97 protein-coding genes and 1 pseudogene (1 of these 98 running past the window's edge) are annotated in these 115,343 nt (G+C 45.5%); 30 read left to right on the top strand and 68 right to left on the bottom strand.

From position 1 onward, the window contains the following. Nucleotides 1-1,056 carry the 3' portion of a GGDEF domain-containing protein gene (locus tag NSQ55_RS01810; RefSeq protein WP_076185610.1) on the top strand. It extends 39 nt beyond the left edge of the window, so 1,056 of the gene's 1,095 nt are visible here — the last part of the coding sequence; its start codon lies off the left edge, out of view; the stop codon is at nucleotides 1,054-1,056. Between the two features lie 117 nt (nucleotides 1,057-1,173). On the opposite strand, the gene NSQ55_RS01805 is transcribed toward NSQ55_RS01810, so the two are convergent. After that, entirely contained in the window at nucleotides 1,174-4,296 is a 3,123-nt protein-coding gene (locus NSQ55_RS01805) for an EAL domain-containing protein (protein ID WP_076185608.1), read from the bottom strand. 305 nt (nucleotides 4,297-4,601) lie between these two features. Here NSQ55_RS01805 and NSQ55_RS01800 point away from each other — a divergent pair, with 305 nt between their 5' ends. Both NSQ55_RS01800 and NSQ55_RS01795 read left to right on the top strand, forming a co-directional pair. Further along, a complete protein-coding gene (locus NSQ55_RS01800) occupies nucleotides 4,602-4,745 on the top strand; it encodes a hypothetical protein (protein ID WP_167348483.1) in 144 nt (47 codons plus the stop codon). 175 nt (nucleotides 4,746-4,920) lie between these two features. Further along, a complete protein-coding gene (locus NSQ55_RS01795) occupies nucleotides 4,921-7,203 on the top strand; it encodes a TPM domain-containing protein (RefSeq protein WP_339170869.1) in 2,283 nt (760 codons plus the stop codon). Nucleotides 7,204-7,296: 93 nt separating this feature from the next. On the opposite strand, the gene NSQ55_RS01790 is transcribed toward NSQ55_RS01795, so the two are convergent. From NSQ55_RS01790 to NSQ55_RS01695, 20 genes are all read right to left on the bottom strand, one after another. Continuing rightward, nucleotides 7,297-8,913: an ATP-binding protein gene (locus NSQ55_RS01790; protein WP_076185603.1), complete on the bottom strand. Its 1,617-nt coding sequence runs from the start codon at nucleotides 8,911-8,913 to the stop codon at nucleotides 7,297-7,299. Nucleotides 8,914-9,105: 192 nt separating this feature from the next. Beyond that, on the bottom strand, nucleotides 9,106-9,894 hold the full coding sequence (locus NSQ55_RS01785) for a formate/nitrite transporter family protein (RefSeq protein ID WP_076124688.1): 789 nt from the start codon (nucleotides 9,892-9,894) through the stop codon (nucleotides 9,106-9,108). Between the two features lie 462 nt (nucleotides 9,895-10,356). Further along, nucleotides 10,357-11,457: a toxic anion resistance protein gene (locus NSQ55_RS01780; RefSeq protein WP_036687432.1), complete on the bottom strand. Its 1,101-nt coding sequence runs from the start codon at nucleotides 11,455-11,457 to the stop codon at nucleotides 10,357-10,359. An 11-nt stretch (nucleotides 11,458-11,468) separates the two neighbouring features. Beyond that, entirely contained in the window at nucleotides 11,469-12,176 is a 708-nt protein-coding gene (locus NSQ55_RS01775) for a hypothetical protein (protein WP_339174369.1), read from the bottom strand. Between the two features lie 34 nt (nucleotides 12,177-12,210). Next, nucleotides 12,211-13,266, bottom strand: coding sequence for an ATP-grasp domain-containing protein (locus NSQ55_RS01770; protein WP_339170867.1), 1,056 nt, complete (start codon nucleotides 13,264-13,266; stop codon nucleotides 12,211-12,213). Continuing rightward, entirely contained in the window at nucleotides 13,263-14,096 is an 834-nt protein-coding gene (locus NSQ55_RS01765; protein ID WP_339170865.1) for an HAD family hydrolase, read from the bottom strand. Before NSQ55_RS01765 ends, NSQ55_RS01770 begins: the two co-directional genes overlap by 4 nt. Further along, a complete protein-coding gene (locus NSQ55_RS01760) occupies nucleotides 14,093-15,244 on the bottom strand; it encodes a cysteine protease StiP family protein (protein WP_076101184.1) in 1,152 nt (383 codons plus the stop codon). The genes NSQ55_RS01765 and NSQ55_RS01760 overlap by 4 nt, the downstream gene beginning before the upstream one ends. Next, nucleotides 15,225-16,535 (bottom strand): phosphoribosyltransferase family protein, encoded by a 1,311-nt coding sequence (locus tag NSQ55_RS01755; protein WP_076219211.1) that lies wholly within the window; start codon nucleotides 16,533-16,535, stop codon nucleotides 15,225-15,227. Before NSQ55_RS01755 ends, NSQ55_RS01760 begins: the two co-directional genes overlap by 20 nt. 76 nt (nucleotides 16,536-16,611) lie before the next feature. Then, nucleotides 16,612-17,820 (bottom strand): HpcH/HpaI aldolase/citrate lyase family protein, encoded by a 1,209-nt coding sequence (locus tag NSQ55_RS01750; RefSeq protein WP_232061116.1) that lies wholly within the window; start codon nucleotides 17,818-17,820, stop codon nucleotides 16,612-16,614. Between the two features lie 225 nt (nucleotides 17,821-18,045). Further along, complete coding sequence (locus NSQ55_RS01745) at nucleotides 18,046-18,786, bottom strand: TerC family protein (RefSeq protein WP_036687425.1); 741 nt, start codon at nucleotides 18,784-18,786, stop codon at nucleotides 18,046-18,048. A gap of 27 nt (nucleotides 18,787-18,813) precedes the next feature. Continuing rightward, nucleotides 18,814-20,094 carry a TerD family protein gene (locus NSQ55_RS01740; protein WP_076124694.1) on the bottom strand — a complete coding sequence of 427 codons (1,281 nt, stop codon included), beginning with the start codon at nucleotides 20,092-20,094 and terminating at the stop codon, nucleotides 18,814-18,816. Between the two features lie 133 nt (nucleotides 20,095-20,227). After that, on the bottom strand, nucleotides 20,228-20,809 hold the full coding sequence (locus tag NSQ55_RS01735; RefSeq protein ID WP_036687422.1) for a TerD family protein: 582 nt from the start codon (nucleotides 20,807-20,809) through the stop codon (nucleotides 20,228-20,230). A 57-nt stretch (nucleotides 20,810-20,866) separates the two neighbouring features. Further along, nucleotides 20,867-21,442, bottom strand: a complete 576-nt coding sequence (locus tag NSQ55_RS01730) for a TerD family protein (RefSeq protein ID WP_036687420.1) — start codon at nucleotides 21,440-21,442, stop codon at nucleotides 20,867-20,869. 29 nt (nucleotides 21,443-21,471) lie between these two features. After that, the gene (locus tag NSQ55_RS01725; RefSeq protein WP_076124695.1) at nucleotides 21,472-22,068 is read right to left on the bottom strand and encodes a TerD family protein; all 597 of its coding nucleotides are present in this window, start codon (nucleotides 22,066-22,068) and stop codon (nucleotides 21,472-21,474) included. Nucleotides 22,069-22,192: 124 nt separating this feature from the next. After that, nucleotides 22,193-22,639: a tellurite resistance TerB family protein gene (locus NSQ55_RS01720; RefSeq protein WP_076124697.1), complete on the bottom strand. Its 447-nt coding sequence runs from the start codon at nucleotides 22,637-22,639 to the stop codon at nucleotides 22,193-22,195. A 155-nt stretch (nucleotides 22,640-22,794) separates the two neighbouring features. After that, nucleotides 22,795-23,517 carry an amino acid ABC transporter ATP-binding protein gene (locus NSQ55_RS01715; RefSeq protein WP_339170860.1) on the bottom strand — a complete coding sequence of 241 codons (723 nt, stop codon included), beginning with the start codon at nucleotides 23,515-23,517 and terminating at the stop codon, nucleotides 22,795-22,797. Between the two features lie 10 nt (nucleotides 23,518-23,527). Continuing rightward, on the bottom strand, nucleotides 23,528-24,178 hold the full coding sequence (locus NSQ55_RS01710) for an amino acid ABC transporter permease (protein ID WP_339170859.1): 651 nt from the start codon (nucleotides 24,176-24,178) through the stop codon (nucleotides 23,528-23,530). 93 nt (nucleotides 24,179-24,271) lie between these two features. Beyond that, nucleotides 24,272-25,087, bottom strand: a complete 816-nt coding sequence (locus NSQ55_RS01705) for a transporter substrate-binding domain-containing protein (RefSeq protein ID WP_076275962.1) — start codon at nucleotides 25,085-25,087, stop codon at nucleotides 24,272-24,274. Between the two features lie 227 nt (nucleotides 25,088-25,314). Further along, nucleotides 25,315-26,190, bottom strand: coding sequence for an N-carbamoylputrescine amidase (gene aguB / locus NSQ55_RS01700; protein WP_076124702.1), 876 nt, complete (start codon nucleotides 26,188-26,190; stop codon nucleotides 25,315-25,317). 53 nt (nucleotides 26,191-26,243) lie between these two features. Continuing rightward, a complete protein-coding gene (locus NSQ55_RS01695; RefSeq protein WP_076302297.1) occupies nucleotides 26,244-27,272 on the bottom strand; it encodes an agmatine deiminase family protein in 1,029 nt (342 codons plus the stop codon). A gap of 300 nt (nucleotides 27,273-27,572) precedes the next feature. Here NSQ55_RS01695 and NSQ55_RS01690 point away from each other — a divergent pair, with 300 nt between their 5' ends. Together NSQ55_RS01690 and NSQ55_RS01685 are read left to right on the top strand one after the other, a co-directional pair. After that, on the top strand, nucleotides 27,573-28,004 hold the full coding sequence (locus tag NSQ55_RS01690) for an Lrp/AsnC family transcriptional regulator (RefSeq protein WP_076124705.1): 432 nt from the start codon (nucleotides 27,573-27,575) through the stop codon (nucleotides 28,002-28,004). A gap of 19 nt (nucleotides 28,005-28,023) precedes the next feature. Next, nucleotides 28,024-28,662 carry a LysE family translocator gene (locus NSQ55_RS01685; protein WP_076302296.1) on the top strand — a complete coding sequence of 213 codons (639 nt, stop codon included), beginning with the start codon at nucleotides 28,024-28,026 and terminating at the stop codon, nucleotides 28,660-28,662. 13 nt (nucleotides 28,663-28,675) lie between these two features. On the opposite strand, the gene yfcE is transcribed toward NSQ55_RS01685, so the two are convergent. The 5 genes from yfcE to NSQ55_RS01660 all read right to left on the bottom strand — a co-directional run bounded on the left by yfcE (nucleotide 28,676) and on the right by NSQ55_RS01660 (nucleotide 36,272). Beyond that, nucleotides 28,676-29,224 (bottom strand): phosphodiesterase, encoded by a 549-nt coding sequence (yfcE, locus tag NSQ55_RS01680; protein ID WP_076185584.1) that lies wholly within the window; start codon nucleotides 29,222-29,224, stop codon nucleotides 28,676-28,678. A gap of 125 nt (nucleotides 29,225-29,349) precedes the next feature. Continuing rightward, nucleotides 29,350-30,834, bottom strand: coding sequence for a glutamate synthase subunit beta (locus NSQ55_RS01675; RefSeq protein ID WP_339170856.1), 1,485 nt, complete (start codon nucleotides 30,832-30,834; stop codon nucleotides 29,350-29,352). A 250-nt stretch (nucleotides 30,835-31,084) separates the two neighbouring features. Beyond that, nucleotides 31,085-33,040 (bottom strand): type I pullulanase, encoded by a 1,956-nt coding sequence (pulA, locus tag NSQ55_RS01670; RefSeq protein ID WP_339170854.1) that lies wholly within the window; start codon nucleotides 33,038-33,040, stop codon nucleotides 31,085-31,087. A gap of 107 nt (nucleotides 33,041-33,147) precedes the next feature. After that, entirely contained in the window at nucleotides 33,148-33,771 is a 624-nt protein-coding gene (locus tag NSQ55_RS01665) for a C39 family peptidase (RefSeq protein WP_076185575.1), read from the bottom strand. After that, complete coding sequence (locus tag NSQ55_RS01660; RefSeq protein ID WP_339170852.1) at nucleotides 33,768-36,272, bottom strand: PAS domain S-box protein; 2,505 nt, start codon at nucleotides 36,270-36,272, stop codon at nucleotides 33,768-33,770. Before NSQ55_RS01660 ends, NSQ55_RS01665 begins: the two co-directional genes overlap by 4 nt. A gap of 280 nt (nucleotides 36,273-36,552) precedes the next feature. Here NSQ55_RS01660 and NSQ55_RS01655 point away from each other — a divergent pair, with 280 nt between their 5' ends. After that, nucleotides 36,553-37,368, top strand: a complete 816-nt coding sequence (locus NSQ55_RS01655) for a hypothetical protein (RefSeq protein ID WP_339170850.1) — start codon at nucleotides 36,553-36,555, stop codon at nucleotides 37,366-37,368. On the opposite strand, the gene NSQ55_RS01650 is transcribed toward NSQ55_RS01655, so the two are convergent. Next, nucleotides 37,361-38,137, bottom strand: a complete 777-nt coding sequence (locus NSQ55_RS01650; protein ID WP_232061115.1) for a YheC/YheD family protein — start codon at nucleotides 38,135-38,137, stop codon at nucleotides 37,361-37,363. The two genes, NSQ55_RS01655 and NSQ55_RS01650, sit on opposite strands and share 8 nt — an antisense overlap. Nucleotides 38,138-38,318: 181 nt before the next feature. Between NSQ55_RS01650 and NSQ55_RS01645 the strand changes: the two genes are divergently transcribed. Then, on the top strand, nucleotides 38,319-39,458 hold the full coding sequence (locus tag NSQ55_RS01645; RefSeq protein WP_339170848.1) for a glycosyltransferase family 4 protein: 1,140 nt from the start codon (nucleotides 38,319-38,321) through the stop codon (nucleotides 39,456-39,458). A gap of 439 nt (nucleotides 39,459-39,897) precedes the next feature. Here NSQ55_RS01645 and NSQ55_RS01640 read toward each other — a convergent pair whose 3' ends face one another. Next, a complete protein-coding gene (locus NSQ55_RS01640) occupies nucleotides 39,898-41,139 on the bottom strand; it encodes a DUF445 domain-containing protein (RefSeq protein WP_076220722.1) in 1,242 nt (413 codons plus the stop codon). A gap of 305 nt (nucleotides 41,140-41,444) precedes the next feature. On the opposite strand from NSQ55_RS01640, the gene NSQ55_RS01635 reads away from it, so the two are divergent. Further along, nucleotides 41,445-42,317 carry a Cof-type HAD-IIB family hydrolase gene (locus NSQ55_RS01635; RefSeq protein ID WP_076124725.1) on the top strand — a complete coding sequence of 291 codons (873 nt, stop codon included), beginning with the start codon at nucleotides 41,445-41,447 and terminating at the stop codon, nucleotides 42,315-42,317. 468 nt (nucleotides 42,318-42,785) lie between these two features. On the opposite strand, the gene NSQ55_RS01630 is transcribed toward NSQ55_RS01635, so the two are convergent. Continuing rightward, nucleotides 42,786-44,165, bottom strand: coding sequence for a sugar phosphate nucleotidyltransferase (locus NSQ55_RS01630; RefSeq protein ID WP_339170846.1), 1,380 nt, complete (start codon nucleotides 44,163-44,165; stop codon nucleotides 42,786-42,788). 2 nt (nucleotides 44,166-44,167) lie between these two features. Further along, complete coding sequence (locus NSQ55_RS01625; RefSeq protein ID WP_339170844.1) at nucleotides 44,168-45,004, bottom strand: DUF6492 family protein; 837 nt, start codon at nucleotides 45,002-45,004, stop codon at nucleotides 44,168-44,170. A 41-nt stretch (nucleotides 45,005-45,045) separates the two neighbouring features. Here NSQ55_RS01625 and NSQ55_RS01620 point away from each other — a divergent pair, with 41 nt between their 5' ends. Next, nucleotides 45,046-45,234, top strand: a complete 189-nt coding sequence (locus tag NSQ55_RS01620; RefSeq protein ID WP_339170843.1) for a hypothetical protein — start codon at nucleotides 45,046-45,048, stop codon at nucleotides 45,232-45,234. A gap of 856 nt (nucleotides 45,235-46,090) precedes the next feature. Here the strand turns inward: NSQ55_RS01620 and NSQ55_RS01615 are convergent. After that, entirely contained in the window at nucleotides 46,091-46,330 is a 240-nt protein-coding gene (locus tag NSQ55_RS01615; protein WP_339170841.1) for a hypothetical protein, read from the bottom strand. Between the two features lie 181 nt (nucleotides 46,331-46,511). On the opposite strand from NSQ55_RS01615, the gene NSQ55_RS01610 reads away from it, so the two are divergent. Then, nucleotides 46,512-48,809, top strand: coding sequence for a UvrD-helicase domain-containing protein (locus NSQ55_RS01610; RefSeq protein ID WP_339170839.1), 2,298 nt, complete (start codon nucleotides 46,512-46,514; stop codon nucleotides 48,807-48,809). A gap of 64 nt (nucleotides 48,810-48,873) precedes the next feature. Here the strand turns inward: NSQ55_RS01610 and NSQ55_RS01605 are convergent, their stop codons facing one another. From NSQ55_RS01605 to NSQ55_RS01595, 3 genes are all read right to left on the bottom strand, one after another. Continuing rightward, nucleotides 48,874-49,458: a 50S ribosomal protein L25 gene (locus NSQ55_RS01605; protein WP_076101172.1), complete on the bottom strand. Its 585-nt coding sequence runs from the start codon at nucleotides 49,456-49,458 to the stop codon at nucleotides 48,874-48,876. A gap of 87 nt (nucleotides 49,459-49,545) precedes the next feature. Next, a complete protein-coding gene (locus NSQ55_RS01600) occupies nucleotides 49,546-50,490 on the bottom strand; it encodes a DUF1861 family protein (protein WP_339170837.1) in 945 nt (314 codons plus the stop codon). Further along, nucleotides 50,456-50,752 carry a helix-turn-helix transcriptional regulator gene (locus NSQ55_RS01595; RefSeq protein ID WP_051491502.1) on the bottom strand — a complete coding sequence of 99 codons (297 nt, stop codon included), beginning with the start codon at nucleotides 50,750-50,752 and terminating at the stop codon, nucleotides 50,456-50,458. The genes NSQ55_RS01600 and NSQ55_RS01595 overlap by 35 nt, the downstream gene beginning before the upstream one ends. 216 nt (nucleotides 50,753-50,968) lie before the next feature. Here NSQ55_RS01595 and NSQ55_RS01590 point away from each other — a divergent pair, with 216 nt between their 5' ends. Genes NSQ55_RS01590 through NSQ55_RS01580 form a run of 3 tightly spaced genes read left to right on the top strand, consistent with a single transcriptional unit; the run spans nucleotide 50,969 to nucleotide 54,328 of the window. After that, complete coding sequence (locus NSQ55_RS01590; RefSeq protein ID WP_036687342.1) at nucleotides 50,969-52,150, top strand: glycosyltransferase family 4 protein; 1,182 nt, start codon at nucleotides 50,969-50,971, stop codon at nucleotides 52,148-52,150. Then, a complete protein-coding gene (locus tag NSQ55_RS01585; RefSeq protein WP_076219709.1) occupies nucleotides 52,150-53,256 on the top strand; it encodes a glycosyltransferase in 1,107 nt (368 codons plus the stop codon). The genes NSQ55_RS01590 and NSQ55_RS01585 overlap by 1 nt, the downstream gene beginning before the upstream one ends. Continuing rightward, a complete protein-coding gene (locus NSQ55_RS01580; protein WP_036687341.1) occupies nucleotides 53,249-54,328 on the top strand; it encodes a mannose-1-phosphate guanylyltransferase in 1,080 nt (359 codons plus the stop codon). Before NSQ55_RS01585 ends, NSQ55_RS01580 begins: the two co-directional genes overlap by 8 nt. Before the next feature lie 105 nt (nucleotides 54,329-54,433). Here NSQ55_RS01580 and NSQ55_RS01575 read toward each other — a convergent pair whose 3' ends face one another. The 7 genes from NSQ55_RS01575 to NSQ55_RS01545 all read right to left on the bottom strand — a co-directional run bounded on the left by NSQ55_RS01575 (nucleotide 54,434) and on the right by NSQ55_RS01545 (nucleotide 60,000). Then, nucleotides 54,434-54,670, bottom strand: coding sequence for a hypothetical protein (locus NSQ55_RS01575; RefSeq protein ID WP_036687339.1), 237 nt, complete (start codon nucleotides 54,668-54,670; stop codon nucleotides 54,434-54,436). Nucleotides 54,671-54,780: 110 nt separating this feature from the next. Next, on the bottom strand, nucleotides 54,781-55,098 hold the full coding sequence (locus NSQ55_RS01570) for a hypothetical protein (RefSeq protein WP_036687337.1): 318 nt from the start codon (nucleotides 55,096-55,098) through the stop codon (nucleotides 54,781-54,783). Nucleotides 55,099-55,155: 57 nt separating this feature from the next. After that, nucleotides 55,156-56,031: an alkaline phosphatase family protein gene (locus tag NSQ55_RS01565; RefSeq protein WP_339170833.1), complete on the bottom strand. Its 876-nt coding sequence runs from the start codon at nucleotides 56,029-56,031 to the stop codon at nucleotides 55,156-55,158. Between the two features lie 4 nt (nucleotides 56,032-56,035). After that, nucleotides 56,036-57,079: an ABC transporter ATP-binding protein gene (locus NSQ55_RS01560; protein ID WP_339170832.1), complete on the bottom strand. Its 1,044-nt coding sequence runs from the start codon at nucleotides 57,077-57,079 to the stop codon at nucleotides 56,036-56,038. Further along, a complete protein-coding gene (locus NSQ55_RS01555) occupies nucleotides 57,076-57,879 on the bottom strand; it encodes an ABC transporter permease subunit (protein WP_076282380.1) in 804 nt (267 codons plus the stop codon). Before NSQ55_RS01555 ends, NSQ55_RS01560 begins: the two co-directional genes overlap by 4 nt. Continuing rightward, entirely contained in the window at nucleotides 57,876-58,796 is a 921-nt protein-coding gene (locus tag NSQ55_RS01550) for an ABC transporter permease subunit (RefSeq protein WP_339170830.1), read from the bottom strand. The genes NSQ55_RS01555 and NSQ55_RS01550 overlap by 4 nt, the downstream gene beginning before the upstream one ends. Before the next feature lie 91 nt (nucleotides 58,797-58,887). Beyond that, nucleotides 58,888-60,000, bottom strand: a complete 1,113-nt coding sequence (locus NSQ55_RS01545; RefSeq protein WP_339170828.1) for an extracellular solute-binding protein — start codon at nucleotides 59,998-60,000, stop codon at nucleotides 58,888-58,890. A 279-nt stretch (nucleotides 60,001-60,279) separates the two neighbouring features. Between NSQ55_RS01545 and NSQ55_RS01540 the strand changes: the two genes are divergently transcribed. Further along, nucleotides 60,280-61,047 carry a hypothetical protein gene (locus tag NSQ55_RS01540; protein ID WP_076186158.1) on the top strand — a complete coding sequence of 256 codons (768 nt, stop codon included), beginning with the start codon at nucleotides 60,280-60,282 and terminating at the stop codon, nucleotides 61,045-61,047. A gap of 45 nt (nucleotides 61,048-61,092) precedes the next feature. On the opposite strand, the gene NSQ55_RS01535 is transcribed toward NSQ55_RS01540, so the two are convergent. The 6 genes from NSQ55_RS01535 to NSQ55_RS01510 form a co-directional block, all read right to left on the bottom strand. Next, nucleotides 61,093-61,872 (bottom strand): ABC transporter permease, encoded by a 780-nt coding sequence (locus NSQ55_RS01535; RefSeq protein ID WP_036687327.1) that lies wholly within the window; start codon nucleotides 61,870-61,872, stop codon nucleotides 61,093-61,095. A 15-nt stretch (nucleotides 61,873-61,887) separates the two neighbouring features. Beyond that, entirely contained in the window at nucleotides 61,888-62,664 is a 777-nt protein-coding gene (locus NSQ55_RS01530; protein ID WP_076186160.1) for an ABC transporter ATP-binding protein, read from the bottom strand. A gap of 12 nt (nucleotides 62,665-62,676) precedes the next feature. Continuing rightward, a complete protein-coding gene (locus NSQ55_RS01525) occupies nucleotides 62,677-63,717 on the bottom strand; it encodes an ABC transporter substrate-binding protein (RefSeq protein ID WP_076192516.1) in 1,041 nt (346 codons plus the stop codon). 22 nt (nucleotides 63,718-63,739) lie between these two features. Further along, nucleotides 63,740-65,194: an aryl-sulfate sulfotransferase gene (locus NSQ55_RS01520; RefSeq protein WP_076186164.1), complete on the bottom strand. Its 1,455-nt coding sequence runs from the start codon at nucleotides 65,192-65,194 to the stop codon at nucleotides 63,740-63,742. 25 nt (nucleotides 65,195-65,219) lie between these two features. Next, nucleotides 65,220-65,759, bottom strand: a complete 540-nt coding sequence (locus NSQ55_RS01515) for a MarR family transcriptional regulator (protein ID WP_036687318.1) — start codon at nucleotides 65,757-65,759, stop codon at nucleotides 65,220-65,222. Nucleotides 65,760-66,339: 580 nt separating this feature from the next. After that, the gene (locus NSQ55_RS01510; RefSeq protein ID WP_339170825.1) at nucleotides 66,340-72,255 is read right to left on the bottom strand and encodes an S-layer homology domain-containing protein; all 5,916 of its coding nucleotides are present in this window, start codon (nucleotides 72,253-72,255) and stop codon (nucleotides 66,340-66,342) included. A gap of 256 nt (nucleotides 72,256-72,511) precedes the next feature. Here NSQ55_RS01510 and NSQ55_RS01505 point away from each other — a divergent pair, with 256 nt between their 5' ends. Further along, nucleotides 72,512-72,898: a hypothetical protein gene (locus NSQ55_RS01505; protein ID WP_038568262.1), complete on the top strand. Its 387-nt coding sequence runs from the start codon at nucleotides 72,512-72,514 to the stop codon at nucleotides 72,896-72,898. 107 nt (nucleotides 72,899-73,005) lie between these two features. Here the strand turns inward: NSQ55_RS01505 and NSQ55_RS01500 are convergent, their stop codons facing one another. From NSQ55_RS01500 to NSQ55_RS01490, 3 genes are all read right to left on the bottom strand, one after another. Beyond that, nucleotides 73,006-74,022: an AI-2E family transporter gene (locus NSQ55_RS01500; protein ID WP_076101160.1), complete on the bottom strand. Its 1,017-nt coding sequence runs from the start codon at nucleotides 74,020-74,022 to the stop codon at nucleotides 73,006-73,008. Between the two features lie 140 nt (nucleotides 74,023-74,162). Next, on the bottom strand, nucleotides 74,163-75,347 hold the full coding sequence (locus tag NSQ55_RS01495; protein ID WP_248549159.1) for a polysaccharide deacetylase family protein: 1,185 nt from the start codon (nucleotides 75,345-75,347) through the stop codon (nucleotides 74,163-74,165). A 210-nt stretch (nucleotides 75,348-75,557) separates the two neighbouring features. Then, nucleotides 75,558-76,115, bottom strand: a complete 558-nt coding sequence (locus NSQ55_RS01490; protein ID WP_076101159.1) for a transcriptional regulator — start codon at nucleotides 76,113-76,115, stop codon at nucleotides 75,558-75,560. A gap of 219 nt (nucleotides 76,116-76,334) precedes the next feature. Here NSQ55_RS01490 and NSQ55_RS01485 point away from each other — a divergent pair, with 219 nt between their 5' ends. From NSQ55_RS01485 to NSQ55_RS01460, 6 genes are read left to right on the top strand one after another with little or no spacing between them, the layout of a single operon-like run. After that, on the top strand, nucleotides 76,335-77,216 hold the full coding sequence (locus NSQ55_RS01485; protein ID WP_339170823.1) for a sugar ABC transporter permease: 882 nt from the start codon (nucleotides 76,335-76,337) through the stop codon (nucleotides 77,214-77,216). Nucleotides 77,217-77,241: 25 nt separating this feature from the next. Beyond that, nucleotides 77,242-78,087 (top strand): carbohydrate ABC transporter permease, encoded by an 846-nt coding sequence (locus NSQ55_RS01480; protein ID WP_339170821.1) that lies wholly within the window; start codon nucleotides 77,242-77,244, stop codon nucleotides 78,085-78,087. A gap of 35 nt (nucleotides 78,088-78,122) precedes the next feature. Continuing rightward, nucleotides 78,123-79,469, top strand: coding sequence for an ABC transporter substrate-binding protein (locus tag NSQ55_RS01475; RefSeq protein WP_248549161.1), 1,347 nt, complete (start codon nucleotides 78,123-78,125; stop codon nucleotides 79,467-79,469). A 15-nt stretch (nucleotides 79,470-79,484) separates the two neighbouring features. Beyond that, nucleotides 79,485-80,273, top strand: a complete 789-nt coding sequence (locus NSQ55_RS01470; RefSeq protein WP_339170819.1) for an HAD family hydrolase — start codon at nucleotides 79,485-79,487, stop codon at nucleotides 80,271-80,273. Beyond that, nucleotides 80,270-80,611 (top strand): multidrug efflux SMR transporter, encoded by a 342-nt coding sequence (locus NSQ55_RS01465; protein WP_248549163.1) that lies wholly within the window; start codon nucleotides 80,270-80,272, stop codon nucleotides 80,609-80,611. Before NSQ55_RS01470 ends, NSQ55_RS01465 begins: the two co-directional genes overlap by 4 nt. A gap of 51 nt (nucleotides 80,612-80,662) precedes the next feature. Further along, the gene (locus NSQ55_RS01460) at nucleotides 80,663-81,532 is read left to right on the top strand and encodes a metallophosphoesterase (protein WP_339170816.1); all 870 of its coding nucleotides are present in this window, start codon (nucleotides 80,663-80,665) and stop codon (nucleotides 81,530-81,532) included. Nucleotides 81,533-81,625: 93 nt separating this feature from the next. Here NSQ55_RS01460 and NSQ55_RS01455 read toward each other — a convergent pair whose 3' ends face one another. From NSQ55_RS01455 to NSQ55_RS01425, 7 genes and pseudogenes are all read right to left on the bottom strand, one after another. After that, the gene (locus NSQ55_RS01455; protein WP_248549165.1) at nucleotides 81,626-82,075 is read right to left on the bottom strand and encodes a hypothetical protein; all 450 of its coding nucleotides are present in this window, start codon (nucleotides 82,073-82,075) and stop codon (nucleotides 81,626-81,628) included. A gap of 33 nt (nucleotides 82,076-82,108) precedes the next feature. After that, nucleotides 82,109-83,026 carry an ATP-binding cassette domain-containing protein gene (locus NSQ55_RS01450; protein ID WP_280753353.1) on the bottom strand — a complete coding sequence of 306 codons (918 nt, stop codon included), beginning with the start codon at nucleotides 83,024-83,026 and terminating at the stop codon, nucleotides 82,109-82,111. After that, nucleotides 83,019-84,038 (bottom strand): ABC transporter ATP-binding protein, encoded by a 1,020-nt coding sequence (locus NSQ55_RS01445; protein ID WP_076127008.1) that lies wholly within the window; start codon nucleotides 84,036-84,038, stop codon nucleotides 83,019-83,021. Before NSQ55_RS01445 ends, NSQ55_RS01450 begins: the two co-directional genes overlap by 8 nt. Before the next feature lie 15 nt (nucleotides 84,039-84,053). Then, nucleotides 84,054-84,899, bottom strand: coding sequence for an ABC transporter permease (locus tag NSQ55_RS01440; protein WP_036687295.1), 846 nt, complete (start codon nucleotides 84,897-84,899; stop codon nucleotides 84,054-84,056). Between the two features lie 4 nt (nucleotides 84,900-84,903). After that, complete coding sequence (locus NSQ55_RS01435; protein WP_076127007.1) at nucleotides 84,904-85,854, bottom strand: ABC transporter permease; 951 nt, start codon at nucleotides 85,852-85,854, stop codon at nucleotides 84,904-84,906. A gap of 69 nt (nucleotides 85,855-85,923) precedes the next feature. After that, complete coding sequence (locus tag NSQ55_RS01430; RefSeq protein WP_076203342.1) at nucleotides 85,924-87,540, bottom strand: ABC transporter substrate-binding protein; 1,617 nt, start codon at nucleotides 87,538-87,540, stop codon at nucleotides 85,924-85,926. A gap of 82 nt (nucleotides 87,541-87,622) precedes the next feature. Continuing rightward, a pseudogene (locus tag NSQ55_RS01425) lies at nucleotides 87,623-87,736 on the bottom strand (peptidylprolyl isomerase); the annotation flags it as partial. A gap of 435 nt (nucleotides 87,737-88,171) precedes the next feature. Here NSQ55_RS01425 and NSQ55_RS01420 point away from each other — a divergent pair. Beyond that, nucleotides 88,172-89,749 carry a glycosyltransferase gene (locus tag NSQ55_RS01420; protein ID WP_339170811.1) on the top strand — a complete coding sequence of 526 codons (1,578 nt, stop codon included), beginning with the start codon at nucleotides 88,172-88,174 and terminating at the stop codon, nucleotides 89,747-89,749. A 56-nt stretch (nucleotides 89,750-89,805) separates the two neighbouring features. Here the strand turns inward: NSQ55_RS01420 and clpB are convergent, their stop codons facing one another. From clpB to NSQ55_RS01400, 4 genes are all read right to left on the bottom strand, one after another. Next, a complete protein-coding gene (clpB, locus tag NSQ55_RS01415) occupies nucleotides 89,806-92,460 on the bottom strand; it encodes an ATP-dependent chaperone ClpB (RefSeq protein ID WP_076306808.1) in 2,655 nt (884 codons plus the stop codon). Between the two features lie 319 nt (nucleotides 92,461-92,779). Continuing rightward, a complete protein-coding gene (locus NSQ55_RS01410; RefSeq protein WP_339170808.1) occupies nucleotides 92,780-92,968 on the bottom strand; it encodes a hypothetical protein in 189 nt (62 codons plus the stop codon). A gap of 220 nt (nucleotides 92,969-93,188) precedes the next feature. Next, nucleotides 93,189-94,187, bottom strand: coding sequence for a DnaJ C-terminal domain-containing protein (locus NSQ55_RS01405; protein WP_175618984.1), 999 nt, complete (start codon nucleotides 94,185-94,187; stop codon nucleotides 93,189-93,191). 175 nt (nucleotides 94,188-94,362) lie between these two features. Next, a complete protein-coding gene (locus NSQ55_RS01400) occupies nucleotides 94,363-94,836 on the bottom strand; it encodes an Hsp20/alpha crystallin family protein (protein WP_076186194.1) in 474 nt (157 codons plus the stop codon). A gap of 409 nt (nucleotides 94,837-95,245) precedes the next feature. On the opposite strand from NSQ55_RS01400, the gene NSQ55_RS01395 reads away from it, so the two are divergent. Both NSQ55_RS01395 and NSQ55_RS01390 read left to right on the top strand, forming a co-directional pair. Continuing rightward, nucleotides 95,246-96,892 carry an SWIM zinc finger family protein gene (locus NSQ55_RS01395; RefSeq protein WP_339170806.1) on the top strand — a complete coding sequence of 549 codons (1,647 nt, stop codon included), beginning with the start codon at nucleotides 95,246-95,248 and terminating at the stop codon, nucleotides 96,890-96,892. Further along, nucleotides 96,889-99,909, top strand: coding sequence for a DEAD/DEAH box helicase (locus tag NSQ55_RS01390; protein ID WP_339170805.1), 3,021 nt, complete (start codon nucleotides 96,889-96,891; stop codon nucleotides 99,907-99,909). The genes NSQ55_RS01395 and NSQ55_RS01390 overlap by 4 nt, the downstream gene beginning before the upstream one ends. 50 nt (nucleotides 99,910-99,959) lie before the next feature. Here NSQ55_RS01390 and NSQ55_RS01385 read toward each other — a convergent pair whose 3' ends face one another. Further along, nucleotides 99,960-100,760: a hypothetical protein gene (locus NSQ55_RS01385; protein ID WP_076126993.1), complete on the bottom strand. Its 801-nt coding sequence runs from the start codon at nucleotides 100,758-100,760 to the stop codon at nucleotides 99,960-99,962. A gap of 527 nt (nucleotides 100,761-101,287) precedes the next feature. Here NSQ55_RS01385 and hflX point away from each other — a divergent pair. Then, nucleotides 101,288-102,553 (top strand): GTPase HflX, encoded by a 1,266-nt coding sequence (hflX, locus tag NSQ55_RS01380; RefSeq protein WP_076186202.1) that lies wholly within the window; start codon nucleotides 101,288-101,290, stop codon nucleotides 102,551-102,553. A 155-nt stretch (nucleotides 102,554-102,708) separates the two neighbouring features. Here hflX and NSQ55_RS01375 read toward each other — a convergent pair whose 3' ends face one another. From NSQ55_RS01375 to NSQ55_RS01355, 5 genes are all read right to left on the bottom strand, one after another. Next, nucleotides 102,709-103,437 carry a protein-glutamine gamma-glutamyltransferase gene (locus NSQ55_RS01375; RefSeq protein ID WP_076186204.1) on the bottom strand — a complete coding sequence of 243 codons (729 nt, stop codon included), beginning with the start codon at nucleotides 103,435-103,437 and terminating at the stop codon, nucleotides 102,709-102,711. A 75-nt stretch (nucleotides 103,438-103,512) separates the two neighbouring features. Beyond that, nucleotides 103,513-104,775 carry a helix-turn-helix domain-containing protein gene (locus NSQ55_RS01370; RefSeq protein ID WP_076186206.1) on the bottom strand — a complete coding sequence of 421 codons (1,263 nt, stop codon included), beginning with the start codon at nucleotides 104,773-104,775 and terminating at the stop codon, nucleotides 103,513-103,515. Nucleotides 104,776-105,000: 225 nt separating this feature from the next. Beyond that, nucleotides 105,001-105,270 (bottom strand): hypothetical protein, encoded by a 270-nt coding sequence (locus NSQ55_RS01365; protein WP_280753361.1) that lies wholly within the window; start codon nucleotides 105,268-105,270, stop codon nucleotides 105,001-105,003. A gap of 210 nt (nucleotides 105,271-105,480) precedes the next feature. Then, nucleotides 105,481-106,614, bottom strand: a complete 1,134-nt coding sequence (ald, locus tag NSQ55_RS01360) for an alanine dehydrogenase (RefSeq protein ID WP_339174367.1) — start codon at nucleotides 106,612-106,614, stop codon at nucleotides 105,481-105,483. A 281-nt stretch (nucleotides 106,615-106,895) separates the two neighbouring features. After that, nucleotides 106,896-108,122 (bottom strand): Zn-dependent hydrolase, encoded by a 1,227-nt coding sequence (locus NSQ55_RS01355; RefSeq protein ID WP_339170803.1) that lies wholly within the window; start codon nucleotides 108,120-108,122, stop codon nucleotides 106,896-106,898. Between the two features lie 220 nt (nucleotides 108,123-108,342). Here NSQ55_RS01355 and NSQ55_RS01350 point away from each other — a divergent pair, with 220 nt between their 5' ends. Genes NSQ55_RS01350 through NSQ55_RS01335 form a run of 4 tightly spaced genes read left to right on the top strand, consistent with a single transcriptional unit; the run spans nucleotide 108,343 to nucleotide 113,383 of the window. Beyond that, nucleotides 108,343-109,401 carry a glycosyltransferase family A protein gene (locus tag NSQ55_RS01350; RefSeq protein ID WP_339170802.1) on the top strand — a complete coding sequence of 353 codons (1,059 nt, stop codon included), beginning with the start codon at nucleotides 108,343-108,345 and terminating at the stop codon, nucleotides 109,399-109,401. After that, complete coding sequence (locus NSQ55_RS01345) at nucleotides 109,398-110,525, top strand: polysaccharide pyruvyl transferase family protein (protein WP_076186212.1); 1,128 nt, start codon at nucleotides 109,398-109,400, stop codon at nucleotides 110,523-110,525. The genes NSQ55_RS01350 and NSQ55_RS01345 overlap by 4 nt, the downstream gene beginning before the upstream one ends. Further along, nucleotides 110,500-112,047, top strand: a complete 1,548-nt coding sequence (locus NSQ55_RS01340) for a sugar isomerase (protein WP_076126979.1) — start codon at nucleotides 110,500-110,502, stop codon at nucleotides 112,045-112,047. The genes NSQ55_RS01345 and NSQ55_RS01340 overlap by 26 nt, the downstream gene beginning before the upstream one ends. 19 nt (nucleotides 112,048-112,066) lie before the next feature. Beyond that, nucleotides 112,067-113,383 carry a glycosyltransferase family A protein gene (locus NSQ55_RS01335; protein ID WP_339170800.1) on the top strand — a complete coding sequence of 439 codons (1,317 nt, stop codon included), beginning with the start codon at nucleotides 112,067-112,069 and terminating at the stop codon, nucleotides 113,381-113,383. On the opposite strand, the gene NSQ55_RS01330 is transcribed toward NSQ55_RS01335, so the two are convergent. After that, nucleotides 113,369-114,469, bottom strand: a complete 1,101-nt coding sequence (locus NSQ55_RS01330) for a beta-eliminating lyase-related protein (RefSeq protein ID WP_339170799.1) — start codon at nucleotides 114,467-114,469, stop codon at nucleotides 113,369-113,371. The genes NSQ55_RS01335 and NSQ55_RS01330 overlap by 15 nt on opposite strands. Before the next feature lie 157 nt (nucleotides 114,470-114,626). Between NSQ55_RS01330 and udk the strand changes: the two genes are divergently transcribed. Beyond that, nucleotides 114,627-115,253: a uridine kinase gene (udk, locus tag NSQ55_RS01325; protein WP_036687251.1), complete on the top strand. Its 627-nt coding sequence runs from the start codon at nucleotides 114,627-114,629 to the stop codon at nucleotides 115,251-115,253. Nucleotides 115,254-115,343: the final 90 nt, after the last annotated feature.

The raw sequence follows: 115,343 nt of genomic DNA, 5'->3' as shown, positions 1-115,343 counted from the left end.
AATCGTGTACTTCTCAATTCATTCTGGATCATCCTGATTGTGTATTTAAGTATTCAGTTCATTGTTTCTCTATCCTTATGGAGCCAGCGTCCGGAAACCCCAACCAGGAACGGTTATATTGAGCACTCGTTGATTTCTGATTCCATCATAGTGAGTTTGATCATTATTCTAGAAGTAATCTATAGATGGAGGCCTCTGTGGGCCCAACTCGCCATTACGGTTGCAAGCCATCTATTTGCGGTTTTGATTATCGTCAATCTCAGCGATGAGTTGCATGTTAAATCATTAATTATGCTGTTCCCGCTACTAGTCTCGATGATCTATCTGAAGAGCAGTTATATGATAGCCACTTCTGCTATTTCTCTACTGTACACGATCATTTTATTCACCAAGACATCCATTCACGAGTACTTCCCGATCACCCAAACAATCATTATCGCTCTTATTTTTGCAGGCACTGCTTTGGCAGGTTTTGCAGTAATCGTTCGTGGACGTGATTTGATGCAATCCCTGCAGAACTCCGTCAAGTCAGAACAGGAATTACGCATTCAGAATATAATCATGGATCGTCTATCTAAGATAGATCCCCTGACTGATCTGTATAATCACAAGACTTTTCACGAATATTTGGGTTGGCTAATCGAGCATCAGCAGAGTAATCCATTCTCCATGCAGCTTGCCGTTATGGATATCGATAATTTCAAAAAAGTAAATGATTGCTATGGCCACTCCGTTGGAGATATCGTATTACAAAAAGTCGCAGCGATCCTGCTCGAGTATATCGGTCCTGATGATTTCGCCGCGCGGTACGGGGGCGAGGAATTCATTGTCATTCTGACAACCAAAACCTTTGAGCAATCCTATGAAATCATGCAACAAATTCTAGCCAAAGTCGCCGATACCCCTTTTGCCGAAATGGAAGGGAAAAGCATAACCGTCAGTATCGGGATGCATGATTACACAGGTGCAGACTCCAAAAATTCTACTTTTCAGCAGGCTGATGATGCACTTTACGAAGCTAAAAACACCGGGAAGAACAAAATTGTCATCAGCTAATGGCAAGCTCCACAGATGCTGTTTATCTGTCGGAGCTTGTTTTTTTGCAAAGCCTTAATTTCAGAAGCATTTCATACCAAAAACCCCCACCTTGAGATGAGGGCTGTGTATCCACTGCTATATTCCGTAACGCTTCTGCGGTTCCAAAAGCTCCACCACTTCCTGCTTCGGAACAGGTCTGCTAACCAGATATCCCTGTACCTTATCGCAGCCCGATTTTCTGAGGAAATCCAGCTGGCTGATCTCTTCCACTCCCTCCGCAACGACCTCCAGCCCCATATTGTGGCCCAGCTGTATAATGGTCTGCACAAAAGACTGGCTGTAAGCTTTTTCCGAAAGCGAATCGATAAAGGTTTTATCCATTTTAAGCGTAGAAATCGGCAATTGCTGCAAATAACTAAGAGATGAGTATCCCGTTCCGAAATCATCCAGCGCAATACGAATGCCTTGGGATTTGAGGAATTGAAGCTTATTCACGATACTCTCAAACGATTCCATAAAAATAGACTCGGTGATTTCCAGTTCAAGACAACTAGGCTTTAGCCCACTTTCAGCCAGACTTTCCTGCACCATCTCGACGAAATCATCCTGCAATAGTTGAATAATGGAAATGTTAACTGATATCTTGTAAGGAATGCCCATACGATCTTGAATGCCCTTCATAAAGATGCACGATTCCCTAAGCACCCATTCTCCAATATAAATAATCAGCCTGGAATCCTCGGCGATTTTGATAAAGGAAAGTGGAGATACAAAGCCCAGCGTTGGACTATTCCAGCGAATTAAAGCCTCAAAACCAGAGATTAATCCAGACTGGATATCCACCTGCGGTTGATAATATAACTCAAACTCATTATTATTCATGGCACTGCGCAAATGTTTCTCTATATTCATCCGTTCATTAAACGCAGTATGCATGGATTTGTCATATACCACATAAGTCCCTTTGCCATCCTCTTTTGCCCGGTACATAGCGACATCCGCATTTTTCAAGATTTGCTCGGTGGTCTCCCCATCTTCCGGATAAAAGGAAATTCCGATGCTTACGGAAACGTACAAATAACTCTCTCCGATTAAAAAGGACTGCCTGAACGCTCTCATGATACGCTCCGCCAGGTCTAGCACATCCTCGTGGTTTTCTATATCCTTAATAAAAATCACGAATTCATCCCCGCCGAGCCGAGAGAGCATATCTCCTTCCCGCACCACCGACTGCAGCCTTTTGCTAGCCTTCTGAATAAGAACATCACCGGATTTATGCCCTAAGGTATCATTGATGTATTTAAAATTATCGGTATCTACGAACAACAGCGCCGCCTTGCCTCCTGAACATTGCAGATATTTCTCCATAGATTCCAGTAGACATACACGGTTGGGTAGATTACTAAGCTCATCCACATAAGCTAGACGATGCATGTGTTTTTGATTCTCCACCAGCATATCGTATTGCTCTACAAGCTCCTGCTGTGTGGCTGTAAGCTGTTCATAGGTTGCCTCAAGCTCCTGATAACTGTTGCTCAGCTTTAGCTCTACCTGCTTCCGCTTACTAATATCAATCAGCGAACCGATAAATAACACAACTTCATTCTTTGGATCAACGATAGCTTTACCACTTACCTCAAACCAGACGAACTGATTATCTTTTGTCCGCATGCGGTATTCCGTCTCGTAGATAGGTGTTAAACCTGCCAGATGATCATGTCTTGCCTTTTGGGATGATGGCTGGTCATCGGGATGAATAATACTAAGCACCCCATTTTCGAAAGAATTGATTTCATCCTCCGTATAGCCCATGAGCTTGTACCAGCGATCCGATAGATTATACAGTCCTGTCTCCCAATCAAGCTCCCACATGTATGCACCAGAACCCTCTGTCGCGAGACTGAACCGTCGTTCACCTACTTGCAGCTTAGCAAATTGCTCCTGTAGCTCGACCTCTGTCGCTGACAGCTCTTCGTAAGTAGCTTCCAGTTCCTCATAACTTTGCTGAAGCCTTAGCTCATTTTGTTTGCGCTCATCGATATCCACTCCTACAAGCACAAAAATATCAGCTGCCTGCTTATCCAATCCTTTCAACAAGGTGGTCCGAAATGAAAAATACCGCGCTGCTGGCGAATTGTAAGGAAGTTTATGCTCGATATTATCAACATAGTCAAGCTGTACGGCCCTTTCCAGCAGATTCCGAATAGCCGCCGTACTGCCTGTCAGCCCCTCTATATCCTCAATGTTTTTGCCCACTACTTCATTCTCGCATAGACCCGTCATTCGCTCAGCGTAATTGTTAAACCGAACTACCTTTTTATCCGCCTGCACAGCCCAAACTACCATACCGCTATGCTCTATTACATCCTCAAAAAATTGCTGTTCCGAATAAACCGCCCGCCGTAAGTGATTAATATACATTTTTAGCAAAACCGCACTAATGATCAGAAGGCCGAGCAGAATAATGGCTCCCACAATAAATCTATTGCGCATCATAACTTTATAATAATCCGAATGAACGAAGAAATAGTGCTGATACAGCTCTTCAAAAGCACCTGACCGATGCAGGCGATCCAATCTCTCGTTAACATAAGTCACTAGCTCCGGAGAGGATTTACTTATTGCAAAAGCGACATCCCTAGGGTAGAGATTGCTCATTTTTTTGATAATACTCCCCTTCAATTTCTGCTCTGCAATCAGATAATCAATCACTTCCTGATTCTCAAATAGAAGGTCGATTTCCCCATTTTCTAAAGCCTTCAAAGCTTCAGGAGTCGTTGCATATTCTATGTAATTTGTAATCCCCACCTTGCTGTTCAGCACGGTTGCAGAATACTGCCCATTCCCTAACCCAATCTTATAACTTCCCAACGTCTTTAAATCGATCTCATCCTCAAGCTCTCGCCTTGCATAGATGGAAATATAATTCTTAATAACTGGATCTGAAAATAACACCTCTTGGTTACGCGACTCCGTAATTGCCATAAGACCTGCTATCTCAATATCTCCTTGAATCAGCCGACTGTATACTTCATCCCATTGCCCAGTACTGTAGTGAATAAGGTAATCCTGCTTCTCAAAAATCATCGTGCTCAAATTAATATCAAACCCGGTCAAATACCCGTTTTCTACATATTTATAAGGTGGATATTCCAGTTCTACTTGGTACCTTATATCCTCTCTTTCGGCGTGAGCGGCTGTAGGAGGTACGAGCAAAAGCAGAAAAATAATCAGAAGCAACATTGTGCACCGCTTCATTGCCCAATTCCCCTTTTTGCTAAAATTTAGAATTTAAAGCATTATTCTAAAAAGTATTCGACAAAATATGGTAAGATTCCTGCTAATTCTTTCCTAAAACCACACATTATACGCAAATCCCCATCTTTCGATGGACTCTTTTATTTGTAAATGATAAAAGTTACGAAGTCTTGATTTTTATATTGCTTTTTACATAGAAAATGTGGATAATAGCAATAACGATAAACGTTGATAATGATTATCATTATTATAAGCGTTAATAATTTCAATTTACTATATTTAAGTTAAAAGGAGACTGATCACCCATGAACGTTACCTCTACCCGAACAACATTACAGGTTGACGATTATCTGGATCTGCTCAATCTTGCCGTTAAAGTTGGAGATTTGAAATGGCAAAAAGAAATTAAATCCAGATTGCAATACATTCTCTGTCTGCCGACAAGATAATGCTTCCGAGTATACGCCGTGTTCCCTTATTTGGGGGCATGGCTTTTTTTGTTGGTATGCAGACATAACTATATAATAATTGGAGTATCTCCAGGTCACCTGATGGTTAATGATATAGTATAATTATCAGCATAATATATTGAATAAAAAGTCCTTCAGATCGGAGCGTGTCAGCTTGAAAAAGTATATAGCTTTATTCTTAATGCTCAGCCTGTTATGGGTACCTGGTGCATACGCCGCTGGAATTCCTGCACAGCAGGGATTCGTTACCGATAACGCTGAAATGTTCACTTCCGCAGAAGCCGCGTCTATTTCTGCTACCGCCACTGGAGAACTCATGACCATCCATGTACTCACTGTAGATTCCACAGACGGTACTCCAGCTGATAAGTATGCAGACAAGGTTTACGACTCGTGGAAACTGTCCACGCGGGATCTTCTACTGCTGATCTCCGCTGGTGACCAGTCCATTGAGCTAAATTTCTTAAATCCAGGCTTTCAAAGCTCGTTAAATACTTGGTCTAAGAATCAGGGAGGGTCCTCGGGAAGTTCAGCCATCCAAAAACTGCTCGACACCTATTTCATTCCTTATGCCAAAAAAGGGGACTTCGCTGGCGGGACAAAGGCTTTGATTAATGCCATCCATTCCATCGGAGATCGTGCCGGCAATACTGGAGGAACCGCAGGAAGCGGGAGCGCAGCCGGGGTCGGGAATGATGTAAACCGCTCCAGCAGCTCCATGTTTATGATTGCAGCGATTCTTATCGGAGCCCTTCTAATCCTCCTTCTACTCTTTGTAATGGTTACAGGTCTGCGTCGACGCAAGCAGCTTAGCGAGCAACAGAAACAGTTATCTAATTTAATGGTCCAGGCAAATCGGGCACTGGAATCGCTAAACCCTTTTCAAGGGATCGTTCAAGGGAAGACGGGAGAGCTAGTCGAAGGTATTTCCAAGCGACTGTCCGCCAAGCTCGTTGAAATCTCCGCACTACAAAGTGAAGGTCAAGGCGTTCAGCCAGCATTTTATCGTTTGGCTGCCCTCAAGACAGCCGTGAAACAATTGCAGCAGACCGAAGCTGCCTTCCGCACAGCGCTTGAAGAGGAAGAGAAACACATTGCTGTCATTAGCGAAGCTGACCGCAATGTCAAACAGCGTATTACAGAGCTGAAAGAGGATACGCCAGAGCTTGAAGAACAGCTGCAAGGTGCAGTTAAAGAAACCGGGTATGAGCTTCAAGAAATTGTAGAGGAACTTAAAGAGCTTGCGGAGGAAACTGCTAAGGCAGACCAATTGGAGCTTTTTGATCCCATTGCTGCACAAGAGGTTACCGAGGATGCACAGGAACGTCAGGAAAAAATCGAACAGGATCTGAAGGATGTTGATCTCTATGATGATAAGCTAAACAAATTTCCTACGGTATTTGCTGCGGCACGTGCCAAAATCACCGGGATCATTGAACAGAATTCACTGCATAATATGAAGGTTAAGCCATATGACCACCTAGAGCAGGCCCGCGTAGAATCGTTGACACTTGAAGCGCCGCTGCGTATAGGAGATATGGATGAGGTGCGCAGAATCGGCGCCAGTCTAGATCTGCTTCTGGATGAAGCTGTTGCTATGACAGAGCAGCAAGCACTGCTGCGGCAGAATAACCGCAGAGATCTAGAGACATTCCGCACCACATGGAGCCACTTGAAGCAGCGGCGAGACGAGCTGCAGGCCCGAATTACAGAAGCACGTGTACATTTCGAAGAACAGCATATAGTTAGCGTAGAGAACATTCTGACGGAGTGGAGCACACGTCTTCGGGAAGGCGCAGGTGAAGTGGCGCAAATTGAGAACTGGACCAGTGATGAACGGGGCGAATATGACAAGGCCCACGATGCGCTGGAGCGCTTGCTGTCCTTGCAGGATGAAGCTGGCCGGCAATATGACGGCGTCTCTGAAAGTCTAAATGCATTAAATGAAAGACTGGATAAAGTACAACGTCTCTTCTCCGAAGGACAAAGTCGGGTAGAGACGACCCAGCGAATGCTGCACAGCAGAGGCTTGTCTTCCAGAATCCGCTTTGAGTTATCCTTACTGCCGGAATATAGCCAGTTGGAGCAACGGTTGTCATCCCGGCCTTACAACCTGGAGGAACTGGAATCGATTGGCCGCGCTTATGACGCTCAGATCACTTCCTTTGTGAATGAAGCGAACCGAATCATTCGCCAAAAAGAAGAGGAAGAACGGCTTGCCCAGCTAGCCATGATGAGAGAGCAACAGCGGCGTGCGCAAGCCCGTAAACGGATGTCCTCTGGTCCTCCTTCTTCAGGCGGATTCGGTGGGGGACGTTCCTCCGGCGGCTCTTCCTGGGGTGGTGGCGGCAGTGGCGGCAAATCCTCCGGCGGCTCTTCTTGGGGCGGTGGCGGCGGCAAATCCGGTGGAAATTCATCGGGTGGCTCTAAGTGGTAATTCCTCACCATTAGATGCAAATGGATATACAAAAAGACTCTTTCGCTTATATGGGCGGAAGAGTCTTTTTAATTATGAATTATTATTGCTGTTTCATTTGTGGTATGAATGTGCCATCGGAAGATAAATTGTAACGGCCGTGCCCACTCCCTCTTCACTAGCTATTGCCACATATCCTCTGTGGGCAGTCACGATTTTTTTGACAATCATGAAGCCAAGTCCATTCCCATCGCCTCTGGTCGTGTGAAAAGGCTCTCCTAATTTCTCCAGAACTTCCTTGTTCATACCCTCTCCATTATCGGTGAAGGTAATCACCTGAAATTCATCCTTCACATCAAGAGTCACTGTAATGCTCCCGCCAAAAGGCAAAGCTTCCATTGAATTTCTTAGGATATTGAGGAAAATCTGCTTAATCTGATTGCGGTCACATTCGATCTCAGCATCATAATGGATCTTTGTATTTAACGCTATATTATTCATCTCCACCTGAATCGCGAAGATATTCAATACTTCCAGCAGGATCGTACTACATTGTTCAGTCATATAATGCGCAGCCTGCGGTTTACCCAGAATAAGAAACTCGCTCACAATAAGATTCATTCTTTCCACTTCTGACATAATGAGATCATAATGCAACAGACGTGAATCTTTATTAGCCAGTTGAAGCATCCCTTTCACCGTAGTCAGAGGATTGCGGATCTCATGTGCAATGCTCATAGCCAGTTGTCCTGCGACCACTAGCTTTTCTGTATTGCGCAGCACTTCTTCCGTTCTTTTCATCTCCGTGATGTTGCGCAAACTTCCAATCACACGCGCTAAGTAACCATTCCCATCGTAAACGGGTAGTACATCTAACATATAATGCTCGAACAACCCGTTTTTCTCCTGAATCACTTCTAACCCGGCACATGCGACATGATGTATGATGACATGTTGAAAGTATGCACCCACATTCCTAATTTCAAAGACACTAGTTCCAACAACAGACTCTTGATGCTCACCACCCAAATGAAGCATAGCTAAACCGTTCTCATTTATATTCACGACTGTTCCGAATTGATCTGTTATGATTACCCCTAAGTAATTGGTCTCTAGCAAAATCCGATTTAATAATTGCAGCTGAGAATTCCCTCTCCGCAACAAAATCTCACGTTCAATCGAGTCAGCCATCGTACAGAGCAGAGGCAGCAAATGGGGATGGGCTACATCTATATCTGCCATAAATGAAATTGTACCTAAAATTTCTTGCCCATTTTCTTTATAAAATGGAGCTGTACAGCATACTAAATGATGCAAAATATGATGGAAATGGTCTCGTCCTGTCAGCTGGAATGGCCTCTGATATTCAAGGGCTAAAGCGATTGAATTGGTACCCACTTCTTTGTTCATCTGCACGCCTTCTTTGATGCCTACCTGTCCTACGAGATCAATAATCGTCGCATCTCCTTGGAACGCCAATAGATAACCTGCATCATCCGAAATCGTAACTAGGATCGGGTTCCCTTTGACTGAGGAAAGAAATTTTTTGACAAAAAATTCGATAACCTCAATCACTTCACTATATGCGCTAAGCTGTGCCCCCAATTCATCAGTAGAATATCCCTTTGCAAAGACAGGCGGTTGCTCAGGATCAATTCCTTGGTCAATACAATGCTGATTGGAAGCCTTAATAATGGTCTCATCCGTCAGTATCCCTGTTGTCTCATCCAAAGCCCTTACCCCATTCTGTATGAATCTTCAATTTTGCATTGCATAATTATGTATTCTACCTCTCTCCCTCTAATCCTTTTCAATCCTTAAAAATCAAATAATCCCAATGTTAAAAAATAACTTTCTGCACAAAAAAACTTCACCCCTATACAAGAGCGAAGTTTTGGAGAATTATTATTTTCTATTTTTCAGTTAATGCTTAGTGTCATCCAGAAAAGGTTTATTCACATAATAATACATTACCCCCATCAGTACGCCACCGCCAATTAAATTGCCGATCGTAACGGGGACAAGGTTATGCACCACGCCATACCACGATACCGTTCCGGGATGATCAAGTACAAGCGCAATCGCAAAGGTACACATATTGGCAATACTATGTTCATAGCCGGAGATGAAAAAACAGAATACGAATAAGACCATGGCGAACATTTTGGCCCCATCGCCTTTCATATTCATCGGTATAAAAAAAGCCATACAAACGAGCCAGTTACAAAGAATAGCCCGAAAGAAAAGCTGACCTGCCGGGGCTTCCATCTTATGCTCCACTACATATAGCAAAAAACCGTTTACATCTGAGCTATAGAACAGTCCTGTCAAAAAAATCAGCAAGGCAAAAACGGCAGCCCCAAGAATATTACCGATATAACTCATGATCCACATGCGGACAACCTCAGACCATTTCATTTTCCGTCTTAGTGCCGTGTATGTGTAATAAAAAGTATCTCCGGTGAATAAATCCCCACCACCAAAAGAAATTAGAATAATAGCCGCTCCGAAAGTAATCGCAGCCATTGGATATGCAAAGGGGGATTGCTCCATAAAGAAATAGTTGCCTGTCTTAAATGCTACAATTACACCGAATCCGATAAACATACTGGCCAGCATGGCTCTGGCAATATAGCGCATTACGCTTTGCCGGAATATCTTCTGTTTCTTAAGTGCTAATTGTTCAACCTGAAGCAGTGCCTCGTTCTCCATGTGACCTCCTTAGGGATTTTGGTATTTCCAGCTGATTATGGGCTAATCGACAGCCTTGCGTTATTATACCCAATAACCCGCTGGAAATTACTTGAACCAACTCGCGGCAAAAAATCCCTGAATACTTACGGGGAAGCGAAGCTACCTCTTGCTAATTGTCTTCATTCATTTTAGCAATGGCTTCTGCTTTTTCACTGCTGGCGACGATGATAAGCACGAGTATCAAACAGCCTAAAACCATAGCCTATCCCCACTTCCTCCACATGTAGTCTTGTGACAACTTATGTATGTGGATAGGGCTTTATGTTTGGCTACAGTAAACTTCATTTGATTAGATCACGTTTACGCCTATGCAGCAGTTGAAGCGAGCTACCCCATATCCCAAAAAAAAGCAGAGCAGCGAACCCCCAGAAATGAAGGCTCACTGCTCTGCTATATTTTTACGGACTTTTTTTAAAACAATTAGTTCAAGAAGCTGCTCAGTTGGCTCTCTGCTTCACCTTGTTTCAGCGCCTCAGGCTTGTCCGCTTCATTGAGTCCTAGACGATTGCCCAGTTGGGTATTGATCGTCGTCATTTTGGATGTATAATCCTGGCAGCTTTCGATAATACGACGGTTTGACTGTTCCGAAGTATCCAATGCGCTAAGCAGATCGCCGATCGCTTGATTCACGGCTTCCATAGACATGGAAGGTTTGGATAGAAGCTCGGTCGTTTTTTCTGTAGTCGTACGCAGCAAGCGTGCATTTTCTTTAAACTGATCTTCAATCGTCTTATTTGTTGCTTCTACAGCGTTGATAACATTCTCCTGATCGGCCAGCGACATCGCAATCATTGCCGACACTGTAATCAGATTAGAAGTTTTATCAATCGCATTATTTACGGAATCGATCAGTTTATCATTATTGTCATTGATGATATCTGTAGCAGCAATCGCTTGATTGTAGAGCAGAATCATCTCTGTCATGGACTGAATACGAACCATCACTTTACGCAGACCACGCTCCAGATAAGCTTTACGGAACTCATTCTCAGGCTTCGCAATCTCCACCTCGAACAGCTCTTTTAGCTTATTGCCGAAGGCAATTTTGGTTTGAAGGTTATAGATCTCCTCCATAGAGGTACGTTTCAGCTGGCGCATATTTACAATACTCTCTTCGAGGGTATCTCTGCCGTCGCGTAGACCAGTAACAATCGCATCAATATTTGTGCGGACAGACTGATATTTGTACACATAGTTCTTCATCGGACTCTTCCGCAGCATTTTGCCGAAAAAGCTAACATTCTTACTCTGTTGCAGATTTTCACACTCATTCCGCAGCTTCATAATCATGTTAGGCACTTCAACACGTTTGCCGGACATCAGGTCATTTACCGGACGATCCAACAGCTTGAGGGTTTGGCCTGCTTTTTCTTGCGTCTTCACCCCAAGCTTCCCGATATCATCCATTAAAGAATCCAACGTGACTGTATCTGTCTGGGATACCTTCTCGATCAATTGTGCGGCTTCTTCGACTACCTTTTGTTCATCTTCTTTTTTTAATTGGATCAACTGCGTGGACATGGGTTTCCCTCCTATAATTCGGAACTGCTATACCGCTGATGAATCAGTTCCGCCTTCGTCTGAAGTTCCATCAGGTCTTTATGTTCGATCGTCGAAGCAATATCCGATATTTTGGAATCAACATCTCTTAGACCGTTCAGCAGCGTTCTCCGATTCTTCGTCTTCGCTTCACCACTTAGGCGCAAAAATGGGTTAATCACACCATTTAAATCCTTCAGAATCAATCTGCGGACCGTATGATTAATATCGCCATTATTGAGCTCCTGCAGCAGCGGAATTACACGTTGAAGTCTCGCAAAAAGCGCCAGTGATTTCTCGACAATTTCATTGTCCAGTGTATCCTTCTGCCCCTCGGAGATAATCATATCTTCCAGAATGCTAAGGTACTCAACTACTGGAGCAAATTCCGGTCCAATCTTCGTTGGTTCGGCCTCAGTTCTACCACTATTGCCCGGATTACCTGGTGCAGCATTATTTGCCGCACTAGGTAATTGCGGAGCATTTGCAGAGGAAGCTGGAGCAACAGGTACCGTCTCTGGACCTGCTGGCAGCACCTCAGCCGGAAGGTTGGTTCTTGGACTTCTCGTTGCAAGAACCCCTACCGCTGCACCCGCTACAGGCAACAGCAAGGAGAGTAACTCAGGCAAAAAAGAACTCGTTAATACAGCGACAACATAGCCAATACCGGCATACAGCAACACTTTCGATTTAAATTTAATTTTTCTCACCTCTTGTGAGCGAGATTGCGAACGCTCAATTCACGGGATCCGGAATTACGGATTCGCCGTTTATTTTCATAATTAGCGGCTGCTCTACATGGCTGGCAAGCACATTATCGCCGAACTCCGCAGGCTGGACCTCTCCGCCGAGTGCACTTTTGACAGCCAGGTATGGAAAGTTAATTCCAGACAGACAAGAAATATGAAGACCTCCAGACATCCGGGGGTTAATCTCCAGCAGTTTAGGAATTCCACCACTATACTTCATTTGAATATTGAAATTGAAAGGTATTTTATATACTTCTGCTACCCGGGAAGCGATCTCCTCCAGCTCCGGAATATGCTCCATCAGCCGCAGACGACCGCCAGCTTTACGACGGGGTACAGCCGCTAACAGCCTGCCATTCTCATCTGACAAGCAATCTATACTGTATTCATAACCTTCCAGCAGTTCCATCACCATAAGTTCAGGGAATGTAGATTCACTTCCCAGAATACGATAGGCCTCTTCGAAGGATATCAGCGGAGTTACATGACCAAACAGCTCCTGTAAAGGACTACGTGTGTTATCAATGATACGGAAGCCAAGGCCTCCCTCTGTCTCCGTAGGTTTAAAGCATACGTGATGTCCTTTGGCTACAAGATCATGATAAGCCTCTTTGAACTGCTCTGCTGTACTCACCACATGATAATCAGGAATTGTCATAATCCCTGTTTCCTTAACACTTTCGTAGAACTTCCCCTTATCCATGATGGTCTCCAATAAGTCTAAATCTCTACAGACCAGAACCTTGGTGCCAATCGCATCAAACATAGCAGCATGCAAAGCTATATCCAGCATATGTAACCGTGGAATGAAGATATCGATCTCATTACGGCGACAGAAATCCACGCAGAATTGAACATATTCTATTCCAGTCAGTGCTGGTTCAGTCCCAGCAACATCAGCCCCTTGAAGGGACATATGGTGAATATCAGGATGCGTGGCGAAGATTTGTACAGGAACGCCATCCTCATTATTGCGGATGAGATTCATATAATGGTAAGCGACGGAAAACCAGCGATTGAAATAAATGTTTACCTTTTTCATAGTGGCCCAACTCCCAATACGGTTAAGTTATTATAGATCATGTTTACATACTGTAGAATTTCATCACCAGCAAAAACACCCGCTTGCTTCGTAAAGGGATACCTTGATTTTACAAGACCACTCTGCTGCTCTGCAAATATTTCTCCATGACAAGGAGCAATCGCATAGTCCGCACTTTCTAGTAAACTCTTATCCAACAAGGAATCTCCCGATGCTACCATCGGTTCTGACCGAACCGTCCGGCGCACATGAACAATCGCATCACTTTTATTCACAGCGGCAGGAACGACATATAGCTTGCGTCCTTGTAAGGATACCCGCCAGCCCAAATCGTATAATTGCTCTGCCAGATTCGTGATCTCATCCATAGGTAATAAATCACGCACTACTACAAAAGTATAAAATAAATCATCACAATACCGCTCACTAATGATCCATTCCTCGTGCACTACAGACCTAACGTGCATTCTAACTTCTTCTGCCGCAGCCGATTCATTTTGAACAAGCCTGCCCACCGAAGCTCTCCAGCTCTTATCTACTTCGCCACCAATCAGAATATTCCCGCCATTACTAGTAATCGCGTAGTCTGGAATAATCGTGTCTTGAAACAGATTAATACGCTTATACTGCGCTATGGTACGTGTTGTAACGGGCATAAAGATAATACGGGAAGTAAGCTCCATCAGATCAGCCAATGCTTTTTGCGAAATGTATGAAACCGTCTTGCCATCCACAACCTCCGCAGGAACCAGGCCCGGAGTATTCTCCGGGACACCGATTGCATTTAAGGAATAGATTAACGTTCGGTCCAAATCACTGGCATAGATCATTCCGTCTCACCTCTCAGCGGCTTAATAATCCCGCAACAGGAGTAGGTGAGTCCAGGGAATACTTCTACTGGAACCCCTCTATCCTCTGCTAAGAGAATAATATGACGAAGATTTGGATTATCCATAGTATCGACAAGAATCTTCCATGGTACTCTGCGCAGCAGCACTCGGGTTGTTTCTCCGACTCCGGGCTTGACCAAATTGATGTTATCTATGCCGAACACTTCTTGAATACTCTGAATATCACGCAGACCCTGCCATGTAATTTCTGGCGGGGATTGCTGCATCTGTTCAGCAATCGCTTGTGCTTCTTCCGCAACGGAGGAGAAATACGGGCAGATCGCCGCAATGAATACATTAGATACATCCGTATCGAGCCATTCCTTGTAGAATTTAGCCCCATGGAATTCTTCCGGACCGATTAAATCATCGCGCAGCACTGTCCGGCTCATCAATCCTGACACCGTAGAATTGAGGCATGCACTAGGAATAAGATAATCCTCTCTAGTCCCGAACGTGCCTGAACAGTTCCCGGGATCAGCCAATACGGCCAGGTCATCATTTAGCCGAATGCCATATTTCTCATATAGGCTGTTGCACGCCTCAATCAATACCTGGCGAATAGCCCCTTTCCCCGTCCATCCGTCGACAAACTGCAAATCAGCGTCAAGCCCATGCTTTTGCAGAATATAGAGGATTGCGTTCTCATCAATCCCCTTGCCCCGAATGATAGAGATACTATAATGCGGCAGATCAGCATCATATCGCTCTTGGATATAACGCTTAATCAGTACACCAATTGGTGTTCCCGCTCTTGCCAAAGAGACTAACACCGTATCAAGTCCCCGTTGAGCGACAATCATCTCAGAGACTACCGCTACTGCTAGAGCAACCTTCTCCGCAGATTGCTCCAGCGTCTCGTGAAATAACTCAATATACTGCTCAGTAGGCTGATATTCCACGGGCAGCATCTCAGAGTAGTGTACGCCTGATTGAATGGCGGCCTCTCTTTCGTCAGTCGCCCGCTCCAGTGAAACATCGCTCAGATCCTTAAGCAAAAATATAACATCTGACGGAGAATAGCTGCCTAGCGGAACCGGTTCGGCTATACTTCTGTTTAGAATTTCTTCAGTTACTGTTCCCTTCATAGGTAGGGCCTCCACTTCTTCTTTCCGAGGTCAGTACAATAAGATGCACTTTATGGCGGGCCAGTTTCTTCAGTATATCAAGCATAGGTTTCATACGCTCATGCGGTACATCACGCTCAATCAGCACAAATATATCATCGTATTGACCAGGAGCTATATTATAAATAAAGTTTGTGATTTCCGGATCACCAGCTGAAGGATACGCAGCAGCACTATGTACCCCATAATCCGGCCGACGCTCAGGGTGGATTGGACTTCTAGTGGAAGACTGGTAAGCAATCCCTTCCCCCATTTCCGCCGCCACTCTCATCGGAAGATACATAAATTCTCCTACACCCATTACCAAGGCTTTCGGTCCTCTACGCAATTGCCGCAGCTGCTCAGCTATTCGTTTCACACCCTGATCAAGCTCCAGATTATCCTGTGACTCCATTCCGAACCGTCCACTATATTTCATATACGGCGCTGTGTTGATCTCACCATAGGAATCGATAGAGGATACCTCCAGTCGTTCCATTCCATCTTGAGCATAAGTAGTTACAACCTCACACTCAAAAATGGCCTCTCTATCCAGCTGCTCCGTATCCTTATTAAACACCGGTGAACCTATCACTTCAATATTCCCTTGCAGCAGACATAACGACTTAATGCGAATCCCCAGCTCCTGCTCAAGCTCACTATAGTGTTGAAGATTGCTGCCGCTTCTCCAGTCCAGAAGAGAGACTACCACATATTCCTCCCGCGGGAATTTTGACTGAATATCTCGAATTGTATTGATCGCGGTTTTCCCGGTCGTAATCTCGTCATCTACCAATATAATGGGCTCTGTCCCAGATAAGAGTTCGGTATCCAAGGCATAACATAGATGATCAACTGCATGGGAATGCTCTTCTACAAAACTTACAACAGACTCCAAATCAGGAATATGCTCACGCGTAGTATGAATATAGGATGCCTGCTCAGCAAAGATGTTGTACACACTGTGACCCAGTGCAGTTGCCGTTTCTGCGAATCCAATAAAAACCACAGGCTTGGGCAAAACCAGCCGGGCCGCTAGTAAATGTTGATAGGCTTCCTTAGCAAATTCAGGATGAATCAGCCCATGAACCGCCATATCCAATAACTTTGTCATACGATCACTATCCACGGAATCGCCGTTCATCTCCTGATATAACAGCAGCGCCAACGCTGCTCCGCTTAGAAGTGAAGTATACGGATCGACGGGGATATGCTTGCCAAGCACCTTACTGACAAACAGAAAAGTTCGTTTTTTATTAATTCGCGCCGCCATAGAAAATAAAGAATCCAGAGGCATATGAAAGGGGTTAAAGGTTTCGGTTACATTCACTTGCAGGTTCTCGACTATGTTATACGTGCGTAAATTCGTTTTCGGGTAATAATCCGACAAAATGCTGTTGTTCATGTAACACCCCGTATATTTGAGATCGTAGTAAAATTCGTCTTGCCCAATTCAGATGGGGCTTAATTTCGTTCATTTTATTAAAATATTGACTCTTAAACACGCCCAGACTGCCATCATTACTTTCTACAATGCTTAAAGCGTCGACGTATTCCTCATGCATCACCGTATACATCGCCTGAACAGGTCTGAGGTGAGAAGGATGAATAATCGTCTTACCCACAATTCCATTCTCTTTATCCAAAATAACCTCGCGAATTAGCCCGTCTACACTGCTCGAGATATAGCTATTCCGCATATCACGGCCGTTTTTGCCGTAAGTATCCTCAAATGGCGTCTGCCGCAGCTGCGGCCGGAGAACTCGATGACCTTTATTCGCAAAATACTCCCAGACAGGTCCTGAGATCACATATCCCTCTTCAACCCGCCCAAACACATTGATAATGTCCGAGATACAGTCACGGATAGGAGTAAGATCATAAATACTAACATCAGGACTGCGACGCAGTCCGAACAGGCTGGAGAAATCCGTTGCCCCAATTCTGACGTTTAGGACAAGCTCACGGTAATTACGGAGTAAATCACGGATAGATAGCAGACTGTCCACTCGACTTTCCCGATAAATAATAGGTGCAGTTTCCAAGATTGGCATCCCGTAAAGCACAGGATCATTATAACCACGCGTATTGTTGTACTCAGCTAACGTTTCAAAATATTGAATTCCATTGTCCACAGAGAACTTAGGAAATACAAACCCTGTTAACATCGTTACCAAGGATCCCAAGCGGAAAATCATTTGCCGGAGTTGGTCCGGGTTACGTACTCGTATAAAAAGAAGCGGGAGGCTGTTCGATGAATCCAGCTCATTTTCTGCGTAAGCAGCTAGGTAAATAAGATGCTGGATAATAGACTCCTCTGCATTATCAACCTGGTCATCTCCGATTGCGTCCTCCAGATCTATAATAACCGTCACTAGACCTGCATTCTTGAGCTTAATGATGTCTTCTGCAACACTTGCACGGGTAGCCGGCATATAGAGGGCAGCGCCGACAGCGTAGGCTAGCAGTTCCTTGTTCGTGGTATGATCAAATGAGATAGGCGGAGTGTAAAACAAAGAGATTTCTTGTTCTTTCGTCAGGTAATCGAAGTATCTCAAATCGGTTCCCCCTTATAGTTTTGCGAAGCCAAGCAAAACAAGCGTAGACCTCTCCTCATAGAGAGTGTCAGAACCGGCAATACTCTCCCTTGGGGATGGCATCTTGGCTCTCTCAAATATAAGTGAAGGCCTACGCTATAACATATACGATTACCTGAAAGAAGCAGGCGTTTCTATTCTTGCATGATCGGCTCCGACTTCTCTATGGTGCAATTACTTTTTTAATCATGCACTTTTATGGGCATCTTTTTTCTTACGTCTAGCACTATAGAGGATCGTACCCACGAATACCGCTATAAGGATTGTAAAGAATACGACATGCGGCAATTCAAAACCAAAAGCACCCGCTAGCATCTTACCCGCAATAATGGCGATAAGCAGGAACGCTGCCTGTTCCAATTCAGGGAATTTATCAATAAGCTTCAAGAATACCTGCGCCACTCCGCGCATCATCAGAACCCCTAAGATACCACCCATAAAGAGAACCCAAACCTGATCACTAAGTCCAAATGCAGCAATAACACTGTCAATACTGAAAGCAATATCCATTAATTCAACAAGGAGAACCGTCTTCCAAAAAGAAGTGCCTTTATTCTCCGTATGCTCTTCGCCACTGCCCTTAAATAAACCTTTATATGCGATATAAAAGAGATACAGTGCACCAAGAACCTTAACCAAAGTAAACTTAATAAGAAATGTCCCTAGTCCAATGGCCAGGAATCTGAACAAATAAGCCCCTAAGATACCGTAGAAAAGCGCCTTTTTCTGCTGCTCCTTAGGTAGATGCTTAACCATAACGGCAAGCACAAGCGCATTATCTGCAGAGAGCAAACCTTCTAGTAGAATTAAGCTCCCGATAATCCCCCAGCTCACAGGATCAGAGAGTGTACCTACTACATCACTCCATGAGAAAAAATGCCCGTAATTCTCACTAATATTTCTAAAAAAATCTGCGAACCAATCCATTACACTTTGCGCCTCCGGTAAAATCGATTATTTGCTGCCCGCAACCCAGCGCAGCCCCCAGCCATAGGCTTCATCCATCTCACGATGACCACTGTAATATTGCACCAGCCGTTCAACACTAAATGTTTCATTGCTTACATTCCGGAATAACGCAATGGCACACATCCCTTTACGGTTGTTATGCTCGTCCAAATTTACAATGATATCAGGTCCTCCGCCTTGTTTGATGGTGACAACCCCATCGGCCTCCGACCAGTTGGTTACCCCTTTATAAATAAAGGAAAACACTAGAATGCGTTCAATCTCGGAAATTTTGATACCATTTATACGCAAATTCTCACCAGTAGTTACGGAGCCTGTCCGATCATCCCCATCAAGCATGACATAAGGAGGTTGATTCAATGAGCCAAAGGCATTGCCCAACGCTTGTACCACTCCTTTACTGCCATTCTTCAGTTCATACAGACAAGCAAGATCTAGATCTACGCCATTTTTACGACTAAAGAGTCCGCCCTGCTTCTGGTTCCAGTTGAGATTAATCAACACTTCCCCTAAATCACCACTGGCTGATTTTTTCAAATTGATGGAATCGCCTTTTTTCTTCAGCTCGATTTTCTTCAAGTTGAGATTCATTGGCGAAGGCGGGGGTGTGGCTGGAGAGCTCTCTTCACGTTTCACTGGCTGCGCAGGCGGCGTTGCGAAGATTTGTGGTGGAATCTGCGGCTTAACCTCCGGCTGTGGAGCAGCAGGAGCAGGCTCCTCATTCGCTTCAATACCGAAGTTGCTGCATATCTCTTTCAAACCTCCGGCAAACCCCGCTGCAATGGCACTGAACTTCCATTCACTGTTATATCTATATAATTCCCCTACCACAATGGCCGTTTCCACGGAGAAAAGATTGTCGAGATCACATCGGAGCAGTTCCGCACCTGTCACTTGATTGAGAATCCGAAAATAGGCCTGACTAACTTGCCCAAAACTTTGACCCCTTTTCTCCCCATCATAAATGGTAAGCGTAAAGGCAATCTTCATCACATCGGAAGGAATCTTATCCAATTGAACTTCGAATTGCTTGCGGTCATTGAATCCTGGCACATCCTTATACCTAATATAAGATGTGGCTGGATTATTATAAAATATTAAATCCTCGTCTTTACTTACTTTACCCTCTGATCCAAGCAGGAAAGCAGAGCTATCAATCTCCAGAGCAGCCGGAGCATGCCAGCCGATCTCTACGATTATAGAATGAAGTCCAGCATTGCCTTTGGTCAGATCAGCTTTTTGCCCTTTGACTACGTTAACACTCATTCTTACGCCACCTTTATAAATGGAGTAAACCAACTAATAATTTTGTAAAAAAGAACCCCACAAAGTGGAGTCTGTACTGCTCTAAATATTTAGAAAAAGGGCAGGATCGGTAATGACCCCGCCCACTTGGATGTTATTGCGCGTCCAGTCCATAGTTTCTGCATAAAGCGCTTAGACCGCCGGCAAAGCCACTTCCAATCGCCTGGAACTTCCAATCCGCACCATTGCGGTAGAACTCACAGAATACAACAGCTGTTTCAGTTGAAAAGTCTTCACCTAAATCGAAGCGAAGCACTTCACGATCATTAGAAGCATCTACTACACGTACAAAAGCATTGGAAACCTGTCCAAAGTTTTGTGCCCGAGTTTCATAATCATAGATCGTTACCGTTATTCCGATGCGCTGAATATGAGCAGGGATTTTGCTGAAATCAACAACAATCTGCTCGTCATCTCCGTCACCCTCACCTGTACGGTTATCCCCCGTATGAGTCAAGGAACCTGCGCCACCCGAAGGATTGTTGTAGAATACAAAATCATCGGAGCCCTTGGCCTTACCATCTTCATGCAGTAAAAAGGCTGAGGCATCAAGGTCAAAATCTTGGCCGCCGCTATACTTATTAGTATCCCAGCCCAATCCTACTACTACCTTCGTCAAACCCGGATTAGTCTTGGTAAGATCAATCCGTTGTCCTTTAGAGAGACTGATCGTCACTGACAAAACCTTCTTTCATTTATGAATTCAATTCATCTTTAGCATGCAGAATGAAATTTATTGCAGGCCGTAGTCGCGAGTCAAACCGCTCAAGCCGTCTTTGTAGCCACTGCCAATAGCATTGAACTTCCATTCTGCACCGTTACGATACAATTCGCCTACAACGACACCAGTTTCAATAGAGAAATCCTCACCGAGGTCGAAACGAATCAATTCTTCATTGTTCAGATCGTTTACGATACGTACGTAGGAACGGGAGACTTGTCCAAAGTTTTGGCTTCTTGCTTCAGCATCATAAATTGTAATAGTAAAAGCTACTTTGTCTACATCAGCAGGGATGTTCTGAAGATCCACTTGAACCTGCTCATCATCACCATCGCCTTCACCTGTACGGTTATCTCCGGTATGAACAACAGAAGCATTCTCATTTTGCTTGTTATTGAAGAAAATGAAGTTGGTTTCTTTATCAACTTTACCACTAGCATTGGTCAAAAAGACGGATACGTCCAAATCGAAATCTTTTCCGCCGTCATATTTATTAGTGTCCCAACCAAGACCTACTGTGATTTTGGATAGACCTGGGTTTGTTTTCGTTAAATCGATTTTTTGACCTTTGGATAGATTAATTGCCATGATTACATACCTCTTTTCTTATATTTGGATTATACGTAGCGTTCTGCAAGTTGATTGATATGAGCGGCGTGGCTGCCTTCACCAATTGCAGCGAACTTCCATTCTCCACCTTGGCGGTAAAGCTCTCCACAAATAAGTGCCGTAAAACCTGTGTAGTTGTCAGACAAGTTGAATTTAATCAACTCACTATTCCCGGCAGCATTTATTACCCGAATATACGCTGATTTGATCATTCCAAAATCCTGTTTGCGATTCACCGCATCGTAAATGTTAACGACAACCAGAACCTTGTGAACATCGGCAGGAATGGCTTTCAAATTAACCATGATTTGCTCGTCATCTCCGTCGCCTTCACCCGTCAGATTATCTCCGGAATGAATGACCGAGTTGCAAGGACTTTGCTTGTTGTGGAAGCAGATCAGGTTACCCTTCTTAGTTAGCTTACCATCCTCATTTAACAGCAGTGCTGAGGCATCACAGTCGACATTCGCCTGTTTCTTGACTCCAAAGAATCCCCGCGAGGCTTCAATTGGATCCCAGCCTAAGCCCACAATTACATTGGACAAGCCCGCATTACCTTTAGTCAAATCAATCTTTTGACCTTTTACCAGATTAATTCCAGCCAAATCAACGTACCTCCGTTTCCGATAAAAATCATTATCTGTTAGTCTAGCTTTTAGGTGTTATATCAGTGATACGATAAAGAATAAATTACGTTTCAACGAACTTTTATCTATGACTTCACCTAATTTATAAACTGAATTCGCTAGGGTTTAATCCTAAGACGCCACAAATATTCCGCACAACTGCTTTTTCGTAATCATCAAAATCACCATCAGCTGATCCAATTGCCGAGCATACACCCACGATCAGACGGCCCGCTTCTGGTTTGCCGCTAAACTTAGCGATCGCTTTCAAAGCTTCTTGTTTTCCTATTTCTGGTGAAAATTCGAAGTTACTTACGTAATAGTTGAATTGAGCAATGACATCTCTCATGTCAAATACCTTCAATTCATTACTCATATTCATATAGCCGGCCATTTTGTTTTTCTCTGCTTCTTCTATTTTACCGTCCGCCGCAGCGACCAAAGCGCAGCCTGCAACTACCGCATTCATGAAATCTTTATTTTTGAATTTCTTCACTTGATCTGTAAGTCCGCTTTTGGCTGTATTCAACCAGTTTTTAAATGTGCTCATCGTATTCTCCCTCTATCACTGCTAGATTATGATAACAAAAGATATCCCAAGAGCCTCCTCTCCACGTTCCGACAGATTTTGCATATAAATCCCTGAAATAACCGTTACTCTTCTAATATACCTGATAAAATAACAAGATTCTACTTTCCACAAAATTACAGCACCTTTGATAGAAAGGATCGTGTCCGTTCTTGCTTAGGATTTCCGAACAGCTGCTCCGGACTTCCTTCTTCCACAATCTCACCTTGTTCCATGAACAGCACCCGATCCCCCACCTCACGCGCAAAGCCCATTTCATGTGTCACCACGACCATCGTCATCCCCTCACGGGCCAGTTCCTTCATCACCGCCAGCACTTCCCCCACCATCTCCGGGTCAAGCGCTGAGGTTGGTTCGTCAAAGAGCATAATTTGGGGCTCCATAGCCAGCGCCCTTGCAATTGCTACCCGCTGAGCCTGCCCCCCAGACAATGAGGCTGGATACATCTCTGCTTTTTCACTTAGACCTACTTTTTGCAGCAGCTCAAGCGCTTTTTGCCGCGCTTTATCCGGAGACCATTTACGCACCTGAACCGGCGCCAGCATAATGTTTTCTATAACCTTCATATGAGGAAATAGATTAAACTGCTGAAATACCATCCCAAGCTCTGTACGGATATCGTTAATCTTCGTACTCGCCGCCATCAAAGAAGTGCCTTCAATTACAATCTTGCCCCCCTGCGGCTGCTCCAGTAAATTAAGGCAACGCAAAAAGGTGGATTTACCCGATCCGGACGGCCCAATAACCACCACTACCTCCTGACTGAAAATATCGATACTTATGTCGGCCAGCACCGTGTTTGTTCCAAATGATTTATGTAAGTTCCGTACTGAAATCATAGGCTCCATCCTATTTCAGCCTCCGTTCAACGTAATTCAGCAGCTTGCTAAGAGAATAGGTAAGAATGAAATAAATAAGTGCCGCTGTCAAATAAGGCTCCCATATCCGCAAATATTGCCCTTTCATCGTGTTGGTCCAGTACATTATTTCCGGTGCAGCCACCAAAGCCAGAAGAGAGGAGTCTTTCACAAGCACAATAAACTCGTTACCAAAAGCCGGAACCATCCGTTTGATCGCTTGCGGTAAAATAATAAATCTCATCGCTTGCCGACTAGTCATCCCCAGTGAAATAGCCGCTTCCCGTTGTCCATGATCAACCGACTGAATGCCTGCCCGAAAAATCTCAGCCGAATAAGCAGCCGAATTAAGCGACAGAGCAACAAACGCAGTAATTAGAGCATTGGTTTTGCCGTAAAGCGGGGGAATCAATCCAAAGTGAACAATCAGAATCTGCACATACAGTGGTGTTCCTCGAAAAAAATTGATATATGAATGAAAAGGCCAGCGCAAATACCATTTTGGGGCCATTTTGCCGAATCCGATCCCCAGTCCCAAAATAGAGCCAAATAAAATAGAAACTACAGAAATACCGATAGTCAGCAGTGTCCCTTTTAAAAGGACGGGCAAATAATGAATAATAATGTCCATTCTAAAATCCATAGGACTCTCCCCTTCTCTTCTTTATGTCATCTCTCTTTAAAAAAATAAGCATGCGCAATAGCTATCATTACGCATGCTTATTAGGTTTTTTCCTTATTTTGCGTTCAATAAGCTATCCAGGTTAGGTTCTTCGCCGAACCAAGTTTTGTAGATTTCCGCGTACTTTCCGTTTTCCAATACCTTCTTAATAGCCGGATCCAGTTTCGCTTTTAACTCACTGCCCTTAGGGTAAAGAATGCCGTAATATTCCGCTCCGAAGTTCTCCGTGTCTACAATCCCCACCAGCTTCTGCTTAGGATTGTTTTTCATGTACTCACGTACAATGGCAATATCCGCTACAACCGCATCGGCTCCTCCGCCATTCAGTTCCATCAATGCCACCGCATTGCTGTCAAAACGTTTCAAGTTAGGGTTGTCGACACCCATTATTCCGCTCATCAGGTCATCTGCAGTTGTGGCCCCTTGTATTGCAACTACTTTATCTTTAAGATCAAGTGCGTTTTTGATGTCGCTGCCTTCTTTAACCATAATCATATTGGTAGATTCGAAATAAGGGATGGAATAGTCATAGGTTTCTTTACGTTCATCCGTAATCGATACTGAAGATAGCCCTGCTTGATACTCCGTTCCCTGCTTCACACTTTGCAGCATCGTTTCCCAGCCTGTGTTCGTTACGTCATAGTCTATTCCCGCTTCTTCCATAACTGCCTTAATGAAATCGATGTCGAATCCTTTGATTTTATCCGTGTCCATATACTCCATAGGAGCGTAGCTGGCATCACTGGCAAACTTAATTTTCTCCGCTGAGGATTCGTTACCAGCTTTACTGTTATTTGCTCCACAACCTACCAATGCAACCACCACAAATGATATAAAAACTGACATTAAAACACGACTTTTTATTTTCATATCCCCATTCCCCCTATTTTCGGAAATAACTTAAAGAGATTTTAACAGATTAAAGGATTCATGACAATTAACTTTTCTAAATTATGTAAGGTTATATAACACAATATTATTATTTTATACGTTTTATGCGTACATCACTCTCAAAAAAATTCATCAAACACAAAAAGGCACTGCCAGAGATTGTATTCTCTCTAGCAATGCCTTTAGCATATTTAACTTTAAACCTATTAAAGTGTGATATCTCCATCATAAGAACCGATCAATTTATACAGATCCGGCCGGCGGTCACGGAAGATTCCCCACTCGATCCGGCCAACTTCCAAAGCATCCAGATCGAATTCGCTTACCAGCACAGTTTGCTCCTCACGTCCAGCCTCAACGATTTTATTGCCCTGAGGACCTGCAATGAACGATGAGCCGTAGAAATTAATGCTCGAATCCTCATCAATTTCCTCACCAATACGGTTGGAAGCCACGACTGGAATAAGATTCGCAGCTGCATGTCCAAGCATACAGGTCTGCCAATGATCCTTGGAATCGATCGATCCATCCTGCGGTTCAGACCCAATAGCCGTTGGATAGAACAGAATTTCTGCTCCCATCAGGCTCATTACTCTAGCCGCTTCTGGATACCATTGATCCCAGCAGATGCCTACACCAATCTTGGCATAACGAGTGTTCCATACCTTAAAGCCAGTATCTCCCGGATTAAAGTAGAACTTCTCTTCATAACCTGGGCCATCTGGAATATGACTCTTGCGGTATTTGCCCAGCACCGTTCCATCAGCATCAATTACAGCAAGTGAGTTGTAACGCGCGTAATTCTTTTTCTCATAAAAACTAATCGGCAGTACCACTTGCAGCTCCTTGGCTACTGCTTTGAAATGATTAATCGCCTTGTTATGCTCAAGCTCTGTTGCGTATGCGTAATAATCAGCTTTCTCTTTTTGACAGAAATACGGAGTCTCAAACAGCTCCTGGAGCAAAATAATTTGCGCACCCTGTGCTGCCGCTTCTCTGACCAATGTCTCGGCTTTGCTGATATTCTCCTCAATATTGCTGGAACAACTCATTTGTGTCGCAGCTACTTTTACATTTCTCAAGTATCTGTCCTCCTTGTATATAAATGTCCCTTTGGACGTCTAGTTTCCTTCAATTATAGCTGTGCAGGCATTTGCTGCGTAGTGCAGTGGACATTTCCGCCTTCGGTGATAACGGCCATTCCGTTAACTGTACGAATCTTGCGATCCGGGAACAAACCAGCCAGCACTTTCTCAGCAAGTGTATCCGTTTCTGTCGCGGTGCCGCCAAACACAGGCAAGATAATTCCGCCGTTCACGAAATAAAAGTTCAAATAACTGAGCGTCAGACGACTGCCGTCATGATCGACCCGTGGTGGCTGCTGAATCTTGATAATCTCCAGCTTACGCCCTTTGGCATCTGTAGTGTTCTCCAGAATACGCAGATTCTCTTGCGTAATCTCATAGTTCTCATCCTGCGGGTCCTCACAGACCTGGATAATAACTTTGCCTGGTGCAGCAAAACAAGCAATATTATCGACATGACCATCGGTTTCATCGCCACTAAGGCCACGTCTCAGCCAGATAATAGCTTCTGTACCTGTATAGTTCCGCACGTACTCTTCGATCTCTTCGCGCTTCAGCTCCGGGTTGCGGTTTAGGTTAAGCAGACACTCTTCTGTAGTAAGCAAAGTGCCTTCTCCATCCGTATGAATCGAGCCACCCTCCATCACAAGCGGTGCATCAAAACGGGTGATCTGCGCATGCTCCAGAATCTGCGGAGCCACTTTGTCATCCAAATCCCAAGGTGAATATTTACCGCCCCAAGCATTAAACTTCCAGTTCACACCTGCCATTTGTCCTTCTTTATTAACAATAAAGGTAGGTCCGTTATCACGCAGCCAAGCATCGCTATGCGCAATAGGCAGCAGCGTTACATTCGGTCCGCCGACCAAATGCTCTACCCGCTCCACATCCTCCGGGTTCACAATAACCGTGATCGGTTCAAACTCGGCGATGGCTGTGATAATGTCAGCATAACCTTGGCACACTGACTCGTGGTTGTCCGGGAAACACATAGATTCCTGCACCGGCCAGGAGATAAAAGTACGTTCATGCTTGCCCCATTCCGGTGGCATTGTATAGTTCAAATCTTTAGGATTCATGTGTTAACTACCTTTACTAATATATTTGGAGCCAGTTCTACCCCTAAAACTCCTTCCTCATCATACAATAATATGTTCTAGTGCTCAATTCCCTGGGACATTAATAATGTTGGAAGGAATTTTTTTTGTGCGCAGCCCCCATTTTGCAGTTAAAAAATTTAAGTTTCATCCGTTACAACGAAGCTAAATTTAATTATTTTAATATAAATCAGGATATCATTTAATAATTTTACTTATTTTAGTGATTCTATTTTCATTTCTAATGGATTTTATATAATTAGCTTAAAGGAGTGAGTTGCAATGGATGACATCGATCTTCAAATCTTGGAATTACTGAAAAGCAACGGCCGCATGACCAGTTCCGAAATTAGTAAAATCGTTCATTTATCCGTGCCTTCCATCACTGAAAGAATTCGTAAACTGGAGAATAACGGAGTGATTGATCAATTCACGGTCAAGTTAAACCGTAAGGCAATAGGACAAACCCTATTGGTATATATTTTCGTGCAGCTGCACGGCTCAGTTGAAACCCAACACTTCCGCACAACCATTATTCAATCGCCGCTAGTACTGGAATGTCATCATATCTCGGGGGAATACGACTATCTCTTGAAGGTGGGTCTACCGGATTTATCCGAATTGGAGGGTTTTATAACGCATACACTCAAGGCCAATCATGACATTGTAAGATCAAATACCGTATTTATTTTGTCCACGTTAAAAGAAGAATAGATAAAAGGAGTGAAGCCTTATGCCTTGGGAGTGGATGGCAAAAGGAATGCTGCTGGGGCTTTCTATTGCGGCTCCTTTAGGTCCTATCAGCATCTTATGCATCAAGAAAACCTTAAGCTCAGGTTTCAAAACTGGCCTATGCTGCGGCTTGGGAGCGGCCACAGCTGACGCAGTTTATGGTAGTATCGCCGGATTCGGCTTATCCGCCCTCACCGCTTTTTTGGTTGATTATAAAACGGTACTGCAAGCCTTGGGCGGGTTGTTTATTTGTTATCTTGGCATGAAGTCGCTGTTAGAACCCCCAGACACAGACAGCACAGCACCCAATTCCCCAAAAAGCTCACTGAATTCATACATAGTAACGCTGTTGCTGACGCTGTCCAATCCCATGACGATTATTTTTTTCCTTGGCATATTCAGCGCATCTGGCGTCCTTCTGTCTCATAGCAGCTCCAATATGCCGTTTCTAGTTAGTGGCGTCTTTCTGGGTTCCGCATTATGGTGGATGGGTTTGACAGGGAGCACTGCTTTGTTCAGAACCAACATAATGTTAGGACGGTCGAAACAGCTCATGTTCAACAAACTATCCGGATTGGTAATGTTGTCCTTTGGCATTGTCTCCCTTATTCAATCTCTCAATCTTCAGGAGTTCCTTTAAACGATCCCTCTCACTATACGGTAATCTTTTTTACCACATTGCCTTCAAAATCCTTAACGATAAATTCCCCGCCCTCTAGAACAGCATAGGAATTCGGATTATTCTCTTTAGGCAGCGATATGGAGCCGGGATTCAGCACATACACTCCCTCTTTTACATCGGCAACTGGTATATGGGTATGTCCCTGAATAAAAATATCCTTCTCGGAAAGCGCCGGCAAATGCTCAATGCTAAAGCCATGACCATGTGTAGCGTAAATCCGTCTGCCTTCGTGCAAAAGCATTATATAATCGCCCATCATCGGGAATTCCAGCAGCATTTGGTCTACCTCGGCGTCACAGTTTCCACGTACTGCGGTTATCGGCTTGTTTTTGTTATATGCATTAAGCTTATTAGCAACCTCTTGTGGGTTATATTCCTTCGGCAGCGGATTTCTTGGACCATGATATAAAAAGTCTCCTAGAATAATAAGACTGTCCGGCTGCTCTTCTTCTACCTTTTCCAAAGCCCGTTCCAGCCAAAATAAAGATCCGTGAATGTCGGAAATAAACATTAACTTCATCATGTATTCTCCTTTTCAACTTAACTTAAGTAAATATGCGCTTAGACAATAATCTTAACCTTGAACATACCACAACGCAAAGCGGACGTTCCCAAAGGAACGCCCTGCCCGCTATATCTTAACACTCACGGCAAATTCGAGGATCCCATCAAAAAGCGGTCTACTTCGCGCGCAGTCTGGCGCCCTTCGTCAATAGCCCAGACTACAAGGCTTTGCCCGCGCCGCATATCGCCTGCTGTGAACACACCTTCTACATTGGTAGCTTGTGCTCCTAATTCTGCTTTGGCGTTCCCCCGCTCATCGCGTTCCACCCCAAGCTCGCCCAGTACAGCTTCTTCAGGCCCTGTGAATCCCAAAGCCAGTAATACCAGCTGCGCTTGCAGGGTCTCCTCACTGCCCGGCACTTCGACCGGTACCATTCGTCCCTGTTCATTATGAGTCCATTCAATGCGCACTGTACGCAGCTCCTGCACTTGCCCACCCTCATCACCGACAAACCGTTTCGTCGAAACCAGATAACGGCGCGGATCTTCTTGATACAGTGAAGCGGCCTCCTGCTGACCATAGTCCACTTTAAGCACCTTTGGCCATTCCGGCCAAGGATTGTTAGACTGACGTGTCAGCGGCGCCTGTGGCATAATCTCAAGCTGAGTCACACTGCGGCAGCCGTGACGGATCGAAGTGGCTACACAGTCTGTTCCAGTATCCCCACCGCCGATTACAACTACATCCTTACCTGCTGCTGATAAATATTCCCCATCGGCAAGCCCTGAATCCAGTAGGCTCTTTGTATTCAGCGTTAAAAACTCCATAGCTTGATGAATCCCACGCAAATCGCGTCCTTCTATCGGCAGATCACGTGCCTGTGTAGATCCACCACACAGTACTACAGCGTCATGCTCTGCCTTGAGCTGTGATGCAGGGAGATCTCGGCCGATCTCTGTTCGAGTTACGAAGGTAATGCCCTCAGCTGCAAGCAGATCCACCCGGCGCTGTACAGTCTTTTTATCCAGCTTCATGTTGGGAATACCATAGGTAAGCAGACCGCCAATCCGGTCCGCCCGTTCATACACAGTCACCGTATGTCCAGCCTTATTAAGCTGTGCCGCACAGGCAAGCCCTGCCGGACCTGAACCCACTACAGCTACCTTTTTACCCGTGCGATGAAGCGGCGGCTCAGGCACAATCCAGCCTTCTGCAAAACCTCTATCTACAATCGACTTCTCAATAGATTTAATGGTGACAGGTTTGCCATTCATCCCTACCGTACAAGAGCCTTCGCAAGGAGCGGGACAGACACGGCCTGTAAATTCAGGAAAGTTGTTAGTCTTATGCAGACGTTTCAGCGCTATCTCCCAATTTCCACGATAGACCATATCGTTCCATTCAGGAATCAAGTTGTGCAAAGGGCAGCCGGAAGCCATACCAGACAACAGGCGTCCTACATGACAAAATGGCGTACCGCAATCCATACAACGCGCCCCTTGCTCGCGCAGCTTTTCTTCATCCATAGGTATCGAGAATTCATTCCAATTCTTAATTCGCTCCAATGCCTCACACTCGGAGGGTGTCTGTCGTTCAAACTCTAAAAATCCGGTTGCTTTCCCCATCTCTTTCATCCTCTCTACCAAAGAAAAGTACTCTCTGTCACTTTCTGCTGTTATGCCACTCTAAAGCGCCAAAGTAAATGCCTTAATATTAGCATCCTAGATCTTTAACGAAAATGAGTAATGTCACCTTTTTATGTAAAATAAGAGCATCCATTCAAAAGAAAGTTCCACACAAAAAAGCACGCAGTGTACTGCACTCATTGAGCACAATACACTGCATGCTTTTGAAGAATTATCTGTAAAAAAACATCTAGTCCGCCGTCAGCACTACCATTCCAATCCCGCTTACAGTTAGCTTATTACCCGTCAGATTCTGCGCAAGATCGGCTCCAAAAACTGTTTTCCATGCACCAAGCTGTGGCAGAACCAAAGTCGTCTGTTCTACATTAGCATTAAAAAGCACATAGATATGCTTCACCGCATCGCCTCCAGCATGGCCACGCAATGTATACGCTACCGAACTTACCGGTGCTTTTTCAAATACTAGATGATTCCGAATCTCATCTGCCGTTCGCAAACGGAAAGCCGGATGTGCTTTACGCAAGGCAATTAGCTGCTTCAGATAAACCACATCATCTTGATGAGCAGCGCACAGTTCCCAATCCAATTGGTTGATCTTCACCGAGGATTTATAGCTGTTCTCTATCCCGTTTTTCGTGCGCATAAATTCCTGACCCGCATGGACAAAGGGGATTCCCTGACTCATGAACACTATCGCAGAAGCTAACCTATGCATAGATTGACGCTGTTTGTCCGTCTGCCCTTGTGTGGACAGTAATATTTTATCCCATAACGTATGATTATCATGACATTCCACATAATTGAGGGTTTGCTGAGGCTCCACGGCAAATTGTCCAATGCCTGGGGCATAAGCAATGCCTCCCGCGACCCCTGCCTTTATCGCAAGCTCCAGTCCCATCATTCCGCTGATGAAACCCGGTTGATCATGCAGAAAAATATTCCCTTTAATGGCATCCCGGAAATCATCATTAAAATGTCCGATTCCCGGCAGAAGCGCAGCATTCTTCTGATGAGCGAGCCGCTCCATCGGCAACTCCGTCCCCATCATCCAACCTTCACCAATCGTCATGATGGACGGGTCAATCCCATCCAGACGACGCCGGATTTCCTCCATCGTGTCGAGGTCAATCAAGCCCATCAGGTCAAAACGAAAACCATCGATATGGTATTCTTTGGCCCAATAAACTACGGATTCCACGATGAAGCTGGACATCATCAAGCGTTCTGAAGCCACGTCATTCCCGCAGCCAGAGCCATCCGACAGGCTTCCGTCTTGCTTGTAACGCAAATAATAGCCGGGAACCAGCTTTGTGAAATTCACACGATAGCCATCGTACACATGGTTGTAAACCACATCCATAATGACGCGGAGACCGCGATCATGAAGTGCTTGAATCATTGTTTTTAGTTCCCGGATACGCAGTCCAGGCACATATGGATCTGTAGCATAGGAGCCTTCTGGCACATTATAATTCTTCGGATCATAACCCCAGTTATAATGCGGTTCATCCAGCCTCGTCTCATCTACACTCTCTGTAGAATAATCATAGACAGGCAATAGCTGCACATGGGTTACACCGAGGTTCGCGATATGATCGAGTCCAGTGAGAATACCCTCCGGTCCGCGGGTTCCTTCTTCCGCCAAAGCAAGATATTGTCCTTTATGGGTCATACCGCTTGCTGGATGAATGGATAAGTCTCGCAAATGAAGCTCATAAATGATGGCATCCACAGGATCATCCAAGGGTGGCTTATCTTCCGTCCACCGTTCCGGATCTGTTTTACGTAAATCTAAAATAGCTCCCCTATCACCGTTCACTCCTACAGCACGTGCATAAGGATCAACCGCCTCATTCCACTGTTCTCCAAGACGTACTCGGTAGGTATAGAACTTGCCATCTAAATCACCGTCAACTGTAATTCTCCACGTTCCCCGGACATCACGGATCATAGAATACTTACACTCTGCTGCTCCCTGCCATGAATTATAGAGTACCAGCTCCGCTTCTTGAGCGGTGGGCGCCCATAAACAAAAAGCTGAACTCCCCGGTGAGTACGTTAGGCCAAGATCGTCCCCATCATAGCTGAATAACTGATCAAACTCCTGAGCAAACACGGAAATCCCTCTAGTAGCCGCAGGATCCCCATAATAAATGGGTTCCTTCATTTCCCTTTGTACGGACAAAGCACCTATCCCCTTTTCCAGTTATTAACTGGATTATAGTATGATCGTCTAAGTAGTGCAAACGTTTGGACTCAAATTTTTCAAGCTATTTTGTCAGGACAATCCCTCTACCTCGATGCATCGTCAATATCTAGCCCAACCATCGTAATAATGTCTTTATTCGCAAAATACGGAATACGCCGTTCTTTCCCTAGAGTGACTCTACCGTCCTTGTACCGCACACCATTATCGTGAACAATCAGGTTAGCACGCTCTCCGTCCTCAAATCCCTCATATCCTATACCTAGTACCCAATGGTAGTCGTAAGTAAACTCACCTCTCCACCGCAGACGAAACCACTTATCAAATTTAACAGCCACAGGCCGGCCGGCATCAATTTCTGTTTTATATACTTCAAAATCATTAAACGTAGTAATAAGTAACTTTTGCTGATCCTTAGGTAAAATCACTGAATGGATATAGTTCTTCAGTCCTTTGGTAAAACGGCGCACACTCATCCCCCAAGGTCTTCCACCGTGATGGCTGTATATGTAATTAATATGAGCGGCTTTGGAAGGAAAATGACCTTTGCCCCGAATAAAGTCCGCTCCTAAATGGGTGTTCCAATACTCCGCTAACGCGGCCATCGTAGCTGGGCCACATGCAGAGGACGGGGATTCGACCCCAACCTCCCACTGTGTATATGGCTCCGCAGGCAGTTTCTTGCTAATCCGAGGCTGTCCATGCTTCATTCGGATAGATCCCCTCTTAAAGGGCTAGACTTAGGAGCACAATGTGGAGTTGCCTCCGGAAGTAGAATTACATTTGCACCGGCATCCAATTCTTCTTCTGCAGCTGCTGCCCCTTCCATTGTTGTCTCCCGTTCTTCTGTTTGCACTGTATCTTCCACATTTATCTCAGATTTACTACTATCAGGATTAATCTGCAGCGTGAAATAGAAATTAGAGCCCTCTCCTTCACTGCTCTCTACAGCGATAGCTCCGCCCATCAGCTCAACGAGCTTTTTACAAATTGCCAGCCCCAATCCGGTCCCGCCATATTTGCGATTAAACGAGGAATGCAGCTGATAAAAGGACTGAAACAGCCGATGCTGCTTCTCTAGAGGAATGCCGATCCCCGTATCCCTAACATTAAATTTCAAAGTTAATTTCTTTTGATCTGCGGACAGCTTCTGCTCTACGTAAATACTGATACTGCCCCGATCTGTAAACTTGATTGCATTGCTGACCAGATTGACCAATATCTGACGCAACCGCCCGGCATCGCCCATAATCAGTGGCGGGACTCCAGGTGCCATGCTGCATGATAACTGAATATTTTTCTCCAAAGCCTTAGCTGTAAATAGATCGATTACGCTGTCCAATACGGCTTGAAGCTGCACGGGCTCATTTACAATCATCATTTTTCCGGCTTCAATTTTGCTGTAATCCAGTATTTCATTCAAAATAGATAGGAGCGAGCTGCTGCTCTCCTTAATAATGTCAGTATATCCAAGCTGTTCTTCATCAAGCTCCGTCTCCGCCAGGAGATCCGTCATCCCTACAATTCCGTTCATCGGCGTACGGATTTCATGGCTCATAATAGCTAAGAACTCAGACTTAGCCTGGTCTGCTTTTTCTGCGGATTCCTTCGCCCGAATGATTTCCTTCTCATCCGTGATGTCCCGAAACACTACAACAACACCCTTCGGCTCCCCTTTATCAAACAGAGGGGTTACCTGGTATTCCGCAAGAAAGCTAGAACCGTCCTTACGCCACAAGACCGCATCTTTACTCTGATAAGATACACCTGACTTAATAGCCTTCATCAGTGGAGATTCCTGCGGCCGATAATGGCTCCCATCAAGCGCTATTTGCTGAATATGATCCAAATAAGGATGGCCCATAATTTCATCATGTTCATAGTCCAGCATTTGCAAACCTGCAGGGTTAATGAACGTCACCTTCTCCTCCATATCGAGTCCAAAGATGCCTTCTGAAACCGCATTTAAAATAAGGGTATACTCATTGCTAAGCTTCTCAATTTGTTCTGTATAACGGATGCGCTCTGTAATATCACGGGAAATCCCATACACACCCACTACTTGGTCATCTACAATGATCGGAATATTGGTAGTATTAATTTCTACAAAGTGTCCGTCTTTATGAATAAGCGTTAGATCATAGCTTTGAGGATAACCCTGGGCGGCTAAGTTAAAATGATACAACGTCTTCTCTATGTCCTTCTCATGCACAATGGGGCCAAAGTACATTCCGATCAGTTCCTCCAGCGAATACCCGGTCAACTTCTCCAAATTCGCATTGGCTGTCAAATAGTCTCCATGCAAATTCATAGAGTACACAGCAGATGGATTGTATTCAAACAATGATTTATACCGTTGCTCGCTCTCCTTAAGCTTGAACTCGAACTGCTTGCGCTCCGTAATTTCCCGCCCAATCGCTATAATCTCCATGACATTTCCCTCATCATCATAGGTATAACGACTGCTCGACTCGAACCAGACATAGGTGCCATTCTTATGGCGGTAGCGGTAAGCTACAGCCGGAATAACGCCAGAGCTGCGACTCTGCTCCATTAAACCTTGCATCATAACTAGATCATCGGGGTGAAGATAATTATAGGCGCTTGTCCCAACCATCTCTTCAGGTTCATAACCAAGCAAGGTACGGCTAGCTGAAGAACAATATAAGAAAACACTGTCTTTGACCGCATGACGCGAGATTAAATCCAGCGAATTCTCAGACATCAATCTATAATTGCGTTCACTTTGGCGAATTTGTTCTTCCATTTGCTGCTGCTGATCCCGATGATCCACCGTTTCCTGAGCTGCGATCTTTAGTTCCGTAATATCCTCGGCGTATACTATAATATACGATGGGGCTTGTCCTTCTTCTGCTCCTAATCCAGAGAACATGAGAGACAGGCAAACGGGTTGACCTTCTTTGTTTAAAAAACAATGTTCCTTCTTCCAGCTGCCCGCTGGCGATTTCTGAAGCTCGTCCATTACTAATCTATAGGAGAGCTCTTTTGAATGTGCCTCTCTATTTTCCGATTCTGTAAAAAGAGCCCCGGCAAGAAACTCGGCCTCCGTAAAGCCAAGTAGATTGCAAAAAGCCGGATTGACTTTTATCCAGTTGAAATCGCCGTTATTCGAAAACAGTACGGCCATTCCTTCTGGAGACCTCATAAATGCATGATCCAGAATTGCGTTAAATTCTACCGAGCTGCCCATTTAAGCCAGACCTCCTTTGTTGCTAGTGCTAAAGCTCTCATACCTTCTTATGTCAGTATACGATAAGAGAACTGGGGAAAGAAATGTCTAGCGCATTATTTTAAATTGGAAATATTTAAATTTAAATTATTGACGCTAGCAAATAAACAACTTATATTTAAGAATAAATATATCGTTCGTGACCTATTACGATGGAAGCACCCGTAATAAAGGCTTTTGCCTTTGCTACGGGTGCTTTTTTGTTGTCTTCAGGGATACGGACAAAAGGAGGAGCGAATTAATGAACGCACTAAAGTCATTCCCCTTACTACTACTGGTGATCCTGCTATCGTTAAGCACATCAACGGAAGCTTTTGCTGCAGCAACGACTGAATTAACACCCTCTATTCAAGCGGTTTTTGATCTAACAGCTGCGACTGCCGACGGTCCTACAAGGATAAAGATGACTAATCTGTACAATGATTTATCTACTTTAAAGATGCAATACAATAATCGTGAGGAGCAGATCCGAACCCTTCACTATAATAATGAGCAAACACTGATTGCAGTACGTAAGCAAATTAAAGAGATTGATTTAGAAACCGTAGCTCAACTGGAGGCTACCGTTAAGAGCTGCAAACAGCACTATCAGCCCTTATTCGACCAGTACAATGCGCTTAATAAGCGTATCAAGATCGCCAAGGGTCTTAAAAACAAGACGTTGAATACCGTATTACAAGCCCAAGGTGATGCTATGAAGATCCTGGTTCAGTTGGCACGCAAAGAAATTAGCGACAGACAGAATCAGTTGAATGCAGCGAAACAGACACGTACCCGAAAGATAACCTATGCCCGCAAAACCTTGTCTGGCATTGATAGTCCACAGGTCTCAATTAAATCAAACAAAAGCGTAGTCACCTCATTGAATAAACGGATTTCCGCAGATTGGAGTGACTTCAAAGCAGCGATTCGCAAGCAAAACCTTACATTAACCACTCAGTCTCTGTCCTCACTCGTCTCCGGTTACCGCCAAATCGCAACACACAAGCAAAAAATCATAGAATTAGAACAAAAGATTTCTGCTGTCATTGCAAATACGAGGAAACAGATCATTTAACGGACTTTTTCTTCTCATTCGCTCTGCGGTAAGCCATTACTTTGCGGTACATGCTTTTATCAGAAAGATGTTTAAAAATATACGGGTCCGGACTAGTATTCACTTCAATAATCCAAGGCGTCATGGATCTATCCAATCCTACATCGACACCAATCTGTCTAAACCCAGGATATTTCTTATGGTAGAAACGTCCGGTATCTTCTCCTAGCTTTCTCAGGATCTTAAGCATTTGCGCTTGCTGAGCTTCGTTCAGATAAGGAGACAGCAGCTTTTCCATAGCAGTTAGTTTGCCGCCGCTATGATAGTTGGTAACAATCTTACCTTTCTCAGCTACCCGACCGATCAGACCGGTAGTTTCCCATTTGCCCTGCGGGCTGAGCTGGACCATCACACGGATATCAAAGCGGTGTTTCCCGTGCTTTAGCAAAACTATTCCTCTCTGGATCAGGTAACTACGTCCACGCGTTGCTTTCTTTAAAGATAAATGGAAGGCGTCGAAGGTTCTAAAGGTTTTGAGTCTTGTTCCACTTTGGTACTTATATTCTGTTCCATGAGCCTCTCTACTCTGCTCAACCTTCATCACACCATTGCCATAGGTACCGTATTCCGGTTTAACATAAACCATTCCATATTTCAGCAGCATAGCTTTCAGATTGACTTTACTGAATTTTATCGTTTCGGGAATCAACGGTGAAATTTCAGCGCTTCGCATGAGCACCTTGGTTTTAATCCATTTGCTGGTCAATGCAGACTTTAACTTCTTTCCCAACTGTCCTCTCCCCTGTCCCTCAAAAAATAATCACGGCCTTAGTAAGCCTTAGTATTTTATGCTGCAACTGTACAAATGGCATGAGTGAAACGCCCTCTCCGCTTTCGGATGTATCTACTGTTTACTGTGTTGCATATGGTGGAAGAGGATATCCATTAGCGGATAAAAGGAGGCGTGAACCATGCACATTTGTATCATTGCACCGGAGCAGTTCCCAGTTCCGGGAGACGGTTCTGTAGAAATCTGCATTTGGGCCATTGCCAGAAGACTGGCGGAGAGACATAAGGTAACCATTGTTAGTCGGAAGGTACCTGGACTACCTGCTGCCATTATATTGGAGCAGGTCAGAATTATCCGATTGCCTGCAAGCACCCCAGCCCATTATCTTACTTCGGTATTAGAATACATTCAGAAAGAATCCTTTGACATCATTCAGGTTGATAATCGCCCCCATCTTATGTCTGCTGTAAAGAAGCAGCTTCCTCATATCCCGGTATTTCTGTTCCTGCACTCGCTTACCTTCACACCGGGTACAGATAAAGTGGCCAATGCCTTGGCAAAAGCGGATCTGATCATTGCCAACAGCCACTCCTTACAGCGAAGATTGGATCGCCGCTTCCCGAAACTGACCACAGGGATTCATATTGTCTTATTGGGAGCTGATCTTGACCGGTTTACCCCTGTGCAGATATCTGAAAAACAACAGCTTCGTAGTTTCTACAAACTCCCGCAGACCTTCACAGTTTTGTTCGTGGGTCGGGTTATACCCCGCAAAGGAGTGCCTATATTAATCCGTGCTATGTCGCATTTAAACAAACACCTCCCCGCTCATCTGGTCATCGCCGGCAAAGGCAAACCGTCGTACATACGGCAGTTGAAGCTCCTTGCACGGCGGCTGAGAGTGTCTGTTACTTTTCTAGGAAATGTGGCTCATGAGAATATTCACACCCTTTATCAGGCGGCAGACTGCTTTGTATGCCCTTCCCAGAACCATGAATCCTTCGGTCTTGTTAATGTAGAAGCTATGGCCTCCGGTCTACCTGTTATCGCTTCGAATAATGGGGGCATCCGAGAGATAGTCGCCTCTGGCCATAACGGTTATCTGGTAGAACGATATCGCGAGGCTTTACCCTTTGCCCGGTATTTGCTGCGGATAGCCCGCCATCCACAATTGGCAGTTACCATCGGATCACAAGGGAGAGCAGACGCGCTTGAAGCCTTCAATTGGCAGCGTACAGCAAACCATTTAGAACAGCTGTACCAAGCTTCTGCAACACCACAGCGGGGGAACAGAACTCTTGCAGGTGGAATGCAATTGTAGACTCACCCAAAGTAGGGGCCTCCTAAGCCATCAACTGGCTGCTGGGTTCCCTTTCTTTTTGGAGCTTGCTTGAGCTAAGCACCAATCTCCGATTGAATTAGGTAACATATGCGCATACAAGGTAGCTATCGGACACAGCTGACCCCAAACGCAGCTTTATCCCTCATTTGCAATGCTAAAGAACCCTATAACCACTATTGGCATGAAAAATGTCCCATATGAACGTCATCCATAGGAATAACGCCAGTGGAGTCCGCAAGCATGTTCCAAGAGCCAAGAACTAACAAATAACGTCATATCGGTCCATAAGCCTCAGAGGAGGATTATTACTCCACGATGCAGACAGGCCATGAGCAACAACAAAAAGCAGCGATCCTCCCTCACGGGAGAATCGCTGCTCTTCTTTTTTTCTTATTTTACAATAAATAGTAAGTTTCATTCAAATCAATTGAATAACTGTAAGCACAAGCCCTACGACAAACCCGCATAAAGCTCCGTTCACACGAATCCATTGCAGGTCTTTACCCACTTTATCTTCCAGCATATTCACTAGACTAGCGTCATCCATGCTGTCCAGATTCTCTTTTACCAAAAGACCTATTCTGTAGTGGTTAGCCTCTACAAAGGCAATTAGCGAAGCGCGAATCCGCTCTTCCCAGCTACTGATCCATTCTTGTTCCTTGCCAATACGACGTACAAGCAGGGTATATAACGTGAACAGCTTGCGTCCGCCAGCCGCCCGATCTTCCTCCAATAGGGAAATTGCTTTGCTGCGAATGTTCTCCAATTGCGCATGCAGGAATTCGGTTGCTGCTTCGCCTTCAAGCTCATTCAGTGCCCATTCTTTTAATGAAGCCAGTCTAGCCTCGTCATTAACAATCTGGAACAGGGCCACTCGAATCTCGCGGATAATCTCTTCACGGTATGGGCTATCCTCTTCCCGAAAATCGCGGATACCGGACTGCAACATACCTTGCAGCATTTCACCAAGCATATCTGCATCCATAAACCCGACAAAAGCCTGAAAAGCCATACCTTTAAGTCCGCCAAGCTTCACTTCAGCCAATTTCTCGCTGGCAATCTTGCCCAGCATAGCCTTCGTTTCAGGACGTCCGCTCCAAGTAGACACCCCTTCCAGCGCATAGTCCAGAGCAGCTACATCTTTACCGTCATTCATTAACTTAGTAACTATTTTATCAGCCGCAACGCCAAGCTCAGCTTCACGAACATATTCGGAGGCTGCCTTTTGCAGAAACGGTACTGCCTTCTCTACCGGAAGACGAGACACGAATTCGCCAAGCTGCTCCAATATTTGTACTCTTGCCTTCTTTTTACTAAAGAACTTTGTCAGTAGCTTGGAGCCCATTGATATAAAGCCAAACTTACGCAGCTTGTTCTCAATGCTTTCCTTGTTAAGAAGCTCAGTCTCCATCGCGGTGATTAGTGATTGGATGATCTTATCGCGATTCTTGAGCAGTAGTGAGGTGTGTGGAATACGTAGCCCCATCGGATGGCGGAACAGCGCCGTTACCGCGAACCAGTCGGCAATCCCCCCTACCAAACCGGCCTCGAAACCACCTCTCAGTAGAATCACGGCTAGGTTTTCAGGTAGAAACAGTGTAATCAGAAACCCACATGCCATAAAGGCGAGTGACATGGTGGCTAAGTTTTTGGATCTCATAAATAGTCCCCTTTACATAAGCAGCTGCCGATGTCCTTACACAGGAAAAATACCGTCGGGTCACGTTCCACGAACATAAGCTGACGATAGATTCGGCTAGTCGGTTAGTTTGATAACTATTGTACCACGACTGAACTATTATCTAAAAATATACTGTAAAAACCTCTTATCTCTTGTTGGACGTTCATTATTGTACAGTTGCATGAAAATGGTTTTTGGTTTTCAGAATATTAATGATAAGATACAAGTAACGTTTCAATACCCTTAAAAAGTACCACTTTACCTGGAAAAGGAGCTCATACAATATGCTGATTGCTTTAGATATGGATGGAACATTACTGAACGAAGAAGGAAACATCAGTCCAAAAAACCGCGAAGCTATTATAAAAGCTCAGAAACTAGGTCACATTGTTATCATTGCCACAGGCCGCTCTTTTATGGATGCAGAACGTCAGCTTCGGCTAGCGGATCTGGAATGTCCTGTAGTCAGTCTAAATGGCGCAGTCGTCACATTATCTGATCGCACCCTCGCGGCAAGCACGCCGCTGAATAAAGCAGACATCATTCCCGCTCTGCGCTGGATGAACGAAATTCCGGACTTGTATTACGAGGTATACACTGAGGATAACGTTTATGTAGAGCTGAACAAACGTGTACGGTTAGAGAAATTATCTGCACTAAGCGATGAAGAAGTTCCTGAAGAAGTCAGTTGGTTGCTGAAAGCAATGATCGATCAACAGTTTCAACAAGCAGCGGTAACCTATGTGGAGAGTATGGAAGAGGTGTGGAGCAAGGAGGAAAATGTTATTTATAAAACATTGGCTTTTTCTCTAAACCGAGAGCTGCTCAAGGAAGCTTCCACCCGCTTCGCAGCTATTCCGGGCTTAATTATTACCGCCTCCCATGTAAATAATATCGAGATTAACCATGAAGAGGCCAACAAAGGCTCCGGTGTAACCATGCTTGCTGACCATTATGGTATCCCGCTAGCGGATGTAGCTGTCATGGGCGACAGTTATAACGATCAGCCAATGTTCGAGAAGGCCGGCTACCGGATTGCTATGGCTAACGCAGCGCCAATTCTTAAGGAAATGGCTGAATTCATCACCACCAGTAATGAGGAAGACGGAGTCGCGGCAGGAATTGAGCATCTTTTGAAAAGAAATTCTAAAGAATAATTTCTGCATAAAGCAGCGGATGCACAAATAGCACCGTGGGCAGTTCTGCTCACGGTGCTATTTGTGGGTTTATTTTTGCTAGGTAGGGGGCTTCCATCACACTTTAGGTTTAGCTTGTGGCGTGCCTATAGCTTACTGTGGCTTGCCTATAGCTTACTGTGGCTTACCTGTAGCTTACTGTGGCTTGCCTATAGCATCCCCGTCCTCTTAATAATTAGTTGTACTTCGTACAGTTAAACGCCCTCTTTTAGGCGCTAATTCGGATTTAATTGCACTCTGTACACTTATATTCAGCAAATCTATTCAAAACGCAAAAATTCGCGATTTTTAACTGTACAAACTACATCTAAATCGCAAGGGATTCGCTACTCCACGAAATAGTTGCACTGAATACATCTATTTCACTTCAGCCGGTCAATCTCCCCATGTCTACAACTGCCTCCGGGTTAAAGCGAACTACCTTTCCATTCATCCCAAATCATCAAGGAAGCTGTCCTCCCCCTCCCATTCGGCAGACACTCGTACGTAGTCATCCACCTCAGGAAATTGCAACAGTTCAATAATAATCAATTCGAGCGCTGTAATGGCCCGCAGTCCATGCTTCGTACCAGCAGGTACCGTGACCGTGTCCCCGGCGGCAACCGCATGAAGATGGCCATTCATCCGGTATTCTCCATTTCCAGAAAGAAAAGACCAAACTTCTTTAGTATGCCGATGAAAATGGTAGCTGGTGTGCTCGCCTGCCAAAATGGTTATTTTAGAGGTCGTAACCTCAATACCTGCCGCCGTGCGAGAGAAGTCCAAAATGCGTGATGTGCCCCAGCGTTTTTCTTCAATCATCGGCTTCGCCGCATGGCCCTCCAGCTTCTGCTTAATTCGTTTTGCCTGCTCTATCCCAGCAACCAAAATGCCATCTGGCCCCGACGCCACGATTAAACCAGGAGCGCCGATGATATGCACAGGACAAGAGAGTTCGTTGATCAAATGGGTACCTTTTGAATCCTCAGAAATACTCCCACTGCCAATTACTCTTCCTTGCAAATGGGGAACAAGTGCATCCCAGCTGCCAATATCCGCCCACACCCCAATATAGGGGATGACTACCGCTCGCCGCGTGTGTTCTAGCACCTCATAGTCAAAGCTTCGTTCTGGCAATTGATCATAATGCTCCATAAACTCCATGTAATCTACTGGAAGATCCCGTTCGACCATACTTGAGAGCAAGTACCCTAATGAGCAGGAAAACACGCCGCAATTCCACAGTCCTCCCTGAGAAATGAACTCGGCGGCTGTCGATTCGTTCGGTTTCTCCGCAAACTGCTTAACATTTAAAAAAGACGTCCCCCCTACCCCAGACCCTTCACCCGGCAGAATATAACCGAACTGTGTAGAAGGAAATTCAGGTAAAACACCAATCAAAGCAATGTCCGCTTGTGATTCGGCAAGCACACTCGGAAATTGATGAAGCTGTTTAAAAAAAGAAGTCTCCACATACGAATCCACCGGAATGACCACTACGATCTCTTTTGAGTCCATACCCTTCACAGAATGCAGATAACTCGCCGCCAGAGCTACTGCAGTAAAAGTCCCCCGTTTCTGCGGCTCCGCTAATAAAGGGACTTGAGCACCAACGGATTTGCGAGTAATTTCCACCTGACTGCGATGAGTCACTATGCAGCTTGAATCCAACAAACCTACCTCTTCCAGCCCTCTGCATACCCGCTCGATCATCGACTCCATACCGCCAGCTTCTGTTGGAAGCAGCCTTAAAAAAGCTTTTGACCTGATCTCATTTGATAGCGGCCACAACCGCTTCCCCGATCCCCCTGAAAGGAGTACGATCTGCAACCCTATCGCCCCCCTGCGCTGGATTTAGCCCCCGGTGTTCTCACATACCCCTTTCGTTTATGAAAAGACAATGATCTATACTTCTCAGCCAGCTGATTCACTTTCTGCTTGGATAGCTGTCCTGCATTCATATGGAGACCTTTATTACGCGCTTTTTGAATCTTCATTCCCTCGCGATTCTTCGAATACAGGTAATTGGCATAGGTTTCGAATTCGGAAAAGGCAAATTGCTTGGAGCGGTTCATACTGTGTAAAATAGCTCGATACCAGGGCATTTGGTGTTTTGCTTCTATCTCTCTTTTCATTTGAGCCAATTGACTGCGTTCAAACAGCATATAATGGGTCACAAATGATGATTTTGCGGTCACCTTGCGGCCCATGAGTTTCCTATAGGTTACAAAATACTGTGGTTGGCTCCAGTTCCGACTGTAAAAGAGTGTCTTGCCATTCGCCCGAAAATGGTGGGGGGTGATCAGAACGGTATCAGCATCAATGACCAAAAAATAATCCGCTGTGCAGAGCTTGTCACCATTCAGCTTCAGCAGCTGTTGGAATAGCCAGCCGGAACGTTCCCAGGTGCGTGAGCGGTAATGAATGTCTTTTTTCGTAATCGGCAGCACCGTATTCTCATCAATAAAGGTACAGCCTTTTGTGCGGCAGAACTCAATCATCCGTTTCTTTTTGGGAGCAACAATTAATATCCGGCCGATGGGATGCTTAACCTGCTTTCTAACAGCGTCAATCACATGGGGAAGGGTCTGTAAATCTTTTTCAATCGCGGGAATCAGTACATCTATAGTAACGGCATGTCTGATGCGGACCTTACTGGGCGAGGGCATAGGGTCATCTCCATATCATGTTTTTGCTTTAGGATATGAGCATGATAGGAAAAGGGAATGGGCATCACAGAATTGTTCAGGAGAGTGGCAAATGTGCGCTGGACAAGCCTGCGATGCGCGGGCAGAAATTTTTATATTATAAAAATAGAAATAGACCTGCACCCGGCGCCCTTTACTGGGGCAAATATGCCTCTCTTTCCGCTTATGGAGGCGGATTTGCCCTTATTTAGAGCATTTTTGCCTCTCTTCCACGTCGCAGCTCCTCTTCTGCTCATTTCTAGGGCATATATGCTTCTCTTTTCGCTTATGGGGGTGGATTTGCCCTTATTTAGGGCATTTTTGCCCCTCTTCTACATCGCAGCTCCTCTTCTGCTCATTTCTAGGGCATATATGCCTCTCTTTTTGCTTATGTAGGCGGTTTTGCCCTTATTTAGGGCATTTTTTCCTCTCTTCCACGTCGCTGCTCCTCTTCTGCTCATTTCTAGGGCATAAATGCCTCTCTTTCGCTTACGGAGGCGGATTTGCCCTTATTTAGGGCATTTTTTCCTGTCTTCCACGTCGCTGCTCCTCTTCTGCTCATTTCTAGGGCATATATGCCTCTCTTTTTGCTTATGGAGGCGGATTTGCCCTTATTTAGGGCATTTTTGCCTCTCATTCCGCTCACGCAGCCACTTTCCAGCTAATCTACGGGATTTATACCGTACATTCATCCACACAGCCACATTCCAGCTAATCTACGGGATTTATACCGTACATTCCGCCCACGCAGCCACATTCCAGCTAATCTACGGGATTTATACCGTACATTTCGCTCACGCAGCCACATTCCAGCCTATCTACGGGATTTATACCGTACATTCCACCCACGCAGCCACGATCCAGCTAATCTACGGGATTTATACCGTACATTCCGTCCACGTAGCCACATTCCAGCTAATCTACGGGATTTATACCGTACATTCCGCCCACGCAGCCACATTCCATCCTATCTACGGGATTTATACCGCACATTCCGCTCAGGCAGCCACATTCCAGCTAATCTGCGGGATTTTTACCGTTCATTCCGCCCACGCAGCCACATCCCACCTAATCTACGGGATTTATACCGCACATTCCGCCCACGCAGCCACTTTCCATCCAATCTACGGGATTTATACCGTACATTCCGCCCACGTAGTCACTTTCCATCCAATCTACGGGATTTATACCGTACATTCCGCCCACGTAGTCACTTTCCATCCTATCTACGGGATTTATACCGCACATTCCGTCCACGCAGCCACATTCCATCCTATCTACGGGATTTATACCACCGTTGTGTCCCACTCCCACACCAATCCCCAGATTTTTACTGGCTCAATATCCAACACTTTTCCTGTGCAGTAAAAAGCCTGGGATGGTATATTGTAGATTGGCTAAATTTTCGGCAGATTTTAAGATGAACTCAAACATCATAGAACTAGATTTGTTGAGACCACTCTATACAGAAATAATGAAGGTGAATCTATTGAATAAGCTTTTATTTCATAATATCCCGCTGGGAGCTACTGGTGAGCGGATCCCGCAAGCGGCAGTGGCCTCAGCGCAGACAAGCCAAGAGCTGGTGAAGCGGGAGGATGAGGACTCCGCTTTTTTTCGCAGGCTGGAAGAAGGCGGCATCCTGCTCAACCGTCCGCAGATTTCCGCGGTACGGCATCATAAAGGGCCGCTTCTAACACTGGCCGGCGCAGGCTCCGGCAAAACCTCGGTTCTGATCTGCCGAACCGGTTATTTGTTGTCCGTGCGCGGTGTCTCGCCAAGTCAGCTGCTATTGCTGACTTTTTCGAGTAAAGCTGCGGCGGAAATGCGCGAACGGATCGCGCTATTACCGGGAGTAGGCCCAGCGGATGTCGCGCGGCTGCAGGCCCGCACGTTTCATTCCTTTTTCTTATTTTTCTTGCGCAGACAAGGATTGCAGCAAGAGATTTTCAGTGAGACGCGGCGCCAGCACATCCTGTTGAAACAAATCATGCGTGAGCTAGGGCTACCTAAAGATGCCTATCCACCGGAAACGCTACTCTCCCTGCTCTCTTCCTGCAAGATGAACATGGGTACCGTAGAAGGCTTGCCTGAAGGAACCACCGCTGAAAAAGAAATGAAATCCATTCTGGAAATCTACGAACAATGGAAACTAGACAATTTTAAAATCGACTTCGACGATGTCCTCTTAATCGCCTATCGGATGCTGAAGGAGCGTCCTACGCTTTTACAGGAATTGCAGATGAGATATCTATACGTGATGGTGGATGAGTTTCAGGATACCAATGCCCTGCAGTACGAGTTAGTCAAAATGATTGCTCACCCGCAGCATAATCTGATGGTGGTTGGCGACGATGACCAGACGATTTATTCCTTCAACGGGGCACGCAGTGAATTCATTCTGGAATTCGAGAAGCTGTACCCGGGAGCAAGGGTTATTACACTTGATATTAATTACCGTTCTGGTCCAGCTATAGTCGGACTCGGCAACGGTATTATCCGGCACAATACGCGCCGGCGTTCCAAAACCCTGCAAGCTGCCAAAGGCAGCGGGAGTCAGCCCCGGTATATGCGTCCCCAGACAGCAGACGAGGAAGCCGAGCAGATGGTTGAGCATATTTTAAACGAGGTTTCGAGCGGCAAAAGAGAATATAGCGACTTCGCCATGTTATATAGAGCGTCCAGCAGCAACCGGGCCGTTCTGGAATTACTTCTTTTACGCGATATTCCCTATATTGATTATGGAGAAGGCCAATTACTGTACGAACACTGGCTAATTTCCCCGGTCGTGGATCATATGCGTCTTTCCGTGAATCGGCGGAATTTCGCGGCTATGGAGAACATCCTGCCTACTCTATATATGAACCGTGAAAAAGGTATGAATCACATCCGGCAGATGGAAGCCAGACAACCAAAGCAAGGCCCACTAATCCATCTGTTGTCCATGCCCGGCATGGAGGATTTCAAGGGCACTAAGCTTAGAGAGCGGCTGGATCTAATTCGCAATATGCGCGAGTTAACCCCAGTCCAAGCGATCCGCCAGATCCGCACGCAATTCTATGATTATTTCATCGAAGCGAATGAGCGGCATCAAGCAACCTTACATCGCGAGACGTTAAAAGAAATGCTAGATGAACTAGAATCGTCTGCAGAGCGATTTGATAGTATCCCTGCCTTTCTGGATTTCATAGATAATGTTACTGAACGTAATGAACATAATCGTCAGCCAAGCACCAAAGAACAAGGGAATCGGATCGCGCTTATGACCATTCACAAATCCAAGGGATTAGAGTTTCCTGTGGTCTTTTTGATTGGAGCCTCTGAAGGAATTCTCCCGCATAGCTCCGCCCTGGAGGGCGACCGGCTCAAGGACCGCAAGCTGGCCGCTGCAAATAGTGGAAGTTCAAGCTTGGCTGCCCTGGAAGAGGAGCGAAGACTGGCTTACGTAGCTGTTACTAGAGCCCGGGAAGAGCTATTTATCAGTTCACCTGCGAGGCATCGGGGCAAAAAAGCAGAGGTCTCCCGCTTCATGTTATCAGCCTTCCGCTCTGCCGTTTCTTCCACAGCAACGACTACGGTGAGCAGAACAGTGACAACAAGATCCTTACCTACCAGTCGCACAACTGCGACAAGAACCCATGTCGTTCCAGTATGGAATTGTACCAGCAATACCTGTCCTGGCTGGACGCGCATGAAAGCGGGCGGAGCTGAGGATCATTTAACCTCAAAGCCCTGCCCGTTATGTAGTTCCCCTATGACAAAGGACCAACGAGAAGTTCCTGTATGATTCAACGCAAAAAAAGCAAGTTTCCTCTTCCCTGGAAACTTGCTTTTTTAATAAAAATATAGGTTTAGGCTGGAGTTACTACCGCTTCTTCTTCCTCTTCTTCATGCACAGTCTTGATCTGGATCATTACGGTTGACGGTTCGGTCAACACTTCAATACCGTCCTTGAAGATCAGATCAGAGACGAGCAACTGGTCGCCAATATCCAGTCCGCTGATATCCACTTCCATGGAGGTAGGAAGATCTTCAGGCATACAGCGAACTTCCACTTCATAAATTTCAACCTGAAGCGTGCCGCCTGCTTTAATCCCTACGGCTTCACCTGCAAAATGAATAGTCACCTTGCTGTCCATGCTCTTTTTCATATTTACATGTTGAAAATCAATATGCAGAATTTTGCCGGACAGGGTATCCTTCTGAATGTTCTGAACCACGACCGGAACCTCTAGCTCTTCCGATACCTTACCTTGCAGAATTGCGCGCGGATTCTTTTTGAGAATGTCCAGAAGTTCTTTTTCATTCACTTCCAACGTCAGAGTCTCTTTACCAATACCATATAATACAGCCGGAATACGTCCTTGCTTACGCGCCTGATTGATGTTGGACTTGGTGTCAGTCTTACGTGTGTTGAATTGAATAAACTTATTCATTGGGTTTCCCGCTCTCTTTGACCATAAATTCTTGTCACACCAAGTGTAACATGACCATATAATCTAGTCAAACTTACTGGAAGAACGCTAGGATTCATATTCGTCAAATGGGTCTGCGATTTCAATCTGATATGCTTCTGCGTCACTCACCCCTACAGACAATACCGCCCGGCCTCCTCCAAGACGTTTCAAGCCACCACTGAAGATGACATCCTCCAGTTCTTTGCGCTTGCCCGGGCCCGCCGGAAAATCACTGCGGACTGCTATTATTTTGACCGGAGTTGCCTTATAAGTCTCAGGATTCAGCGAAAAAGCCATGGCATAATAGTGTTTGTTTCCGGCACTATCGAAGCAAGCAATGTGGCCCAATACGCCCACCATTCCACCCCGCAGCAGATGAGCTTCATTGGCTCCCCCCCACTCTTCGGGCACGAATTGATCATGTAAAACCTCGGCATCAATGAAGGTCTGCTCATTTAGTTCGTCCAGCGAAGGAATCACTGTGAACCCAATCTGCCCCCGCCCACCCCGCTCGCCCTGCGGTCGGGTAAATACGCCTACACTGCCATTATCAAGCTCGATAAGTCGGATATCCTTCATCGTGCCGGGACCTGAAGAAAAGTGGGTCAAAGAATCGATGTGATATCCCCGGTAGAACTGGGTCACCCAGGAGACAATCCGGTGCGGATCATCCGCTGCCGTAATCACTTCCACCCCGCCGACAATAAGTTCCCCCCTGATCCGGGTCCAGCACGGGTCCTGTAAATTGTACGTATGCGTATGCGCACGAGGTCTCCAAACCCCATCATGGCATGTAAAAAAGAAGACTTGAGAGAACTCACTGTCCCGTTCCTCAACTCTTCCCATTAGTACCTCTTCCCCGTTATACATAAACGGGGCGGTTATATTATAGACATCCCGGTGCCCAACACCCGTGAACGTCATTTTATTTACAGTGGTTGTACCGCGTCCGGCATGATATGTATCCAGAAGCTGCTTACAGGTGGCTGTCCGTGCCGGGTTCCTTGTCATCGCCGTCCTCCTCGTAATCATTTGAACGATCGATCACCCAATCGTTGTCTTCCGCATCCATGGCAATCAGCTCGCCGGGCTGGACATTAAAGTATACACATAATTTTAGCAACAGATCCCTTGGATACTGCACCATCTCATTCTTATACATTCGGCGTACCGAATCAAAATGGTAATTGATCTCTTTAGCAAGCTTGCGGATCGATAATTTCGGATCATGCCTCTCCATGACCTCACTCAGTTTACTGCGTATGACTGGCATTCCTACACCTCCTCCAATAATATATCCGCACTAACCCCAAGGCGTCAATCGAATTGACAAGATAAAACGGTCATGTTACAGTGGGATTAGGAAATAATTTGCAACATTTTTAATTTCAGAAAACCAAATACCTTTCCCTATTCAGAAAATAGAGTCTTCTTTATTTTCTTTTTTTGTATCCAGACCAATCGCAAGACCATTAGGGAGGCTCTTTGAATGAAAAATACAGTCCGTAATCACAACATCGTGTTCCTGGGAACCAGTCTGCCGCGAGAGTGCGGTATCGCCACGTTCACACAGGATCTGCTAGATGAACTTATCCACCTTCCCGGCTTCAACCCGCCCCGGATTATTGCCATAAACAACAATGAAACCTACGCTTACGATCAGCAGGTAATACGGCAGATCGACCAGCATAATTACGCAGATTATATAGATACGGCCGATTTCCTCAACAATTCCGATACCGATTTGTTGGTCATCCAACATGAATTTGGCATCTACGGCGGAGAAAGCGGTGAATACCTGCTGCCCTTTGTCGAACGTTTGAACATTCCGTATGTTGTTGTTTTTCACACAGTGTTGACCAAGCCCTCCCCTAAGCAGCATCAGATCATCCGATGTCTGGCCGAGCGTAGCGTGCAGGTCGTGACGATGGCGGAATCAACCCTTACCGATTTATCTACTATTTATGAGATCCCAGTTTCCAAAATCACATTCATCCATCACGGCGTCCCTCAAGTTAGCACAGCCTCACGCACCAGCCTTAAAGCACAATACGGTTATCCAGACCGCAAAATCCTCTCCACCTTCGGCTTCCTCAGTCCCGGCAAAGGGATTGAATACAGCATCGAAGCCATGCGCGGCGTGGTCAAGCGCCATCCCGAAGCACTGTACATTGTCTGGGGCAAGACCCATCCGGTCGTCAAGCTGGAATCCGGGGAAGTTTACCGCCAGAAACTGACGGACCTCGTAGAAATGTTTGACCTGCAGGACAATGTCCAATTCGTCGATAAGTTGCTGACCCAAGAAGAAGTAATAGAGTCCTTGGTCATGTCAGATATCTATGTGACTCCTTATCTGGGTAAGGATCAGGCCGTCAGCGGCACCCTGGCCTACGGAGTCGGTTATGGCCGGGTTATCGTGTCTACCCCTTACCGCTACGCCCAGGAAATGCTGGCAGAAGGCCGCGGTCTACTGGCTGATTTTCATGATTCTGCTTCCTTGGAAGCCTGCATTTTGCGCTTGCTGAACAGCCCTGCTCTGGTGCAAACGATGGAAGACCGCACGTTGAAGCTCGGGCTCACTATGCGCTGGAACGAAATCGCCAAAATCTATGCCGCCTTGTTCCACAGCCATATCCAGAGCTCGGCTTCAGCTGATCGGAGCGTGATTTAATGGAAACCTCCACCACAGTACAGGCTAAACCAGGCTATCTGCGCAGAATCACGGACGATACAGGAATCTTTCAGCATACCAAGTTTGGGGTTCCGGACCGTTCCAAGGGCTACACTACCGATGATAACGCCCGCGCCCTGATTGCTGCGGTCTTAATGTACGAGAATTCCCGGGATGCCGTGGCACTCGATCTCATTCATACGTATATCTCTTTTATCTATCATTCCCAGACAGCGGACGGCAATTTTCGCAATTTTATGGATTATAACCGCTCCTTTATAGAGGATAAAGGTTCTGAAGATTGCCAGGGACGTACCTTGTGGGCACTCGGGTTCGCCTTGTCGCATGCTGCTTCCCTGCCCGATAACCTGATGAATACCTGCCGGTATTTGATCAATCAGGCACTGCCGCATCTGGAAGCCTTGGGCTCACCTCGGGCTGGAGCCTATGCCATCATCGGCCTAAGTTATCTTACCGAAGCACCGGGCTCATTAGGTTATGCTTTTCCATACCCGCATACTGAAAACACGACCGAAGAAGCCGCCTTTCTGCCAAGGGCAACCATTGAGAGTCTGATCGAAAATATTGCGGTTCGGCTGCATAATCAATATACCCGCTATAAGGGACACGGCTGGAATTGGTTCGAGGACAGCATCACTTATGGCAATTCCATGCTGCCCTGGGCTCTGCTTCGGGCCTTCCTGATCTCCGGGAATAAAGACCTGCGGGAGACCGCCAAGGAAAGCCTGGATTTCCTAGCTTCCACCACCTTCTCCAGCAAAGGTTACTATAAACCGATCGGCAGCCATGGCTGGCTGCTGCGTGATGGGCTGGCTGCACCCTATGATGAACAGCCCATTGAAGCCTGCGAGATGCTGCTGGCCTGCCGGGAAGCAGCTGTTGTTCTTGAGGACCCCGCCTATCTTACGCAAGCAGAATTATGCTACAACTGGTATCTAGGGCATAATTCCTTGGGAATCCCTCTGATCGATCCGCAGACTGGTGCTTGTTATGACGGCATCCATGCCGCGGGGCTCAACCTGAACCAAGGCTCGGAGAGCATTATATCCTTCACAATTGCCCGGTTGGTGATGCATCATGAATAAATATGCTACGATCCTAGCCGGCGGGGGCGGAACACGGTTTTGGCCCCTGTCCAGACAAGAAATCCCAAAGCAGCTGCTGAATATTAGTGGCAACGACATTATGCTAAACGATACGATTGAACGCTTCAAAGGGATTATTCCTCAGGAGAATACAGTTATCGTTACTAATCGTACCCAAGCAGTATTGTTGGAGAGTATTATGCACAGCAGCGTTCTCAAAGCTAATATTCTAATTGAACCTGTGGCGCGAAATACAGCCGCTAGCATTCTTTTTGCAGCATTATCTATAGAGAAATCTCATGGCAATTCCTTAATGGTCGTCCTGCCTTCCGATCACTATATAACGGATGAGGAACAATTCCGTCTTACACTAGACGAAGCCTGTACTGTTGCCATGGAGTCAGACAAAATAGTAACCATCGGAATCAAGCCTACTTTCCCATCTACTGGCTACGGCTATATTGCCTTTGATAAGACGCCAATTGCGACAAGCCCAGTGGCTGTATATGATGTAGATGAATTTGTAGAGAAACCAAACTTTCAGAATGCACAGAGTTATCTGGCATCCGGTAATTATCTATGGAATAGTGGGATTTTTATTTGGCAGACCTCTGTCATTATTGATAATTTCAAACGTTATCTACCTCGACTCTACAAAACCATGCTGCCCATCAGTGATTGTTTGGGTACAGATCAGGAAGAGGAAGTTATTAATGCCATCTATCCAACGCTTCAGAATATTTCGATTGATTACGGCATTTTAGAACGCTCTGATGAAGTTGTCGTGCTTTCCGGGCAGTTTGGCTGGAATGATATCGGCAGCTGGGATGCACTGGGTTCAATCTTCCCTCCGGATGATGCAGGCAACATTATAAAAGCAAATCATGTGGGGATAGATACCCATAATTCAATCATCTATGGAAATGGCAGACTGATCACGACCATTGGTGTAGACGGGTTCATCATTGCGGATACTGGGGATGCACTATTAATCTGTCCCAAGGATAAAGCGCAGTCAGTCAAAGATATCGTGGAGCTTCTAAAGGAACAGGGAATGACAGAATATATCTAACTAACAAAGAATGCAAAAAGACGGGCCATTGCAGTACATGCATGGTCCGTTTTTCATCTCATTATATAAGTTGAACAGTTTATAAATGTTTTTTAAACGCCAAACCTAGGTCCAAGCCCACAAGAACCCGTCTCGATCCCAAGCAATTCTCCCGCCATGGAGTTTCCGGAAAGCTTTCTTCACTTCTTTGGAGAGTGAGGCATTGCCGTTCTCATTCACAAATACAAATTGTTCTCCAAAATTCTCTTTCACATATTCAATCGCCGCCGTCTGATGCAAGGTACCCGTAAAACGAATCTCCTTCACCATCCATTCTGCTACTTCTTGTGCGGTTATTTCCATATGGATGCGCCTCCTCTCTGTGCTTACTGCTAAAATGTGCCCTCATTATAACATGAATACAGCCCAACCGGACAAACGTCCGAATTGGGCTGTATTGAAGTCATTTTACATCATTGTGGATAGATATGGTTCGACGGATAACGGGACTTCTGTCCTCCACTCACCATCAACAGAATCCCAGTAATTAAGTGCAAGAACCAGCCCACAAAAGGAATCCATGCCAATAAAGAAGTTATAATTCCTAGCACTGAACCGTAGATAGACTCACGGTCTCTTGAAGATAAAATCAATGTAATCACATGTAGAATAAACATCAACCCCAGAACGGAATACCCCGTGCCAATAACAATAGCAGCACCCAGGATTGGAATTGCCAAAATAATTTCACAGGAACCCGTAATCCATTTCATAGCTTTAGAAGCGCTCAATAGACAACCTCCTAATTGGGTAAAATATATGATTTTTCTCGTGCTAATTATTTTATTTCATACCAACGGCAAAGGTTCTTCCACTTTGTCATGAGATTGCTTCTGCACAAGTGGAGGCAAGCCCTCCTTGCTCATTGCTGCCGAAGGGTCCAGCCCCAAACAGTGGCACATTAAAGGTGCCATTCGCAGCTGTGGCAGCATTTCTTCCTCTTTTTCTGAAGATAATACATCTACCCCAAACGTATATAATGGCACATCTCGCTCGGAAGGGGTTATCCCGCCGTGGTACCCATTTGCGTTCATTCCGTGATCTGCCGTAATCATAATCTTATAGCCCTGTTCCATCCAAATAGGCAAAACAGTGGCCAGCAGACCGTCGGCATTACGCACTGAAAGCTCATATTCTTTACTCTCGCCGCCATAACGATGCCCGGCGTCATCTATATTCATGGAGTGAATGTATAGGAAATGCGGATCATAGGCACTCCGTAAATACACAGCGTCGGCAAACACATGACTGTCGGGATAGTGATCCTCGAAATAAAAGCTGCCATGCTGAATGGGCTTCATCACATTGTGCTGATGGCGATCAGCCAGCGGATCAAAAGGGGCCGAATTATAAAGCTCACTGACCCAATGATAGGCGACAGCAGCTGTACGCAAATTAGCGGCCACTGCCAGATGGAATACGCTCTCTTCATGGCTTGGTCTCACAATATGGTTAGCCGTAATTCCATTTTCGGTCACAGGTGTCCCCGTCAAGAGCACTTCATAAAGCGGGCGTGACAGACTAGGCAATTCCGACTTCACTCGGTGACATGATATTTTCCCCTGCTCCACCAAATGCTCCATATACCCCATATATTCACGTGCGGCCTCATATCTAAGTCCGTCCAACACTACCACAATAAGTTTATTGTTCATTTCAGTCATCTTATTACGCTCCCTCTCGTTCCAGATGCAGCAGCTCAGAAGGGTTCAGAGCCAAGGTGACGTTAGCCCCTTCCACCAGCCTCAGCCAGCGTCCGTCATTTAAAAGATCAACCGTTAAGCAAATGTCTTCTACCTCTACCGTACACCTAATAATATTGCCCAACACGGAGACAGATTTAATGATGCCATCCACCAGTTGCACTCCGGCAGCAACCTCGTGAAGTCCCGCACCCTCATGCAGCAGCGTAACCGCCTCAGGCCGAATAGCAAAGCGGTCCTTCGTGCTATCTATCCCCCGGAACAACGTCATCACTTCTGATCGGGTCAATACATTGTAACTGCCCATAAACCGGGCAACGAACTCTGTCCGTGGTGCGGAGTACACCCCCTCAGGTGTGCCATCCTGCACAATCCGGCCACCGTTCATAATACAGATGCGGTCAGAAAGAATCAGCGCTTCCTCCTGATCATGCGTCACGAATAGTGTCGTCATGTTAAACCTTTTTTGGATATCACGAATTTCAGCACGTAAATTCTTGCGTATCTTAGCATCTAGTGCGCTTAAGGGTTCATCCAGCAGCAATACTTTGGGCTGCACCGCTAGAGAACGAGCTAGCGCTACCCGCTGCTGCTGTCCACCGGAGAGGGACTGCGGATATACATCCCGTTTATCCTCCAGATCGACCAATGCCAACAATTCCGCGCAGCGATGATGGCGGGCTGATTTCGATAACCCCCGCATTTTCATTCCATACTCAATATTTTGGCTCACCGTCAGATTAGGGAACAAGGCATAAGACTGAAACACCATTCCTACCTCGCGCTTACGGGGCGGCAAACTTCCCAGATCTTTATTTTCCAAAAGAATTCTGCCGCCATCCAGCTCTGAAAGACCGGCTATGCAGCGTAGCAATGTGCTTTTTCCACAACCGGAGGGGCCTAGCAGTGTCACAAGTTCACCTTCACGGATCTCCAAATCAACATTGTCTAACACACAGGTATTCCCAAACATTTTGCGTACAGCCTGCAGCTTTAGATAATCATTCATCCCTTAATACCTCCCCCCATCTTTTTACCGAGCTTCATGAGTACCATCGAAAGAATTAGAATAAACAGAAAATAAGAGATCGCAATCGCGCTGGCTAAATGTCCACTTTCACCAACCCTTTGATATAGATATACCTGAATCGTCTGAATATGTCCGCCAACTAACATGTTCGTAAGGACAAATTCGCCGAATAGAACTGAAAATGATAACAGTGTAGAGACGATAACCCCAGGCCATATATTAGGCAAAATCACATTCACGAAGGCCGTTCTTCGGCGGGCACCAAGCAGCTCCGCAGCATGCAGCAGTTCTACGGCATTAACCGTTAACAGACTATTGCGAATGCCCTGATACATATAGGGAAGGATGACCACAAAATATGCACCCACCAATAAATACGCTGTTCCAGCGATATCAAAAGGACCAGAGGAATAGGTACGAATAAGACCTACCGCAGCCACAACACCAGGCACCGCATAAGGCAAAACAACAATACCTTTCATAAAGCTCTCCCAACGCGGAAAATAGAGGGTGATGACAAAAACAGCTGGCAGCATCACGGCTAGACTCAGCACCACGCTGATCAGGCATAAATAAAGCGAGGTCCAAAGCGCCTCCAGAAAGCGAATATCCTCAAACATTTCCCCAAACCAATTCAGCGTCCAAGCTCGGGGCAGCAAGGTATTCTGCCAATCTTGTGCAAAAGCATAAATACCCGTTGCCAAAAGAGGAAGCAGCAAATACACCATGAGCAGCAGCATGAAGGTGCGTGGAGCAAAGCCTGCTTTACGTATATTCATTGCCCTGCCTCCTCACGAGCTGTCCATAAACGCCGGGAAGCTTTGATTATCACATCCGGTTTACTGAGTGCTTTCGTTCCGAACCTCTCCGCACGCCGCACCATTAAATGGTTCAGATAAACCGCCAAAATCGTAGTCAGACCAAGCAGAACAGCAAGCGTACTCCCCATCTGTGGCTGTGTAACCACATCTCCGGCAACCAGTGAACCGATACGTACCGCCAACAGATTGTAATTTCCGCCAACCAATGCGTAAGCCGTGGCATAAGCCCCCATTGCATTAGCAAAAAGAATTCCAAGTGTGCCGAAGATCGCCGGAGTTAGAATAGGCAGGCCTATCGTCTCCCAGAACTGCCAAGGCCCTGCCCCCAGTAAGGACGCTGCCTCTCTCCACTGCTCACGAATTCCGTAAAAGGACGGGTACAAAAGCAGTAAGGCTAACGGAACCTGAAAGTATACATACACCAGTATTAGACCTGACCAGCTATATAGATCAAAATCGGCAAAAACACTCCAGCCCCACTGTTTAAATAAGAGTGTAAACACCCCATTATTTCCGAGCAAAATGATATAAGCAAAAGCCAGCGGAACACCTGCGAAGTTAGAGGTCATATTCGACAGCATCAGAAGTCTATCGCGTACTCTCGGGGTAAACCGGGTAATGCAATAAGCACAAAAAAGTCCGACAATGATCCCTATCAGACTTGAGATTATGGAGATTAGCAGACTGTTCTTAATCGCCTGCATGTAATAGGCACTTTGCAACGCATGCAGATAATTGCCTAACGTAAATCCCGTTCCGTCCGCTGTGCGAAAGCTTCCCGTCAGCATGGATAGTATAGGTACCAGTTGAAAGGCTAACACCATTAGTGCAAATGGAATAAGTGCCAAGATCACACCGCGGCTTCTTTGTTTCATCTTACTCGCTCCTTGTCGCAGGAATAGAACAAAGGCGCCTTACGGCATCGTGACGAAGGCGCCCTGCTTCTTTTTTGGGGAGAAATGAATACTAATTCAAATGCACAAGCACACGTTCCTGCCACAATTGAGGAATGGTTTTTGCCGTCTCTTCCCATACCTTGTAATCACCAACAGGCTTAGCGTTGACGTATTCTTCTTTTGGCAACAGCTTAGCTGCAACATCATCCGGCAACGTTACACTGTCACGGATCGGACGAGCGTAACCTTTGGCAAGATTAATCTGTCCTTCATCGCTAAGGATGTATTGACGTGTAAGCTTCGCCGCGTTAGGATGCGGCGCATATTTGTTGATGATCGTGGCATACCCGCTCACGACACTGCCTTCCTGGGGAATGGCTACTGCGAAGCCATCTTTGTTGATCTGGTCTCTATAGTTCAAAGCGTTGAAATCCCAGAGCAGGGTAACTTCTACTTCCCCTTTTTCAATGTTGGCAAGGGAAGCTTCTGCATTGGAGAGACGTCCTTTTTTAGCTAAATCCTCGAAAAAAGCAATCCCCGGTTCAATGTTCGACTCATCGCCACCAAAGGCCATCGCAGCGGCCAATACAGCCATCTGTGCTTGAGCAGCCTTGGTTACATCACCAACGATGATTTTGTAGTTACCGTTCTTCAGATCTTCCCAGCTCTTCGGTGGATTCGCCACGAGCTTAGTGTTAGTCAGAAAAGAAATGGTGCCTTGATAGCCGACGATCCAATTCCCGTCCTTATCCTTAGCCCAATTGGGGATTTCATCCCAGTAGGATGTTTTATAAGGCTGGGTTACCCCTTTATCAACGGCAACCGATCCAAACGCAATCCCCACATCTCCGATGTCGGCCGTTGGTTTGTCTTTTTCCGCATCAAACTTGGCAATTTCCTCCGCGCTCGACATATCGGTATCCGAATGTGTAAGACCATACTTACTGTTCATATCACTCCATGTATCTTTCCAGTTCGCCCAGGAATCCGGCATTCCTACACTGATGATACTGCCCTCTTCTTTAGCTTTACTCTCGATCTCAGTCAGACTTAATTCTTTGGTGCCAGCCTTTCCATTCGTTGTTTCTTCAGCCTTGGCCGAATTTCCACAAGCAGCAAGCAACAGGACGAGCAAGGATAACATTAGACCCATCGATAATTGATTGTTGATCCCTTTTTTCATGATTTCCCCTTCACTCCTATTTCTTATTTGCGGGCTCTTTATGCTCCAACTGTTAGGCACCCAATTGCAGTATAGGCGTGTACTATTTTCGCGGCATTAAGGAGAATAGGAATATTTGTAAATAAAAAGAAACGACCTGTCGTCTTTTTTAGATGGCCGCCGTTTCCCTTAGAAATGTTTTTATGAAAATAATTACATTAATTACACTAAAATAGAACTTTACTGATGTATAGTAGTATTTATTCATAATAAGAAATGACCCTCAGAGGAGCTTGAAAAATGCCGTTTACAAAAATTCAGATGGTAACAGGTTTATTTCTATGTACTTTGCTTATCTCAGCTTGCAACAATGCAGCTACTCCTCCTAAAAATAACACGCCAGATACAAGTAATAAAATCATTCAAATAAACAGTGATCTTTACACCCTCCCATTACGTGATCAGAATACAGAACAATACAACTACGCTGTCAAAACCTCTGCCGGTATCGTATGGTTGCCAGCCCCAAAAATGAACATTGCCCCTGGAACAGAAGCAAATCCATTTTATTTTCCAACAGAGCCATTCACTTTCTATTTAAGTTCTCCTAATGAAAAATCACTAGCTGTAGAAAAGTCCAAGAAGCTATTGACGTTACCTTTAAATGATGGCGATGCTGTTCTGGTGGTTAGCGGCGTTTTTGGATTAGATGATTATATCCTCTATCATACCTTTTCCATTTTCACTGATGGCGCTCAGCCGATACGAGAACAAGCTTGGGTGATGAAGGTAGACGATCCAACATCTAATAAAGAAATTGCTCAATTCCATTCATCTGGAGGTAAATTTTATAGTTATGCAGTTAATGAAAAAGAAAAACTTTATCTATCGGTTTCCATACTTCCTGGAAATGCAGATGGTAGCTATAGTTACGAAGTTTATATTTATAATCTTTTGACTGGCAACAAAGAAAAAATAAATGATTATTCTCTTAATCCCTCATCACTGGATTCCATCCAATTTACTTACAATGACAAAAAATATTCGTATAAACTTCAGTCCAAGTAAAAAACCGCCCGACATTTCCAGGCAGTTTTACATGTATGAATATAACTACCGTCTACGCGCTGCCACACTGACAACACCGTATCTGTAAAGCACCTTCTTACCGAACCAGCCAAAAAGCCGATCCGTAAAGAAGCCCATAAAGCCAAGGCAGAATAACCCGACAAAGATCCAATCCGTACGGAAAAACAACCGGGAATTCCAGATCAGATAACCTACACCTTCGTTCGAAGCAATCATTTCCGCGCCGATAATCGCCATATATGAGGTGCCCATCGCTAACCGGATACCCGTAAAAATATAAGGGATCGTCGCCGGAACGACCACATGAATCAGAATTTGCCACTCACTGGCGCCCATACTGCGGGCTGAGCGGATTTTGTCCTCTTCCACGGACATCACACCGGTTAAAGTATTCAGCACCACGATAAAAAAGGTAGCGTACATAATTAACGCAATCTTCGACTGCTCCCCAATACCAAACCATACTAGGAACAAAGTAATGAATGCAATCGGCGGGATAAAACGGATAAAGTTCAGGAAAGGCTCCGCAAAAATACGGATCAAGTTCACCTTCCCAATGATTAGTCCTACGGGAATCGCCAGTAAACTGCCGAGTACCCAACCAATGAGCACCCGGTAAAAGCTAATCCCGATATATTGCAGCAAGGTTCCGTCTTCCAGCAGCTCCCGTCCGCCTTTAAGTGTACTCCATGGTCCGGGGATCACATCGGGGCCATAGATTACAGCTCCAAGCTGCCAGACGCAGAGCGCGGTAATCCATAGAAGGGTTACGGAAACCCACTTCTTCTCCACCCATTTCCTCATCTGTCTCACCCTATCCTATTCTTCGAAATGACCTTGAATTTGATTGTATAACGAGTAGAATTCCGGTGAGGTTACGTCCCGCGGATACGGCAGTGTATTGTCATAAATATCCGTAATATTAGAGGACGGTCCTACTGACATAATACCAATTCGTTCTCCCAGCAATAACGCCTCCTGAATATCATGAGTTACAAAAATCACCGTCTTATGTGTCTGGCGCCAAATATTGACCAATTCCTTCTGCATCGTTCGGCGCGTCATCGCATCCAGTGCACCAAATGGCTCATCCATCAGCAGAATCGCTGGATCATTCGCCAGCACCCGAGCCAGCTGAACACGCTGCTTCATACCCCCAGACAGCTCCTTCGGGAACTTCTCCTCATGCCCGTTCAGCCCAACAAGCCCGATGAACCTATCCGATATTGTATGCCGTTCCACCTTTGCGATTTTCTTCATCCGCAATCCGAACTCCACATTCTGACGAACGGTTAACCAAGGGAATAATGAGGAATCAGCCTGCTGGAACACAACCGCCCGATCTCTGCCGGGCTTATTCACCTCTACATTATCCACCCGTAGATGCCCACCGGATTTGGAGACAAAGCCGGCGATCATATTCAGCAGTGTTGATTTCCCGCAACCACTCGGCCCGAGCAGAACGAAGAATTCGCCACCTTTAATTACGAGATCTACATCTTTTATAATGTAGTGAACGTCCCCAGCAGTCGGTTCACTGTAGCTTTTACGGAGCTGCTCAATATGAATGGTATGCTGCTTAGCAGATAATGACATGCTGAACTCCCCCTATTTCTTGTACGTAACCTCTTCTGGCAATGCCTTCGCCAGCGGCTCGAGATTCAGTTTGCTATCCAGATCAAAATCCTTCTCAATGATTCCGTTGTCGACCATATATTTCTTTTGCTTGGTCAAACTGTCATACGCTGCTTGAGTAAATCCTAGTGCCCACGGATTATTCGGCAGATCTTTTATCGTTGATTCCTTAGGCTGCTTCACTTCCTTATACATCAGATCAGCAACCTCATCTGGGTGAGCCTGAGCATAGGCTCCGGCTTCATTCACCGCTGCTAGGAAATTCGCTATACCTTGCGGATTCTTAGTCGCAAAATCATTTCCCGTTACAATCCCCATCCCCAATCGAACCGTGGTTTTAGACATATCTGTCAGTTCATGAACACCTTTAAGCGCGTAGAGCTTATCATTCAGAACCGAACCATAAAACCATGCTCCATCCACAGCACCTTGCTTCAAAGCGATATAAGCTTCATCAAAGGCACCCTGTCCTATCAACTCCACATCACTGAGAGCAGCATTATGCTCTTTCAAATATTCATCCCAAAGGTACGGAATGAAGGTACCGCGTATGAAACTCAGCTTCTTCCCCTTCAAGTCTTCAGCCTTCTGAATATCGTCCTGTACGAACAATTTCCATTCAGTGGACGCTTCATCAGTCGCTAATCCCGCCGAGGCGATAATAGCATAATCGCCCTTCGCCACTGCGTTCAGCAAGGGGAAGTCTGCCCCGAAAGCCACATCCACCTGTTTAATAAAAAGGGCATTTACACCTTCCGCAGGGGAACCAAAGTTGACCAGTTCAGCGTCAATCCCGTGTTTGGCAAAGATGCCTTTATCTAGTGCCACCCGAAAAGTGGGATTCGTATTGATGTCAGCAATTTTTATCTTTAATGTCTCTGCTTTGCTGTTCGCCGCTCCCTCTTTAGCGGCATTAGAGGCAGCCGCGTCGCCCTTGGAGCTGCAGCCCGATAAAAGGATAACCACTGATAAAGATAAGAGCAGAAAGCTTGAGCTGATCCATGATTTTTTCAACCGACACATCTCCTCAAATTTGTTAATTTACCTTGCGGCTGCTGCCTTCATCCGTCGTCGCCACACAAGCAGCTCCTTCAACAAATGGCAGGGTTGTCGCCACACTTACCACAGAATCCGATCCTTTAGGTGCAGACCCCGGGACTCTGAACTGCGTTACGTCTATTGGCTCAATCGCTTGTTCAACTGGCGTTTCCAGCTGTGGTACCCATGCATAAGGCACACGGTAGGAACGATAGACCATGTTGGTATTTCTGGAGTCCGTAAATGGCGAAATATATTCCCATACCAGTTCATGTTCTGGCGTAACCTCAAAGAGTCTGCCGTTAGAACCTTCTGTAATTAAGGTGTTGCCATTCGGAAGCCGTTGAGCTGAGCTGATATATGGACTGTAGAATTTATAAGAATCGGTTGGGACAGAGAAACCTGCTTCTGCCGCTGTATATTGCCACTCAATCTCAAGGGTTACGGGATTAATCTCCAGAATTCGTGAGTGGTCGCGGAGTGCATTTTTTTGCCCAAAAGGAGAAGATGGATTTGGAAGACCATAACCGCCCCAGCCCCCGTTATCGAATACAAGTAAGTTGCCTTCTCCCGGCAAACCTTTCGGAATGATGTGCGCATGATGCTGGCCAATGATCCAGTCGATATGCTTCACTTCTGGCAGCGAGTAATCCGGACCGATTCTCCAAACGATGGCTCCGGTACGCTTATCCGTGATCGCAATAATATTTGCTTCACGCGCATCCCAGATCACGTTATCCGGATGGAAACGCTCATCCCCTGCATCGTAAAACTTATTGGGTCCTACATAAGAAGCCGAATTGATATGCAGCCAGTCTCCAACACCACCACCTAGATTTCCGAAAGAGCGTGAGTTAGGATCACGAAATAGTACATTTTTGGCCGCTTCATCAAAGCCTAGCTCATCAAAATGTTCATTTGGAGCCCACTCCCAGACGATATTCCCCTCCCAGTCCACCTCAAGGATCGTGTCATCAAGCAATTGTTTGTCGGAGATTTGAGGATTGTAGATATTTTTATGAGCAAGAATTAGCGTTTTTCCACTGTCTACCTTGGGTTCAAGCCCCGGTGCAAAATATCCGACCGGATTGCCTTCGCGCTGATAGTCATGATGCTGGCGGGCATACCAGAGGGGTTCATAACCCGGATCTTCTATATGTTCATAGCTGTTATATTTCCACACGATGTTCCCATCCCAGTCCACCTGTACCAGATCTACATTATCCTGTATTCCGAATTTAGGATCTCTTCTTCCTGTGCTGCCCAGCACATAACCACCCGGGAAGATTTTAGCCGGAAATCCAAGCAGCCCCTTCCACAAATGCACCTCTTTACCGTTCATATCAATCAGTACAACACCTTCTTCACCAGCTTGAAATACGGTATAGCCACTCCAGGCTTTGTTAGGGTTATATACGGTTGCTCCAGTTGGATAAATGGTTGAATGTCCCATCGTTCATCTCTCCTACGTTCAATTTTTAGTAGCTAAGATAATTACTTTTTTTGGTGGTTGTTCGTGGCTTCTGTTCAAGGGTTGGAGAGGTCTCTGCATTCTCCTTGGCGAGCTTCAGCAGGATATCCGAGAATCCTTCCAAATTGCTAATGATCCGCTGATAAAAGTCATTTTGCTGCGCCAATTCCTCCTCCGTAAACCCCTCAAACAAAAGCGAAATACATCGTTCTCCGATGTTGCTGTTCTGCTCCGCCAGCTTGCGGCCTTTATCCGTAATATCCAGCATTACCGTTCTACGGTCGCCTTCTTTACGTCTGCGCACGGTATATCCACCCGCCTCAAGCTTATCGCTCAATGCGGTAATCGCACCTGAGGTGAAGTCTAGTTCATCCGCTAAGTCTCCTAGCCTTTGTTCACCATCACGAATGATTTTGTGCAGAATCAGCATGCCTGGTAAGGAGATGCCTGCTACGGCGACCTTATCCCGCTCTTTCACGAATCTGCGAACCGCCTTGCGAAATGCCCAATCTGTCTCCTCCAGCTGTCTCCAATATTGTTCGCTCATGGCTTACTTACCTCTGCTTTCTCCCAATCAGCCCATAAAAAAAGACTCCCAGCACCTACCCCTGACAAGGGAAAAGTACGGGAGCCTTTGGTGGTCCAATCAGCTCAGTTGAATTATTTCACTGTTCATTTAATTACTGTTTAAGTATTGGTGATATCATATACCCCTTTATTCCTACCTGTCAAGTAAGTATTTTATATATTCAAAAAAAGAACACCCTCAAAGGTGCCCTCCAACTTGGAAGCTTATAGACCACTTTCCAGTACAAGCGCATGGCTGTCTTCATCATAAACCTGCATAAAAGATGATACGGCCGGTAAATAACGCTCTAACTGGTAAATATATTTTACCCGACTCCTGAAGTGGCAGATTGGAGATATTTAATTTCACTTGCACTCCTTGCAATCTACCTTTTATTTTGAAAGATTCTGAAAATTAAAAATTAATTCAAAAATATTATATATAAAAAATCATATGAATAGTGGAAATTTCCTTTTTACATAGAAGAAAAAGGAGACTACACGCAAAAAAAGACAAAAAGCAGGCCAGAGTCACCTCTGCCTGCCTTTGCCAACCTATCTTATAATTTGATTATTCCATATAACAGTTTTGCGATTTCAGCGCGGGTCACTTTGCCACGAGGGTCAAAGTTATTGTCGCCCTTGCCGTCAAGGATTCCCTTTGCTTGCAAATCAATTACCGCTTGCTTCGCCCACTCAGATACACTATTCATATCCTTAAAGCTTGCAGCAGCAGCAACGGAAGCTTGCAATCCTGCTTTATACTGCATCAGTTTCTGCAGGACAACTGCCGCCTCCTCACGAGTAATCGCATCTTTAGGTCGGAACTTGCCATCACTGCCTTGGATCAATCCAAGCTGGACAGCTTTGTCTATCGACTGTGCATAATAAGCATCTTTAGATACATCTGCAAAAGCACTCTGTACGATTGCCCCACTTGCTTCATCCAATCCGAGAGAACGAACGGCCAGTGTAACAAAGTCTGCACGGGTTACATTCGCCTGTGGTCCATAATGCGTATCGTCGATCCCTTTAATCACATGCTTAGCCGTCAGCTTGGAAATATACGACTCTGCCCAGTGACCAGCAGTATCCCTAAATTGCTTATGGTATTCCAGCACCGCAAAGGAGGAAAAGTGATTTGTTGTGAAGGTAACGGTATTATCCTTAAACACTCCACCCAAATATTCCAACGTGCTGCCATTTACATAATAAACACCCGCAAAATCTGTATCAAGCTTAGCAAGCTGTTCCTTAGTCAGCGTCAAGGTAATCGTAACAGCACCTTTAAGCTGGTGGATAGCCGTTTCTTTGCCTCCTGCAGATGTACTGAGGTTCAGCGTAACGTTAGCTCTGAATGGACTCATTCCAGCGTCATTGGCCTGTACAGATATCATACTCGTATCAATGCTTAGTAGCAGCATATCACTGCCTGCCGGAATGGCTGGTAAGGAGCTTGTTGGTACGCTCAAGGTAACGTTAGATGAAACAATATTCAAATTCAACTTCTTATCGACAGCCTGTTGAACAGCGGCTGCATCAAGAGCAATTCTAATCTGATCTTGAGCTGAAGTTGCTCCGCCTGCGCTAATCTTTAGACTTCCCCCTGTAGCAGCTTCCTCTATCAGTTTCTTCAAAGCTGACGGATCAGCTGTATACGTCCCATTACTTCCTAATGCCAGTTCAATGTTTCCTTTTCCCGCTCCAGGTGTGGCTGTAGACGTTGGAGTCACTGTTGGTACTGGTGAAACTACTGGAGGTGCCGTTGTCACCTCAGGTGCTGGTGTCTGCGTCACTTCTGGCGATGGCGATACCTCTGGTGTCGGCGTTACCTCTGGTGTCGGCGTTACCTCTGGTGTCGGTGTTGGTGTCGGTGTCACCTCTGGTGTCGGCGTCACATCCTCTTTTCCAGTGTAAAAGCCCCAGATATCTGAAAGCACACTACCGGAGTGATCATCCTCAACCTTTGTATACCATTGGTAGTAGCTATCCGGATTCAGCTTACTCCAAGTGACCTGAGTCTCCGCGCCACTCTCTACTTGTGGATTGGCCGCAATTTCCTGATCGCTGTAAACCTTGACTCCGATATAGTCGGTAGCCACACGTTTAGTCACAGGCTGTAAATCCAGATCCAGAACGAACTCATCTTTGCCTGGATATTCGTCTTCATCATAGTAGTTATAATCATCCAAATAAGGCGAATAAGTCTTCACGCGAAGTTTGTTATTAGCAACATCGAACTGAAGCAGTCGGATATAGCCGAGACCCCCTTCTTCAGCGCCTTGATAATCTGCCAGCATTTGATAGACACTGCGGTCTGGAATACCGTCACCGTTATCATCCAGCTCGTCTACTTTAAGCTCAGCATCATGATAATGGCCGGACAGTGCTGCGATTACGTTTTTATTAGGTTTCACAACCATCTCAAAAATCTTATCCGCAATAGGTGCCCGGTTATTAGAAACCAGCAAGTATTCATGGAGACAAAGAATCGCTTTACGCTCTGGATAACGGGCAACGATCTCATTCATCCATTCGATTTCTTCCTCAGCCAATCCCCAGCCCATGTATACAATAACAAAATCATTTCCGTTCGCAGACACTAAATCGTAATGGCCCCTGTTGTTGTCATAAGAGCCACCAAAGGTCGGCATATTCTTGAATCTCCACTCTCCAAAATACTCCCAGAATTTCGTGTAATCCCCGGTTTGATGACCTACGTCATGATTACCTGCAAGAACACCATAAGGAATGTTAGCTTCCTCCAGAACCTTCATGTCCCGGTCAGCTTCCTTCCACTCATACTCCTGATAGGATTTATCCACGATATCTCCTGTATGAATAACGTATTTCAGGTTCAAGCTCTCTTTGTTGTCAGCTATCCATTCTACATTTTTACGGTAAATGTAAGGGTAGCTCTGTGAATAATATTGTGTATCAGACATCCATACAAAAGAGAAGTCATACGCATCTTGTGTTACTGTAGGTGCTGTCTTAGCCACAGAAGCAATTTCATCCTGAACCATTACGGCAATGCTATTTCCATTAGCATATTCTCCAGCTGTAACCGTGGATTTCAGCTCAAAATCCTCTGTTCCAGCGATTAAATGATCCAGCTGTACCCATTTTTGTTGAGCTGGACTCCATGCGTAGAGACTTACTTTTCGTCCCGGCAACGAATTCCCTTTCCATTCAATATCTACACGATCTGACGCCTTAACCGACTCATCCAGCTTAATTTCATAACGCTGATAAGGGAATTGATCGACAGCATCATTAATTAAATATTGTCCGTCCACCGCACTTATTTTACTGTAGTCATCACTGCTAAGCGCTTGTTCGCCCGCAGGTACGGATTGTTTCGGCGGCTCTGTATCGGATGCATTTATAAACCCAGCAAAGCCTTGCTCCGGATGGTTAGCATCGTACTTAAATCCTCTAAAAAAGGTAACGTTTATCTTATCCTGATTAGGATCTTCAACCTTAACCTTTAAAGTCGGATTAGTACCTACAGCGGTCTCCCAGTTTGTAGGAGAAATAAGCAGTGGCGCAAATGGATTCTCATTCGGTACATTGAATGTAATGACCTTTTCTGCCTGATTGCCAATCCTGTCTAAGCCTGTGATAGAAAGCGTATGCTCCCCAGCCGATAACTTCCCGGATGAAGTAGCATAGGGCAGTTCAATAACATTACCATCCAGCTTCACGCTGACCTTATCTACACCTGCATAAGTATCCTTAACTTCAGCAGCAATTTCAAAATTGCCACGGTAAGTTTGTCCTTCTTCTATTGATGCTTTGATGGATGGTGGCGTGTTATCGACAATTACGTTTGATGATACTTTCGTTCCACCTTCGGTAAGCGTTACTTTATGTTCTCCGTCAGTTGCTTCTTTAGTATTCCAGTTGTACGCCTTTGAACGGAACAAATCCGCTTTTAGATCAAACTGGAAGCCGAGGGATTCATGCTTACCTGCGCTGTCCCCCATCTTGATTTCCTTATCACGTTCTGCATAAGCCGGATCCCAAATTTCGGTACCATCTGCCAGCAGGAGACGAACATTTTTCACTTCAAAATCATCCTTATTCTCCTCAGGACGAGGATCAAATGGAGATGATTTAGAGCCCGCTCGAATGTAAATCACATTATCCGTACCCTTTTGTAAAGCGGCAGAAGAAATAGGAAAAGTCAATGTAGTATACGTAGTAATCGGGTCCATAAAGGTATACAGAATACTGGCATCTCCTAGTTCTTCCGGTCCCATCGTGATCGCATTTTTAAAATAATAGTCCACATTTTTAGCTTCAAATACAAAGTAGGCATCATTCTCAAGTGCATTATATGCCTCGTTATTGCCCAGTAACTTACTGTCAATGCTCAAGCCTAAGGCATCAGCCTTAGCGGTGGCAGAGGTTGCCTTTACGGTCACGGAGCCATTGATCAACTGCCCCTCCTTCACATTCAAACGAAGGGGTGATTGATCCTGTCCTCCTGTAACTTTTACTTTCATTACTGGAGATTGTGTTTCATTCGTTCCATCAGAAACGACAAAGTAATACTGGATTTCATTTCTGCCAATCAAATCCGCAGAGGTCAATTTAAAGTGATACAAGCTATCATTGAAGTCTTGGGATAGATTGTGGCTAATAGCCTCCGGCTGCTTGTCCGAAGACACTCTAACTTCCACAGAAGTAACAGCTTTATTGTCATCAGCAAAAGCCTTCAAATCGAGACCCAGCGACTGATCAATCTCCGTTACGCCCGTCAGATCTTCTACTGTTGGTTTCTCTGTATCCGGCTCCACATGGATCGGTGGATTTGGAAGTTGTGTTACATCCGTCTGGCCTGGTGACGGAACGGCTGACCCCGTACTGATCTTGAGCATTTTGCTCAGCCCATTCACAGGATACTTATATAGAAGGGCTTTATTCTCTTTGGTGTCATCACCTTTAGCTCCACCATCGTAGGTGAGGTCAGCATCATAATACGCGGAGGAAATTTCCTTTTCCGTGTTACTTTTGATTACGACTGCCCGGCGGCCAGAGTTCGCCATACCGTCGCTTTTGATCAAAAAGAGATTAGTGCCTTCAATTAAGTTTGTGTTGAATTCTGTATTGAAATCATTAGCAGTGTACGTACTATTGGCACTATTAATAACCCAGAACACCACGGACTGCTGTGCAGGAATAAGAAAGTTCTCTGGCGTCGAAGGCCACTTCACATCGGAAGCGTTACCTTTATCAGGATAACGATAATAGACCTTGTAGTCCTTGAAATTAACTGGTGCATCAGTATTGTTATAGACCTCAATGAATTCAAAAGCGTCGCTGCTCGTTCCTTTTACATTCGTCGAGTTTGGCAGCAGCTCTGTGATTAACAACGGCGGCACATTATTCGAATCAAACGCCGGCAGGTTCACATGAACAGAATAACTCTCTGTCACATTATTAACGCGGATGCTGTAATGCAGCTCCGGCTCTTCCAGCGCAGCTGCAGGAATCATTGCCGCATATTCATCCCCACCTTTTGAGGTCATGGTGATTACCGTATCTTTCGCCTGAGAAGGAGAGCCATACTGTAGCTTCACTACGGGTAGTGATCCATCTGCCCCGCTTTCCAGATTAGTAATCTTCGCACTGATAGGGAGATCGGCTGGATCGACACTACTCTGTGCAATATGTTCAATCACTGGCTGCTTGTTCCCAGGAACTAGCTCAGGCACTTGTTCTGCCTCTACGGTTCCAGGCGTAGCCACAACCGTTCCCGAATTCGCCATGAGGTTCATAACGGAGCTATCCGCTTGCAAATATTGATAGAAGATCCCGTTATTCTCCTTCACCTGTTCTTTTCCATAGGAAGCAGAAACAATTAGCGTATCTCCTGCTTTGCTTTTAATTTGTAAATTACGCGCAGAAGTGTTAGCCATCCCCCCGCCACCGTTGATCCGGAACAGATTCACTCCTTCCTGCAAAGCTGCAGAAGGATTAAAGTTTTTGATGAAATCCTCCGTAGGAACACTCAGATTATTGCCGTTCATAATCCAGAAAACAATATTTCCATGCGCCGGTATTACAGCATCACCATTAGGTGCCCATGTATCTTTGTCATTATAAAAGAAATAATAATCCTTAAAATTAACCGGCTTGTCCGTATTATTGTAGACCTCAACAAACTCGTAACCATCTACAGAGGTTCCATCTGTCCCTTTTACATTTTTAGTATCCGGAACAACTTCTGTAATCAGTAGCGCTCCTGGATTATTAGGTACCGCGTACACATCTGCCATTACAGTCGGTTGACTTAAAAGCGTGTTGAGCTCAACCTGTTCATCAAAATGCGCCTCTAATTCGGAAGATGTCTGCTCTGTCTCCAGCTGCTGCTCTTCGGCATACCCTGCTGGAGCCATTATTCCCAACATCAGACTGCTGGCAATTATGCTGGAAAATAAACGTTTAGCTTTTGCTGTTATTCTCAAAACTCCGAACACTCCCCATTTGTTTGATTGTGATTCAATGCATAAATATGCAATGAAGCTCATCTGGAAAGTATACCTGCGGTGTATTATCGCTATATCATAGCCGTGTTAAATCTTTAGGTTATTTTTAATATTGCTTAAGCTTCAGTTCAGCTTCGCGGGTTACAATATAACTAGTTAGAACCCATTTTAAACGATACTTTAGACGGATGCTTAAGCAAGATAAGTTATTGCAGAACAAGAAAAGAGGACTCTAATGGATATAAAAAGAGTGATCATAGTCGGAACGGTAGTTGTAGTGATGTCTTTCGGAAATGCTTGGACTAGTCTTACCGCTAATGCAAGTTCGCCTGTTAAATGGTCCACGGCAGAGGTCGCGGATCAAGACGAATTATTGGAGGTACTTAACCAGCCAACGGACGAGGATCTATACGAGGCCATATATGACGGTAAGTCACTTCAAGATATTGCATCAGAACAAGGCCAAGATATTGAAGCTGTAATCGATCTACAGGTTGCCCAGCTAACGGATCAATTGGATTCACGGTTAGCCGCTGGAAGCATAACAACCGAGCAGTATGCGGCATATAAAGCGGAGCTGAGGGACATCGTTTCAGATAGTGTCCATACTTCCTTCGGTTAAGGGAATACATACAGCGACGCTGTAACATACACACAAAAAAACCGGCTAAATGGATCTTCCATTTAGCCGGTTTTTGTATATTTAACACTTATTTTATAACAGAATCCCTAAGTTCCTATCTTGTTCTCTCTGTTAATCTCCAGAATATCAAGGAAGAATACAAAGATCGGAATCCCCAGAATCAGACCCCATACCCCGAGATAATGCTCAGAGAATAACAACACGATAAACGTATAGAACATAGGCAAATTCATTTTGGATGACATCAGTTTAGGATTTAGGAAGTAGCCTTCTACAAAATGCAGTACGGCAATCATTGCCAGTACGTATATCGTCATGACTAGGCCACCAATATTGTAACCAATAATACAAAGTGGGATTAGCGAGATAACAAAACCTACTACCGGAATTAAACTGAGCAAGAAGATCATAATGGATAATGCGAAAAGGTAAGGAAAACCTAAAATCCAGAGTCCGATCACCGTAAAGCATGTATTAAACAACGCGATCAGAATTTGTGCTTCGATCACTTTTCCGAAAGAGGAGATAAATTTTCTGCCAAAATACTCAAGCTCTACATAGAACCAAGAGATTTTGCTCTCTTTAAGGCGGGAAGTGAAACTAACGATCCTGTTCTTCTCAAGTATAAATACAAAGCTCAAAATAGTTGATAAAACAAAGCTGGTGCCCCAATTGCTTATTTTCAAGACATATTCAATACCGTCTTTCATGTACGACTGATAGTTCAAATCCTTAAGCTGGGCGAATATATACTGCACTATATCATTTTGCGGGATGTTCTCAGGGGTCAAATTGGTCAAAAAATTCGTTAACTGTTTAATCTGTATAAAAACCTTAGGCAGATAATTAACGAGGGTTATGACAACTACAGCGATTAAGGCAAGGTATAGAATAACAATAATTACTTTGCTGTTAACTGCTACATATTTGTTAATGCGCTTCGTGAGCAGCACTTGAAAGCTATTCATTACATACGCAATCAAAAACGTCAACAGTACCAAATTAAGCATATCTCTAATACTGAATAGCAGTAGAGCAACCAATCCTAAAATCAAAAAACGCCGGACCGTTAAATTTGCGTAATAACGCTTAAACAATTCCATCAGTTCTCTCCATTCGCTTACCAATTAGTACTCTATTTATAGTCTACAGTAAGGAATTCACTTATAGCAACTAGTGATTCGCCTAAAATGACGAATTTACTCACTTTTTGTAATCTCATCATCTATAAAAGTGACACTTTTCATGCTCCTGCATCCATATGAGTCAATTCAACGATTCGGCGTTTCGGATCATATTTCATATCTATATGCAGATCTTTGCATAATTGATGAAACGGAACCATCAAGGTTCCCTTCCTCATTTCAGGAGAATTCCTTACCATATTCACCTTTTGGTTGTTCAAGGTCAATTCCATAGGCAAATCGATATGCTTCATCTGATCAAGCGTCAACGCAGCGGTAAGTGTCTCACTTCCCCCGTTAATTCGTGCGGCATTCCGATCCGCTCTGGTGTTAATCCCATCCTCAATTTTGAAGGTCAGTGAAATCCCCAGCGAATCACAAACAGCCAGCAATCTGTCATTGTAGGACCCATAAGGAAAAGCAATCGCCGAATCCGTATTGCCCAATTCTTCCTTCAGCCTTTGCTCCGCCTTAGCCAGATCACGTGTAACTCTGCTGTAGTATTCGACATTCATCTCATTCCTGTTCTCATCATCAACATATAACAAGGCACTTGCAGCTGGCCGCTGCCCGCCCTCGGCATCGACAATCCCATAATGGTGCAAATCATAGGTATGACTATAAAATCCCATCCCAGCATGCTTCATTTCCCGCATTTGCTCCCAAGTGAGCTTCGGTACGCTATTCGGATCTGGGTGATCTATTGTAGATACGATAACAAAATTAACGGCTGTATATCCGTATTTTTGCAAAACGGGGAACGCCAATTTATAGAAACTCTCATATCCATCATCAAAGGTCAGCAGCACTGCATTGTCCGGAACTGCGCCGTTATTCAGCATAAATTCGCGGTATTCCGCCATGGTGATCACATGAAAACCTTCCTGCTTCAGCAGATTCATTTGATCATCAAACCGATCAACCGATAACACCCAAGGAAACTGTGGCATGGGCTTCTCAGAAAGATGATGATACATCAGCACAGCCACCTGATCTCTGTAGTAAATACCTTTTGGAAGAGGGCCAGATTTCTGCCACCCGATTTGTGTATTTAGTGCCTGTTCAGCTACTGCCTTCGGGATCATAAGATCATCAGGCGAGGCTGGATTGGCAGCTATCGTCTTTATCATTTGACCATTTACGTTAATAGTTATTGTTGAAGGTTCACGTTGTGTATTCAAAATAGCAGCAAGGCTCAGCAGTAGAACTATGACAACAAGCAGCATATATTTTTTTGTTTTCAATCTCAGAATCTCCTTAACAACATTTCTTGTCCCTATGTAACTATATATTTTATGGAAGTTCCACCTGCTATTGGTTACATTTTCTTCTTATTTTTGTTTCTTTATCATAAAAAAGAGGGCGAACCTCAAGCCTGAACCGGCTTAAGGAACACCCCGCAAAAATGGAGATCTATATACAATTATGTACATCTATATGTGATTGTAGACGGTCTAGGACCTTCTCTTATCTGCGAAGTAATTCTCTTCCCCAAGCTCGTCCACGAACTGCTGCAGCCAATGATAATATTGAACGGCATGCTCCAGCTTCTCCAGATCCTTCAGGCAGAATTGCCGCTCCTCCTCAGACGTATCCACGGCTTGAACCAATCCCTCCAGCTCAGGAATGACAACGTCTAAAGCGTGCTTCATAACATCAATCTCCCGCTGTAGCTTCATCCCAAAAAAGTTCTTAAAGGTCTGAAAGAAATCTGTTTCCACTGCATACAGATCCTTTCGGTCCCGCTTCTCCTCCAGCTTAGTGACCATCTTGGAGGCCATCAAAGAACGGACTCCATAGCTCATATTACTCTTGCTCATATTCATCACATTCTTCATCTCTTCAAGCGTCATCGGACGGTCTTCAAAGAACATAATTCCATACAGCTGCCCGAATGAATAATTCGCACCATATAGGTCCATCGTCTGAGCAATCGCATCGATCATCGGACGCAGCAGCTGCTCGCGTGGAGATAAGTCTTTATTCTCTTCACCAAAGGCTACCTGTTTCATAGCTGCACCTTCATTCCACTTAGAATCTACCCTTCTATTTTACACAAAATAGCAACTACCTGCGCTAATCTCTTAAATTTTTACATAATCTCGCATCGATCTTTACGTCCACTTGACCACGCAGCCGCTCGATGAGTGTACAATTTTTTTTGAACGGAAGAGCTTGCCTCAGAATTATACCGCAAAAAACAGAAGATGGAATGGGGTATCGACAGAATAATGAAACGTTCGAGATTTATAGGGGAGTTGAAACCGGTGCTCTTCACCTTGCCGGCAATGATTCCATTCGTTGTATTTTGGCTAGCGCCATTACTTTATGTATTTTATCTCAGCTTTACCGAATGGGACTTCATGAGCCCTGAGAAAACCTTTGTCGGACTAACCAACTATCTGGATCTGTTCAGCAATCCTGCCTTCTATAAAGCACTTAGAGTGACTCTGTTATTCTGTGCCGGAAGTGTGCTGCCCGTTATTCTGATCGGACTTGGACTAGCACTCCTGATGAACGGGAAGCTGAAAGGGTCCACCCTCTATCAGGTATTGCTGTTCTCCCCTTGGGTCACGCCGACCGTGGCTGTATCCATTGTCTGGTCCTGGATCTATGAACCCGAAATCGGCCTTGCCAATACTGTACTTGACCTCTTAGGTCTAGAAAAAATCGGTTGGCTTCAAGACCCTAAATGGGCGCTGCTTGGCGTTCTGCTCGTGACAATATGGAAATCGGTAGGCTGGGCGATGATTTTTTACTTGGTGGCACTACGCAATGTCCCTACGGATCTGCTGGAAGCAGCTCAACTGGATGGAGCAAATGCTGTTCAAAAATTCAGCCGTATTACTTTACCGCTAATCTCGCCAACGACACTGTTTCTGTTCATCGTACAGATCATCGGGGCGTTACAGGCTTACGACCAGATTAACGTACTTACACAAGGTGGACCCTCAGGATCAACACGCACCTTGCTCTATATGTATTATCAGTCTGCCTTTGAAGCCTTTCAGATTGGAGAAGCCTCTAGTGTCGCAATGATTCTGGTATTTATATGTATGCTGCTCTCCGTAATCTCACTAGAGGTTAGTAAACGGACAACCCATTATCAATAACAACTGCTGTAAAGGAGAACGACTGATGAATGCAACGATCGTACGCGTGGGCAAGCTGACCCGCCATCTATTTTTTACAGCTATTGCACTGATCATGGCCTTCCCCTTCTATTGGATGGTCACCAGCGCCTTAAAAACCAATGATGAAATCTGGCAGTCTCCGCCCACAATTTGGCCTAAGGATCCGCTGTGGAGTAATTTTTCAGCCGCCTGGCACGAAGCCCCTTTCTTCAGATATATGGGCAATAGCATATTTGTCGCTGTGTCGATTGTTATTCTGCAGGTCATAAATTCCGGGATGATGGCCTATGCGCTTACGCATATGAAATTCCGCTTCAGAGGGCTGTTCTCAGGCGTTATTCTTTTCGGCTATATGGTTCCAGCCACCGCTGTTTATCTTCCCGGATATTTGGTATTGTCCCAGCTCCATCTACTGGATTCATATGCCGGATTAATTCTATCCAACTGTGTAAGTGTCTTCTCCATCTTTCTAATTCGCCAAGCCTTCCTTCAGGTTCCCCATGAGCTGGTGGAGGCTGGAGAAGTGGACGGTTCCTCACATATGCGGATTCTGTGGACCATTCTTGTCCCCATTACACGTTCTTCCTTTGCTGTGCTAGCCCTGATCACCTTCATTGATCAGTACAATAACTATTTCTGGCCGATGCTGATCACCAAAGACCCTAATCTCCAGCTAGTCTCGGCGGGTCTGCGTAGTTTCTTTACTCAAGGAGGTGCTTACGGATTAAAATGGCCGCTGATCATGGCCGCTTGCGCATTCACCATCGCCCCGTTGCTGCTAGTATTTCTACTAGCTCAGAAAACGATCATGCAAAGTGTCAATATGACCGCTGGTTCCAGCAAAGGATAAGCTAACAATTCTATTTTAATAAGAGGAGAATGATGATGAACGTATTGAAGAGACTGTCCACCCTGTCTTTGGTTGCCGGATTTACAATGTTAACAGCTTGCGGAGGAAATGCGAATACAGGCAATGTTACAGCGGCGAATGGAGCTTCTTCCTCCCCCTCCACAGAGGCTGCACCCACACAAAATGCACCGGTAACAATTGAATTCTGGTATGGTCTCGGCGGCAAGCTTGGTGAGAATATGGAGGCACTGATTCAGAAATTTAATACCTCTCAGCAAGAGGTCATTGTCAAAGGTATCGCGCAGGCAGACTACACGGAAACCGAACAGAAGCTGCAAGCAGCTATCGCTACAGGGAAAGTGCCTGCGGCTGCTCTCTCCTCCAATGTAGATTGGGCCCGTAAAGGATATTTCGCTCCGATAGACGAGCTTATGGCACTGCAGCCAGATTTCAATAAAGAGGATTTTGTCCAAACCTTTCTAAATCAGGGCCAGGTTGATGGTAAGCAATACTTCCTGCCGATGTATGGAACAACGCAGGTCATGTACTATCGCAAAGATGTTTTTGAGAAGAATGGAATTGATGCGAGCACACTAAAGACTTGGGAAGATCTGGCTGCTGCAGCTGCGAAAATGACAGTGAAGGACGGCGGCAAAACCACCCTTTATGGTTGGGAGCCTATGTGGGGTTCAGGGAACATGATTGATGCCGTACTCAGCAAAGGAGGCACTATCCTTAGTGAGGATGGAAAACAAGTTATGGTCGACTCTAAAGAGTGGATTGAAACCTGGGATTTGTTCCGCAAGTGGATTCACGAGGATAAGATCATGCGGATTCATTCCGGCGGTCAAGGCTGGGAGTATTGGTACAAGACGATTGACGATGTAATGAAGGGTCAAGCCGCAGGCTACACCGGCTCCAGCGGCGATCAGGGCGACTTGGACTTCAGCATTGTTTCGGCTATGGAGCAGCCAGGCTGGGCAGGGATCGGTGAGGGCAAACCCGTAGCCCAAGCACTTATGGCCGGCATTCTATCCAAAGCCAGCGACAGTGAAAAGGAAGCAGCTATGAAATGGCTAACCTACTTCACGAATGCTGAGAATACTGCGTCCTGGTCCATTAATACGGGATATATTTCGGTGCGCCAATCCGCATTGCAAGACCCGGCGTTTGTGTCATTCAGCGAAAGCAATCCACAGATTAAGGTTCCATTGATGCAAGCTTCTCATGGTTCTGCACCTTTCCAAGACCCAACTGGCGGCAAAATTAACGATGCGATGACAATCGCCGCAGATAAGGTGCAGATTGAGAATATCCCAGCAGCACAAGCACTTAAGGAAGCACAAGAAACGGCGCAAGCTGCGCTTGATAAATTAAAATAAAGGGCGGTGGACTTCATGTCTGAGCTCATCACTCCGCAAGGCAGATACGCTGTAGCAGCTATTCTATTCGATAAGGATGGTACGCTGCTCCAGTTCGTATCCCTCTGGGGCAGCTGGGGCGAATGTTTTTTAGAGAGATTCACGAAGTATATGAAGCAAAGAGGGCTACAGATTGCAGAAGAGCAGCTTCCTGCATTAATGGGAACTGTACACAATGCCGAGGGGAGCATTACCGATTATGATCGCAACGGACCGCTGGCTATGGGGACTATGAGTGATCTTTATGCCATTCTGTCATGGCAGGGTTATCTGCAAGGTTTATCTTGGGCGGAGTCCATGGAGATTGTCCATCAATGCCGTCTCGAAGCGGATGTTAGGTTAGAAGAGAAACGCCCCGTTCATTCCCTTCCGGGACTTCATCGTTTTCTTGATGAGTGTGTGAGTGCAGGCATTCCTCTCGCCGTGGTGACCGCAGATGAAACAGAGGCCGCAGACAAACATCTCCAATGGCTTGGCATACGGCATTATTTCTCCGAGGTAATTGGAACAGATCTTGTGGATCAGGGTAAACCTTTCCCCGACATGGTGCAGCTTGCCTGCGAAAGATTGGCCGTTGAACCCGCGCACACAGCAGTTATCGGTGATACTAATGGGGATATGCGAATGGCTAAAGCAGCGGGTGTACAGGTAGCTATCGGCCTAGCAGAAAGCGACGGTACTAGTGCTTCAACACATATTCTCCCGGATGCAGATCTCATTGTACAATCTTACGCTGAGCTCAGAATTGAGGTTACTTCCCTGTGAGAATAGAAGGAATATGGGCATGGATGTTTCTGGCGCTGGCTATTGTGTTCGAACTCTCAGGGACCCTCTCAATGAAAATATCTCAAGGGTTCACCCAGCTCTGGCCTTCCGTGCTTATGTTCCTGTTCTATGGAGCCAGCTTCACCTCCCTGAATTATGCTCTCACCTCTATTAAGGTAGGCGTAGCTTATGCGATATGGTCAGGAGCGGGAATCATCCTGATTTCCTTCATAGGAACCCTGTTCTTTGAAGAAAAGCTAACCCTATCCTCACTACTTTGGATAGCCGTCATCATTGTCGGGATCATAGGACTGAATATTAGCGGCAAGACGCATTAGCGAACAGCAACAGTATTGGATAGGTTCATAGATGAAGGAGGATGCCCAAACATGAGTACGAACACATCACCTGAAGATAAACCAGTTATCACCTTTCAGATCATTACGGATACCCATGTCACTGCTGACCGCAATCATGAGTACAATCTTAACTTCGAGCTGGCTCTCCGTGATATAGCAGCGCATGGGGAAGGCAGCAGCGGGATTATGCATATCGGTGATGTCACAGACCACAGCTTCCCTGCTGAATACGAAGAAATGCTTCGTATCCTCAAACAATACAAAACCGAACTGCCCGGGATTACCTTTACCTTAGGCAATCATGATGTGGGCCTCGGAAATTGGGAATCACGTTTAGGAATGTATACGTCACAGACCGGAATGTCCGGACCCTATCATGATCACTGGGTCAATGGCTATCATTTTATTATGCTAGGGACAGAACAAGGATTGCCCAAATTCTGTGATCTTTCTTCTGAACAGCTTGATTGGCTGGAGCATAAGCTTGGAGAACAAGCTTCACCAGATCAGCCTATCTTTCTCTTCCTGCATCAACCGCTTAAAGACACCGTAGCCGGATCGCTGGAATCGCAAGATTGGTATGGTGTCACACAAGATACGGAATTAAAAGAAATCCTGTCGAGATACCCTCAGACCTTGTTATTCACTGGACATACCCATTGGGAGCTGGAGGTAGACAACACTATGTTCCCTGGCGATGGAGAGATCGCAACGATGTTTAATGCTGCTTCTGTCGCCTATCTTTGGACTAATGAAGATAAACATAAAGAGGGCAGCCAAGGCTTCTATGTAGAAGTGTATAGCGATAAAGTGCTTGTCCGGGGCAGAGATTTTAAGACAGGAAGCTGGATTGAGGCTGCACACTATGAGGTATTTTACCCAGCGGTAAGCGTATATTAAAGATAAGCATTTAAGCGAGAAATATAACAAAAAAACGATTGTGCACAGGGAATCCTTCCCCGCAACAATCGTTTTTTACTGTAGCTATTCAGCTTAGCGTCCAATCGGTGCAATCCGGTAGACAGCTGTATCTCCAACCACTGCCTTCGTATCGCTCTCGATCTGCCAACCGAAGGATAACACAGAAGCCAAACGTTCCTTCTCGGCCAAGGTTAAAGCCACCTCAGCGGCTTCCTTACCTTCCTCAAGCTCCAGAGCCGCTTCTTTGCCCAGAGCTACCCATATCCAGCTGCGAATCCCACGAATCGTGTTGTATTTAATCTGATAGCCTGTCTTCACCGCTTGCCCGAACAACTCCGGCTGCTCTGACTGCAACGTAGTCAGCTGCTTATAATCAAATTGGTATTCGCTCTCGTCAACGGGCAAATCGCCCTCTGCCACTTTACGAAGAATATCCTCATCAGACCACCCCAAGGAGCGGAGTGATTCCACCAATAACGCATCCCACTGGGATAACTTTACCCGGTTTAAGTTCTCTGACATTCTGATCCCTCCCAATCTATATATAGAGTCTAATCATACCGTAAAATCATAAGCAACATAATGGCCCGGACTTACTTCCTGTAGTGTGGAAGTCTCAGCTCTGCCGTACTCTTGCGAATATCCGTCTAAAATAATTCTCTGATTGGCCCGCCGGGGATCCGTCTCCAAGATGGAAGACAGCAGCGCCTTTGTATAAGGATGAATAGGATTCTCGTACAGCTCATCACTTTCGGCTACCTCCACTAGACGACCGCCATACATCACGCCGATCCGGTCAGAAATATGCCGTACCATCGACAGATCATGTGCGACAAAGAGATAGGTCAAGCCGAATTCGGACTGCAAATCCTCCAGCATGTTCACTACCTGAGCCTGGACAGACACGTCCAGCGCTGAGATCGGTTCATCACACACAACAAATTCAGGTCTTACGGACAATGCTCTGGCAATCGAAATCCGCTGGCGTTGGCCACCGCTGAATTCATGCGGGAAGCGGTAGAGATGTTCTCTTTTTAAACCTACCTTTTCCAGCAATGCCGCAACAGCTTCTTTGCGTTCTTCACCTTCGTGGATACCGTGGATTTTCATCGGCTCACTGATCAGATCAAGCACACTTAAGCTTGGATTAAGTGATGAATAGGGATCTTGGAAGATCGACTGAATGCGTCTGCGAAAAGGTTTTAGCTGCTTCTCTCCAAGCTTGCTCAGCGGCTGCCCGTCAAAAGACACTTCACCGTCTGTGTAGTCATATAAGCGCAGCAAGCAGCGTCCAACCGTGGACTTGCCGCTTCCCGACTCTCCAACCAGCCCAAAGGTCTCTCCCTGTCGTATCTGAAAGCTTACGCCATCTACTGCCTTAAGCACCGATGTATCGCGTCCCCACATATCCTTGCCTTTGGAGAAATGTTTTTTGAGATTATTTACGTCCACTAGAATCTTATTGTCACTCAACCGAACCGCTCCCTTCAACGCCAGCTACGGCTGGAGTCTCCTGCACACCATCTGCTAACCAGCACATCGAACGGTGACCGGGCGATAATTCGATTACCGGAGGACGTTCGCTGCAACGGGCAAAAGCATTAGGGCAACGTTCCATAAAGGGACAGCCAGAAGGAGGATTCAACAAATCCGGAGGTGTGCCTTCGATTGGAATTAGACGTTCACGCGATTTGCCGTCACGTTTCGGAATGGAGCGAAGCAGACCTTTCGTGTAAGGATGCTGTGGGCGATAAAAAATATCCTCCACCGTACCTTCCTCCATCACTAGTCCACCATACATTACGATAACCCGTGTACATACCTGAGCCACCACACCCAAATCATGAGTGATCAGCGCTATAGCTGTACTGGTATTATTTTTTAGCTCTTTAAAAAGATCAAGAATTTGGGCCTGTATTGTTACATCAAGCGCAGTTGTCGGCTCATCCGCAATCAATAGCTCTGGCTGGCAGGAAAGAGCCATAGCGATCATGACCCGCTGCCGCATCCCGCCGCTGAATTCATGCGGATACTGCTGCAGCCGCTGCTCAGGATTATTAATGCCCACCTGCCGCAGGATACTTGCTGCCTCTTTAAACGCTGCTTCCTTATTTAAGCCGCGATGCCGCCGGATGACCTCCGTAAGCTGCTGGCCGATTTTTTTCACAGGATTAAGAGAAGTCATGGGGTCCTGAAACACCATCGCTATGCGGTTACCGCGCAGTTTTCTCCACTCTTTTTCCGAAAGGTTAGATAAATTGTCACCACGAAAATTAATATTTCCAGCGATAATTTTACCCGGAGGTGTAATCAACGACATAATCGCCTTCGCAGTTACACTTTTCCCGCTTCCGGATTCACCAACAATCCCTACCGTTTCTCCAGCATCTATATGAAAGCTAACGCCACGAACTGCCTGATTCTCTCCATCCCGAGTTTGGAAGGAAACCTTCAAATTCTCAACAGACAATAGCCGTTCCGTCATGATGTCTTCACACTCCTATCTTCGGATCAGCTTCGGTTCAAAGCCAACCCGCAAAATATCGCCCAGAACATTAAAGCTCAGAACCGTTAATAGTATCAATAACCCCGGGAACAATGCCAAATAAGGTGCCTGAGCGATATATCCCTGCGCATTGTTAAGCATACTGCCCCAAGTGGCATTCGGAGGTTGTACCCCGAACCCAAGGAAGCTTAGGGACGACTCCATCATAATCGCGGAAGCGATATTATTCGTCGCACCTACAATCACAACAGGTACTAGCCCCGGAAGAATATGACGCCAGATAATTCCAAAGTTGCTCTGGCCGGAAGCTTTTGCATATAGTACATATTCCCGTTCTTTAATCGTCATCGTCTCCGCACGAATCACACGGGCAATGTTCATCCACATTAATAGAGCAATAATTAAAATGATGTTTCCTACACTCGGCTTCAGAAATACGCTGAGCAGCAGCAGCACGAGGAAAGATGGAATGGACATCACTACATCAAGCATCCGCATCAATAGATTATCAATCCATCCGCCAAAATATCCACTGATCACACCCACCGTCACACCTATACCCGTGGCAATGATCATTGAAGCAAAACCAACTAGCAAAGATACCCGGCCACCATACAAAGCTCGGGCAAAATAATCCCGGCCGTAATCATCCGTACCAAACCAATGATCCGCCCCGGGTGCTTTCAAACGTGCCAAAACATCCATTGCATTCGGATCATGTCCGGATAAAAAAGCAAATATAGAGCCTAGTGTGAAGACGATTAAAGTAATGAGGGCTGCGACACCCAATTTATTCGTAAATAGCTCATCTCCAACACTTTTCCATTTACTGCGATTCATGAGGTCACCTCGTTAATTTAATTCGTGGGTCCACGAAGCTATATAGAATATCCGCGACCAGATTGCCGATGATCAGCATTAAAGAAGAGAACAAAGTTATTCCCATAATTACGGGATAATCCATCCCTTTAACCGCAGTCATCCCTAAAGAGCCAATACCCGGCCATGAAAATACCGTCTCCGTTACAATTGCACCCGCCACCAGATCACCCATCGACATCCCGAGCAATGTAATTACTGGCAACAGTACATGCTTAAGCACGTGACGGAACAGAATCGTTGTCTTGCTGGATCCAAAAGCATATTGAATCTGCACATATTCTTCTTTTAGTTGTCCAATCGTACTAGAGCGGATGTATCGTACGTAACCGGCCAGAAATCCAAACGCCAATACGGCGCAAGGCAAAATACCATGCTTCAATACATCAACCGCTGATTCCACACCAATGGTTCGCATCCCCATTATAGGCAGCAGGTGCAGCTTAATTGCGAATAAGTACATAAGTAAGATGGCCAGCCAAAATAAAGGTACTGAAATTCCGATATAGGATAAAAAATTAATTACTTTATCCACCCAGCGGTTCCGGTTAGCTCCAGCAAGCAGACCCATCGGGATCGCCAACAGAACGGCTAAGCCGATTGCACTGCCCATCAAACCTGCTGTTGCAGGTAAACGTTCTAGAATTTGCTCCAATACAGGCTGATGATTCACAAGGGAATACCCGAAATTGCCCTGCAGTACTTCTTTGATCCATATAAAATATTGAATGTAGGCTGGCTTATCCAGCCCAAGGTTATGCCGGATGCGCTCAATATCATCCGCGTGCATATTCGGCGTAACGAAGGATAGTACCGGATCCCCCGGAGCCAGCTTAATCATCGCAAAGCACACAACCGAGACAAAAAACAGCATCGGCAGGGTTTGCAGTAATCTTCGGACGATAAGTTGTCTCATACGTATATTCTCCCAGTTCTATATCGGTAAAAAAATAAGCTGGATTGACCAGCTTATTTTTTCCCGTTCTTATTTAAGGTAGATTTTCGATAAATCTTCAAAAATAACGACAGGCTTCAAAACTGCTTCTTCTAGACCGCCGTAGTTCTTGGAGACAGCTACAATAGTCTTAGTATTAGCAATTGGATAAATCGGTGCATCGTCAGCAATGATCTCTTGGATCTTCTTATAGATCTCACCACGTTTAGTTACATCTGCTTCTCCTGCACCATCATTGAACAACTTATCGACTTCAGCATTATTATAATGCGAGTAGTTAGAGTCTGCAGTAGAAGTATACAAAATTCTGTAAGCATCAGGATCGTAACCCATAATATAACCTGCAATCGCAAGTTCAAAATCTGTTGAATTCATATCACTGAACTTCTGGCCATATGCCGAGGCATCCATATTTTGCAGTTCAACTTCAGCGCCAATGGCCTTTAGCTTTTGCTGCACGTATAGTGAAATGGCTTCCTGAGCTTTATTACCGCTCGATACAATCAATCTCAATTTCAGATCGCTAACCCCTGCCGATTGCAGAAGCTCTTTGGCTTTTTCTACGTCATTATCAAAAGAAGGTACGTCATTAGTATAGAACAATGCATCCGGAGTCAAAAAGGACTTCGCCGGGTCTGCATACTCGTTAGAAGTATAAGCAGCCTGAATGATTTCATCACGACTTAGGGCTAGAGACAAGGCTTGACGAACTTCTTTTTTAGCAAGAGCACCTCTATCACTGTTTGCATTGAACAACAGGTAGGACAATCGGCCTTCACTATAAGGCAGGATTTCGAAATTGTTCGAAGCCTCAATCGTTCCAACATCCTGTGGATCTAGATACTTAATGTTGATCTCACCATTCTGAAGTGCGAGATTCGCAGCATTCGTATCTTTAGCAATCCGGTACGTTATAGAATCAAGATGTGGTTTGCCGCCAAAGTAGTTATCAAATCTCTCGAGTGTAACATATTCGCCTGCTTTGTATTCTTTAAATTTAAATGGGCCAGATCCAACCGGAGCAGCATTCTTGGTGCTTTTCTCTAGATCCGTCTCATTCTCAAAAATATGCTTTGGAATCGGAAATACTTGCACTAGTGTAGCTTCAAAAGCTGGGCTGACCTGCGGAAGCTTGAACTCTACAGTCAGATCATCCACCTTAACTGCCTTAACGGGTTTATCACCGATGAATAAGTTCGCTCTCAGCATGCTGTTTTGCTTCTCATCGAGGATGCTATCAATCGTGAACACGACATCGTCAGCTGTAAGCTTTTCTCCGTCATGCCAAGTTAGTCCACTTTTCAGTTTCAATGTATAAGTCAGGTTATCTTCGGAAAGTGTCAGGCTGTCTGCCAAGTAGAAGGTCTTCTCTCCGTTATTCACTTGGAACAATGGCGCGTAGAGCGCTTGGTCAATCGTCAGACTGACACGATCACCTGCATAGTTCGGATTTAGAATGACAGGATCTGCAGCGACCCCAATAATTAAGTTGCCGCCATCTTTTGGTTCAGTGCTTGCTGTCGATCCTTCAGTAGCCGTAGGCGTCTGATTTGTATTTGTCGAAGCGGCGTTATTTCCCCCGGAGCACGCGCTAATCAAAAATGTTAACAAAACCAAAGTAATAACTCCAGATAATCCTCTACGCATAAGTTTCTCCCCCGTGTCTATATTGTCTTTGTTTGTTTTTATATTGTATATCGGGATACTAGGAATTACAATGGATAGCATTTCACATTAATGTAATATTGAGGGAACTGATAATTTCGACCTTTTTCATGACATCCCCACGCCTTAAAGTATCCACATGGTCCATACCTGAAATGACTCTTCCGAATACAGTATGCCAAGGGTCGCAATAATCAAACTCTGTTCAGCCACCAATATGAGCTTCAGTCTTCGCTGTCTCTTCCGGTGCAATCAATTTCCTCAGCATCCTCATTCAGCAGAGGTCGGTATTCACCCTTTCCATCATCCCAGAACACATCCGCACGAGGATTCATGGCCAGTAACAGATTGATTAACTACTGAACTTTTAGTGGTGATTTATCCATAGTCTCATTCCTGTACTCATCTGGCTGCATTCTTATCTAATTATCCGGTAATTGTACAGCAGATTCATCAAAATTAATATATCTAAAAAGTTCAATTTATCCAACTCTCATTTCTCATTTACTATAAGAACTTTGCGAAATAAGGATTATTACTCTCTCACTGTAAATATATTGAGAACATACCTATACCTCTCGGAAGAAAGGGAGAGTCCCCCAAGGAGGCCGCAATGAATAAGACACGCGTATTAATCGGCAGCCCGATCCATCAAAAGCCCAATGTATTACGGGAATTTCTGAATTCCCTGCTGCGCTTGAATATCGAGCAAATCGAACTGGATTTCCATCTGATTGATGACAATGATGATGAGGAATCCAGCCGGCTGCTCCAGGAATTTAAAAGCAAGGGCGAGCATATTTTTATTCAAAGCTCCGGCTTTAACGATGTGTACATTCGCAATGATACGACTCACTATTGGAATTCTGATTTAGTCTGGAAAGTCGCCAACTTCAAAAACCTCATGATTAACCGAGCGCAAACCCTGAACTACGACTACCTGTTCCTGATCGACTCAGACCTCATCCTCCACCCCGATACGCTAAGACATCTAATAGGGACGAACAGAGATATTATTTCAGAGGTATTTTGGACACAGTGGCAGCCAGATACCATGTTTCAGCCGCAGGTCTGGATGCATGACGAATATAATCAGTGGGAGATACTTCCCGGCGAAAAACTGCAACCCGAGGAGATCAACCGCAGATTTCATGAATTCATAGCCAAACTCCGCAATCCTGGAATCTATGAAGTGGGGGGTCTCGGCGCTTGTACATTGATTAGCCAGCATGCGATAAAAGCGGGGGTGAGCTACAATCAGATCCGGAACATATCATACTGGGGCGAGGATCGCCATTTCTGCATTCGTGCCGCGGCCCTTGGCATTCCGCTATTTGTTGACACCCATTATCCTGCCCTTCATTTGTACAGAGATAGTGATTTGAACAAAGTTGAAGATTTCATCAGAGAAACAACAGGAGTAAAAGCTGAATCGGCACCCACACCCATCGAGGAAAATTCCAATGAGGTTGCAGCTGCTCCTATAACCAAAAAGCGTCCCAAGCTAACCCTTACCATGGTTGTAAAAAATGAAAGCGGGCGCTTCCTGCGACAGGTTCTGGAGGAACACCGCAAATATATCGATGAGGCTGTCATTATTGATGACGGCAGCACCGACAATACAGCAGCTGTCTGTCTGGAAGCACTTGAAGGCATTCCCGTTCGTCTCGTGCATAATACCGAATCCAAGTTCAGCAATGAAATTGAGCTGCGAAAACAGCAGTGGGAGGAAGTCCTAAAGACAAATCCCGAGTGGATTCTGAGTCTGGACGCGGATGAGATCTTTGAAGCCAGCTTTGCAGAAAATATAGATTCCTTGCTGTATGCAGATGGGGTCGATCTGTTCTGCTTCCGCCTTTACGATTTATGGAACGCGAACCATTACAGGGAGGATACCTACTGGCGCTCTCATCTGAACTACCGCCCTTTTTTGCTTCGCTATAAAGAAGACTTCAACTATGTATGGAATGAATCCCCACAGCACTGTGGGCGGTTCCCGGAAAATATTTTCGAGCTGTCTCATCAGCTAAGCAATCTGCGGCTCAAGCATCTCGGTTGGTCCAAAGCCGAGTTCCGGCTGGAAAAATATCTGCGTTATATGCTCCTCGACCCCGACGGCAAATACGGCTGGAAAGAGCAGTATATGTCCATCTTGGATGAACAGCCTCATCTAATCCCTTGGGTAGAATGAGGCTTACAATAAAAAGGGCGTTCACAAAACCATTAGGGTTTTGTGAACGCCTTTTTTTATTCAGAACTCAATTCAGAACTCTCTGGCCCATCGACTTCTGGCTTCAGAATGGTTACTGTCAGCTCGTTGCCGGATTCATCCACCTGAATAACTGATCCCTCTGCGGCTTCACCAGCAATAATCGCACGCGCCACACGTGTCTCCAAGCTGCGCTGGATAAATCTTTTCAACGGTCTTGCCCCATACACAGGATCAAAACCTTCCTTAGCGATAAAACGCACCGCCGATTCAGTTAATGCCAGCCCGATCTCCCGTTCTGCCAGACGTAGACGCAATCCATCCACCAGTTTGTCCACAATTTTCTCGATCTCACCCAGTGTCAGCGGCTTGAACATTACAATGTCATCCACCCGGTTCAGGAACTCTGGACGGAAATGACCACTCAGTTCCTTCATCACTCTATCCTTGGCAGCTTCCGTGAGCTGACCGTTTTCATCGGTGCCTTGAATCAGATGAGGTGAACCGATATTGGAAGTCATAATGATGATTGTATTCTTGAAGTCAACCATTCGGCCCTGTGAATCAGTCAGCCGTCCATCATCAAGCAGCTGCAACAGAATGTTAAACACATCGGGATGCGCCTTCTCCACTTCATCGAGCAGCACTACAGTATAAGGCCGACGCCGCACAGCTTCCGTGAGCTGCCCGCCTTCCTCATATCCAACATATCCTGGAGGTGCGCCGACGAGACGGGAGACACTATGCTTTTCCATATACTCCGACATATCTATACGGATCATCCCATCTTCGCGGTCAAAAAGAGATACCGCAAGCGACTTAGCGAGCTCAGTCTTCCCTACACCCGTCGGGCCAAGGAACAGGAATGAGCCAATCGGGCGATTCGGATCTTTGATTCCCGCTCTTGCCCGAAGCACTGCATCGGCCACCAAGCTGACAGCTTCGTCTTGGCCCACTACCCGTTCATGCAGCGTATCCTCCAGACGCAGGAGCTTATCCCGCTCACCTTCTACCAGTCGGCTAACCGGAACGCCGGTCCAGCGGGAGACAATATCTGCAATTTCCTCTTCAGTAACAGCCTCACGTAGCAATCTTGTATCCTGGTCTTGCTGTGCCGCTTCTTCCGCTGTTTTCAGCTGACGCTCCAAATCAGGAATAATGCCGTAGCTCAGTTCGGCTGACTTATTAAGATCATATTCCTCCTGTGCATCGACCAGATCCTTACGTGCTTGCTCCAGCCGTTTTTTGAGGTCGCGAATCCCTTGGATGGCCGACTTCTCTTTCTCCCAGCGCGCCGTCATTCCTAGCTGCTTCTCCTTCAGGTCAGCGAGCTCGCGCTGCAATATTTCGAGACGGCGTTTGCTGGCGTCATCGGTTTCTTTTTTTAGCGCTGCTTCTTCAATCTCCATCTGCATCAGGCGGCGGGTCACTTCATCCATCTCACCCGGCATGGAGTCTATCTCTGTGCGGATCATGGCGCAAGCCTCGTCCACTAGGTCAATCGCCTTATCCGGTAAAAATCGATCCGTAATATAACGATTGGACAATACCCCTGCGGCTACCAGTGCGCTGTCATGGATTTTGACCCCGTGGTGAACTTCAAACCGCTCCTTCAGACCACGCAAAATGGAGATCGTATCCTCTACATCGGGTTCGCTCACGAGCACCTGTTGGAAACGGCGCTCCAGCGCAGGGTCCTTCTCTATATATTTGCGATATTCATCGAGCGTTGTGGCACCGATACAGTGCAGCTCACCCCGGGCCAACATCGGCTTCAGCATATTGCCCGCATCCATCGAGCCTTCGGTTTTACCTGCGCCCACAATCGTATGCAGCTCATCAATAAAAAGAATAATGCGGCCGTTACTTTCGCGAACCTCCCTCAATACCGCCTGCAGGCGTTCTTCGAATTCACCACGGAACTTCGCGCCTGCCACAAGTGAACTCATATCCAGTGAAAAAATCGTCTTATCCTTCAGCCCCTCTGGTACGTCTTTGCGCACGATCCGGTGGGCCAAGCCTTCCACAATGGCTGTTTTCCCTACACCTGGTTCACCGATCAGCACAGGATTATTTTTCGTTTTACGGGACAAAATCCGGATTACCCGGCGGATCTCGCCATCACGACCAATGACTGGATCAATCTTGCCCGCGCGAACCTCTGCTACAAGATCACGGCCGTATTTCTCCAGCACCTCATAAGTAGCTTCTGGCTCCCGGCTGGTTACCCGCTGATGTCCACGAATCTCAGCAAGCACCGACATCAGCTTCTCACGGGTCAGCCCACGGCGGACAAAAAGATCCCTTAGCTCACGATTCTCCCCGCTCGAATCCGACACCATGGCCAGCACCGCATGCTCCACAGAAACAAACTCATCCTGCATCTTCGCCGCTTCCTTCTCCGCCTGCTCCAGCAGATGAATCAGCGATTGCGAGGCGTAACGCCGTACCGTGCTTGCTCCTGACCCGCTGATGCTCGGCTTGCGTTGAAGCAGTTCATCTGTGCTGCGCATCAGCTCAGCCACAGGGATATTCATCTTTTGCAGCAATCTTGGCAGCAATCCTTCTTGCTGCTGAAGCAACGCTTTTAACAGATGGAGATTATCGATCTCCTGATGACCGCTGTCTGATGCCAGCGACTGCGCCGCAGCTACTGCTTCCTGCAGCTTTTGAGTTAATTTATTGAAATCCATAGCTCTCTCACCTTTCTATTTAAGAGTGATTATATTAAATCGGCCTTTTGGGCCGGGGATAGGTTAATTTAGTGGGATTTATCCCGCTTATTTCGAGTAACTGGCTGGTTTGCGCTTATTCTACGGGATTTATACCGTACTTTTCGAGTAACTAGTTGGTTTGCGCTCATTCTACGGGATTTTTGCCGCTCTTTTCGAGTAACTAGTTGGTTTGCGCTCATTCTACGGGATTTTTACCGCTCTTTTCGAGTAACTAGCTGGTTTGCACTCATTCTGCGGGATTTATACTGTTCTTTTCGAGTAACTAGTTGGTTTGCGCTCATTCTACGGGATTTTTGCCTCTCTTTTCGACCAATGAGCCCTCGCCAGTACTTTCTAAGGCATTTTTGCTTCTTTTTTCGCACATCGAGCCTAATTCGGCACTTTCGAAGGCATTTTTGCCTTTCTTTTCGACCATCGAGCTTAATTCAGCGCTTTCTAAGGCATTTTTGCCTTTCTTTTCGACCATCGATCCCAGTTTGGCACTCTCGAAGGCACTTTGGAAAGCACTTTTGACTCTCTTTTCCCACCATAGTGCCGACTTTCACCGTTTGAGCGAAACGTTCATTTATAGTTAGTGGCTAAATAAGTTACTGTTCTGCAACTAGCATTCAAATCACCTTATTCACCAACCAGAGTTGATCACAAACGAGTGAAATCACCTCACCTCTACCTCTTCTACCTATCTATTAATTACCCACTTTCGCCTTCTGCCGCTGGGTGCCAGTGCTTTGACGTTTAGCTCTGGCTTCGAAAGGGCTGGAGTCTGCCAGCTTTCGGTAGAGATTTTTCTCCGCTTCGCTGATAGGTTCAGGGATAACAATCTCAATTCCAAATAAAATATCGCCGTTCGCACCATTCTCACGTTTTAAGCCCTTGCCGGGGATACGTAGCGTTTTGCCGCTCTGAATTCCTGCTGGAATCTTCAATTTCACGGCGCCGCCCCCCGGTAATGGAACCTTCACTTCTCCACCCAATACCGCTTGCCAAGGAGCGATTTCAACCATGCCATATAAGTCGCCATCGCGAATCTCATAAATATCATGAGGAAGAATATGAAGTGCCAGCAACACGTCGCCACCCGGAGTGTTTCCCGCGATTTTAATAATTGTACCCTCATAGGATCTAGGCGGAATGTTCACATCCACCGTTTTGTCACTGACCTGTACTCTTACAGTGGCACCTTTATAAGCCTGCTCCAAGGTAATATCCAGCTGCGCCTGCATGGTACTACGGGCCTCGCCCCACGGATTGCCATTCGCACGCCCCGTTCCACTTCCCGAGAAAAAATCAAAGCCAGCCCGATCCGCCGAGCCCCGATTCCCAAAAAACATCCCGAATAAATCTTCCTCCGAAATACCAGAACCTCCTGTTGAATAAGTTCCACCGTTCCAGCTTCCACTTCCACCAAAGTTTGAATCCCAAGAGGAGGCTCCACTCGCCGCCCCTCCACTAGCTCTGCCACGTTGAGCTCCATAAAGCAGCTCTTCATCATAGAGTTTCCGTTTATCCTCATTACCAAGCACTTCATAGGCTTCAGCTGCTTCTTTGAATTTCGCCTCTGCCTCAGGGGCTTTGTTAACATCGGGATGCCACTTCTTGGCAAGCTTCTGATAAGCCTTTTTAATTTCCTGTTTAGTAGCTTTTTTGCTCACACCCAAAGCATCATAATAGCTTTTACTAGCCACTCGCGCTTCCTCCTTTCCATCCCTATTCTCATATTGACCACCATTGCACTCCGAGAAAAGACGCACCATAGCCGGAATCCTCCACTACAATGCGCCTTCTATTCATAACACTATATTAAAAGCCCGCTGCCATCTCTAAAAGACTGAGCGGAAGTTCATTCCGCTTAATTTATGCTTATTCAGACTGCGAACCCGTAGAATTAGAATCTCCGTCTTGAATCTCGATGCGTTTACCTTGCATTTTTTGCCGTTTGGGAACTTCCAGCTTCAGCACTCCATCTTTCAAAGACGCGCGAATTTCTTCCTCTGCAATATCTTGAACATAGAATCTGCGCACATATTCACCATATCGACGTTCTCTGCGTACAATCTGATGTTCCTTGTTCTCCTCGGCATTTTCTTCCTTACGTACCGCTTTAATCGTCAAATAAGGACTGGCATAATCAATGTCGATTTCTTCTTTTTTCAAACCAGGAAGTTCAGCTTCAATCAGGTAAGCCTGCTCACTCTCACGAATATCTGTTCTGAAGGACATCGTGGAGCTCTTAATCGGTGCAAAAAAATCATCATTAAAAACATCATTCAAGGACTTAGCCAGCACACCAAAAGCATCATCTCTACGTTTACCAAAAGGAACCATATCAAACATTATCCATTCTCCTCTCATTGACTTTGACTTTATTTGACCTATGACCTTATTATAGTCCCCTACCCGAGGAATAACAAAACCGATTTAAGCCGATTATCGCTCAAATTCAGGCGAATTAGCTGATTTTCCGCAACAAAATTAGTTCTTTTTATTTATTTGACCAATTTTGACCTTTGTTTGATCTTTCGTAAATGACACCTATATAATCATGATCCAACTTGCAGTACGATTATTATATGTTCAGACCTTCCGTTCAATACAAGCCATTAGCTTCTAATCATCTTCACGCCAGCTTTTAAACAGAGTTTTCTTACGATCTATCAAAATTTAACGATTTAAAGATGAAGCCAGCAGAAGTGATATAATGAAAGACAACTAAAGACCATTTTCGTTACAGGAGACCAATTGTATGCAACCAACCTATCCTATGGATGATACGCAGTGGAGTAAGCTCATCCAAAATGTCGCCTATTATTTCGATGATCTTACCCTCAAGCGGGGGTTCCAATATTATAAACAAAATCGAGTGCAGCCGTTTACTATGACGGAGCCTCGTAAGATTAACGCTCTAGTTGAAGGTAGAGAGGATTACCGCGTCAACATTGATCTCGACGGCTTCACCAATTGTCATTGTAATTGTCCAGTATCAGGTCATTGCAAGCATATGGCTGCCGTGCTGTTGAATTATGCCGAACAACAAAATAGATCTGTACAGGTTTTGGCTAACGCTAAAGCTGCATCCTTTTTGCCTAAAATATCAAGTACAGCAACAAGTACTTCTATTGGAGCCGATGCAACTCGTCAGCAGCAAATGAAAGAGATGGCCAACCGCATCGCTAGCGGAAAAATAATGGAGTGGCGGGAGTATTTTGAATTCTGTATCTCCCCTCTAGCCCATACTACCCGAAATCCTGAATATGTGAGTCGGGCCTTGTCTGCAATTAATAAATTCAAACCAAAAATGCTTCCGGAAACGGAGAAGCTGTTCACTCTGCATGCTCATCTTTATCTGTTGGAAAAGCTCGCTAAGCCTTCCACGCAATCCGTCGGTCAGGCCGCTTACGCCCCTTCTCTTGGTTATTACACACAGGTAGCAGTCTCAGAGCTACAGGAAGTAATCACAGGTCTTTTAAAAAAGACACTTCCGCTGTCCCCCGAGCAAGAGCAGGATCTATGGCCATACGTCATCGATACTTTATCTTATCTGCGGCGCGAGATGTTGACGGAGTCGCGGGATCGCTCACGGGATCAACCCTCTTTTTCTCTTAGCTATGATCTGCTGTGGAGAAATTGGATTTATCCGAATACAGGTGGAACTAAGCTTTACCTGAATGAAATCGAACAGCTGCAGCAAGCAGAAGATGAATTAGGCGCTTCCCTGTCACAACATGCTTGGCTGTTAGCTCAGAGCCGCATGTATTACTATCTGATGGATGACCAGAAGGCTTGGGACTTACTGAATAAGGCTGCCGAGCGCCCGGGTCTCCATCCCGATGAGCTCATGAGCTTCACCTCTCCGCTGCTGGATGCAGGGGACTGGTCCCGGTTGGTGGGTTGGCTTGTTCAGATCGGTCCACTGCTGAGCAGCAGACTCTATAATCTCAATAGCTATTCAACCAGTTGGGAAGAAGCTGTTCGCCACCTGCCTGAAGCTGAGCCACAAATGTGGGATACACTAGCCACCATGTTACCTATCTCTGGCGAAGTCTATGAAGAGAAGCTAATCACCTATGAGAAATGGCAGACCTGGATGGATTATCAGCTGTCCATCGGTAAACAGCCCTCCGAATTTCGTGTCAAAGACCTCCAACCGGTGGAAAAGAATGCACCTGAGGTTCTGCTGCCCTTTTACCATCAGGCCGCCGAAAGATTCGTGCTGGATAAGAACAGACATAGCTACAAAGCGGCTGTGAAATTATTGAAACGATTATCCAAGCTGTATAAAAAGCTGAAACAAGAAGAACGCTGGGAAGAGTTCCTCACTGCCTTCGCCATTAGGCATAGCAGGCTCCGTGCGCTGCAAGAGGAGCTTCGGAAAGGAAAGCTAATACCATGAACATGCATTTACGCACGCTAACCATCCGGCTTGCATTAAGCCAGTATGGCGATGCTTTAATATTTGGAATGAATGAGCGCGAAGATCTCGTGCCGGGCTTGCAGCTTAAGCAGCGGCTTTTCGCCTGGCATGAGGCGTCTTTTTATGGTACGGAGTTAACCGTGCAGCCAGCTGGCGAAGGCGTGGAGCTAGTGATTCTTCCTGCTGAGCAGGTCATCCCCTTCTTTGCCGAGCAGAAGCTTTTGGCGCATATCGAATGGAGCTGGGAGGGCGATGCCGCCCACCTCACAGAACTGGCGCCACTTCTGGCTATATGTCTGGAGCACAAACAGTATATTCCCGACATCTCCGCCTACCGCGCCGGGAGGCTGCAATGGACTTGGGACGAGGGGGCTCTTGCGCAGGTGGCAGTGGACAGTGACACTGCTAAGGGAGCCCTTGAGGCGCTAAATGGCGGCAGCGAATTTAGCCGTGGATTACGTGCGGCGTTCTCTGCCGCCGTATCGCAGCGCTATTACAGCACGGAGGCCGAGGCCGGCGACCTCCGCAGCGAATTCCCGCTTCTCTTCGATAGAAGCGGAGCACTTGCAGCGGGCATGGATACCGCTGCGTGGCTTATCGCCATTGGCTGGAAGGCGGACACCGCGCCTTTCCGGCCCGCTCTACAGCTGCTGGAGCCCGATGAGGATGAATCCTATTGGCGGCTGCAGCTGATCCTTCAGGACAAGCGCGATGAATCCGCGCTTGTTCCCATCAGGCTCGCCGATAACGGCGAGCCGTACGGCTTGTGGCCGACCGCGTGGTCGGCTCACGTGCATGAACGGGCCGCGGGATGGCTGGAGCGCCTCCGCGGCAGTCTGCCGCCCGAGCGCTTCGCGGCGGGCGGCGATGTGCTGGCCGAACCGCTCAGCGATGCCATCGCCTGGCGGTTCTTGACGGCCGAGAGCCAGCGGCTGCTGGAAGCAGGCTGGCAAGTGCTGCTGCCGGCGTGGTGGGAAGCCGCCAGCCGGAAAAAGCCGCGCCTGCGAGCGAAGATCAGCTCCGGCGAAGACAAACGCAGCGGCGGCGAGTCGCTGTTCGGTCTCGATTCGATCATCGATTTCGATTGGCGAATCTCCATCGGCGACGCGGATCTCACTGAAGCCGAATTTGCCGAGCTGGTCGCAAGAGGGGAACGGCTCGTCCGCTTCAAGGGCAAATGGGTCTCACTCGATCCGGCTCTGCTGGCGCAAATCCAAAGAGCCATGGCGGGAATGGACAAGTCGCAAGGCTTGTCCTTCCAAGACGTGCTTCAGCTCCACTTGCTAGGAGCTGGTGAAGAGGCAGACGCTGAAGCTACGGAAGAGCAGCTGCAAGAAGATGCCGCGCGTCTGCGTCTGGAGGTAGAGCTGAACGAGCATTTGATCAGCCTTATCGGTCAGCTGGGCCAGCGCTCAGAATGGCCTAAGCCGCCCGTACCCGCAGGCCTTAAAGCGGAGCTGCGCACCTATCAGCATGAAGGATTCGCCTGGCTGACCTTTCTGCGCCGCTTTGGGCTGGGGGCCTGTCTAGCCGATGATATGGGACTAGGCAAAACAGTACAGCTCATCGCCTATCTGCTACACATCCAAGAGAACACGGATGCAAGCTCAGCCCGGCGGCAGACCGACCCACCAGGCTGGCCTTCATTGATCATCTGCCCGACCTCTGTGTTAGGCAATTGGCAAAAGGAGCTGCAACGCTTCGCGCCTTCGTTGAATGTTATGCTTCATTACGGAAGCCGCCGTCTGGACGCGGGATTCTTCTATGGCGCAGCTTCGCAAGCCGATGTGGTACTGACCTCTTATGCAACTGCTGCGCTTGACCAAGAGCTGCTGAAGGAATTCACTTGGGCGACTATCTGCCTGGATGAAGCTCAAAATATCAAAAATGCCCAAACCAAACAATCCGCAGCTGTACGTAGTTTTCCAGCTCTACACCGGGTCGCCTTAACAGGGACGCCGATAGAGAACAGATTATCCGAGCTGTGGTCCATTTATGATTTTATAACCCCAGGTTATCTGGGCAGCGCCAAGTCTTTTAATGACCGATTCACGAATGCTATTGAGAAGGAACGCGACGCGAAACGTACAGCGGACCTACAAAATCTAGTGAAACCTTTCATGCTGCGCCGCAAGAAAAAAGACCCTAATATACAGCTCGATCTACCTGATAAAAATGAAATGAAAACCTATGTTCATCTGACAGCCGAACAAGCGGCGCTTTACGATCAAACCGTAAACGGACTGTTGGAACGGATGAAGAAGCTGGAAGGCATTGAGCGCAAAGGGGCAATTCTCGGGGCTCTGACCGGGCTTAAGCAGCTATGCGATCACCCGATGCTTGTGACAAAAGAAGCTATCCCTGAGCTTGATACGGACAATAAACTGGATACCAGCTTTCTTATTAACCGTTCCTCCAAACTCGAAAGACTGCTGGACATGGTTAAGGAGCTGCGCGCGGAAGACGAGCGCTGCCTGATTTTCACTCAATATGTGGGTATGGGAAAAATGCTTCAGGCGGTTCTCCAGCAGGAGCTGGGCGAACCCGTCCTTTATTTGAACGGAAGCACCTCCAAACAGGCGCGCGACCGCATGATCGAGCGGTTTCAGACACCAGCCCCTTCGGCAGAAGATGGGTCTACACGCCCAGACACACCGCCGTCTGATCAGCCGAATGTATTCATCCTTTCACTCAAGGCTGGGGGAGTTGGCCTGAACTTAACTGCAGCCAATCACGTATTCCACTTCGACCGCTGGTGGAATCCAGCGGTGGAGAATCAAGCAACTGACCGCGCTTACCGCATGGGCCAGACTCGTGATGTGCAGGTGCATAAATTCATCGCCCTGGGCACACTCGAAGAACGGATTGATGAGATGCTGGAGAATAAACAGCAGCTCAGCGATAATGTGATCTCCAGCTCGGAAGGCTGGATTACCGAGCTGTCCACAGAGGCTCTGAAAGATCTCTTCACCTTGCGTCGTGACTTAAATGACTAGCAAAAAGGAACATTCGCGTAAATGCGAATGTTCCTTTTTCACAAGAATAATTACCATTGCTCGGACATTTTAAAGGTAACTGCGAGATCGTCCCCGCCCGAGAGGGAGTTTACCACCAATGTGACAGGTTCATCATGGAACTCGTATGAGAGTCGCTCATTAAGTAAATTGACCGCCAGATTCGCATACGCCCCAGAAATCCCTGATCCTGTACCTTGCATAATAACTTTTCCACCCGTGACCGTAGTGCAGGTATAGTTCACTAGCAGCGCCGTGTCCGTGACAGGAATATTTGTAGTCGGTGTAGGATAATTCTCGAAGGCCCCATCAAGGGTCCCGCCTGCAACGACCATATATCGCACAGGTCTTTTGGACATAACATCTAAAGCTGCCGGTCGAATCTCAGCCGCAAGACCTTGTGGAATAGCAAAGCCAGGACGCCTCATGAAGCTGATTGCTGCAAAGTCAGTCGATGTAACGGTCACGTTATCACGTATTTCCGAAGTTATTCGGCTCACTTGAAACACTTCAAGATCAACGGCCGTCCATACACCGTCCGCATCAACAAGGAAAACCTGAATCTTCATCTGCTCCTGTGAATATACAAAATTAAATTGGAATAAATCCTCTACCATGACATAGGTCTTGCTTAAGGTCTCCTGATATTGCAGCTCAAATAACTCTTCAACAAAAATGGCCTGGGGACTGACACTATTGGATAAGCCCGTAATATAACAAAACGCGCCAGCCGATCCATTGTTGACAACTTTGATCACTACTTGATCTATTGGCCGAGTACCGTCGACTGGTAAATTAATAATGGTGTTTGTGGACAGAACAGGCAATGTCATCACACCTCCTATATATCAATTCATATATGATATGTAAACATTGTTTAGAATTATTGGGTGTAATTAAAATACAAGAGATGTTCCAGAGCATAAATAGAGATTTGCCACTAAATAACGAATGTGGTAAACTCGACTTAACTTTTTATGAACGGAGGGTTACGTGTGATAGACTTTATCCGAGTTAGAACTTTGCGCGGCTAATTGAATAGCGCTAAAGCTCTGCCCATGTGCAGAGGACTCAGGATTGGTCTACCCATTTTTAAAGGTAACCCGATAATTTAACAACAGCGTGTAGGGAGGATTCTCTTCACCTCCATTCCTTTAAGAATTGAACATCCATAGAAGCCGATTAGCCAACTGCTGCTCGCAAGGGATCAAAGTGCCTCTTCCCTGCGACTGGACTGTTGTTTAATTCATTCTACCTATGGAAGGCCCTAACTCTGACGTCCTCTAACGAACCGTAAGCACAGGCAGATTGCCTGTGTTTTTTTGCGTTTATTATTTACTATTGGAGGATGAATAAATATATGGAACAAATACGAGAAAAAGCAATTATAGTCGGTGTCCAGCTTCAGAACGAAACGAATTTCGCCTATTCGATGGAAGAGCTGAGCAATCTGGCAGTTGCCTGTGACCTTGAAGTCGTAGGAGAGCTTAGTCAAAAGGCAAGTCGAATTAACCCCTCCCATTATATCGGGACAGGTAAAATCGAGGAATTATCGGCACTTTTAGAAGCACACGATGCTCCTATTGTTATTTTTAACGACGAACTGTCACCTTCACAGATCCGCAATTTGGAGTCCGCACTGGATCGTCAGGTCATTGACCGGACCATTCTGATCTTGAATATTTTTGCGGAAAGAGCGAAGACCAAGGAAGCCCAGCTGCAAGTTGAAGTAGCCAAGCTGCAATATATGCTGCCGCGCCTCACAGGTCTTCGTGAGTCGCTGGGCAGACAAGGTGGCGGAGCTGGACTTAAAAACAGAGGTGCTGGTGAAACCAAGCTAGAGCTGGACCGCAGAAGAATTGAAGAGCGGATTACTGCTTTACAGGTTGAACTGCAACAACAAGTAGCAAGACGTCAAATCCAGCGGAAACAACGGCATAAAAATGAAGTTCCCGTCGTCTGCCTGGTAGGCTATACGAACACCGGAAAATCCAGCTTAATGAATGTCATGGTAGAGACTTACCATCCGGGTTCCCATAAACAAGTATTCGCCAAGGATATGCTGTTCGCTACACTAGAGACATCGGTTCGCAGCATTGAGCTGCCTGATCACAAAACCTTTTTATTAACAGATACTGTCGGATTCGTCAGCCAGCTTCCCCATCATCTGGTCAAAGCGTTCCGCTCCACTCTTGAAGAGGTTACCGAAGCGGACTTATTGATTCACGTAGTCGATATTTCCGATCCGCAGCATCAACAGCATATGGCGGTTACAGATGAGACGCTCAAAGCACTCGGCGCTGACCAGATTCCAACGATCTATGCCTATAATAAAGCTGATCTGACTGATTTGCCTTACCCGCAAATTGAAGGTGACAATGTCTACCTTTCCGCCAAGAAAAATAGCGGAATGGCTGAACTTACCGCTCTGATCCGCAGCCATGTTTTTACGGACTATGTCCAGTGTGAGATTCTGGTTCCATTTGATCGGGGTAATGTAGTCTCTTATTTCAATGAACACGCCCATGTTCAATCTACTAGCTATGAAGAAACAGGCACACGCCTTGAGCTGGAATGCAGAAAATCTGATTTTGAGAAATTCCGCAACGATTTTATTGAGCTATAACAAATTAGAAACGACGTGGTAATCCTTAATTAAAAAAGAGGGATAGAGTTTTCAGAGTTATCTGAAGCTCTATCCCTTTCTTTTGTGAATAAAAAATGAACAATACAAAAGAGCCCTCTCTTTGCATTGCTCAGTAAGTATAAAATAGGCAGACGCTAGATCTTATAAATATAGTTTCTAGACCCTATTCTTGAACATACAGTGTATCGGAAGCTTCTATTGTTGGCTGCCGGTAAAACCGTTCCTGCAGATAACCGCTGTAAGTAATTAAAGTCTGGATGCACCGATTCATCCGTTAAATAGGCCGAGATATCACTCCCATATACTCTTTCCTGATTCAGAGAGTCTATGATAATCTCTCCAGTAGTAATCCCTATGCCATGGCCGTAGAACAGATCATTTTCGAGTTTAATTGCATTCTCGCCCTGCCATTCTGGCTTGCTCGGAGCATGATCGGGATTCTTGAAATATACAACGTCTCCACGCTGCGTTAGTTCCTTGTTGTAGTTTGTGATTAAGCGTAAATTCTCGTCATAATTCCAGTCCCATAAGAACAAGTCCTTGAAATACTTATTAAACGCTTCTTCACCTATAGCTTCAATCGTCGCCCGATACATAACAATGACCATGGCTGTCGCGCATTCAAAGGCATATAAATGACCATTCCGAAAAATATCTTTAATCCCCACTGTGGGTTCTACGCCAGCGTTCAGCTGAAGCCCACCAATCTCTGTACGTGTCCAAAACTGCGGATTGCAGCGGGAATCATCAAATGTTGCAAAATCCACTCCACTTTCATTTAAAGCTTCAGCCGATTCCACGATGCTTTCTCTCATTTTGCGCTCAAAGTCAAGGGCATCGGGTGAACGAACTTCCTTCACCATGCTTAGTCCCTCCAATGTTATAGGTTCTAAATATAGGTTATTGTACGTGTTCGTCACCGGGTTGGTGCTTAATTCTCATGATTCCCTGGCATCCACGAACCACTGGTTAAGCTGCCGTGTCTCTTCCGTCAAAATATCCAGGAAAATAGAAGTGCGATAACCCGTATCCTTCAAGCTTTTGCCCGTAATCTCTGCAATTCGGTTTAATCTATAAAGCAATGTATTAGTGTGTATATGTAAAAAAGCCGCGGATTCCTTTAAATTGCCGCTTAATGATAAATAGACAGCGATGGTTTTGAGAAAATCACTTTTATGCTCGCGATCATGTTCTTTTAGCGGATATAGCAACGGGCTTTTACGAATTCGACTGCGCTTTTGCTCCATAATAGCCGGTATATATGCCCAAAATCCAATTTCCTCGTACAATAGCAGCTCCCGCCCATGAAAAGGCAGCAGCTTTTTGATCTCCACAATGGACACCGCTTCCCAATAGGCAATAGCCGCGGACATATATTCAGTGTAATCGAGACTACAGCCAGCAGCCAGTGTGCAGCCTTCACTCTTATACATATCCTCCATTGTTTTATGCAGGAATGAAGATAATCCACCCGCCCCCTCGATCACAAAGCTGAAGGAAAACAAAATAATCAGCCGATTATGCTCAGCCGTCAGAAATAGTAATTGCAGTCCGGAATAAGATGCCATAACCTGCCGAAACCGGAGTATTAAATGATCATCGATTACCTTGTCACTTTCAAACACGCTAATATAATATTTTTCCGGCAAAAGAATGGACCAAAATTCCGCATCCTTTTTAATATTTGCTTCGTTGTCGTAGTGGGAGGTAATCAGCTTCCAGAAAAAGTCCTCATGCGTTTTGTCCTGCTTCGTTTTCCAGCCTCGCTGCTTAAGTAAATAACGGCCTACGATACCTGCCGCCTTCTCAACGATATTTTCGGCATGCCCTTCTACCAGGTTGCCTGTATCTACTACCCAAATGTACCCGAGAATTTCCTTCTGATGTTTGATACAAATGGCCAGCCGGGGACCAAGTCCCACCTCCAGCACTGCAGGAATTCGAATGGGATGTGCCGCGCTCTCCAGCTGCTGCATAATCCCTTTTTTGCGCAAGCCAATAATCACAGTGTTAGGTACACGCTTCCCGATAATCGTTGAAATCCGCGCGGAGTCACTCTCAAATTCATGCGAGCTGTAGCCAATCACATGATGATTGCTGTCCTCAATGGTAACTTGAGACTGGAGCGATTCACTTATCGCATCTGCCAATGATTCCATACTGTCGAAGAAACGATCAAATAATGGATCCTTATCTGTCACTAGCTTCACTCCCACCTGAAGAATAACCAAATCCTGTACTCTAGAGTGATTTCATTATAGTATGCATCCCCCTAGCTGACTATAAGATAAATAGCTGGTTTAGGTGAGGGGCGAGATCGGCTTGTTGAGGAAGGTGTTTGGGACGGGGATGTTTGGCGGGGGTTTTGTTGAGAGTTTTGTCGGGGTATTTGGGAAGGTTTAATAGTTGTTGGTGATTACCAAATGTTATAAGTGGTTTTTAGGGAATAACCCCCGGAAATTCTGTGTTTTAATCATCACATGATCATAATTAGGGAAATTCTCCCTAATATTCTGCACTTTAAGCATCACACGATCATAATTGGGGATATACTCCCTGATTTTCTTCTGTTTTGCGTATAAACAGGCGTATTCCTCGTTTTTTAGGGAGGAATTCCCTAATAACAGCATTTTTAAGCTATTTTCGCGTTTTTTTAGGGAGAATTTCCCTAAAACATCTCTCATCAAAGCTTTCACCCTATCCATCCAACTTCACTACGTAATCTATCCACCATAGCACCGCACGAGCAAACATCTACTGCATCTAATTACACTGAAACGCAATCTATTTACTTTAACGCCGTACTGACCAACTTCCACCCGGTCTCCACCGCAAGAAACGCCAAACAGCAAGCTCCCCGCAGAGAGCTTGCTGTTTGGCTCATTCCATTATGGAACGTGTCTATTTTAGATCAATGTGAATGTCTGCTCCATGGCTTGCTCAACCGAATAAGGTGTCTCACCCAACGCTTCGGCAACAGCTTGGCAGGTGATTCTGCCATTGGCTACATTCACGCCGCTTCTTAAGCCGTCATTATCCTGAATCGCCTTGATCACACCTTTATTGGCAATTTGCAGGGCATATGGAACTGTAACATTTGTTAAGGCAATAGTTGAGGTCTTAGGAACAGCGCCTGGCATATTAGCCACGGAATAATGCAGCACGCCGTGTTTCACAAACACGGGATTATCATGTGTCGTCACTCTGTCGATGGTTTCTACAATACCACCTTGGTCAATGGCCACGTCAACGATCACTGATCCCGGCTTCATGGTCTTGACCATTTCTTCAGTAACCAGCTTCGGTGCTTTAGCACCCGGAATTAACACGGCACCTACCAGCAGATCCGCTTCAGCCACTGCTTTGGCAATATTATAAGGGTTAGAGATCAACGTATTAATCTGTGCTCCAAAAATATCATCTAATTGACGTAGTCTCTCCGCACTGAGGTCAACTATCGTAACATCTGCGCCTAAACCAATAGCCATCTTAGCTGCATTAGTACCTACTACACCACCGCCAATGATACTCACTTTACCTCGGCTAACGCCAGGAACTCCGGAAAGAAGAATACCTTGTCCGCCGTAGTTCTTTTGCAGGAACTGCGCGCCCAATTGGACGGACATCCGGCCAGCTACTTCGCTCATCGGTGTTAACAGCGGCAAGGTGCGTCCATGAACAACCGTCTCATATCCGATCGCAAAGACGCCTTTGTCTTTTAGCGCAGCAGCCAAGGCAGGCTCTGGAGCAAGATGAAGATACGTAAATAGAATAAGGCCTGGACGGAAATAGGGGTACTCAGTTGCTAATGGTTCTTTTACCTTCATCACCATTTCAGCAGAGCTCCAGATCTTTGCTACATCCTCAATCAATTGTGCTCCGGCAGAGACATACTCTTCGTTAGGAAATCCGCTGCCCACACCGGCTCCAGCTTCTACGAGCACTTGATGACCTTCAGTAATTAAACTAACTACACCCGCAGGGGTTATGGCAACACGATTTTCATTGTTTTTAATTTCTTTAGGTACTCCGATAATCATCATTCATCTCTCCCATCTAATGTAGATCCCTTATGTAAAGAATGATAACATATGATTAGCATTCCCATTTTGTTAAAAAATTAAAATATTATCTACCATGATTGTGTTTTTACACAAAGGATCAGACTTAACTGCCCATTAATCTTTAACCACTTTGGTACTCAACACAACCATCTTTATTATCTCATAAAAAAAGACACCCTATAGAGTGCCTTTTTGACGATTTTGTATGAAATTAAAGCGACTACCTTATCGCATGATGTTATATTAAGTGACATTACCTATCTTGATAATAACAACATCACTGTTTCTAACACTACATTTACCCCTTTTTCGCAGTCTTCATAAGAGGTTAGTTCCTCTTCACAATGGCTTTTACCCTTCACGCTAGGCACGAACACCATTGCGGATGGCAGAAAGCTGGCTACGAATTGTGCGTCATGCCCTGCACCACTTGCGATCTTTCGACTGGAATAACCCAAGGTTTGAGCCGCTTGCTCCACCAAATCACACACATTCTGATCAAACCACACCGTATCTCGGCCCCAAAGCTTAGTCTTGCTTACTTCACAATCCAGCAGTTGCTCTGGCAAACCGTTGATAATGGCTTCCACTTCACGCACAATCTCCATCTCTTTATGTCTGGCTTCAATGGTGAAAATCACTTTATTGGGAATGACGGTATGGATATTAGGAAGCACATTCATTCTGCCCATCGTATACACAAGCTCGGAATCGAGCGCCCCCAGCTTGCTCCGCAGCTCAATAATCAGATCTGTGGCAGCAAACAAAGCATCTTTGCGCATCGCCATAGGGGTTGTGCCCGCATGATCGGATTCTCCCGTCACCTCAATCTCGTAACAGGCCATACCAACTACACAGTCAACCAGCCCAATCGTCAGCTCCTCTTTTTCAAGAACAGGCCCTTGCTCGATATGAAGCTCCAAATAAGCGGTGGCTTCGGTGATACGATTGCTCATTTCTCCCTTATATCCACTCTTCTCCAGCGCTTCACCAAAGGTGATGCCTGCTGGATCTTTTTTGTTCAACATAACACTTTTATCAAACTTTCCGGACAACACACCAGAGGCCATCATCGATGGCTCAAAACGTGCCCCCTCTTCATTCGTAAAATTCATAATCGTCACCGGAAAATTTGGCTTAATCCCGTAATCTACAAGCGTCCGCACCACCTCTAGACCCGCGATAACCCCTAGGACGCCATCGAATCTGCCCCCTTTTTTCACAGTATCCATATGCGAGCCAATCACAATCGGAGGCCCGGAAGTTTCGCCTGCCAGTGTGGCATACATCGTCCCCATATCATCCATCTTCACAGACATTCCGAGCTCTTCACAACAGGCACGAAAATAATCCCGAACTTTAAGATCCTCTTCCGTCAGCGATAATCGGGTCACGCCATTTTTATCTGTACGCCCATAATCGGCAAATGCCTCGATTGTATTCTTCAGTCTCTCACCGTTCACGAATATTTTTTGCAGCTGCATCCCAGATCCCTCCGCTTCGAGCATTTTGTTGGCTTTCTATCTATGTTAAACCAAACCATAATATTTTCATTTTACATATTGTAATAACTATTATTCACATGATGCTACAACGAGTGGAGCCAGCAATAAGTAAACTAAAGTAGTATATACAATCTTTTCATACGAGGGGTAAGCTTAAGATAGCTTATCATCCAGTTTTCCACAGGAAAGGAGCGAGCCCATGAATCTAAGCCTTGTGATCCCGGTATACAATATAGAGCAGTATATAACCCCTATGTTTAATTCACTGCTTGACCAAAGCGATCCGCATTTCGAAGTCATCATCGTAGATGATGGTTCTACGGATAACACTTACAACGTTATAGAAAAGATTCTTTCGCGTAATCCCGCCCTTTTCTGTAAAGTCATTCGAACGGAGAATCATGGAGTAAGCGCGGCTAGAAATAGGGGATTAGCTGAAGCCACAGGTAGCTATGTTCTTTTTGTAGATGGAGATGATTATGTCTCCGCAGACTTGGTCTCAACCCTTCAGTCATATACTCAAGATGAACAACCCGAGATTATTTGCTGGGGTTATAATCATGTCTCCGAAGGCAGAGAAACTCTATTGAGCTGTACCTCTGATTTCAGCGACGTGACGGGAAGTGAAGCACTGGCGCGGATTTTCGTGAACAAAAGCTTGCGAATATGGACAGGGAGTATCGCTTATAAGCGAGAATTCTTACTTCTCCACGGGCTAGGTTATACAGAACGCTGTGTGAATGGAGAGGATCAAGAGTTCATCTACAAAGCCTTGTCCAGAGCAGCCAGAGTCATCTCAATCCCGGATATACTATCCTTTTATTTACAGAGAAACTCCTCCATCTCCAACAGCTATAACGTGAATAAATTCGATGTAGTGGATGCTTTCAAAAGGGTGGATGAATATTTCAAAACCTATCCCTTTGCTGAACTAGATACGATCTCACCTTTGTTAATGAACCGGGAGCTGATCGAGAACTACTTTTTCAACCTCAAAACCTGTCTAAATGGTACGGAAGGGGTAAGCATTCAGGAATTACTTCGTGACATCAACCATACCTATCCCAAGCTCAATCAAGAAATGGATGAACTCATAAGACGTTATAGAGGAGATAATCGCAGATTAACCCTTTATATCAGAACATTTTTAATCTCCCCGCTTCTATATCACAGATTCATCTCTGTGGAGAGAGGCTTATCCCGGTTCAAGCGCAACCTACTTAAAGGGAACGGAACCCGAAAGGAATCTAGAATATGAAAAAGATGCTTATATACGCCTATACCGAATTTAATCTGGGCGATGATCTATTCATTAAGGTGCTGTGCGAAAGATATCCGGATACCAAATTCAGAATTTGCGCACCGCGCCTCTATAAACAATGTTTCAAAGAGCTCCCTAACCTCAAAGTGTATCCTTCCGATTCCCTTCTTCTAAGAGGCATTGGCTATATTTGCAGGAAGCTAAAGATACATAATGTGGCTCACAAATATCTGGCAGATCACTCAGATGGCGTCGTTCATATCGGCGGCTCAATTTTCATGGAAGCAGACCACTGGGCAGAGCATTTCAAGAATGCAGAAGTCATTCGTAATCAAAATAAGCCTTACTATCTGTTAGGATCTAATTTTGGCCCTTTTACAAATCAAGAATACTATGATGAGCACGAGCGGATTTTCAAGGATTATACAGATATATGTTTCAGAGAACAGTACTCTTATGATTTATTTAAGGATCTGGATAATGTCCGCTTAGCCCCAGATATTATTTTTCAGCTAGACCCGCCAGATATTCCAAACGAACCGGAGGATTACATCGTCTTATCCGTTATTAAACCTTCTGCGAAAGGTCTGAACGGTTTTGACAACCTCTATTATGAAAAAATGAAAGAACTCGCAATTTATTTCATTGAAAAAGGTTACGCGGTTCATTTCATGTCATTTTGCGAACACGAAGGCGATCAACTGGCAATTGAAGAGATTCAGCGCCTTATCGGTCCCTCCTACAACGATGCTATTCAAGTGCATTTATATAAAACGAACATGGAAGAAGTGTTGTCCGTGTTAGCTAATGCCAGTTCTATTGTGGCTTCAAGATTCCATGCAATGATTCTGGGCTGGGTATTTAATAAACCGGTATTCCCCGTAGCCTACAGCAAAAAAATGATCAATGTAATGGAGGATGTTGGGTTCACAGGTCTGTATGCCGATTTCAACACGCTGGAACAGTTCCAGCCTGCACAGATTTTTGAAAGTATGATCACCTGCTCTATGGATGTCACACTGCAAGCAAAACAAGCCGAAAGACATTTCGAGCATCTAGATACGTATTTACCGCTTTACGAAAGGGGGATTCGTTATGAAAGCCAAGCGGAGCATTCTTAACTTATCCTTTGGACTGGGAAGTCAACTCATCACGATTATCCTCGGTTTTTTTATACCCAGACTGATAATGGTCAACTATGGCTCTGAGGCCAATGGGTTGATCGCTTCGATTGTGCAGATTATTAGTTATTTGGCGCTGCTGGAAGCAGGTGTTGGGGCGGCCTCGATCCAAGCACTTTACAAGCCGGTAGCTTCGGATAATAAAAATAATATCAACTCTATTCTGGCTGCCACCTCCAGCTATTATAAAAAAACAGGTATTTACTATTTCTTCGCTGTACTGCTACTCGCCATCGTGTACCCGCTAGTGATCTCGTCTGAGATCGATAAATTATCGATTATGGTCATTATTTTGCTTACGGGGATGGGCGGAGCAATCAATTATTATTTTCAGGGGAAATTCAAGGTCCTGCTCGCTGCGGAGGGAAAAAGCTATGTAGAGACTTCTATTGTCACTGTGGCTAATATTATGAACAGCCTGATCCGGATTCTGTTATTACTGCAAGGTGTGGACATTATTGCGGTTCAAGCTTCCTATTTTATCTTAACTTTACTTCAAATCATCGCTTTCTATATTTATATGAATAAGAATTACAAGTGGATCAACCTGAATCTCAAACCAGACTATGAAGCCATTGGTCAAAAGAATTCCGTATTAGTCCATGAAATCTCCTACTTGGTGTTTAGAAATACGGACGTACTTATATTAACCATCTTTACGAATCTAAAAATCGTCAGTATCTATGTTATGTACAATATGATTTTTACGATCGTGGATAATATCGTCCAGACCATAAACGGAAGTGTGAAGGCTGCCCTCGGGCAAAGCTACCATGAGAGTAAAGAAGCATTTATTAAATTTTATGATGCTTACGAAGTGTATTTTATGGGGCTTATCTTCTCGATTCTAACGGTGGCTTACATTTTGATTTTACCCTTTATGAAATTGTATACCGCTGGGGTAAACGACGTGAATTACATTGATATGTGGCTGCCGGTCTTGTTCGTAGTCATCAAATTATTAACCAATGCCAGAACGTCTTCCAATAATGTGATTACCATCGCTGGACATTTCAAAAAAACACAAAACCGTTCCATTCTGGAATCCGCCATTAATCTGGTGGCTTCTGTTGTCTTCGTAATCTTCATGGGAATTTACGGTGTACTGATGGGAACGATAGTTGCCCTCCTATACCGCTCCATAGATATTGTGATTTATGCCAGCAAACATTTGCTGGACCGCAGTCCATGGGTCACTTTTAGAAGATGGCTTACGAATGCAGTAGTTTTTGTAGGCATTATTCTCATCACAACTGCCATCGACATCCCGATCCATTCCTATCTGGGGCTTATGATCTGGGGTGTACTTCTAGGACTAGTGATCTTGCCTGTATATTTTGTAATCGGCTCTTTAATGGAACGGGAAGTCTTCCTCTATACATGGGAACATCTCAAAAAGTATCGATACAAACTCAAAAATAAAATTAACGCTCAGCCTGAGGTAAGTGGTTTATCCAAATAACACAACAGGAGGACTGGAAATGGATCATAGCGAGGTTTTGCAGCAAGCCTGTTACGTCTTTCTAAACGACCTAAATGACGAAATAAACCATTCACCCGCCATCCAAATAGAGGATACAGAACTATTGCAAAGATGCCGCCAGATCATAGATCAAGAACAAAATGTACAAATCAAACCTTATCTGGAAACCTTATCTGAGGTTATTCATGCCTTTCTGACGGGGAGGGCTTCAGAGGATACTTTGAAATTCTATCTGTCTGAACAATTCAACATTGTTGCCAGTGATATCGCAGGTTTAATTCAGGGGTTGGTTAAAATGGAAAGCCGCATTTCGGATACGGAAATTTCCTACCCAACAGTCCAATCCTTATCCGATTCTCCCAAGATCAGTGTCATTATCACCACCTATAATAGAAAAGAATTCCTATATCAAGCGATCCAAAGTATCTTAATGCAGGACTATCCCAATAAAGAGATTACAGTGATTGATGATTGTTCTACAGATGGCACGAAAGAGTTAATGCAGCAACACTTTGGGGCGGAGCCACGGGTCATTTACATGCGCAATGCTACCAATAGCGGACCTGGAAATAATCGTCGAAAAGCTTTTGCTGCACATGGTGATGGGGAATATGTTCTTTTTCTCGATGATGATGATTATCTGATCGACATGAATTATTTCAGTAAAGCTGTCCGCTTCCATCTCCTTCATCCCGAAATATCATTTGTAGCTGCGAATGTGTTTCTGGAGTATTCCAAAGCCAAACAACTAAAAATCTCCAATCTGCAGCTTAGCAGCATTATTAAGAAACGCGATTATTTCATGAATTTCGAGAAAAAAGGATATCCAAAACCCGCCTCTACTTTAACTACTGTCTTTAAACGAGAGGCCTTAATGGCTATGGATATCCTAGATATGAATATGGTCAACGATGCTTCCATCTATTTGCGTTCCCTGCTGGTAGGTGATGCGGGCTTCATTGATGTGATTGCGGGCGTGTACCGAATACACGGGAACAATATCACCTTTAATCTGAGCCAGGGATTCTTAATTGAGAATCTGGAAGAAAAAAAACTCATTAAGAATATGGCCGTGCAGAAATATGGATATAACGCACAGGAAATGACGGAATGGTTCAACCATAATGCTTACGATACGATCTCATACTATTTATTAAATTCTGCAAAAGACGCTACAGACTTTAAATTCATGTACCATTGGGCGCTTAACCATTGCCCGCTGATCTACAATCAATTGAAAAATGAGTTTCGCATGAAGCTTATTAAAAAACAATTATTACGAATCTCCTTACTCCGTACGCTACTCGGCAGATGATTCGCTCATTAGCTTATCGAGCAGCAGAAAAAACTCTCTAAGCTTTTCTTTTGGGATGTCGGCATACTTGTCTCCAATGCTGATCTCACAATAAGAAGTATGTTCCCCGGTAGCTCTTATTCCCGCGCTTAAACCGATTCCTGTCGCCTCATACACCGCTGACAGAATCGGTTCAAGTTGTTCCTTAGACATTTGAAAATGCATGTGAAACATATTGGAGACAGGTTGAGCGGGCAGAGTGGTTACGTCGTGACATTGATTAACCCAAGCAGCAAGCTCCTTCGCGCCTTCATAATACTGCTGCATCTTGCCCTCTCTTTGCCGGAAATAATAATCAGAAGAAATGATGTACGGATATAAGCTGATTAAGTCTCCACCATGCCGCCGTTTCCATATCTTTGATTGCTTCGTAAAATCTTCACTGCCTGCAAGAATTGCCCCGGCGATTCCTCCAATTCCTTTATAAAAGGATATATACACACTATCAAAGAGTGCAGAGATTTCAGCTGCTGACTTCCCGTAATACGGGAGGATCTCAAATAATCTTGCCCCATCCAAATGCAATTTAATGCCGCGTGCACGGCAATGAGCAGAAATAGCTTCAAGCTCCGTGTACTCTGGCAGCTGACCACCAATCTCGCGCTGGGGTAATTCCAGCAACAGACAGGCGATATCCTCCTTTAGGTTCGCCACATCCTCCAAAGTGATTAATCGGTTCTTGTCCGCAAGCAAGATAGGCTCAATATGATGTAATTCCTTCAGGCCATCCTGCTCATGGATCTCCAAGTGACATAAGGGATGATAGGCTACTTTTTTCACCTCTTTTTCATCGCACCAAATTCTTAAAGCGATTTGCTGCGCCATCGTTCCGCTCGGAAAGAAAACCGCGGTTTCTTTGCCCAGGATATTCGCCATTTTCGTCTGGAAATCTTCAATCACTTCGCCCGTTCCATAAATATCAGATGCCGTACTGTTCTCTACGGCTGCCAAGGCTTCCTTCAACACTTGCACATCTCTATTCCCATTCCCTGCGATTCGATAGGCCGTTTCATTAAAAGCCTCTTGTACGGTTTTTTTTCCGTTCATTCGTTGGATAACCCCTTCCGGATTTGCCTTGTCCCTAATATAGACGAATTTCCAAAAATCCCATCTTAATTTTACCCGATCTAAGGTGAAAAAACATGAGCGCTGTGCTACAATATTGGAATTGCAACGGCAATCTTAGGGAGGGTTATTGAATCACATGCTCATTATTGGTATCGCCGGCGGCACCGGCTCGGGAAAAACAACCGTAGCCCGCTCCGTCATTGACCGTCTTGGAACGGGAAAGGTAACTTTCATATCTCAAGATAACTACTATAAGGATCACTCACATCTCAGCTTTGCTGAACGTGAATCCATTAATTACGATCATCCTTTCGCTTTCGATAACGAGCTGCTCATTGAGCATCTTAAATCTCTGCGCGAAGAACAGACCGCATTCGCTCCCGTGTATGACTTTACAGTCCATGCCCGCTCCACTACAGAGACGGTAGAACTGAAGCCAAACAATATTGTAATCATCGAGGGACTCCACGTCCTTTCTGACGAGAATCTCCGTGAAATGCTCGACATCAAGGTATTCGTGGATGCCGATCCTGATGTACGCATTCTCCGCCGGGTCCTTAGAGATATTGAAGAACGTGGACGGAGCATCCAGTCGATCCATCATCAATATTTGAGTACAGTTAAACCCATGCATGAAGCTTTTATCGAACCATCCAAAAAATACGCTGACCTGATCATCCCTGAAGGTGGCCATAATGAGGTTGGTATTCAGTTGTTGTCCATCCTAACGGAGAAGCATCTATATAACGATTGGACGTCTTAAAGTCTTAATTAAGCGCTTCTAGCTAGCTGCAGAGAATCTCTCTGCGGCTTTTTTGATATGCGTTGACCCATCCATGGTTCAGAATAATCC

It is taken from the genome of Paenibacillus sp. FSL H7-0943 (genome assembly GCF_037963265.1).
GTDB lineage: Bacteria > Bacillota > Bacilli > Paenibacillales > Paenibacillaceae > Paenibacillus_AQ > Paenibacillus_AQ odorifer.
This window is presented reverse-complemented; position numbering and strand designations above follow the sequence as displayed.

What these genes read in the sequence shown, in the direction of transcription:
- NSQ55_RS01805 (WP_076185608.1), bottom strand. Translation starts at nt 4,296, where the DNA reads ATGAAGCGGTGCACAATGTTGCTTCTGATTATTTTTCTGCTTTTGCTC.
- NSQ55_RS01800 (WP_167348483.1), top strand. Translation starts at nt 4,602, where the DNA reads ATGAACGTTACCTCTACCCGAACAACATTACAGGTTGACGATTATCTG.
- NSQ55_RS01785 (WP_076124688.1), bottom strand. Translation starts at nt 9,894, where the DNA reads ATGGAGAACGAGGCACTGCTTCAGGTTGAACAATTAGCACTTAAGAAA.
- NSQ55_RS01780 (WP_036687432.1), bottom strand. Translation starts at nt 11,457, where the DNA reads ATGTCCACGCAGTTGATCCAATTAAAAAAAGAAGATGAACAAAAGGTA.
- NSQ55_RS01770 (WP_339170867.1), bottom strand. Translation starts at nt 13,266, where the DNA reads ATGAAAAAGGTAAACATTTATTTCAATCGCTGGTTTTCCGTCGCTTAC.
- NSQ55_RS01765 (WP_339170865.1), bottom strand. Translation starts at nt 14,096, where the DNA reads ATGATCTATGCCAGTGATTTGGACCGAACGTTAATCTATTCCTTAAAT.
- NSQ55_RS01760 (WP_076101184.1), bottom strand. Translation starts at nt 15,244, where the DNA reads ATGAAGGGAACAGTAACTGAAGAAATTCTAAACAGAAGTATAGCCGAA.
- NSQ55_RS01755 (WP_076219211.1), bottom strand. Translation starts at nt 16,535, where the DNA reads ATGGCGGCGCGAATTAATAAAAAACGAACTTTTCTGTTTGTCAGTAAG.
- NSQ55_RS01745 (WP_036687425.1), bottom strand. Translation starts at nt 18,786, where the DNA reads ATGGATTGGTTCGCAGATTTTTTTAGAAATATTAGTGAGAATTACGGG.
- NSQ55_RS01740 (WP_076124694.1), bottom strand. Translation starts at nt 20,094, where the DNA reads ATGAGTGTTAACGTAGTCAAAGGGCAAAAAGCTGATCTGACCAAAGGC.
- NSQ55_RS01730 (WP_036687420.1), bottom strand. Translation starts at nt 21,442, where the DNA reads ATGGCAATTAATCTATCCAAAGGTCAAAAAATCGATTTAACGAAAACA.
- NSQ55_RS01720 (WP_076124697.1), bottom strand. Translation starts at nt 22,639, where the DNA reads ATGAGCACATTTAAAAACTGGTTGAATACAGCCAAAAGCGGACTTACA.
- NSQ55_RS01715 (WP_339170860.1), bottom strand. Translation starts at nt 23,517, where the DNA reads ATGATTTCAGTACGGAACTTACATAAATCATTTGGAACAAACACGGTG.
- NSQ55_RS01710 (WP_339170859.1), bottom strand. Translation starts at nt 24,178, where the DNA reads ATGGATTTTAGAATGGACATTATTATTCATTATTTGCCCGTCCTTTTA.
- NSQ55_RS01705 (WP_076275962.1), bottom strand. Translation starts at nt 25,087, where the DNA reads ATGAAAATAAAAAGTCGTGTTTTAATGTCAGTTTTTATATCATTTGTG.
- NSQ55_RS01695 (WP_076302297.1), bottom strand. Translation starts at nt 27,272, where the DNA reads ATGAATCCTAAAGATTTGAACTATACAATGCCACCGGAATGGGGCAAG.
- NSQ55_RS01690 (WP_076124705.1), top strand. Translation starts at nt 27,573, where the DNA reads ATGGATGACATCGATCTTCAAATCTTGGAATTACTGAAAAGCAACGGC.
- NSQ55_RS01685 (WP_076302296.1), top strand. Translation starts at nt 28,024, where the DNA reads ATGCCTTGGGAGTGGATGGCAAAAGGAATGCTGCTGGGGCTTTCTATT.
- yfcE (WP_076185584.1), bottom strand. Translation starts at nt 29,224, where the DNA reads ATGAAGTTAATGTTTATTTCCGACATTCACGGATCTTTATTTTGGCTG.
- NSQ55_RS01675 (WP_339170856.1), bottom strand. Translation starts at nt 30,834, where the DNA reads ATGGGGAAAGCAACCGGATTTTTAGAGTTTGAACGACAGACACCCTCC.
- NSQ55_RS01665 (WP_076185575.1), bottom strand. Translation starts at nt 33,771, where the DNA reads ATGAAGCATGGACAGCCTCGGATTAGCAAGAAACTGCCTGCGGAGCCA.
- NSQ55_RS01660 (WP_339170852.1), bottom strand. Translation starts at nt 36,272, where the DNA reads ATGGGCAGCTCGGTAGAATTTAACGCAATTCTGGATCATGCATTTATG.
- NSQ55_RS01655 (WP_339170850.1), top strand. Translation starts at nt 36,553, where the DNA reads ATGAACGCACTAAAGTCATTCCCCTTACTACTACTGGTGATCCTGCTA.
- NSQ55_RS01645 (WP_339170848.1), top strand. Translation starts at nt 38,319, where the DNA reads ATGCACATTTGTATCATTGCACCGGAGCAGTTCCCAGTTCCGGGAGAC.
- NSQ55_RS01640 (WP_076220722.1), bottom strand. Translation starts at nt 41,139, where the DNA reads ATGAGATCCAAAAACTTAGCCACCATGTCACTCGCCTTTATGGCATGT.
- NSQ55_RS01635 (WP_076124725.1), top strand. Translation starts at nt 41,445, where the DNA reads ATGCTGATTGCTTTAGATATGGATGGAACATTACTGAACGAAGAAGGA.
- NSQ55_RS01625 (WP_339170844.1), bottom strand. Translation starts at nt 45,004, where the DNA reads ATGCCCTCGCCCAGTAAGGTCCGCATCAGACATGCCGTTACTATAGAT.
- NSQ55_RS01620 (WP_339170843.1), top strand. Translation starts at nt 45,046, where the DNA reads ATGATAGGAAAAGGGAATGGGCATCACAGAATTGTTCAGGAGAGTGGC.
- NSQ55_RS01605 (WP_076101172.1), bottom strand. Translation starts at nt 49,458, where the DNA reads ATGAATAAGTTTATTCAATTCAACACACGTAAGACTGACACCAAGTCC.
- NSQ55_RS01600 (WP_339170837.1), bottom strand. Translation starts at nt 50,490, where the DNA reads ATGACAAGGAACCCGGCACGGACAGCCACCTGTAAGCAGCTTCTGGAT.
- NSQ55_RS01595 (WP_051491502.1), bottom strand. Translation starts at nt 50,752, where the DNA reads ATGCCAGTCATACGCAGTAAACTGAGTGAGGTCATGGAGAGGCATGAT.
- NSQ55_RS01590 (WP_036687342.1), top strand. Translation starts at nt 50,969, where the DNA reads ATGAAAAATACAGTCCGTAATCACAACATCGTGTTCCTGGGAACCAGT.
- NSQ55_RS01585 (WP_076219709.1), top strand. Translation starts at nt 52,150, where the DNA reads ATGGAAACCTCCACCACAGTACAGGCTAAACCAGGCTATCTGCGCAGA.
- NSQ55_RS01580 (WP_036687341.1), top strand. Translation starts at nt 53,249, where the DNA reads ATGAATAAATATGCTACGATCCTAGCCGGCGGGGGCGGAACACGGTTT.
- NSQ55_RS01575 (WP_036687339.1), bottom strand. Translation starts at nt 54,670, where the DNA reads ATGGAAATAACCGCACAAGAAGTAGCAGAATGGATGGTGAAGGAGATT.
- NSQ55_RS01565 (WP_339170833.1), bottom strand. Translation starts at nt 56,031, where the DNA reads ATGACTGAAATGAACAATAAACTTATTGTGGTAGTGTTGGACGGACTT.
- NSQ55_RS01560 (WP_339170832.1), bottom strand. Translation starts at nt 57,079, where the DNA reads ATGAATGATTATCTAAAGCTGCAGGCTGTACGCAAAATGTTTGGGAAT.
- NSQ55_RS01555 (WP_076282380.1), bottom strand. Translation starts at nt 57,879, where the DNA reads ATGAATATACGTAAAGCAGGCTTTGCTCCACGCACCTTCATGCTGCTG.
- NSQ55_RS01550 (WP_339170830.1), bottom strand. Translation starts at nt 58,796, where the DNA reads ATGAAACAAAGAAGCCGCGGTGTGATCTTGGCACTTATTCCATTTGCA.
- NSQ55_RS01545 (WP_339170828.1), bottom strand. Translation starts at nt 60,000, where the DNA reads ATGAAAAAAGGGATCAACAATCAATTATCGATGGGTCTAATGTTATCC.
- NSQ55_RS01540 (WP_076186158.1), top strand. Translation starts at nt 60,280, where the DNA reads ATGCCGTTTACAAAAATTCAGATGGTAACAGGTTTATTTCTATGTACT.
- NSQ55_RS01535 (WP_036687327.1), bottom strand. Translation starts at nt 61,872, where the DNA reads ATGAGGAAATGGGTGGAGAAGAAGTGGGTTTCCGTAACCCTTCTATGG.
- NSQ55_RS01530 (WP_076186160.1), bottom strand. Translation starts at nt 62,664, where the DNA reads ATGTCATTATCTGCTAAGCAGCATACCATTCATATTGAGCAGCTCCGT.
- NSQ55_RS01520 (WP_076186164.1), bottom strand. Translation starts at nt 65,194, where the DNA reads ATGGGACATTCAACCATTTATCCAACTGGAGCAACCGTATATAACCCT.
- NSQ55_RS01515 (WP_036687318.1), bottom strand. Translation starts at nt 65,759, where the DNA reads ATGAGCGAACAATATTGGAGACAGCTGGAGGAGACAGATTGGGCATTT.
- NSQ55_RS01505 (WP_038568262.1), top strand. Translation starts at nt 72,512, where the DNA reads ATGGATATAAAAAGAGTGATCATAGTCGGAACGGTAGTTGTAGTGATG.
- NSQ55_RS01500 (WP_076101160.1), bottom strand. Translation starts at nt 74,022, where the DNA reads ATGGAATTGTTTAAGCGTTATTACGCAAATTTAACGGTCCGGCGTTTT.
- NSQ55_RS01490 (WP_076101159.1), bottom strand. Translation starts at nt 76,115, where the DNA reads ATGAAACAGGTAGCCTTTGGTGAAGAGAATAAAGACTTATCTCCACGC.
- NSQ55_RS01485 (WP_339170823.1), top strand. Translation starts at nt 76,335, where the DNA reads ATGAAACGTTCGAGATTTATAGGGGAGTTGAAACCGGTGCTCTTCACC.
- NSQ55_RS01480 (WP_339170821.1), top strand. Translation starts at nt 77,242, where the DNA reads ATGAATGCAACGATCGTACGCGTGGGCAAGCTGACCCGCCATCTATTT.
- NSQ55_RS01475 (WP_248549161.1), top strand. Translation starts at nt 78,123, where the DNA reads ATGAACGTATTGAAGAGACTGTCCACCCTGTCTTTGGTTGCCGGATTT.
- NSQ55_RS01470 (WP_339170819.1), top strand. Translation starts at nt 79,485, where the DNA reads ATGTCTGAGCTCATCACTCCGCAAGGCAGATACGCTGTAGCAGCTATT.
- NSQ55_RS01460 (WP_339170816.1), top strand. Translation starts at nt 80,663, where the DNA reads ATGAGTACGAACACATCACCTGAAGATAAACCAGTTATCACCTTTCAG.
- NSQ55_RS01455 (WP_248549165.1), bottom strand. Translation starts at nt 82,075, where the DNA reads ATGTCAGAGAACTTAAACCGGGTAAAGTTATCCCAGTGGGATGCGTTA.
- NSQ55_RS01445 (WP_076127008.1), bottom strand. Translation starts at nt 84,038, where the DNA reads ATGACGGAACGGCTATTGTCTGTTGAGAATTTGAAGGTTTCCTTCCAA.
- NSQ55_RS01440 (WP_036687295.1), bottom strand. Translation starts at nt 84,899, where the DNA reads ATGAATCGCAGTAAATGGAAAAGTGTTGGAGATGAGCTATTTACGAAT.
- NSQ55_RS01435 (WP_076127007.1), bottom strand. Translation starts at nt 85,854, where the DNA reads ATGAGACAACTTATCGTCCGAAGATTACTGCAAACCCTGCCGATGCTG.
- NSQ55_RS01430 (WP_076203342.1), bottom strand. Translation starts at nt 87,540, where the DNA reads ATGCGTAGAGGATTATCTGGAGTTATTACTTTGGTTTTGTTAACATTT.
- NSQ55_RS01420 (WP_339170811.1), top strand. Translation starts at nt 88,172, where the DNA reads ATGAATAAGACACGCGTATTAATCGGCAGCCCGATCCATCAAAAGCCC.
- clpB (WP_076306808.1), bottom strand. Translation starts at nt 92,460, where the DNA reads ATGGATTTCAATAAATTAACTCAAAAGCTGCAGGAAGCAGTAGCTGCG.
- NSQ55_RS01410 (WP_339170808.1), bottom strand. Translation starts at nt 92,968, where the DNA reads ATGGTCGAAAAGAAAGGCAAAAATGCCTTAGAAAGCGCTGAATTAAGC.
- NSQ55_RS01400 (WP_076186194.1), bottom strand. Translation starts at nt 94,836, where the DNA reads ATGTTTGATATGGTTCCTTTTGGTAAACGTAGAGATGATGCTTTTGGT.
- NSQ55_RS01395 (WP_339170806.1), top strand. Translation starts at nt 95,246, where the DNA reads ATGCAACCAACCTATCCTATGGATGATACGCAGTGGAGTAAGCTCATC.
- NSQ55_RS01390 (WP_339170805.1), top strand. Translation starts at nt 96,889, where the DNA reads ATGAACATGCATTTACGCACGCTAACCATCCGGCTTGCATTAAGCCAG.
- NSQ55_RS01385 (WP_076126993.1), bottom strand. Translation starts at nt 100,760, where the DNA reads ATGACATTGCCTGTTCTGTCCACAAACACCATTATTAATTTACCAGTC.
- hflX (WP_076186202.1), top strand. Translation starts at nt 101,288, where the DNA reads ATGGAACAAATACGAGAAAAAGCAATTATAGTCGGTGTCCAGCTTCAG.
- NSQ55_RS01375 (WP_076186204.1), bottom strand. Translation starts at nt 103,437, where the DNA reads ATGGTGAAGGAAGTTCGTTCACCCGATGCCCTTGACTTTGAGCGCAAA.
- ald (WP_339174367.1), bottom strand. Translation starts at nt 106,614, where the DNA reads ATGATTATCGGAGTACCTAAAGAAATTAAAAACAATGAAAATCGTGTT.
- NSQ55_RS01355 (WP_339170803.1), bottom strand. Translation starts at nt 108,122, where the DNA reads ATGCAGCTGCAAAAAATATTCGTGAACGGTGAGAGACTGAAGAATACA.
- NSQ55_RS01350 (WP_339170802.1), top strand. Translation starts at nt 108,343, where the DNA reads ATGAATCTAAGCCTTGTGATCCCGGTATACAATATAGAGCAGTATATA.
- NSQ55_RS01345 (WP_076186212.1), top strand. Translation starts at nt 109,398, where the DNA reads ATGAAAAAGATGCTTATATACGCCTATACCGAATTTAATCTGGGCGAT.
- NSQ55_RS01340 (WP_076126979.1), top strand. Translation starts at nt 110,500, where the DNA reads ATGAAAGCCAAGCGGAGCATTCTTAACTTATCCTTTGGACTGGGAAGT.
- NSQ55_RS01335 (WP_339170800.1), top strand. Translation starts at nt 112,067, where the DNA reads ATGGATCATAGCGAGGTTTTGCAGCAAGCCTGTTACGTCTTTCTAAAC.
- NSQ55_RS01330 (WP_339170799.1), bottom strand. Translation starts at nt 114,469, where the DNA reads ATGAACGGAAAAAAAACCGTACAAGAGGCTTTTAATGAAACGGCCTAT.
- udk (WP_036687251.1), top strand. Translation starts at nt 114,627, where the DNA reads ATGCTCATTATTGGTATCGCCGGCGGCACCGGCTCGGGAAAAACAACC.